The 115,343-nt window shown below is 61.4% G+C and carries 96 protein-coding genes and 2 pseudogenes (1 of these 98 running past the window's edge); 44 read left to right on the plus strand and 54 right to left on the minus strand.

Annotated features, from left to right (window positions below; translation table 11 throughout):
* Positions 1–33 precede the first annotated feature (33 nt).
* Positions 34–1,098 (minus strand): hypothetical protein, encoded by a 1,065-nt coding sequence (locus tag VWY75_RS09385; RefSeq protein ID WP_416541634.1) that lies wholly within the window; start codon positions 1,096–1,098, stop codon positions 34–36.
* 521 nt (positions 1,099–1,619) lie between these two features.
* Between VWY75_RS09385 and VWY75_RS09390 the strand changes: the two are divergent.
* The 4 genes and pseudogenes from VWY75_RS09390 to VWY75_RS09405 all read left to right on the plus strand — a co-directional run.
* Positions 1,620–1,805, plus strand: a pseudogene (locus tag VWY75_RS09390) (integrase core domain-containing protein); the annotation flags it as partial.
* Positions 1,806–2,030: 225 nt separating this feature from the next.
* A complete protein-coding gene (locus VWY75_RS09395; RefSeq protein ID WP_340546352.1) occupies positions 2,031–2,702 on the plus strand; it encodes a hypothetical protein in 672 nt (223 codons plus the stop codon).
* Positions 2,703–2,771: 69 nt separating this feature from the next.
* Positions 2,772–3,476: a hypothetical protein gene (locus tag VWY75_RS09400; RefSeq protein WP_416541636.1), complete on the plus strand. Its 705-nt coding sequence runs from the start codon at positions 2,772–2,774 to the stop codon at positions 3,474–3,476.
* Between the two features lie 89 nt (positions 3,477–3,565).
* Complete coding sequence (locus VWY75_RS09405; RefSeq protein WP_416537606.1) at positions 3,566–3,961, plus strand: hypothetical protein; 396 nt, start codon at positions 3,566–3,568, stop codon at positions 3,959–3,961.
* Positions 3,962–4,243: 282 nt separating this feature from the next.
* Here VWY75_RS09405 and VWY75_RS09410 read toward each other — a convergent pair whose 3' ends face one another.
* The 6 genes and pseudogenes from VWY75_RS09410 to VWY75_RS09435 all read right to left on the minus strand — a co-directional run bounded on the left by VWY75_RS09410 (position 4,244) and on the right by VWY75_RS09435 (position 11,330).
* Positions 4,244–6,301, minus strand: a complete 2,058-nt coding sequence (locus VWY75_RS09410) for a hypothetical protein (RefSeq protein ID WP_416537607.1) — start codon at positions 6,299–6,301, stop codon at positions 4,244–4,246.
* Positions 6,302–6,334: 33 nt separating this feature from the next.
* Positions 6,335–7,504: a phosphatase PAP2 family protein gene (locus VWY75_RS09415; protein WP_416537608.1), complete on the minus strand. Its 1,170-nt coding sequence runs from the start codon at positions 7,502–7,504 to the stop codon at positions 6,335–6,337.
* 336 nt (positions 7,505–7,840) lie between these two features.
* Positions 7,841–9,904 (minus strand): winged helix-turn-helix domain-containing tetratricopeptide repeat protein, encoded by a 2,064-nt coding sequence (locus VWY75_RS09420; RefSeq protein WP_416537609.1) that lies wholly within the window; start codon positions 9,902–9,904, stop codon positions 7,841–7,843.
* Positions 9,905–10,333: 429 nt separating this feature from the next.
* The gene (locus VWY75_RS09425) at positions 10,334–10,741 is read right to left on the minus strand and encodes an IS66 family transposase (RefSeq protein WP_416537631.1); all 408 of its coding nucleotides are present in this window, start codon (positions 10,739–10,741) and stop codon (positions 10,334–10,336) included.
* Positions 10,722–10,922 (minus strand): annotated as a pseudogene (gene tnpB, locus VWY75_RS09430) (IS66 family insertion sequence element accessory protein TnpB); the annotation flags it as partial. The pseudogene tnpB and the gene VWY75_RS09425, both read right to left, overlap by 20 nt.
* An 18-nt stretch (positions 10,923–10,940) precedes the next feature.
* Entirely contained in the window at positions 10,941–11,330 is a 390-nt protein-coding gene (locus VWY75_RS09435; protein WP_416537610.1) for an IS66 family insertion sequence element accessory protein TnpB, read from the minus strand.
* 378 nt (positions 11,331–11,708) lie between these two features.
* Between VWY75_RS09435 and VWY75_RS09440 the strand changes: the two genes are divergently transcribed.
* The 3 genes from VWY75_RS09440 to VWY75_RS09450 are packed head-to-tail and all read left to right on the plus strand — an operon-like array spanning position 11,709 to position 14,872.
* On the plus strand, positions 11,709–12,899 hold the full coding sequence (locus tag VWY75_RS09440; RefSeq protein WP_416537611.1) for a class I SAM-dependent methyltransferase: 1,191 nt from the start codon (positions 11,709–11,711) through the stop codon (positions 12,897–12,899).
* Between the two features lie 20 nt (positions 12,900–12,919).
* Positions 12,920–14,005, plus strand: a complete 1,086-nt coding sequence (locus VWY75_RS09445; RefSeq protein ID WP_416537612.1) for an NAD-dependent epimerase/dehydratase family protein — start codon at positions 12,920–12,922, stop codon at positions 14,003–14,005.
* Between the two features lie 57 nt (positions 14,006–14,062).
* A complete protein-coding gene (locus VWY75_RS09450) occupies positions 14,063–14,872 on the plus strand; it encodes a Gfo/Idh/MocA family protein (protein ID WP_416537613.1) in 810 nt (269 codons plus the stop codon).
* Here the strand turns inward: VWY75_RS09450 and VWY75_RS09455 are convergent.
* The 3 genes from VWY75_RS09455 to VWY75_RS09465 form a co-directional block, all read right to left on the minus strand.
* Entirely contained in the window at positions 14,856–15,755 is a 900-nt protein-coding gene (locus VWY75_RS09455) for a hypothetical protein (RefSeq protein ID WP_416537614.1), read from the minus strand. The two genes, VWY75_RS09450 and VWY75_RS09455, sit on opposite strands and share 17 nt — an antisense overlap.
* Before the next feature lie 404 nt (positions 15,756–16,159).
* On the minus strand, positions 16,160–17,506 hold the full coding sequence (locus tag VWY75_RS09460; RefSeq protein WP_340546364.1) for an aminotransferase class III-fold pyridoxal phosphate-dependent enzyme: 1,347 nt from the start codon (positions 17,504–17,506) through the stop codon (positions 16,160–16,162).
* The gene (locus VWY75_RS09465; RefSeq protein ID WP_416537615.1) at positions 17,503–18,324 is read right to left on the minus strand and encodes an IclR family transcriptional regulator; all 822 of its coding nucleotides are present in this window, start codon (positions 18,322–18,324) and stop codon (positions 17,503–17,505) included. The genes VWY75_RS09460 and VWY75_RS09465 overlap by 4 nt, the downstream gene beginning before the upstream one ends.
* Positions 18,325–18,439: 115 nt before the next feature.
* Between VWY75_RS09465 and VWY75_RS09470 the strand changes: the two genes are divergently transcribed.
* The 10 genes from VWY75_RS09470 to hpaH all read left to right on the plus strand — a co-directional run bounded on the left by VWY75_RS09470 (position 18,440) and on the right by hpaH (position 28,862).
* The gene (locus VWY75_RS09470; protein ID WP_416534256.1) at positions 18,440–19,384 is read left to right on the plus strand and encodes a tripartite tricarboxylate transporter substrate binding protein; all 945 of its coding nucleotides are present in this window, start codon (positions 18,440–18,442) and stop codon (positions 19,382–19,384) included.
* 64 nt (positions 19,385–19,448) lie between these two features.
* The gene (locus VWY75_RS09475) at positions 19,449–19,988 is read left to right on the plus strand and encodes a tripartite tricarboxylate transporter TctB family protein (protein WP_416537616.1); all 540 of its coding nucleotides are present in this window, start codon (positions 19,449–19,451) and stop codon (positions 19,986–19,988) included.
* A gap of 12 nt (positions 19,989–20,000) precedes the next feature.
* Positions 20,001–21,518: a tripartite tricarboxylate transporter permease gene (locus VWY75_RS09480; RefSeq protein ID WP_416537617.1), complete on the plus strand. Its 1,518-nt coding sequence runs from the start codon at positions 20,001–20,003 to the stop codon at positions 21,516–21,518.
* Positions 21,519–21,522: 4 nt separating this feature from the next.
* Positions 21,523–23,007, plus strand: a complete 1,485-nt coding sequence (locus tag VWY75_RS09485; RefSeq protein WP_416537618.1) for an aldehyde dehydrogenase — start codon at positions 21,523–21,525, stop codon at positions 23,005–23,007.
* Positions 23,008–23,018: 11 nt separating this feature from the next.
* Positions 23,019–24,251, plus strand: coding sequence for a Tm-1-like ATP-binding domain-containing protein (locus tag VWY75_RS09490; RefSeq protein WP_416537632.1), 1,233 nt, complete (start codon positions 23,019–23,021; stop codon positions 24,249–24,251).
* Between the two features lie 82 nt (positions 24,252–24,333).
* A complete protein-coding gene (locus VWY75_RS09495; RefSeq protein ID WP_416534261.1) occupies positions 24,334–24,723 on the plus strand; it encodes a 5-carboxymethyl-2-hydroxymuconate isomerase in 390 nt (129 codons plus the stop codon).
* The gene (gene hpaE / locus VWY75_RS09500; protein WP_416537619.1) at positions 24,720–26,231 is read left to right on the plus strand and encodes a 5-carboxymethyl-2-hydroxymuconate semialdehyde dehydrogenase; all 1,512 of its coding nucleotides are present in this window, start codon (positions 24,720–24,722) and stop codon (positions 26,229–26,231) included. Before VWY75_RS09495 ends, hpaE begins: the two co-directional genes overlap by 4 nt.
* Entirely contained in the window at positions 26,231–27,214 is a 984-nt protein-coding gene (gene hpaD / locus VWY75_RS09505; protein ID WP_416534263.1) for a 3,4-dihydroxyphenylacetate 2,3-dioxygenase, read from the plus strand. The genes hpaE and hpaD overlap by 1 nt, the downstream gene beginning before the upstream one ends.
* On the plus strand, positions 27,211–28,065 hold the full coding sequence (locus VWY75_RS09510; RefSeq protein WP_416537620.1) for a fumarylacetoacetate hydrolase family protein: 855 nt from the start codon (positions 27,211–27,213) through the stop codon (positions 28,063–28,065). The genes hpaD and VWY75_RS09510 overlap by 4 nt, the downstream gene beginning before the upstream one ends.
* On the plus strand, positions 28,062–28,862 hold the full coding sequence (gene hpaH / locus VWY75_RS09515; protein WP_416537621.1) for a 2-oxo-hept-4-ene-1,7-dioate hydratase: 801 nt from the start codon (positions 28,062–28,064) through the stop codon (positions 28,860–28,862). Before VWY75_RS09510 ends, hpaH begins: the two co-directional genes overlap by 4 nt.
* Positions 28,863–28,884: 22 nt before the next feature.
* Here the strand turns inward: hpaH and VWY75_RS09520 are convergent, their stop codons facing one another.
* The 3 genes from VWY75_RS09520 to VWY75_RS09530 all read right to left on the minus strand — a co-directional run bounded on the left by VWY75_RS09520 (position 28,885) and on the right by VWY75_RS09530 (position 31,152).
* Positions 28,885–29,874 (minus strand): Hint domain-containing protein, encoded by a 990-nt coding sequence (locus VWY75_RS09520; protein WP_416537622.1) that lies wholly within the window; start codon positions 29,872–29,874, stop codon positions 28,885–28,887.
* Complete coding sequence (locus VWY75_RS09525; protein WP_416534267.1) at positions 29,875–30,072, minus strand: hypothetical protein; 198 nt, start codon at positions 30,070–30,072, stop codon at positions 29,875–29,877. It lies immediately after the preceding gene.
* Positions 30,073–30,237: 165 nt separating this feature from the next.
* On the minus strand, positions 30,238–31,152 hold the full coding sequence (locus VWY75_RS09530; RefSeq protein ID WP_340546378.1) for a rhodanese-related sulfurtransferase: 915 nt from the start codon (positions 31,150–31,152) through the stop codon (positions 30,238–30,240).
* 121 nt (positions 31,153–31,273) lie between these two features.
* Here VWY75_RS09530 and pncA point away from each other — a divergent pair, with 121 nt between their 5' ends.
* From pncA to pncB, 3 genes are all read left to right on the plus strand, one after another.
* Positions 31,274–31,879 carry a bifunctional nicotinamidase/pyrazinamidase gene (gene pncA / locus VWY75_RS09535; RefSeq protein ID WP_416537623.1) on the plus strand — a complete coding sequence of 202 codons (606 nt, stop codon included), beginning with the start codon at positions 31,274–31,276 and terminating at the stop codon, positions 31,877–31,879.
* A 58-nt stretch (positions 31,880–31,937) separates the two neighbouring features.
* The gene (locus tag VWY75_RS09540; RefSeq protein WP_416537624.1) at positions 31,938–34,202 is read left to right on the plus strand and encodes an ATP-binding protein; all 2,265 of its coding nucleotides are present in this window, start codon (positions 31,938–31,940) and stop codon (positions 34,200–34,202) included.
* A gap of 64 nt (positions 34,203–34,266) precedes the next feature.
* Positions 34,267–35,556 carry a nicotinate phosphoribosyltransferase gene (gene pncB, locus VWY75_RS09545; protein ID WP_416534271.1) on the plus strand — a complete coding sequence of 430 codons (1,290 nt, stop codon included), beginning with the start codon at positions 34,267–34,269 and terminating at the stop codon, positions 35,554–35,556.
* 126 nt (positions 35,557–35,682) lie between these two features.
* On the opposite strand, the gene VWY75_RS09550 is transcribed toward pncB, so the two are convergent.
* The 5 genes from VWY75_RS09550 to VWY75_RS09570 form a co-directional block, all read right to left on the minus strand.
* A complete protein-coding gene (locus tag VWY75_RS09550) occupies positions 35,683–37,140 on the minus strand; it encodes an aldehyde dehydrogenase family protein (protein ID WP_416537625.1) in 1,458 nt (485 codons plus the stop codon).
* Positions 37,133–37,606: a GNAT family N-acetyltransferase gene (locus VWY75_RS09555; RefSeq protein ID WP_260078801.1), complete on the minus strand. Its 474-nt coding sequence runs from the start codon at positions 37,604–37,606 to the stop codon at positions 37,133–37,135. Before VWY75_RS09555 ends, VWY75_RS09550 begins: the two co-directional genes overlap by 8 nt.
* Positions 37,603–39,210, minus strand: a complete 1,608-nt coding sequence (locus VWY75_RS09560; RefSeq protein ID WP_416534273.1) for an ABC transporter ATP-binding protein — start codon at positions 39,208–39,210, stop codon at positions 37,603–37,605. Before VWY75_RS09560 ends, VWY75_RS09555 begins: the two co-directional genes overlap by 4 nt.
* The gene (locus VWY75_RS09565; RefSeq protein WP_416537626.1) at positions 39,207–40,022 is read right to left on the minus strand and encodes an ABC transporter permease; all 816 of its coding nucleotides are present in this window, start codon (positions 40,020–40,022) and stop codon (positions 39,207–39,209) included. Before VWY75_RS09565 ends, VWY75_RS09560 begins: the two co-directional genes overlap by 4 nt.
* Positions 40,023–40,143: 121 nt before the next feature.
* Complete coding sequence (locus tag VWY75_RS09570; RefSeq protein ID WP_416537627.1) at positions 40,144–41,091, minus strand: ABC transporter permease; 948 nt, start codon at positions 41,089–41,091, stop codon at positions 40,144–40,146.
* Between the two features lie 195 nt (positions 41,092–41,286).
* Here VWY75_RS09570 and VWY75_RS09575 point away from each other — a divergent pair, with 195 nt between their 5' ends.
* Positions 41,287–42,471, plus strand: coding sequence for an acetoin utilization protein AcuC (locus VWY75_RS09575; protein ID WP_416537628.1), 1,185 nt, complete (start codon positions 41,287–41,289; stop codon positions 42,469–42,471).
* 71 nt (positions 42,472–42,542) lie between these two features.
* Here VWY75_RS09575 and VWY75_RS09580 read toward each other — a convergent pair whose 3' ends face one another.
* Complete coding sequence (locus VWY75_RS09580; protein WP_416537629.1) at positions 42,543–44,021, minus strand: ABC transporter substrate-binding protein; 1,479 nt, start codon at positions 44,019–44,021, stop codon at positions 42,543–42,545.
* Between the two features lie 161 nt (positions 44,022–44,182).
* Between VWY75_RS09580 and panB the strand changes: the two genes are divergently transcribed.
* The 3 genes from panB to glpK all read left to right on the plus strand — a co-directional run bounded on the left by panB (position 44,183) and on the right by glpK (position 47,463).
* A complete protein-coding gene (gene panB / locus VWY75_RS09585) occupies positions 44,183–45,046 on the plus strand; it encodes a 3-methyl-2-oxobutanoate hydroxymethyltransferase (protein ID WP_416537630.1) in 864 nt (287 codons plus the stop codon).
* Between the two features lie 7 nt (positions 45,047–45,053).
* Positions 45,054–45,911: a pantoate--beta-alanine ligase gene (gene panC, locus VWY75_RS09590; protein WP_416534278.1), complete on the plus strand. Its 858-nt coding sequence runs from the start codon at positions 45,054–45,056 to the stop codon at positions 45,909–45,911.
* 67 nt (positions 45,912–45,978) lie between these two features.
* Complete coding sequence (gene glpK / locus VWY75_RS09595; RefSeq protein WP_340546391.1) at positions 45,979–47,463, plus strand: glycerol kinase GlpK; 1,485 nt, start codon at positions 45,979–45,981, stop codon at positions 47,461–47,463.
* Positions 47,464–47,562: 99 nt separating this feature from the next.
* Here glpK and VWY75_RS09600 read toward each other — a convergent pair whose 3' ends face one another.
* The 11 genes from VWY75_RS09600 to VWY75_RS09650 form a co-directional block, all read right to left on the minus strand.
* Complete coding sequence (locus VWY75_RS09600) at positions 47,563–48,819, minus strand: flavin-dependent oxidoreductase (RefSeq protein ID WP_416556072.1); 1,257 nt, start codon at positions 48,817–48,819, stop codon at positions 47,563–47,565.
* Between the two features lie 109 nt (positions 48,820–48,928).
* Positions 48,929–49,477, minus strand: a complete 549-nt coding sequence (gene idi / locus VWY75_RS09605; protein WP_416538259.1) for an isopentenyl-diphosphate Delta-isomerase — start codon at positions 49,475–49,477, stop codon at positions 48,929–48,931.
* Between the two features lie 231 nt (positions 49,478–49,708).
* Positions 49,709–50,173 carry a c-type cytochrome gene (locus VWY75_RS09610; RefSeq protein ID WP_416534581.1) on the minus strand — a complete coding sequence of 155 codons (465 nt, stop codon included), beginning with the start codon at positions 50,171–50,173 and terminating at the stop codon, positions 49,709–49,711.
* A gap of 150 nt (positions 50,174–50,323) precedes the next feature.
* A complete protein-coding gene (locus VWY75_RS09615) occupies positions 50,324–51,361 on the minus strand; it encodes a P1 family peptidase (protein ID WP_416538260.1) in 1,038 nt (345 codons plus the stop codon).
* 129 nt (positions 51,362–51,490) lie between these two features.
* Positions 51,491–52,252, minus strand: a complete 762-nt coding sequence (locus tag VWY75_RS09620) for an SDR family oxidoreductase (RefSeq protein ID WP_416538261.1) — start codon at positions 52,250–52,252, stop codon at positions 51,491–51,493.
* A gap of 67 nt (positions 52,253–52,319) precedes the next feature.
* Positions 52,320–52,739, minus strand: coding sequence for an alternative ribosome rescue aminoacyl-tRNA hydrolase ArfB (arfB, locus tag VWY75_RS09625; protein WP_416534578.1), 420 nt, complete (start codon positions 52,737–52,739; stop codon positions 52,320–52,322).
* Positions 52,740–53,065: 326 nt separating this feature from the next.
* Positions 53,066–53,698, minus strand: a complete 633-nt coding sequence (locus VWY75_RS09630; protein WP_340546398.1) for a queuosine precursor transporter — start codon at positions 53,696–53,698, stop codon at positions 53,066–53,068.
* A gap of 133 nt (positions 53,699–53,831) precedes the next feature.
* Entirely contained in the window at positions 53,832–54,761 is a 930-nt protein-coding gene (locus tag VWY75_RS09635) for an esterase-like activity of phytase family protein (RefSeq protein ID WP_416534576.1), read from the minus strand.
* Entirely contained in the window at positions 54,734–55,657 is a 924-nt protein-coding gene (mepA, locus tag VWY75_RS09640; protein ID WP_416538262.1) for a penicillin-insensitive murein endopeptidase, read from the minus strand. The genes VWY75_RS09635 and mepA overlap by 28 nt, the downstream gene beginning before the upstream one ends.
* Entirely contained in the window at positions 55,654–57,075 is a 1,422-nt protein-coding gene (locus tag VWY75_RS09645) for an MFS transporter (RefSeq protein ID WP_340546841.1), read from the minus strand. The genes mepA and VWY75_RS09645 overlap by 4 nt, the downstream gene beginning before the upstream one ends.
* A gap of 111 nt (positions 57,076–57,186) precedes the next feature.
* On the minus strand, positions 57,187–57,765 hold the full coding sequence (locus VWY75_RS09650; RefSeq protein ID WP_416538263.1) for an acyl-CoA thioesterase: 579 nt from the start codon (positions 57,763–57,765) through the stop codon (positions 57,187–57,189).
* Between the two features lie 134 nt (positions 57,766–57,899).
* Here VWY75_RS09650 and VWY75_RS09655 point away from each other — a divergent pair, with 134 nt between their 5' ends.
* The 3 genes from VWY75_RS09655 to yaaA all read left to right on the plus strand — a co-directional run bounded on the left by VWY75_RS09655 (position 57,900) and on the right by yaaA (position 61,296).
* A complete protein-coding gene (locus VWY75_RS09655) occupies positions 57,900–58,187 on the plus strand; it encodes a YggT family protein (RefSeq protein WP_014873231.1) in 288 nt (95 codons plus the stop codon).
* 200 nt (positions 58,188–58,387) lie between these two features.
* Complete coding sequence (gene recQ / locus VWY75_RS09660; protein ID WP_416538264.1) at positions 58,388–60,502, plus strand: DNA helicase RecQ; 2,115 nt, start codon at positions 58,388–58,390, stop codon at positions 60,500–60,502.
* Positions 60,503–60,531: 29 nt separating this feature from the next.
* Entirely contained in the window at positions 60,532–61,296 is a 765-nt protein-coding gene (gene yaaA, locus VWY75_RS09665; RefSeq protein WP_416538265.1) for a peroxide stress protein YaaA, read from the plus strand.
* Between the two features lie 16 nt (positions 61,297–61,312).
* On the opposite strand, the gene VWY75_RS09670 is transcribed toward yaaA, so the two are convergent.
* Positions 61,313–63,643, minus strand: coding sequence for a response regulator (locus VWY75_RS09670; RefSeq protein WP_340546404.1), 2,331 nt, complete (start codon positions 63,641–63,643; stop codon positions 61,313–61,315).
* A gap of 307 nt (positions 63,644–63,950) precedes the next feature.
* Between VWY75_RS09670 and VWY75_RS09675 the strand changes: the two genes are divergently transcribed.
* Positions 63,951–69,260: an alpha-2-macroglobulin family protein gene (locus VWY75_RS09675; RefSeq protein ID WP_416538266.1), complete on the plus strand. Its 5,310-nt coding sequence runs from the start codon at positions 63,951–63,953 to the stop codon at positions 69,258–69,260.
* Between the two features lie 14 nt (positions 69,261–69,274).
* Positions 69,275–71,344: a penicillin-binding protein 1C gene (gene pbpC / locus VWY75_RS09680; protein ID WP_416538267.1), complete on the plus strand. Its 2,070-nt coding sequence runs from the start codon at positions 69,275–69,277 to the stop codon at positions 71,342–71,344.
* Between the two features lie 31 nt (positions 71,345–71,375).
* Here pbpC and VWY75_RS09685 read toward each other — a convergent pair whose 3' ends face one another.
* The 4 genes from VWY75_RS09685 to VWY75_RS09700 are packed head-to-tail and all read right to left on the minus strand — an operon-like array spanning position 71,376 to position 78,273.
* The gene (locus VWY75_RS09685; RefSeq protein WP_416538268.1) at positions 71,376–73,436 is read right to left on the minus strand and encodes a hypothetical protein; all 2,061 of its coding nucleotides are present in this window, start codon (positions 73,434–73,436) and stop codon (positions 71,376–71,378) included.
* A gap of 15 nt (positions 73,437–73,451) precedes the next feature.
* Entirely contained in the window at positions 73,452–76,346 is a 2,895-nt protein-coding gene (locus tag VWY75_RS09690) for a DUF4159 domain-containing protein (RefSeq protein ID WP_416538269.1), read from the minus strand.
* Positions 76,343–77,269 carry a DUF58 domain-containing protein gene (locus VWY75_RS09695; RefSeq protein WP_416538270.1) on the minus strand — a complete coding sequence of 309 codons (927 nt, stop codon included), beginning with the start codon at positions 77,267–77,269 and terminating at the stop codon, positions 76,343–76,345. The genes VWY75_RS09690 and VWY75_RS09695 overlap by 4 nt, the downstream gene beginning before the upstream one ends.
* Complete coding sequence (locus VWY75_RS09700; RefSeq protein WP_416534565.1) at positions 77,266–78,273, minus strand: AAA family ATPase; 1,008 nt, start codon at positions 78,271–78,273, stop codon at positions 77,266–77,268. The genes VWY75_RS09695 and VWY75_RS09700 overlap by 4 nt, the downstream gene beginning before the upstream one ends.
* A gap of 64 nt (positions 78,274–78,337) precedes the next feature.
* Between VWY75_RS09700 and VWY75_RS09705 the strand changes: the two genes are divergently transcribed.
* From VWY75_RS09705 to VWY75_RS09715, 3 genes are all read left to right on the plus strand, one after another.
* A complete protein-coding gene (locus VWY75_RS09705) occupies positions 78,338–78,955 on the plus strand; it encodes a DUF1285 domain-containing protein (protein WP_416538271.1) in 618 nt (205 codons plus the stop codon).
* Positions 78,956–79,233: 278 nt separating this feature from the next.
* Complete coding sequence (locus VWY75_RS09710; RefSeq protein ID WP_340546410.1) at positions 79,234–79,986, plus strand: hydroxypyruvate isomerase family protein; 753 nt, start codon at positions 79,234–79,236, stop codon at positions 79,984–79,986.
* A 152-nt stretch (positions 79,987–80,138) separates the two neighbouring features.
* The gene (locus tag VWY75_RS09715; RefSeq protein ID WP_340546411.1) at positions 80,139–80,411 is read left to right on the plus strand and encodes a DUF2798 domain-containing protein; all 273 of its coding nucleotides are present in this window, start codon (positions 80,139–80,141) and stop codon (positions 80,409–80,411) included.
* Between the two features lie 203 nt (positions 80,412–80,614).
* Here the strand turns inward: VWY75_RS09715 and polA are convergent, their stop codons facing one another.
* The 3 genes from polA to VWY75_RS09730 all read right to left on the minus strand — a co-directional run bounded on the left by polA (position 80,615) and on the right by VWY75_RS09730 (position 85,969).
* Positions 80,615–83,428 carry a DNA polymerase I gene (polA, locus tag VWY75_RS09720; protein ID WP_416538272.1) on the minus strand — a complete coding sequence of 938 codons (2,814 nt, stop codon included), beginning with the start codon at positions 83,426–83,428 and terminating at the stop codon, positions 80,615–80,617.
* Between the two features lie 97 nt (positions 83,429–83,525).
* A complete protein-coding gene (locus VWY75_RS09725; protein WP_416538273.1) occupies positions 83,526–85,577 on the minus strand; it encodes an EAL domain-containing protein in 2,052 nt (683 codons plus the stop codon).
* Between the two features lie 209 nt (positions 85,578–85,786).
* Positions 85,787–85,969, minus strand: a complete 183-nt coding sequence (locus VWY75_RS09730) for a zinc-finger domain-containing protein (protein ID WP_340546414.1) — start codon at positions 85,967–85,969, stop codon at positions 85,787–85,789.
* Between the two features lie 71 nt (positions 85,970–86,040).
* On the opposite strand from VWY75_RS09730, the gene VWY75_RS09735 reads away from it, so the two are divergent.
* Positions 86,041–86,973: an ATP-binding cassette domain-containing protein gene (locus VWY75_RS09735; protein WP_416538274.1), complete on the plus strand. Its 933-nt coding sequence runs from the start codon at positions 86,041–86,043 to the stop codon at positions 86,971–86,973.
* Positions 86,974–87,061: 88 nt separating this feature from the next.
* On the opposite strand, the gene VWY75_RS09740 is transcribed toward VWY75_RS09735, so the two are convergent.
* The 3 genes from VWY75_RS09740 to VWY75_RS09750 form a co-directional block, all read right to left on the minus strand.
* Positions 87,062–87,439 carry a hypothetical protein gene (locus tag VWY75_RS09740; protein ID WP_416534559.1) on the minus strand — a complete coding sequence of 126 codons (378 nt, stop codon included), beginning with the start codon at positions 87,437–87,439 and terminating at the stop codon, positions 87,062–87,064.
* 21 nt (positions 87,440–87,460) lie between these two features.
* A complete protein-coding gene (locus VWY75_RS09745) occupies positions 87,461–88,222 on the minus strand; it encodes a DUF6478 family protein (protein WP_340546417.1) in 762 nt (253 codons plus the stop codon).
* Positions 88,223–88,411: 189 nt separating this feature from the next.
* Positions 88,412–89,050 (minus strand): hypothetical protein, encoded by a 639-nt coding sequence (locus VWY75_RS09750; RefSeq protein WP_416538350.1) that lies wholly within the window; start codon positions 89,048–89,050, stop codon positions 88,412–88,414.
* A 356-nt stretch (positions 89,051–89,406) separates the two neighbouring features.
* On the opposite strand from VWY75_RS09750, the gene VWY75_RS09755 reads away from it, so the two are divergent.
* From VWY75_RS09755 to VWY75_RS09770, 4 genes are all read left to right on the plus strand, one after another.
* Positions 89,407–92,535, plus strand: a complete 3,129-nt coding sequence (locus VWY75_RS09755) for an ABC transporter transmembrane domain-containing protein (protein ID WP_416538275.1) — start codon at positions 89,407–89,409, stop codon at positions 92,533–92,535.
* On the plus strand, positions 92,525–93,445 hold the full coding sequence (locus VWY75_RS09760) for a CPBP family intramembrane glutamic endopeptidase (protein WP_416538276.1): 921 nt from the start codon (positions 92,525–92,527) through the stop codon (positions 93,443–93,445). The genes VWY75_RS09755 and VWY75_RS09760 overlap by 11 nt, the downstream gene beginning before the upstream one ends.
* A 62-nt stretch (positions 93,446–93,507) precedes the next feature.
* Positions 93,508–94,452, plus strand: a complete 945-nt coding sequence (accD, locus tag VWY75_RS09765) for an acetyl-CoA carboxylase, carboxyltransferase subunit beta (protein WP_340546421.1) — start codon at positions 93,508–93,510, stop codon at positions 94,450–94,452.
* Between the two features lie 91 nt (positions 94,453–94,543).
* On the plus strand, positions 94,544–95,812 hold the full coding sequence (locus tag VWY75_RS09770) for a bifunctional folylpolyglutamate synthase/dihydrofolate synthase (RefSeq protein WP_416538277.1): 1,269 nt from the start codon (positions 94,544–94,546) through the stop codon (positions 95,810–95,812).
* A 115-nt stretch (positions 95,813–95,927) separates the two neighbouring features.
* Here the strand turns inward: VWY75_RS09770 and zapE are convergent, their stop codons facing one another.
* Positions 95,928–96,998 carry a cell division protein ZapE gene (gene zapE / locus VWY75_RS09775; protein WP_416538278.1) on the minus strand — a complete coding sequence of 357 codons (1,071 nt, stop codon included), beginning with the start codon at positions 96,996–96,998 and terminating at the stop codon, positions 95,928–95,930.
* 224 nt (positions 96,999–97,222) lie between these two features.
* On the opposite strand from zapE, the gene VWY75_RS09780 reads away from it, so the two are divergent.
* Entirely contained in the window at positions 97,223–98,464 is a 1,242-nt protein-coding gene (locus VWY75_RS09780; protein ID WP_416538279.1) for an MFS transporter, read from the plus strand.
* A gap of 17 nt (positions 98,465–98,481) precedes the next feature.
* On the opposite strand, the gene VWY75_RS09785 is transcribed toward VWY75_RS09780, so the two are convergent.
* From VWY75_RS09785 to VWY75_RS09815, 7 genes are all read right to left on the minus strand, one after another.
* Positions 98,482–99,402: an ornithine cyclodeaminase family protein gene (locus VWY75_RS09785; RefSeq protein WP_416534554.1), complete on the minus strand. Its 921-nt coding sequence runs from the start codon at positions 99,400–99,402 to the stop codon at positions 98,482–98,484.
* Positions 99,399–100,019, minus strand: coding sequence for an HAD-IA family hydrolase (locus tag VWY75_RS09790; RefSeq protein WP_416534553.1), 621 nt, complete (start codon positions 100,017–100,019; stop codon positions 99,399–99,401). Before VWY75_RS09790 ends, VWY75_RS09785 begins: the two co-directional genes overlap by 4 nt.
* A 12-nt stretch (positions 100,020–100,031) precedes the next feature.
* Positions 100,032–100,997, minus strand: coding sequence for a DMT family transporter (locus VWY75_RS09795; RefSeq protein ID WP_340546427.1), 966 nt, complete (start codon positions 100,995–100,997; stop codon positions 100,032–100,034).
* 82 nt (positions 100,998–101,079) lie between these two features.
* Positions 101,080–101,535: a YaiI/YqxD family protein gene (locus VWY75_RS09800; RefSeq protein ID WP_416538280.1), complete on the minus strand. Its 456-nt coding sequence runs from the start codon at positions 101,533–101,535 to the stop codon at positions 101,080–101,082.
* Positions 101,532–103,025, minus strand: coding sequence for a Si-specific NAD(P)(+) transhydrogenase (gene sthA, locus VWY75_RS09805; protein WP_416534551.1), 1,494 nt, complete (start codon positions 103,023–103,025; stop codon positions 101,532–101,534). The genes VWY75_RS09800 and sthA overlap by 4 nt, the downstream gene beginning before the upstream one ends.
* A gap of 3 nt (positions 103,026–103,028) precedes the next feature.
* Positions 103,029–103,862 (minus strand): S-formylglutathione hydrolase, encoded by an 834-nt coding sequence (fghA, locus tag VWY75_RS09810; RefSeq protein WP_340546430.1) that lies wholly within the window; start codon positions 103,860–103,862, stop codon positions 103,029–103,031.
* A 175-nt stretch (positions 103,863–104,037) separates the two neighbouring features.
* Positions 104,038–104,976, minus strand: a complete 939-nt coding sequence (locus VWY75_RS09815) for an AEC family transporter (protein ID WP_416538281.1) — start codon at positions 104,974–104,976, stop codon at positions 104,038–104,040.
* A 422-nt stretch (positions 104,977–105,398) separates the two neighbouring features.
* On the opposite strand from VWY75_RS09815, the gene VWY75_RS09820 reads away from it, so the two are divergent.
* Positions 105,399–106,043, plus strand: coding sequence for a TetR/AcrR family transcriptional regulator (locus VWY75_RS09820; protein ID WP_416538282.1), 645 nt, complete (start codon positions 105,399–105,401; stop codon positions 106,041–106,043).
* Between the two features lie 31 nt (positions 106,044–106,074).
* Here the strand turns inward: VWY75_RS09820 and VWY75_RS09825 are convergent, their stop codons facing one another.
* Positions 106,075–106,623, minus strand: coding sequence for a cytochrome c (locus VWY75_RS09825; protein WP_340546433.1), 549 nt, complete (start codon positions 106,621–106,623; stop codon positions 106,075–106,077).
* Between the two features lie 163 nt (positions 106,624–106,786).
* Here VWY75_RS09825 and VWY75_RS09830 point away from each other — a divergent pair, with 163 nt between their 5' ends.
* Both VWY75_RS09830 and VWY75_RS09835 read left to right on the plus strand, forming a co-directional pair.
* Positions 106,787–107,488 carry an ArsR/SmtB family transcription factor gene (locus tag VWY75_RS09830; protein WP_340546434.1) on the plus strand — a complete coding sequence of 234 codons (702 nt, stop codon included), beginning with the start codon at positions 106,787–106,789 and terminating at the stop codon, positions 107,486–107,488.
* Between the two features lie 69 nt (positions 107,489–107,557).
* Positions 107,558–107,902 carry a DUF2794 domain-containing protein gene (locus VWY75_RS09835; RefSeq protein WP_340546435.1) on the plus strand — a complete coding sequence of 115 codons (345 nt, stop codon included), beginning with the start codon at positions 107,558–107,560 and terminating at the stop codon, positions 107,900–107,902.
* A gap of 48 nt (positions 107,903–107,950) precedes the next feature.
* Here the strand turns inward: VWY75_RS09835 and VWY75_RS09840 are convergent, their stop codons facing one another.
* The 3 genes from VWY75_RS09840 to VWY75_RS09850 all read right to left on the minus strand — a co-directional run bounded on the left by VWY75_RS09840 (position 107,951) and on the right by VWY75_RS09850 (position 110,925).
* Complete coding sequence (locus VWY75_RS09840) at positions 107,951–108,799, minus strand: C40 family peptidase (protein WP_416538283.1); 849 nt, start codon at positions 108,797–108,799, stop codon at positions 107,951–107,953.
* An 8-nt stretch (positions 108,800–108,807) separates the two neighbouring features.
* Entirely contained in the window at positions 108,808–110,226 is a 1,419-nt protein-coding gene (locus VWY75_RS09845) for a leucyl aminopeptidase family protein (protein WP_416538284.1), read from the minus strand.
* A gap of 294 nt (positions 110,227–110,520) precedes the next feature.
* Positions 110,521–110,925, minus strand: coding sequence for a hypothetical protein (locus tag VWY75_RS09850; RefSeq protein ID WP_340546438.1), 405 nt, complete (start codon positions 110,923–110,925; stop codon positions 110,521–110,523).
* A 130-nt stretch (positions 110,926–111,055) separates the two neighbouring features.
* On the opposite strand from VWY75_RS09850, the gene VWY75_RS09855 reads away from it, so the two are divergent.
* Positions 111,056–111,706 (plus strand): carbonic anhydrase, encoded by a 651-nt coding sequence (locus VWY75_RS09855; RefSeq protein WP_340546439.1) that lies wholly within the window; start codon positions 111,056–111,058, stop codon positions 111,704–111,706.
* Positions 111,707–111,747: 41 nt separating this feature from the next.
* Here the strand turns inward: VWY75_RS09855 and VWY75_RS09860 are convergent, their stop codons facing one another.
* A complete protein-coding gene (locus tag VWY75_RS09860; protein ID WP_416538285.1) occupies positions 111,748–112,905 on the minus strand; it encodes a DUF3095 domain-containing protein in 1,158 nt (385 codons plus the stop codon).
* Positions 112,906–113,082: 177 nt separating this feature from the next.
* Here VWY75_RS09860 and VWY75_RS09865 point away from each other — a divergent pair, with 177 nt between their 5' ends.
* Entirely contained in the window at positions 113,083–114,261 is a 1,179-nt protein-coding gene (locus tag VWY75_RS09865; RefSeq protein ID WP_416538286.1) for an MFS transporter, read from the plus strand.
* A gap of 78 nt (positions 114,262–114,339) precedes the next feature.
* Positions 114,340–115,343: the 5' portion of an aspartate-semialdehyde dehydrogenase gene (locus VWY75_RS09870; RefSeq protein WP_340546442.1), read on the plus strand. It continues 19 nt past the right edge of the window; 1,004 of the gene's 1,023 nt are visible here — the first part of the coding sequence; its start codon is at positions 114,340–114,342; the stop codon falls past the right edge of the window.

Consider the following 115,343-nt stretch of genomic DNA (forward strand, 5'->3'; position numbering starts at 1 on the left):
ATTTCCCGATGCTGCAGACCCAACAAAGGTCCGCTAGCGAGTTTCCGTCAAACTTGCCCAGTAATCAGGGATCAACTCAATCGTTTTAATCAATTCCGGATCGCCTGCAGTTATTTGCTCACGGCGAACGCTTAGGGTGGCGCTTACTCTATTCGCTAACTCGAAAACAAGACGGCAGGTTACGCCTTGCCTGTCAGTTTCGGCCGGGTCGGGGCTATAGAAACATGTGACCCGTCCAGGCCCGAGCGCAGTGTCAGAGTATTGTGCGGTCAGTTCCGGTTCGTCTCGGTCAGATGGGCCAGACGTCGCATCTCTACGTAGTTCAAATTGCATCGTCGGCATGTCGCGGCACCAGATACTATCGGCCTGATCTGGGCGGATTTCGCGACACCAATGATCCACTTTTTCTTGTGTGAGGCAGTAGTCGTTTCCTAGGCGACAGTCATGCTCTACAGGTGAAACTCTGATGGTTCGAAAATTGATAGGGTCGCGACGTTCATGCAGGAGTACGTCGTTTGGCTTGGTGAAACCGGAAACGGGGTTGGTTAGGTTTGTTGAGCATCCGAATAGCCCAGCTTGAACATCCGGCGCACAGTCGTCGAATACGCGGAGGCGAGGACTCGCTGGAAAAGCAACCTGATGCTCTGCCAAGGTGCCCGTGAAATCCGCGCGGATGATTTCTGCGGCCCGAACATCTTGATCCTCAACTAAATGGCGCTTTGCTAATTCACGCTGCGCGACTGGCAAAAGTGTTGCTGATGCTGTCAGCCCCAGGATTGCAACCCCATTTGCCCGCGAGGCCCACCTTAGTCGCTGGTGCCCGATCCACAACACAATCGAAGCGCCAGCCATGCCGAGTGCAGCGCTGCTTGCCACAAATGGAACTAGCATGATGGGTCCAAGCGCGAAGAAAGCAAAGTTCAGAACCGAGCCAATGCCCTGCATAGGAGCATTGGCTGGTCCCAGCAGCAAAACCAAAGGGACGACACCCAATATTACTCCCCAGTTGAGAGCTTTGCGCGGGTTTCGAATAAACCGCAGAGAAAGTACAAACCCGATGAGAAATCCAAGAAAAATATATAGAAGCATGTCGACCAATAACACTCCCGTAGGGCCGATACGCAAGAACTATTGGATCTTTGACGAGCCCTAGTGTTCAAGAGCAGTCATTGGCGCAGCCGCTGCGAAAAGGCGCTTTGTCCCGCTGTGTGTGAATTCACCAGGTCCAACACCTCGTAGCCGCAGCGAACGGCAGGAACGGCGGGCCGCGCAGCAGCATAAAATCTCAGCTGGTTGCCTCAAACGGCCGACTTTGCAAAGCCCGCTCCCGCAACCAAAACAAAAAAATAAAACAAACAACATAGCGCCCCAAGGGGCGCTTCTGGCGTTCATAGCACTGGATGTGTGGAAACACTATGGAAGGGGACCGTCCGGCGAACGCGCTCTGGTGTGGTTCCGATGCTGCCTGCTACGCTGCGTCAGCGGCGTAGCGCCATGGGGCATAAGTTCATTCAGACGTGTGATTTTGTGGTCCGTACCCGCGCCACTCGGCGATCCGATTCAAGTCTCGGGCGACTCGCGCACCGCCAATGGATGTGTCAACGATGGCAGCCAGACATTCCCGGCTGAAGCTGGCGCTCTGGCGTTACGATTACAACACGGTCAGGCCGCACTCATCGCTCGGGGACAAAGCACCGTCCGAAGCGCGCCGGACGCTTGAGCAATTTGAGGGCTCCACGCCCGGCGCGCTTGCCCAGCCCGAAACCGACAACTATCAAAACCAAGCCCGAAGACTCTCGCTATGAACGAGGGACAAGTGGGGGCAGGTCGCAACGATTAGCTTAAATTACGCCAGATCCTGTTCAAAGATTGGGGAGTAGCTCACATTCAATACTGAAAGATGACCTTCAGAAAATTTCAGAAAATTTCAGCACCAGTTTCAGGACATCTGACCTCAGCGACCTGATGATGATTGTGCAAGGTTCATAAAGACAGGGCCTGCTGCCAATCATCAAAGCGAGGAACTCACTATGTCTACCCTTTTGACAATTAACGTAAAAAATCTTGAGCCGGCAACACAGGGCTTCTTCTTTTTCCAAGAGCCGGCAAACTATACTGGCGGTGCAACAGTATATTCGAACAGTCTCTTTGCAGAGAACCTTGCCAACTATGGTTCGTCTGGCTCAATCCTGACCTTTCAGGTTGATCTGCAGTATTATGCGGGCATTCAGGAGGCCCATTCTGCGCCGGCCGTTGGCCAGTCCTCAGGCTATTCGTCTGCGAGCCGTGCGATCGATCTTGCGCCTGCTGGTGGCGGCGCTGCCAATGACTCCACGACCGCCAGCGTAAGCCCCGCACTTGGCCTATCGACACCGACGAACGAGGCCGGCGTACAGCCTGGCGCATTCCGGATCAACACACCGAGCTTCTCTTCACCGCCCTTCTACAACGTCGGCTCGGCGGTATCTGTAAACGGGGGGATCGTCTTGTCGAACTTCGTTCAGGCAAATCCACAGTCGCACGTCGATTGCGAGCCGATCCTGAAATACTACGTTGCGACAGGGACCTACACGCCTGGCACGGTGATGGATTTCACCGCTGCGTCAAAAACCTCGGCACTGTGTGATTTCACCGGGGGCTACACTGTGATTGACGTGGAGCTGGCAGCTAATGGGGATTGGAACATCACCAGCCGGACCTAGGCTGATCTTTCTTTGTCCCTGGTGGAACTTCGGAGCAGTTTAGGCTGGGCCGTAGAATGGACTGCACTCATGCCGTACACGCTGACCATAGTAATCAGGAACCTGTCTCAATCTAAAATGCAGTTCTATGCGTTTCAGCACCCTGCAAATTACCAGAGTTCAGGAAGTGTACTTCAGTCGTCATCGGCCAGCTTGGCTACGGGTGCAGTCCTCCCCTACAAATCATCTGGGTCCACGCTTCAGTTTCAATTTGAACGACAACCTTATGTGGCCGCATTTAGCAATCAAGCTAAACTCGCCATGCTTGTGAAGCCGCAACCTTATGAAAACGCTTCTCAAACGTCCGTTGTTGCCAAATGGCCAATTGCTCTGACGCCAAAAGACCAGACCAAGCAGGTGCCTAATAATACTCAGTTGACGGTCGGGTCGCTCGGTTTATCCATGCCGACCTACGCGTCAGGCATCCCTGAAGGGAACTTTGGTATCCAGATACCAAGCTACACTCCCACTGGTGGTTTGAAGCTCCACTGCGGCAATGGGATCAAGGTGAGAAACACGCAGGTCGTCTTGTCCAGCTACGTCACCCCCGCACCAGTCAGTCACATATTCTGCGCGCCAAAACCGAAATTCTACGTAAAGACAGGCAATCACCCCGTCGGATCACCCATTTCGTTTTCGGTCGCAGGGGCTGTTCTGTGCGATTTCACTCAGGGCTATTCCACCTGCAACGTGGACTATCAGTCAGACGGCACATTCACAGTCCACCGCCAATAACGACTTGTTGCGGGGCCTTGTTGGGCCCCGGGAAACACTTCGCCGCATGGCGATCTCCCTCAAATCTATGGCGAATAAGGAATTTAGATATGACACTTCTTAAACGACTTGCTGCCACCCTCGTGCTGTTGGTTGCCTTGCCTGCTTTTGCGCATGCTGCATGCACAGCAACCAATAATACCGAATATTCTGCCGCCATTGCCCATGGCCACGCATACACGAAGCACTCAGCCGAATTCGTACATGGAAAGGTAATCGATGGTTTGGCATTCCCCGATCCGACGATTGCCAATGCGGATGAATTCGCGACATTCCTTCTGGGGATTATGAACGCTCCGACGGAGTCCAAGCCCTTGGCCAACAGTCGCTATGCATACTGGCATACGCCCACCGGCACGGTCATCATCACAAATGATAATGCCAACGACTGCGGCACCGCGTTTCGTCCATTGACCGGCAAGACCTACTACGACAACCTAAGTTGAGTTCAGTCCTAAATCCATGCCGCCTCTCCGATTTGAGGAGGGCGGCAGATTTAATGAGGAAAGCGCAATGCCTGACAAATCTCCAAACACGTTGACGGCAACAGAGTGCATGGCTTTGGCTAACTGTCTGAATCATATGATTTCACAGACAGAAACGGACGAATTTTCTACCCTTGTAGGTATTGATAAGGAAAGCGCGAAGTCCCTGATGATCAAGCTAAAAACTATGATCGCAAACTGACCAGAAGCTCGTGAACATTGCCCCTACCAGGGCAATGTTGCTCAACCTCTTTCAGGCCAACCAAAATCCACTGAAATATCAACTTGGCCGCCACCTGTTCGGGTTATGGCAGCCTTATTGTTGGGATCTTCGGCCTCCGCCAAGGAGCGCAGCCATTTGCGGTCAGTCTCAACCCCTTCGGAGGTCATTTGAACCGCGAGGCGCGCAACCCTGGGTGCGGCGACACTGGTGCCGCCCATGCGGGTCAAGCTGCCGCTGTTGGATCCCGCGCTCAATACGCCGGTCAAGACCGGACTGTCATCCGCAAGTGCCGCCGCATCCGGTCCCAGTCGGTTTACCTTTTTCTTCCCCCGAGAAGGGGTAATCGGCCCTGCAGCGGAATAGTCTGACAGCAAGCGATTACTCTGGGTGAAGCCGGCAACCACCATCGGTGTTTTCCCGCAGGCATAACCGTTCAACGTGCCGGCGCGCCGGATTGGGCTGGTTGTTCCCGCCGGATCCACCGGAAGGGGCGCGCCGAGTGCATTATAATAGACATAGTCAGCGTTGTTAAAATACCCTTGCCGACCACCGGGCAGAAAACCGGGCAAGGTTTCGTCACGCTCTATCCAGATTTGAACGTCGTCACTGCTGTTCATATCGCAGGACATAATATCGACCCGCCAACGGCCAGCTCGGGCTAAGTCGATAGCAGATTGATGCGCAGTAGGATTGATACTGAAGGTTATCACCCCGCGACGTGTATGCCCCCCGTCGAACCGATACGTCAGGCGTGCGACCTCCTGGCCCTGCTCGTCAACCAGTCGCTGCCCGGTATTGCCGGATACATAAACTGTCTTGCTCGCAGGGCCAGATGGAACCGTGACACGGACCCCCACAAGCCGGGGCGGCGGATTGGTTGCGTGGTATGGCATCCACATCTGGAGATGGCTTGACGTTCGGTCATCCGGCTGAGCAACAAAATCCAGTTTCCACGATGGGTCCTTGGATTTGCTTTTCGCATTCTGAAGATTCAGGTCTGCATGAATACGACTAAGGTTACCATTACCCGCCGGTAGCACAATCTGGCGTGTTTGATTTGCATCGGGCTTCTTTGCTTGTGGCCCGAAATACCGGTCAATCACGCGGTCAATACCGCTGGTTCCATCGTGAGGCCCCGCGAAATTCCCATAGCTGAAATTGAATATGACAGGAGGTTTACTTTTGTCAGGCAGCCGGAACCGCGCCGCCTGATTGCACAGGCGCTTGAGCGCTAGTTTAAAGCTGGGCAGCGTATTCTGTCCGGTAGAATCCTCAGTAACCCGGGAGGGCAACAACGCGCAGATAATTGGCCGGTTACTCGGGGCATTGCTCATCGAATATCCAGCGGCCAGCGCCATCACATGCGTGCCATGCGAACGACGCAAGGCGACGGCGGAGAGTGCTTTGCTACGCGCATTTACCAGACCTACCGCTGCATAAAATGCAGGCTCATCCAACAAGCCGTTGGTCGTAAATTCCTGCAAGAGGGCGTCGATTTGGGCTTTACTATAGCTGCGTCCCGACGCCCCCACCCGAGAGAGCTGTTCAGGAGACGCTGACAGGATTGTTGCAAACTCCACCCGCGACGACACCAGGCCATCTCGAAACAGGTTATGGGCGAAGGCAATCGCATCGTCGATGACGGCTGTGATGACCGTTCCTTCGGGCACCTCAATGATCTTACGACGATTGCTGTCGTCATCATTTGTATCAACGCCAGACAGATCAGAGTCCGTAACAGTTGTTCCCAACGTCAAACCTATCACTGAATAATCGGCGGCGTGACGGTTGAACGCATCTAACAGCGGTTTGCGGGCAAAAATTGAAACGAATTGCGTTTCTTCGACCCTATCACGATCATCTGCATCATAATCAGCTGGGATGACCAGGTCGTCCGGGAACCGGCTTTGCGCACGCTCTTCAAACTCGCGGATACTAATATCTTGCAACTCAACAAGGGCGGACCACCAAGGTTGAGACGCCGCTGATGTAACGTGCATAAGTGGACGTGACAATCGATAGTCAGCAACGTCAGACAGCAGATCCTGCGAATGAAATGTTTCCCAATGCAATGGCATGATTATTGCTCCTTTTCCGGCAAGGCATTGGAGTTATAAGGTAAAATCCTGCCACTCGGCCTGCGCCTTCTTCCACAGCCATGTCAGAACCGGAGAAGCCATGTCCGGTGTCGTCGGGTGACGCTCGCTGGTGGCCCAAGGGTTGCGTTTTTTGCCCGCCTTTTTCGTTTGGCGATCTTCGCGTGCCAGATACAGCGCGTGCCAATCAAAGTCCTCCGCAGCATTGAACGCGGGGCCATTGAAACAGGCACTTGTCAGCTCATTTGCCTCTGGGTCACATACCGCGTGCAGATAGTCCGCTAACGTGAGCCCCAGCATTGCCCCTGCGGCACTATCAACTGGAAAGTGAACGCCTGCGACAGTTCGGTTCGTGGCAATCCGGGATGCCAAACGCATGAACATTTCGCCCCAGACGCCGTCTTCGTGATATTGCTCCGAGTTGGAGGCCCGCAGCAGTTTCCATAGGAGGCGCGCAGTCACGAAGGATTCCGTAGCATGGCCACTCGGCAAAGAGCCGTGAGTGGGCGTTGGGATTATTGGTTGAACCTGTGGCGAAAACTCTATCGGGCGTTTGGCGGAAATACTGTATTTCAAACGCATGCAACAATAGTTGGTGAACCCTAGTGCTGCAGACATCAGTTCCAGCGTAAATGGGGTTCTTGCGGGATCCATAAAGGAAATCGACGCCAAAAAAGGCGTAATTGCGCTGGTCTGCGAAAGGATCTCCGCAGCCCGATCGCCGCGCAGGTCAGCATAGGCTGTGAGATAGGCCATCTGTTCCTTGAACTGATCAATCGTCGGGGCTGTGATTTGGACCAGGAGGCTATCTGCTTGAGGCGAACGACCCGCTGGCCGAGTATCCCGCCGCCAAAGGTTGGCGATAGCCGTCTCATCCATGGCATCCGAAAATGCAACCTGCGATCCTAGTTCGGACAAGTATAGGCTGGCCCGGACATCTGCCGACAACCGCGCCAGATTGCGCGGATCATGGGGACTACCCGGAGTAATGTGGGGATTCAGATCTAAGGGCGCACCGACAATACCATCGCGCGTCGTCAACAAAGCCTCAGCTGCGACCGTGCTCCCAGAGGTTTCAAAGCTATTAAAGCTGTTGAAGCTATTAAAACTATTGAAGCTGTTAAAACTATTCTCGGGCGAACCTTTGGCATTTAAGGGCAATTCAACTTTCCTTTGATAAATCATAGGGTGCTAGTGATAAATACCCGATCAGGAAGAGATCAGATGATATGTCACGGCCTTAAATTGATTGGGGCAAGGCTCGTATGAAGAAGTATGCTTAAATGACGCCACGCTATTGGCTGCGCGTACCCTGCCGTTCTCACACTGACCGACGTTCACACCCCCTGCTGCGTCAAAAATTACCGGAAACCAACACTGGCGACCGATGCGACCCCTGTGCGCCAAGGCGCAGTAGTCACCACCTTAGGGTGTTCCTGCAAAAATGAAACAAAATAAAGTTGTACGCCTTGTCATCGCGCCAAGGTGCCGTCAGAACGGCAGATCTGCTGGAGATTGTGCCTAGCTTTCGGGAATCCCGAGGTCCTTCAGTGTTTCCGCAAAACGTAGACCGACTTGATAAGAGGAACTGGGAGACCGCCTGAGCCACCCGTCGACAGTCAGATTAGGCTGCACTCTCAGCAGTTCCCTGGTAGTTTTACGTGCGTCGCTCTCACGTCCCAAGCGCAATTGTGCTACAGCTTTAATCCGCAAGGTAGAGGCATGTGACCGGTTCAGTCGAAGCGAAGCGTCCGCCAGTTCAATGGTACGGGGCAAATTATCAGCGGCGAGGCTCGCCCCGGCAGAAAGCGCCAGGAACATAAAGCGGTGCGGGTCGAGTGGGGCAAGATGCATGGCCAGTTCGGTGTCGCTGACCGCCAGATCTCCCTGTCCTTGAAACGCATAGAGTGTACCCCGCAGCAGGCGTCCGTTTGCATCGTTCGGGTTCACTTCCAGCGCTGTATCGTATCGATCTTGTGCAAGCTCCAAATCTCTAAAGAGGTTGACCAAAACAGCACCTTCACTAATCAGCCCCAATGCGCATTCCGGATCAATTTCGAGCGCACGCGACGTATACTGTAGCGCACTCTGACCATCGTTTTCGGGAGTTTCTGTCCATCCTTGCTGCACCTGAAGAACATACCAGCGGGCCACCCAAGACAAAACCAATGGGTGATCCGGAGTTCGGTCCATCAACTCATCCAGCATCACTCGCGCCGCTTGGAAATCGGACTTGGATAACCGATGCATGAGAGCCACCGCACCCAGCAGAAGCGTCGAATTCTTCAACGATGTGATTGGCTGCAATCGTGATTTTCGTACTTCATTGAGGCTGATCGCTTTGCGAATGCTCATCACAATCTCGTCGATAACACCGAGATTGTTGATCCAACTTTCTAACGGCTTCAAGATCCGCTCTGACCACAAAATCTTGCCGGATGAAACATCGATCAATTCAAGAGTTACGATCACCCGTGAGCCATCGTCGTCGCAGACGCCGGACACTAAAAATTCTGCGTTGAACGTCTTTTTACAAAGCTCCAACGTCATGTTTTCGGTTCGGATTCCGAAAGTTGAAAGGCGTGAAATTACGTTGAGGTCGGTTGATTGGGATAATGCCGATATGATGTCGTCAACCAGCACATTGGCCAGAACAGGATCATGAGCGCTGCGATCGCGTGTTGTAAACGGTAGGACAGCCACCGTTGGCAATACATCGTCCAGATTGGTGCGCGCAGCAGGATAGTATGCCGATCCGTATCGGTGCACACGATACAAGCGAATACCATTGACCTCAGCCAGCTGATGCTGATCTCCCAGATCCTCGAATTCGCATTCTAGACTGAAGTGTAGCTGATCCCTCACCTCAACGGTGGCGTATTCCCACTCATCGCTCGTTTCTAGCAGCAATTTTGACAAGGCTGCTATCCGGCTTCTTTCAAGAGTATCGAGGGCGGTGCGAAGAACGCCAATTCCCAACGCACGTGCACTCCTGATCAAGGCCCTGCTGCATCGAACTGCTTCGATTGGGGTTGCAAAGGTCAGAGTTGCACTGTTTCCATCAATTGCTTTTGCCCCGGTGGGCCGGTGCAGCCGTACCACCGATTGTACCGCTTCATGCAGCGGGGTTTCGTCAGGCCCTCCCGCAGGTCGACATATGATCACCACAGTACGCTGGCGTGTCGCCTCCCATTCTATCAGGTCAGCGCTGATATGGTGAGGCAGAGTTTTCTGTGCAGTGCTGGCGGCAACAACGGATCGACTATCCAGTAGGTATCCTTGTTTTGGAATGGTGCGAAGCAACTTGCGATCACTATCCCCCAGCGATTTGCGAATTTCCGAGATGCATTGTGTAAGGCTGTCATCCGTCACACTCGTATTCGGCCAGACGGCAGCAAACAGTTCAGATTTTGTAATCACTGTACCCGATTGTTTGGCCAATACTGCTAAGACCTGGCCAGACTGAGGCCGCAACGGTACCGTGTTCCCAGACGGGTCTAAGAGTTCATTGGAGACGGGATCATAGAAATGGTCTCCAATCTGAAGTTGGTTTCCGGCATCGGGATGCTTTACGGTATCGGTCATGAAGCCTAAGCTACCTATATATTTGATATTTTACGCCCACGATCCCCGATTTTTCCACTCGTCAGCCGTCGGTTCTGATGGAAAATCCAGCGAAATTCTAAAAGCGAACAGAAAGCCTCACGCCTCACCCTTCAACATGCAAAAGTTACAATCATAAGAGCAACCCAGAATGTATCCGTCACGTTTCGATGGCGACCCGGGCGCTTGTCTCAGCCGCACTCTCCAGTTGGGAACATAACACCAAGGCACGCGCGGCAGCCGCTTGAGCAATTTGAGGGCTCCGCGCTTGCCAAGCCCGAGGCCGACGACTACCACAATCGAACCCGCAGACTCTCGTTGTGAATGAGTGACCCTCGTGGGTCAGGTCATGCCGGATCGGCAATGGTCTTGGAAACCGGCGTATCTATCAGCATGCATCCAGCCTTAATACTATGCCAGATGATCCTTGAGATGTTGCCCTTTGCGGTCTGGCGAGAGCTGATACCGACTGACAGGTGGAACGCGACTACCACAAGGCCGCTCATCCCGACCATAGGCCCAAATGCGTGCTGTCGTTGTTTCGCTCGTGCCGGGTGCCAGCATCTTAACTGGCGTATCATCAGCGAAGATGGCCTGACCGGCCGACACATGCCGCCCAATAGCATCCGCCAGTGGTTCTAAAAGAGCCGTGGACTTGCCGATCCAATCCGCCAGCGTCGAGCGATCAATGTCGATCCCGTCGGGCTCGAAGATGCCGCTCAGGCGGTACAGCGGCAGGTGACCCACGTATTTATTGACCAACACATGCGCTAGTAGGCCCGGACCGGGATGTCCGCGCTCAATGGCCCGCCAACTGATGCCGCAGCTTCTCGATCACGGTGATTTTGCCCTCTTTCGCCGATGGCGAGACGAACCGACCCTTCTCAAGCGGCTTGCTGAACAGGCATGCGCCCTGGCCATCCCACCAGATGATCTTGATCAGATCACCGCGCGGCCCACGAATGACAAACAGATGCCCTGCAAACGGGTCCCGCTTTAGTGTTTGCCGGGACAGGGATTATGCACAAACGCCTCGAATGAGACGCGCCAAGGCTTTGGGATCAATCCTCAATTGATGACCACCCGCGATGTCGATCTCAATCATGCTGTCGCCGGGGGTGCCATTGGACGTAAGCGTCGGGGGTTCTTCGGCAACAGGCCTGTCGACGATCTCAACTGGAAGAAAGCAAGGTGATGGGGCGGCCTGATCTTCGACGCCCTGCAGATCCGGCGCAAATTTAGCGTCACGCAACCAATTGTGGATCAGATTGGTGTTCATCGCGTAAAGCCGCACGACCTGCGCTACCGATCCCCCCGGCGTGCAGATCGACACCTCCTCCTCATCCGACCAGAAACGCTTCTTCCGACCGTTCTTACCCGCCGTATCTGCACTCAAGACGTCCACCATCGTTGGTGGACACTATCAACACATGCTATGAACCGTCAGAGCAGCGAGGCCGGACGCTTACCAAAATCCAAACACAAACAGCGCACAGAACCCCGCCAAATGCAGGCACAGTCGCGTTGGGATCATCAGCTGTAAAAGCTTCACGAAAACGCAAAAACAAAACCGAAAAGCAAAGCGAATCTAAAAAAAATACGGCGTTTCAGGTCGCCTGGTTCGGCTGTTTTCGGCAGAGATATCCAGAGCAGTCAGTGCTCTGACTGGATCTTTTACCTTTTATTATAATTGAATCGTTAGACATTCTACCAAGTTGCGCTGCCGCCGCGGCCTGCGAAATGCAGGGCCAAGGAGGCTTACGAAGCAAGTGGTCAAGGATTGCCAATGTCTATGTGTTGTTCTCTGTGCCAGGGTGCGCGTCTCAACAAATTCCTGGATCTGGGGCGCCAGCCGCTGGCCAACAAATACCCAAAACCGGATGAGTTCGATAGCGAGAGATATTTCCCGCTGGAGGTCTTCTTTTGCGAGACCTGCAAGAATGTTCAGCTTGGCGAGATGGTCCCACGTACCATCATGTTCGAGGATTATTACTATCTGAGTTCGGTCAATGGCGGGCTGGTTCGCCATTTCGAAGACCTTGCGGCGACCCTGAAGGATGCCGATTTCGTTGTTGATGTCGGATCAAACGATGGTGTTTTGTTGCGGCCGTTGAAGAGGCTTGGCGTTCGCGCGCTAGGCGTCGAACCTTCGGTGAACGTGTCCAAGATCGCAAATGACGAGGGGCTGGAGACGCTCTGTGCCTTTTTCGAGGAAACCTCGGCGAAACAGATCCTGGATCGCCACGGACCCGCCGATGTGATCGTCGCCAGCAGTGTGTTTACTCATCTTGATGCGCCGGATCAGTTCATCAGGGCAGCAGACATCCTACTTGCCGAGACCGGGAAGCTGGTGATCGAGGTGGAGTATATCCTCAACATGGTCACTCAGGTGCAGTTCGAGCGGTTCTATCTCGACCGGATTTTCTACTACTCGATCTCTTCGATGAAGGCGCTGTTTGGCAAGCATGGTATGGTGATTGCCTGCGTCGAGCCGGTTGAGCAGCATGGCGGTTCGCTGCGCTTTACCCTGATGCGTGACACCGTGGGCACCGAAGCGCCAGACCTTGAGGACCTGATCGCGACCGAGCTCGAGGTCCTGAATTCCGATGCCTTGACCGATTTCGGTCAACGCTGCCGGGCCTTGACCGACAAGCTGGTATCGGGGCTCAGACGTTGGCAGCAAGAGGGGATAAAGGTGGCCGGCTATGGCGCTCCCGCACGGCTATCGACCATTACCAATTTTGGCGGCATCGATAGCGAATTGCTGCCCTTCACCATCGATGACAGCCCGCTGAAGCAGGGGCGCACTTCGCCCGGAGCGCATATTCCGGTTGTGGCTGCGTCGGAACTTGAGAGCTACCAGCCTCAGGTGCTGGTGGTCTTTGCCTATGAATATATCGACGACATTCGGAGAAAGACGGGTAACGCCTACGATTACTACATGCCTATTCCGCTTGTTGAACTCACAGCCTCCTGATTATTAGAATGGGGACCAAAATGTCTGAAGAAATTCAAAGAATTGTCGAACGCCTTGGTGCTCATGCCCATCGGTTCTCAGGAAAGACCGTCCTGCTTGCAGGCGGTGCCGGCTTCTTGGGGAAACATTTTCTAAAGGTGTTTCAGAAGCTGAACTGCGATGTTCTGAGCCAGCCCTGCCAGGTCATTTCGGTGGACAACTATATCACCGGGACCAAGAACCTGGATGAGAGCATTGAACGCGACCCCAGCATCACGCAGGTCTGGGCCGATGTGACCCATCCGCTGCCGGTGCGCGAAGACATCGACTTTATCATTCATGGCGCGGGCATCGCGTCGCCAGTCTACTACATGCGCTATCCACTGGAGACGATCGAAAGCGCGGTTCATGGCACCCGTAACCTGCTGGATCTCGCGTCTCGCAACAAGAACCTCGAAGGTTTCTTGTTCTTCAGTTCCTCGGAAATCTACGGTGATCCTGATCCCCGAGCGGTTCCGATCAAGGAAGACTACCACGGCAACGTCTCGACCGTTGGTCCGCGTGCCTGCTACGATGAATCCAAACGCCTCGGTGAAACACTCTGTACCATCTACAATGAGCATCATGGCGTTCCGACAAAGATCGTTCGCCCGTTCAACGTCTTTGGCCCGGGCATGGGCCACAATGATCGCCGCGTGATCCCGATGTTCACCTATCAGGCGCTGAACGGCCGCACGATTCCAGTGCATGGCACGGGGCTGCAAACACGTACGTTCTGCTACATCACTGATGCGATCTACGGTTTCCTGATGACGCTTCTTGAGGGCAAACGGGGAGAGGCCTACAATATCGGCAACCCCGACAATGAAATCTCGATGAACCAGCTTGCGGCAATGTATCCAAGGCTGGTACCGGGCGCGACCTTCACCACGATCGATTATCCGGACACATATCCGGCGGGTGAACCCAACCGGCGTTGCCCGGATATCACCAAGGCCTACGAGGCCTTTGGGTATACGTCCGAAGTTGATGTAGAGGATGGTCTGAGCAGATTCATCGACTGGGCGCGGCTTGAGCACAGCTACATCGACTATGAACCTGAGACGGCAGTGAAACTGGCCGGTTAAGGCCTCATGACAACCTTGGGTTTGATCGGGCGAGGCGCTTGGGCCCGCACGATTGGCATGACACTGGATAGTCTGCCCGACGTGAACTGGCTGCCAATTACCGATCCCGGCCAACCTGTAGATGGCGTTGTCATCGCCAACAGAAGCAGGGATCACGTCACGTCGGCGCTGCCTTTTGTGGCAGCCGGCGTGCCGTGTTTCGTCGAAAAACCTCTGGCCACCTGCCTTGCGGACTTTGTTGAGCTGAAGGCCGCCGCTGATGCAGCGAACTGCCCGGTCTTTGCCGGGCACCTTCATCGGTTCAATCCAGCCGCCGAAGTCTTTTGTGCAACCCTGTCGCAGATTGGACCGGTCCAATCGGCTTCAGCCTACTGCGCCAACAACAAACCACGCGACGACACATCCGTGATCTGGGACTGGTTACCGCATCCTCTCTCTTTGGCCCGGCAGATTTTCACAAGCCCGGCAGACCATGCCAGGGCGAATAGTTTGCACGGTGGCAATCGTCCGCAGCATGTCAGGGCCGAGCTCTTCTATCAGGGAAGAAAGTTCACTCTGGAGGCCAGCTGGCGCGCATCGACGCCAGCCTTTCGCATCATCGCCAGGGGCCGCGACGCGACGCTGATCTTCGATGACAAGGCTGAGGAGAAGGTTGTACTAACGCGAGAGGGCACCAGTACACCGCTCGCCTATGGGCAGGAGCCACCGCTCACTCGCGAGCTGCGTGCCTTTGTCGATATGATCGGCGGGCGGCGCGAGAATGCCTCATCACTCAGCGCGGCAGAAGATGTCATGCGCAGCCTGGACGCGGTTGCCCGTTCCGTCAGCGAAAGGGGCGCCCGGGTGGCGATCAATTGGCCCGGCTAAGGTGGTGATAGATCTGCGTCAGGATCTCCTGAACGCGCCTGTCCACGTGGCTGGTTTCCATGGCCAGCTCATGACGGGCGATCAAACCCGCCTCGCCCTGTGTCCGGAAATGATCGTTGGCCGCCTCTGCTATGGCTCTAGGGTTCTCCAGATCACTCGGCTCAAAATAGGACAGATGCTCCTGCAGCGGCGCCAGCGCAGGTAGTTCCCTGAGGCTGGCTGGCAGGATTGGAACACCGCCGGTGATCAGCGCATCAAATACCCGGATCGGCAGATCGTCGCGCGTTGGAATGATCCAATGGCTCATATGGGCTGCCCATTCATCCAGTCGGTCCAGCTCGGTTCGATTATGATACAGCCGTGTTGCGGGCCCGACATGTTTGAAATGCGTGTTCAACCCTTCCAGCATCGCGTTGCGTTCAGGGAATTGGGGATAGACGATATGACGCCCGAGAGGTTCCGGATCCCGAACAGAGGCCAGAAGGCGACCACGGTGCTCTGTCAAAAAGGACCGGGTCCATTGGATGACCGCAGCACTGATCGGTGCGCTCATCGCCGCCGTCATCTGGGCATAGGTCTCATTGTTATGCGGATGGCATGGGACGTAAAAGTCCGACAGAAGCGCAAAGTTCACGGATTCGGTAATCTGATGATGGTTGTCGAAATCCCAGATACACACATGTGCACGCGGCTGATTGGCAAACATGGCCGCATACTTATTCATACCGGCCTGAATAATGTCATTACTGTTCAGAATATAGATTGTGCCAGCGTCGAAGTGGGTAATGGATTTCAGGTCGACCAGCCCAATCTGATCCGTTTTCTCCGCCTTGCCGAAAATACCGGCGCTGAGAAGAACACTGGTCTGAGGGCGTAGCTTCATTCCTTGAGAGAAAGCGCTGCGGCGTGCTTCCTTTTGCTGGTTCCATTGTGCGATCTGTTTGTTTTGGGGCGTTATATGCTGCGACGAAGGATCCTGGGTCTCTTGATAAGTATGTGCCACTGTTCAATCTCTCAAATAATTATCTCTACGCGCTGCCTTGCCGCCTCTGGTTGTACTTTTGCATGGCAGCATCCGCCGGCGCGTCGGTAAGGGGACCAAGACCAAAATAAGCCAATAATACTGAAAATTTCTCTAATCGGGCACTCCGCAGGCAGAATGAAGCAGTATGCCGGAACAGGTTCGGCGCTCCTCACCCGCAGGATATCTGCAATCAACCGCAGATAAAGATCGGCAATACCGCTGGGAGCAGCCCGGGGGCATTCACGGGCGACAGCGTCACCCGGTCAAGCGGCCTCCAGGCCAATGCGCAAAGCCTCAAGCAGGCTGCTGGCCTCTCCCTCACTCAGGATCAGCGGCGGCGAAAGAATGACATTTGCGCCCGAAACCCGAACCAGGGCACCGGCCTCATAGCAGGCCTCCTGGACGGCCAAGGCCCTGCGCCCGTCAAGTGGCGCTCGTGTCTGGCGATCACTCACCAGTTCAATGGCCGTCATCAACCCATGCCCGCCACGCACATCCCCGACAATCTCGTAACGCTCCTTCAGCGCCAGACAGCCCTCGTAGAGCTGGGTGCCGCGGGCAGCGGCGGTCTCCGTCACCTTCAGCCGCTGCATTTCCGCCAGGCAGGCCAGCGCTGCGGCGGCGCCGACCGGATGGCCGGAATAGGTGTAGCCGTGGCCGATCTTGGCGTCCGGGTTATCCTCGAACACCTCGATCATCCGATCCCCCAGCATAACCGCGCCAAAGGGGAAGAACCCGTTGGTGATGGCCTTCGCGGTGCACATCATGTCGGGCTGAATGCCCCAGAGCCGGGCGCCGGACCAGGCGCCGGTGCGGCCATAGGCGGTGATCACCTCATCGGTGATCAGCAGGATACCATGGCGATTGCAGATCTCCTGAACCATCGGGGCAAATGACTTATGAGGCGGGATGACGCCTCCGGCGCCCAGAATGGGCTCCATGATCATCGCAGCGATCGTATTGGCCCCCTGAAACGCGATTTCATCTTCCAAAGCCGCGACGCAGAGCTGGGCAAGACGCTCGGGGTCGCTCTCATTGAATGGGTTGCGATATGTATAGGGCGCGGGGATATGAAAACAGCCCGGCAGCAATGGTTCATAGGCCGTACGGAAATTGGCGTTTCCGTTGACCGAGGCCCCGCCGATATGGGTGCCGTGATAGCCTTTCTTGAGGCTGAGGAACTTGGTGCGGCCCGCATCGCCGCGCAGTTTGTGATATTGCCGTGCCAGCCGCAGCGCGGTCTCGACGGAATCGGAACCGCCGGAGGTGAAAAAGGCCCGGCTCAGCCCGTCAGGGGCAAAGAACCGGCTCAGCTCATAGGACAGCTCGATCGCCGCATCGTTGGAGGTGCCGCGAAAGGTCGAATAATAGGGCAGCTTATCCAGCTGCGCGGCCATGGCGTCCTTTACCGGCTGGCAGGAATAGCCCAGGTTCACATTCCACAGACCGCCCACCCCATCAATGACCCGATGACCGTCGATATCCGTGATCGACACGCCTTCGGCCTCGGTGATGATCTTCGGGGGCTGGTTGATGCTGTCCTGCGGCGAGGTCATCGGATGCCACATCAGCCGACCGTTCTGTTCCTTGAGAAAGTTAGAGTCTTTCATGATGCGATATCCGATACATGTATGTGTGACGGGGACGGTTCAAGCGCGGTTGCCCAGGCAGCCTGCACCGCTGCGGGAACCGCGCCGCCCCAATTGCGGGTGATCTCGCGGCTGGCGGATGTGAGTTCTGTCTTGATCAGCCGCTGCTGTTCCGGTGTGACCCGTGCGGCCACGCTGGCCACCGATACCGCTCCGACAAACAGCCCGGTCTGATCGTAGAGGGGCGCAGACAGGCTATGGATCTCCGCTTCGAAACTCCGGTCTGAGCAGGCAAATCCGCTGGTGCGTGCCGCCGCGACCAATTTGTGCAGCGCCTCAGCTGTTGTTGTGGTATGGGGCGTGAACCGATCCAGCCGGGCGAGGGCAGAGGTCATCAGGGCCTCCGGGCCAAAGGCCAGCGCGCATAGCCCCGACGCCGTCGCATGAAGCGGAAAGGTCGTGATGTCGATAATCGCCCTCGTGCCGTGCCGGGGGGATTCGCAGGACGCCAGCGCGTAGAGCGTCGTTCCTGAAAGCACTGACACATGCGCGGTCTCGCCGGTGACCTCGGCCAGCTGCGACAGCGCCAGCTGAGCGCCCATCTCACGGGGGACGGTGGCCTCCCGCACCTGTGCCAGCTGCAGGATAGCAGGCCCCAGGCGATAGTGTTTTGTCACTGGATTCTGTTCGACAAATCCAGCGGTTTCAAGGGCCTGGAGGTGGCGGTAGGTGGTCGCCTTGTCCCGTCCCGCGATCCGGCACAGCTGCGACAGCCCGATCTCAGGCCGGTCGGTAGAGAAGTGCGACAAGAGCGCCAGCGTTTTGGTTGCAGAGGACATGCCTTCGGTCACCCTTCAAGCGAATTCAGAAAAAATTTGACACATGATGTTTAGCAAGGCAACCTTTTTTACGTAACGTCGGTTCGATATATGAACCGATGACAGGGAGGGAAACATGTCAAAGTTCAAGATTTCTGCCACTGCGCTTACCTTGGCCATGATGGCTGCTGCCGGTGCGGCATATGCCGAATACCCGGAGAAACCCGTTGAATTTGTGGTGCCATGGCCGCCCGGCGACCTGGAGGACGTCCTGACCCGTATGATCGCGGAGGATTTCTCGGCCGCCTATGATGTGCCCACTGCAGTTGTGAACAAACCCGGTGGCGGCGGCGGCCCGTTTCCCGGTGCGGTTGAGGTCGCCACTGCGCCTGCTGACGGCTATACGGTCGGATCCTTCATCATCGCCATTCCCGTGGTCGGCCCGCAGATCGGCATCCCGGAGCTGAGCCCGGATCCATTTGTACCGCTGGGCAATTTCCTGACCTACCCTTTCGTAATCGCTGCCGGGGCGAATGCGCCCTATGATGATATGGCCGGGCTGGCGGCCCATGCGGCGGAGAACGATGTGGTGCTTGGCCATTTTGGCGCTCCTCTGGTGCCGACGCAGGTCACATTGGGCCTGGCCAAGGAGATGGGGTTCTCCTACGCCTCCGACGCTGCCTTTGACGCCCTGGACTGCAACACGCTGGCCTCCGGGGATGTGGATGTGATCAACACCACGCTTCAGCTGATCCTGCCATGCCTCGACAGTGTAAAGGTGCTTGCCTCCATCGGCGCCGAGCGGATCCCGCTAACGCCGGATGCGCCCACCGTCGCAGAGCTGGCGCCGGATCTGAATGTCTCGCTGTGGAACGGGCTCTTTGTGCACAAGGACACGCCACAGGATGTGCGCGATAAGATCATCGCTGTCGCGGAGCAGACGGTGATGTCGGAGCGCGCCCAGGCGCTGGCCGCAGAAACCGGTGCGGCGGTCTATTGGCAGCCCGCCGCTGAGGTAGCCACTCAGATCAAGGCCGATATCGAGACAATGGCCCGGATCGACGGTATGTTGAGCAACTAACGGATCTCGCAGGCTCGGCGGCGTCGATCGCCGGGCCTGCGCAGCTCTAGCAAGGGGGCGACCAATGTCGCGGGTCAAAACGCTTCAAGCCTTGTTCAAACGCTACCGAAGACCGGGGGATATCGTCTTTGCCTGGATTGTGCTGGTCGGTGCTCTCCTGCTCCTGTCGCAAATCTTCGAGCAGACCGTCTGGCGTAAAGGCAGCGCGCTTTTTGCTCAACCTCGGTTCTGGCCAGCGGTGTCTCTTGGTGGCATGGCGGCTTTTGCCGCATTTCACCTGCTTGGCTCGGCGCTATCCGAACGGATCGAAGGACGCTGGCAGGAGGTCCTGCTCTGGATCGCCTCGCTGGAATATGCAGGGTGGTTCATCGCCTATGCTGCTGCGGTTCCCTATGCGGGCTACCTGCCGGCCACGGTGATATGCGCGGTCGCTCTGGCGCTGAGGGTGGGCTACCGGCGCCCCGCAACACTGGCGGTCGCGGCGCTTTCGGCGCTGCTGATCGTGGTGCTGTTCAAGACCTTGCTGAAGGTGAATCTGCCCGCAGGCCTCGCCTATGACTCCTTGCCCGACGGGCTACGCCAAATCATGCTGACCTATTTCTGATCGGGGCAACCAATGGAAAATCTCCTCGCCGGGGCCGAGATGCTGGCCCGCTGGGATGTGATCGTCGCGCTGTTGATCGGGTCAATCGGCGGCGTGATCATCGGGGCCATTCCGGGCGTCGGACCCGCAGTGGCGATCGCCATCCTGCTGCCGGCGACCTTTGCCTTCGAGCCTATCGTAGGATTGACGATGCTATTGGGGATCTACGGATCCTCGATGTATGGCGGGGCCATCCCTGCGGTCCTGATCAATACGCCGGGCACGGCGGTGAATGCGCTCACATCATATGACGGCTATCCGATGACGAAACAGGGGCAGGCCCATCGGGCGCTGTCGCTGGCCTATAGCGCGTCGTTCTGGGGTGGGATATTCGGCATCCTCTGCCTGATCCTGCTGTCACCGGTCCTGGCTCTCGTGGCTCCGATGTTCGGCTCCAGAGAGATCTTTCTTGCTGCACTTCTGGGGATCATCCTGGTCATCCTTGCCCACCGGGGCCAGATCTTTGCCGCCGGCGTTCTGGCGATGTTCGGCATCTTTCTACAGACCGTCGGCCTCGATGCGGTGACCTACACCCAGCGCTATACCTTCGGCCTCACCTTTCTCAGCTCTGGCGTGAACCTGATTGTTGTCGTGCTCGGCCTCTTTGCGCTGAGCCAGGCGTTTTTCCTGCTGACCGCCCCCGACAGCCAGCCGGATGCAAAGCCGGTATCAGGGCGGATGGGGGCCGGCATCAGGGAGCTGATGCAGCACAAGCGGGTAGCAACCGTCGCCTCCGCCTGTGGCGTGATCCTGGGCATGATCCCCGGCACCGGCGAGTTCACCGCCCAATTCATGAGCTACACCTACGCCCAGAAAACCTCCAAGACGCCGGAGCTGTTTGGCAAGGGATCCCCCGAAGGTCTGATCGCCTCGGAGGCTGCCAATAACGCGGTTCCGGCTGCGGCGATGATCCCGCTTCTCGCGCTCGGCATCCCGGGAGAGGCGCTGACGGCCATGATGCTGTCGGTGTTCTATGTTCATAACGTCATCCCCGGCCCACAGCTGTTTCAGAACAATATCGACCTGGTCTATGGTCTCTATCTGGCGCTGATCCTGCTCAATGTGATCGTGCTCGCCTTCCTAATGGTCTCCACCAATCTGCTGACCCGGATCATTCGCATCCCAACCCGGTTTCTGGGGGTGATGATCCTTTTGCTGTCCTTTGTCGGCGTCTATTCGCTGCGAAATTCCCTGACGGACTGCATGATTTCGGCAGGGTTCGGGGTGCTTGGCCTGATCCTGAAACGTCTGAACCTGCCGATTGTCCCGATCATCCTGGGCATGGTTCTGGGCGGCATCATGGAGGTGAAGCTGCGTTCGGCCCTGCCGCGCCTCAAGACGCCGCTGGATATGATCGACCGCCCGATTTCCTTTCTCCTCTTCGTTCTGATCCTGATCGTTCTGGCCCTGCACCTGCGCGCGCTGATGCGTGAATGGCAGGCGCATCAGCCCGACGAAGACCACGATCTGCACGACAGCCAAACAAGGTAGCCCCATGGACCAAAGCAAGATCGACGCCCTTCGGTCACAACCGGTGCAGCCGGTTTCACATCTCATTGACGGTCGGCAGGTTGCGGCCTCTGATGGGGCGATGCTGGATGTGCTGTCGCCGATCGACGGGTGCGTGCTGACCCGGATCGCGCGGGGAACTGCGGCGGATATGGAGGCGGCCATCGCCTCCGCCCGCGCCGCCTTCGAGGATCGCCGCTGGGCCGGGCAGCCGCCCGCCGCCCGCAAGAAGGTTCTGACGAAATGGGCCGAGCTGATCGAGGCGCACGCGCTCGAACTCGCCGTTCTGGGCGTGCGCGACAATGGCACCGAAATCAATATGGCGCTCAAGGCCGAACCGGGGTCAGCCGCAGCCACGATCCGCTACTACGCCGAGGCACTGGACAAGCTCTATGGCGAAATCGCGCCCACGGCGGGTGATGTACTGGGCCTGATCCACAAGGATCCCGTCGGTGTGGTCGGCGCGATCATTCCGTGGAATTTTCCGCTGATGATCGGGGCTTGGAAACTGGGCCCGGCGCTTGCGATGGGAAATTCCGTGGTGCTGAAACCCGCTGAAACCGCCTCTCTCTCACTGATGCGGGTGGCGGAACTGGCGCTTGAGGCGGGCCTGCCACCCGGCGTCCTGAACGTGATCACCGGCGAAGGCGCGGTGGTCGGCGAAACCCTCGGCCTTTCGATGGACGTCGACGTTCTGGTGTTCACCGGATCGGGGCAGACCGGGCGTCGGTTGCTGGATTATTCCGCCCGTTCAAACATGAAACGTGTCTATCTGGAGCTGGGCGGCAAATCTCCCAATATTGTCTTCGCTGATGCGCCGGATCTGGCAGAGGCCGCAAAAGTGACCGCCGCAGGTATCTTCCGCAACTCGGGTCAGGTCTGCGTCGCAGGCTCCCGCCTGCTGGTCGAGGCCTCGATCCACGACAGATTTGTGCAGGAGGTCGCGCGGGCAGCAGAGGCGATGCAGGTCGGCGACCCGCTTCGGCTGGAGACCCAGATCGGGGCGATCAATTCCGAAGCACAGCTGAAGCAGAACCTGACCTTTGTCGCCACCGCCCAGCAGGAAGGCGGGCAGATCGTCACCGGCGGGCAGCGTATTTTGTCGGAAACCGGCGGCTATTACATGGCGCCAACCATCGTCACTGATGTCACGCCAGCGGCGACATTGGCACAGCAGGAGGTGTTTGGCCCAGTGCTTGCCGTGACCCCCTTCAAGACCGAGGACGACGCCGTGCGGATCGCCAATTCCACGGTCTACGGTCTCGCCGGTGCGGTGTGGACATCCGGGCTCAGCCGCGCCCATCGCATGGTGCAGCGTGTCCGAACCGGGGTGATGCATGTCAACACCTATGGCGGCGCGGATGGCACCGTCCCGCTTGGCGGGGTCGGGCAGTCCGGGAACGGGTCGGACAAATCGCTTCATGCCATCGACAAATACATCAACCTGAAAACCGCATGGATCAAACTCTGAAAGGTGGGGCAATGACCGAGAAAACCATTCTGGTGGTTGGCACCTATGACACCAAGGACGATGAGCTTGGTTTTCTGGCGAGTGTGATCGGCGATCAGGGGGGCAGGGTCCTGACCATGGATGTCTCGGTTCTGGGCGACCCATCGACGCCGACCGACTATTCCAAACACGACGTCGCCGAGGCCGGTGGCAGCTCGATCCGGGCGGCCATCGATAGCGGGGATGAAAACGCCGCCATGCAGATCATGGCGCATGGTGCCAGCTTGCTGACCGCGCGGCTGCACCGGATGGCGGCTATTGACGGGGTGATCGTCCTTGGCGGCACGATGGGCACCGATCTGGCGCTTGATGTCTGTTCGGCCTTGCCGCTTGGGGTGCCGAAATACATTGTCTCAACCGTTTCCTTCTCGCCGCTGATCCCGGCCGAAAGACTGGCGGCCGACACCCAGATGATCCTCTGGGCTGGTGGGCTTTACGGGCTGAATTCCGTCTGCAAGGCCTCGCTCAGCCAGGCCGCAGGCGCCGTTCTGGGCGCCGCGAGGGCCGCGCAGATACCGGACCCGGATAAACCGCTGATCGGTATCATGTCCCTTGGCACATCGGCGCTGAAATACGTCATTCCGCTGAAACCGGCGCTTGAGGCACGCGGGTTTGAGGTTGCGGTCTTTCACGCCACCGGCATGGGAGGGCGCGCCTTTGAGAGCCTCGCAGAGCAGGGCGCCTTTGCCTGCGTGTTTGACTTCTGCACCCAGGAGCTTGGCAACCATATCCACGGATCGTCGATTTCCGCCGGTGCGGATCGCCTTACCAATGCCGGCGCCAGGGGGACGCCGCAGATTGTCGCCCCCGGCTGCTATGATCTGGTTGATGTGGTCGGCTGGCAGCCAATCGCCGAGAAATGGTCGGACCATCCGAAACACGCGCACAACCGGCTGCTGACCTCGATTGTCCTCAACACCGAGGAACGGCGCCAGGTCGCCCGCGCCCATTCGAAACAGCTGGCTGACGCCGACGGTCCTGTGGCGATGATCCTGCCGGAGCGTGGACTCGGCGAATGGGACCGCGAAGGCGCCGACCTGCACGACAGCGCGGGGCTGGCGGCGTTTCTGGCGGAGCTTGAGGCGACATTGCCCGCGCATGTCTCCGTGCACCGCCTCGACAGCCATATCAACGACCGTGCCTTCGCCGATAAGGCGCTGGAGATTTTCGACCGCTGGTGCGCCGACGGCATTGTTTCGCCGTAACGCCTGCCGCCCGGATCCTGCGCTTGACTCGCCGTGTGCTTTTTACTTAACTTGATAAGCAATAAGTCGCCAAGGTGCCCTGATGCCCCATTTCCAGATCGAATATTCCGCCAATCTAGAGGACGTGCTGGACATCTCTGCACTGTGCGAGGCGATCCGCGCAGAGGCGGCCGCGATCGACACCTTTCCCATTGCAGGGATCCGGGTGCGGGCGCTGCGCGTCGATCATGTGGCAATTGCCGATGGCAACCCGGACCATGGTTTCATCGACCTGTCCATCCGCCTGCGGGAGGGGCGCAGCGACACCGTAAAGCAAGACGCAACCGCCCGTATCTTTGCCGTGCTGCGCAACTTCGTGGCCCCGGCGATGGATCGCCATTCCATTGCCCTGTCAGCAGAGATGCGCGACATCAACGCAGCGCTTTCACCGAAATTCGGAAATATCCGTGATCATCTGGAGGACCCGGCATGAGCCAGCTCGACAGCCATATCCGCAAATTGGACAGCTATCTGGAGCGGTTCCGTGCCTCCGGGATCCAGAACCGGATTGCCGGCGCCGATGTGGCCGGCCGAGCAGGGGTGTTTCAGACCATCTCGCCGGTGGACAAAAGCGTGATCTGCGATGTTGCCCAGGGCTCAGCCGCAGATATCGACGCCGCCGCCCGCGCCGCGCAGCAGGCCTTTGCAGATTGGCGCGACCTGTCGGCCTCTGAACGAAGGAAGATCCTCATTCGGATCGCCGAAGGCATCGAAGCCCGCGCCGAAGAAATCGCGCTCTGTGAATGCTGGGATACTGGCCAGGCCTATAAATTCATGTCCAAAGCGGCGCTGCGCGGAGCCGAGAATTTCCGGTATTTTGCCGATCAGGTTGTGCAAGCGCGCGATGGCCAGCATCTCAAATCCCCAACCCTGATGAATGTGACCACCCGTGTGCCTATCGGCCCGGTTGGGGTGATCACGCCGTGGAACACACCCTTCATGCTCTCGACCTGGAAAATTGCGCCGGCGCTAGCGGCGGGATGTACCGTCGTTCACAAACCCGCCGAAGCCTCACCGCTGACCGCGCGGCTGCTGGTCGAGATCGCCGAGGAGGCCGGACTGCCACCGGGTGTGCTGAACACTGTCAACGGGTTCGGCGATGAGGTGGGCAAGGCGCTGTGCGAACACCCGGCGATCCGGGCCATCGCCTTTGTCGGGGAGTCGCGCACCGGCAGCCTGATCGTCAAACAGGGCGCCGATACGCTGAAGCGCAACCATCTTGAACTGGGCGGCAAGAACCCCGTCATCGTGTTTGAGGATGCCGATCTTGAGCGCGCGCTCGATGCGGTGATCTTCATGATCTATTCGATCAATGGCGAACGCTGCACCTCCTCCTCCCGGCTTCTGGTCCAAGACAGCATCCGCGCCGACTTCGAAACCCGGCTGATCGAGCGCATCAACAATATCAGGGTTGGCCACCCCCTGGATCCCGCGACCGAGATCGGCCCGCTTGTCAGCGAGGAGCATTTCAACAAGGTCACCAGCTATTTCGGCATTGCCAAAGACGACGGCGCGACGATTGCCGCCGGCGGCGAGGTGCTGGGCAACGAGGGGTATTTCGTCCGCCCGACACTGTTCACCGGTGCCCGCAACGATATGCGGATCGCGCAGGAGGAGATCTTTGGCCCGGTGCTGACCTCAATCCCCTTTGCGACCGAGGAGGAGGCGCTGGCGCTGGCCAATGACACCGCCTATGGGCTCACCGGATATCTCTGGACCAACGATCTGACGCGGGCGCTGCGCTTCACCGACAAGCTGGAAGCGGGCATGATCTGGGTGAACTCGGAGAATGTGCGCCATCTGCCCACGCCCTTTGGTGGCGTCAAAGCCTCCGGCATCGGTCGCGACGGCGGCGACTGGTCGTTTGAGTTCTACATGGAGCAAAAACACATCGGTTTTGCCACCGGCTCCCATAAGATCACCAAGCTAGGAGCGCTCTGATGCCTGTTCCCGCCCCAAATCTCTATCCCGATTTCAACACGATCCGGCTCAGCCACGTTTGCCTGAACGTCAAGGATCTGGCCGCCTCCAAGCGTTTCTACACCGAGATCCTCGGTCTTCAGGTCAGCGACGAGGACACACAGCGCGTCTACCTGCGCGCGATGGAGGAGCGCGGTCACCACTGCGTGATCCTGCAACAATCAGATCAGCCGGGCACGGTTGAGGTGATGGGGTTCAAGACCTTTGACGAGGAGGATCTGGACCGCGCCGACGCCTATTTCCGCAAGAAGGGACGGCCAACAGAATGGGTGCAGCGCCCGTATCAGGGGCGTACGCTGCTGACCTCGGACAATATGGGGATCCCGCTGGAGTTCTACCACAAGATGGACCGGCTGGCGCCGATCCACCAGCAATACGCGCTCTATCGCGGTGTGAAACCTTTGCGGATCGACCACTTCAACTGCTTCAGCCATGACGTCGATGCCTCGGTCGCCTTCTATAGCGATTTCGGCTTTCGGGTGACGGAATATACCGAAGACGAAGACAGCAAGAAACTCTGGGCGGCCTGGTTGCATCGCAAAGGTGGCGTGCATGACATGGCCTTCACCAATGGCACCGGCCCGCGTATGCACCATGTGGCCTTCTGGGTGCCGAACCCGCTCAATATCATCGACCTGCTCGATCTGATGGCGACCACCGGCTATGTGACCAATATCGAACGCGGCCCCGGTCGACATGGCATTTCCAACGCCTTCTTCCTCTATATCCTCGATCCCGATGGCCACCGGATCGAAATCTACTGTTCCGATTATCAGACCGTCGATCCCGACCTTGAACCGATCAAATGGGATCTGAAGGATCCGCAGCGCCAGACGCTCTGGGGGGCGCCGGCCCCGGAAAGCTGGTTCAAACACGGCAGCCGTTTTGTCGGCGTCACGCCGAGGGAGTCGGAGTTACAAGCCAGCCCGATCATCGCCCCATGAAGTTTGCAAGTTACAGCGCAGCCGGGCAGGCTTTCTACGGGGCCGCAACCGATGACGGGATGATCGCGCTTAGCCCGGACTTCCCGCAATGGCCGACCCTGCTGGATGTGGTGCGCGCGGGCGGGCTGGATCAGCTGATGGTCGCGGCCGAGGGCAGATCCGTCACCCACACAGATGTGCAGTACGACATGGTGCTGCCCAATGCGCGGCGGATCCTCTGTGTCGGCGTCAACTTCCCGGATCGCAATGCCGAATACAAAGACGGCAGCGAGCAGCCGAAATACATGTCGCTGTTCCCCCGCTTTGCCAGTGGCTTCACTGGCCACAATCGCCCGCTCATCCGCCCCCCCGAAAGCCATATGCTCGATTATGAGGGCGAGGTGGCGATTGTCATCGGCAAAGGCGGGCGGCGCATCGCACCGGCCGACGCCTATGACCATATCGCCGCGCTCACCATCTGCAACGAAGGCACCATCCGCGACTGGGTGCGCCACGCGAAATTCAACGTCACCCAGGGCAAGAACTGGGACAACTCCGGTGCCATCGGCCCTTGGCTGGTGCCGTTCCGGGACCCGGCGCAGCTGGATGAGGCGCGCATCATCACCCGTGTGAACGGAGAGGTCAGGCAGGATGATGTCCTGTCGCGCATGATGCACCCGATCCGGCGGGAGATCGAATATATCTCCACCTTCATGACGCTTGAGCCGGGCGATATTATCGTGACCGGAACCCCCACCGGGTCCGGCGCACGGCTGGATCCGCCGCAGTTCCTGAAACCCGGCGATGTGGTTGAGATCGAGGTTTCCGGCATCGGCACGCTGCGCAACACGATCGAGGACGAAGCCCCATGACACCGCAGGATCACGCGAGGGCCGCAGAGGATCTCCTGCGGGCGGAGGCAACGGGACAGCAGATCGGCCTGCTCAGCAGACGCTATCCGCAGATGGATATGGACGATGCCTATGCGATCCAGAAGGCGATCTGCGAAGCCAAGCTGGCGCAGGGGCACAACGTCGTCGGCTGGAAAATCGGCCTCACCTCCAAGGCGATGCAATACGCGCTGAACATCGACATACCCGACAGCGGTATCCTGTTTGACGACATGGTGTTTTCACATGGCACGACAGTTCCCGCCGGTCGTTTCATCCAGCCGCGGATCGAGGCGGAGATCGCCTTTGTCATGAAACGCGCCCTCGGTGGCGGCGATATTACCCGTGCTGCGGTGCTTGCCGCCACCGACTATGTGGCACCCGCGCTGGAGATCCTCGACACGCGCATCGCGCGCCAGGACAGGGAAACGGGCCAAAGCCGCAACGTATTCGACACCATCAGCGACAATGCGGCTAATGCAGGTGTCGTACTGGGACCGCAGCGCCACGCGGTCGACGCCTTTGATCTGCGCTGGGTCGGGGCAATCACCTCGCGCAATGGCGAGGTTAAGGAAACGGGGCTTGGCGCAGGCGTGCTTGATGATCCGGTCGAAAGCGTGGTCTGGCTGGCCCGCCGCATGGCGCAATATGGCCAGCGCATCGAACCCGGTCAGATCATCCTTTCCGGCAGCTTTATCCGCCCCGTCGAATGCCCCTCCGGCACTGCGATCAGGGCTGATTTCGGCCCCTTCGGCGCGGTGGAGATCACCTTCGCCTGAGACAACTTCACCTGTGCGATGCTTATGGCACTGCGACGGCGCCGCTTGCGAGAATGGGCTTGTTGTTTTTCAGATGCCGCGCCACCAACCGGCGTTGCTGTCTGCCACTGGGGATATGGCAGGCCGTGCGGCATGCGGCCTGCGGCGCAAGCAGCTCGGGAAACAGCAGGGTGACCTCTTCATAGGCCTCCGGCGTCAGCGCCTTCAGCGCTTCGGCACCGGTAAACAGGCTCTCGGTCGGGGCGCCCTCGGCAAAAATCACCTCATGCCTGTCGAACAACAGGTGGAAATACTCCACCGGCTCGCAGGTCTGCTCGATATCAATACCTGGCAGCTCGGTCAGCCGCACGGCGGCGACCAGCACATCGGCGTCGGCAAACATCCGTTCGCTGATCTTTGACGACACCAACATGCGATGCTGCCGAGACACCAGAAGATCGCGCATCGGCAGACCATGCCCCAGCGCCCCGGCGGTGATCCTGACCGGGCGCAGCTTGGGGTTGGCGCGCAGCGCATCCGCCGTCAGCGCGCGGCTCATCACCATACGCAGCGGCCGGTAGCTGCCATCAGCGACCAGCACGCGATCACCGGCGGTCAGGGAGTCGACAGCCACCCGACCCCGTTCGGTTTCGATCAGGGTGCCGCGGACAAAACAGGTGATCTCGGAATAATTCCAGCCCGTGGTGTGGCTCTGGTAACTGCCAAGTGTCGCACCAACGGTGAATTCAGAACCCGGGCCGGGGACAAAATACCAGCTGCCGCCGGTGTTGAAGAAATAGAAGGTCTCGACATGGGGGGTGCCGCCGGTGTCGGTGAAGGAGACGTCAATGGCGTAAGGCTCCCCTGCAGATCCGCCGAAGGCGCCCCCGTTGATGCTGATACTCTCGTTGCCGTCGGCTCCGCCCTGATAGGCCCCGTCATCGTCATCCAGCGTCGCGGTATAGGATGTATTGTACTGGGCGTTGTAGCCAGCCGCGCTCCAATTGAAGGCTGTGACGGTATACTGTGGCATCTAGCTCTGCCCCTGCGATCCGCTATCGTCTTGCGACAGCGATTTGAACAGATGGCGCAGCCCTGCCGGATTGAGCTTGTACCGTATCGCCCCGGAGCCAAGCTCAGCCTCGGCCAACTGCCGCTCCGCCGCGTCCACCTCTGTGCCGCAGCGTGTTCTTAGATCGGAACAGAAGTCTTGGTTCTTGCGCGTCGCCATCACTCACCCGGCTCACTCTTTAATCATGGTTACCAATTACTTTAGGCGAGTGTGGCGTTTCGCCAAACAGTTTTTGCGCGACTCCACGCAGCGCCGCCGAAAAGGGGCCCGTAAATGCGCAGATCAGTGGCGATGTGATCGGTATCGCGGCGGCCGGCGCTGGCCTCAGCGCAGCGGCAGATGGCCCAGGTGGTCGTCGCCGCGTTCCCGCGCCAGTCTCATCTGTTTCTGCCGCTCGCGGAACCGGGCCTTGTCGGCCTCAGAGGTCTCATTGATACAGAGATGGCAGGACACCCCCTGCTCAAAGGCCGGATTGGATTTGTCCTCTGGCAGAATGGGCCTGCGGCAGCCGTTGCACAGCTCATGCGGACCTTCCTGTAACCCGTGTCCGACGGACACCCGGCTGTCAAAGACGAAACATTCGCCGGTCCAGCTGCTGTCTTCCTGCGGCATCTCCTCAAGATAGCGCAGGATACCACCTTTCAGGTGATAGACATCCTCCACGCCCTGACCAATCAGGAAGTTGGTAGATTTCTCGCAGCGGATGCCACCGGTGCAGAACATCGCAACACGCTTGTTGTGGAACCGGTCCTTGTTCTGTTCCCACCAGGCCGGAAATTCGCGGAAGCTCTCGGTCTTGGGGTCGATCGCGCCTTCGAAGGTACCGATGGCAACCTCGTAGTCATTGCGGGTGTCGATCACCACGACATCGTCCGAGCGGATCAGATCGTTCCAGTCTTCCGGCTCCACGTAATGGCCGACGCGGGCACGCGGGTCGATGTCCGGCTGGCCCATAGTGACGATCTCTTTCTTCAGCCGCACCTTCATCTTGCCAAAGGGGGGCTTGTCGCTGGTGGCTTCCTTCCATTCAAGATCGCTGCAACCGGGCAGCGCCTTGATATGGGCCAGCACCGCATCAATCCCGGCGCGCGGGCCAGCGATGGTGCCGTTGATGCCTTCCTGCGCCAGCAGCAATGAGCCCCTGACCCCCTGCGCCTCGCAAAGGGCCAGAAGCGCCGGTTTCAGAGCGGCGGGATCGTCGAAACGGGTGAAGTGGTAGAGAGCGGCAATCGTATACATGGCGCCGCTCTACACCAAGCAGGCAAGGCGCTGCAAGGTCGTGGAATGCCGCATCGCCGCAGCTTTGTTGACGGGTGGGCGCAGGGGGCGTACCCCTGTCAGGCAAGACGTGGAGAACCCGATGACCAAAGCCCTGATCGTGATTGATGTTCAGCTGGATTTCTGCCCCGGCGGTGCCCTGGCGGTGCCGGACGGGGATCAGGTCGTGGCGCCAATCAATGCGATGATGCCTGATTACGACGCGGTGCTGATGACACAGGACTGGCACCCGGTCGACCACAGTTCCTTTGCTTCGCAACACCGCGACGCTGCCGCCTATGACAGCATCGACATGCCCTATGGCCCGCAGGTGCTCTGGCCCGATCACTGCGTGATCGACAGCGCCGGGGCGCAGTTCCACCCGGATCTGGACCTGCGTGGCGACCTGATTCTGCGCAAGGGTTACCGCCGTCATATCGACAGCTATTCGGCGTTCTTTGAAAACGACCAGAGCACGCCCACCGGATTGCACGGCTATCTGCAGGACCGCGGCATCCGCGATCTGACGCTGGTCGGGCTTGCCACCGATTTTTGTGTCGCATTTTCGGCACTGGATGCCGCCCGTTTGGGCTACGACGTGACAGTGGATTTGACAGCCTGCCGCGCGATTGATCTGGATGGCTCTCTGACAACCGCAGTGACGCATATGCAATCGGCAGGCGTGCGGCTGGTTGGTGCCTTTGGGTAAGTTATTAACGAATTGACGATATTCAGAGACTCGTCGTCATCAGGGACCTTGCAAAGAGATGCCGCAGGCCGATGCGCTCAACACTGGGCCGCTAGAAACCTATAGCAGGCGATACAGCCAGCGCGGGCTGCTCAACCGCTATGCGGATGGGCGGTGCCGGTATTTTGCGTTCCGCCAGCTGATCATGGCAGGGCTGTCGGCGCTGATCGGTCTGCTAATATCGCCAATGGCTGGTCTCTTGGTCTTTGTGGTCGCGTTTCTCGGCGACCTGGTTGATACGCTCTACCTTATGCGGGCAACGCCGATTGCGGATAATGCCCCCTATAAGCGCGTGCTGGCCATCAGCAGCCTCACCGCTGGGGTGCAGGCGGTTTCCCTCTCCTTTCTGGCCTGTTCACCATCGTATTTCATCCACGCGGAAAACCACCTGCATCAGGCCCATGCCACGCCGCTGTTCACCGTCGGTATCCTGGTCGGGGCCGCCATCAATGCCACGGTGATCCTGCCCTATCAGATCTCTGCCGGTATCGTGCGGCTGGTGGTCTATGCGCTGACACCTCTGGTCAGCATCGCGATTGAAACCCTTGCCGATCACAGCACTGCCGTGATCGAGGTGCAGTCCTTTCAATTCGCCGGTCTGGGCGTGCTCTATGTCAGCGTCTTCTTCTTCGTCAGCTTTATCGCGGGTCGCTACCACCGCAGCCGCAAAAACACCCTGGCGATGGCCCTGCAACATAAGCAGCTGGCCAAGATCAACGCCAAGCTACAGGCCCAGCAGCTGCAATCCCAACAGCTTGCTCTGGTGGCCGAGAATGCCAACGACAGCGTCTTCCTCATGGATCAGGAGGGGCGGATCACATGGGTCAATGAGGCGTTCACCCGGATCACCGGCTACCGCTACGATGAGGCGATCGGCAGGATGCCGGGTGAGCTGCTGAACGGTGAAGACACCGATATGGCGGTGGTCAAGGCACTGGAGAAGGGGCGCGCCACCGGCAAACCGTTTCGGCTTGAGATCTGCAATCGTCGCAAGGATGGTCAGCGTCTGTGGCTGGAGACCAATCAGGTGCCGATGCTGCGCGACGACGGGACGGTGGAGACCATCATTGCCGTCGAACGTGATATCACCGCCGCCAAACAATACGAACAGCAGCTGAAGGATGCCCGCATCGCCGCGGAGGAGGGCGCGCGGGTGAAATCCGAATTCCTCGCCACCATGAGCCATGAGATCCGCACCCCGATGAACGGGGTTATCGGCATGGCGCAGATGCTGGAACGGACCAATCTGGATGACGAGCAAAAGCTCTATGCCGATACGATCCTCGGCTCGGCCCGCACCCTTTTGTCGCTGATCAACGATGTGCTTGATCTCTCGAAGATGGACGCGGGCGAGGTCATCCTGAGCGAGGTTGATTTTGATCTGCGCGCCTGTTTCCAGCAGACCTTGAAGCTGTTTGAACCGCAGGCGCAGGAGAAGGGCATCAGCCTTGATCTCGATATCGCGCCGGACGTGCCCCGGCTGATCAATGGCGACGATCGGCGCCTGCGCCAGGTCTTGCTGAATCTGGTCGGCAATGCGGTGAAATTCACCGAGACCGGCGGCGTTCGCGTCGCGGTGGCCACCACGGAGGCGGGCGACCGGCTGCGCCTGCGCTTCTCGGTCACCGATACAGGCATCGGCATCGCCAAGGACAAGCAGGATCAGATCTTTGAACGCTTCTCTCAGGCCGATGCGGCGATCACGCGGCGGTTTGGCGGCACCGGTCTTGGCCTCACCATATCGCGCCTCCTGTGCGAGGCGATGGGCGGTGAGATCGACGTGACCTCTGACCTTGGCAAAGGGGCCTGTTTTTCCGTCCACCTGCGCATGCAGCCTGCCACCGGCTCCGCCCTGTCCGACACCGACGGCATCATCCCGCAGGAAGAAGGCTGTTTGCAGGGGATGCGTATCCTCGTCGCTGAGGACAACAGGATCAACCGCCTCCTGGTTGAGAAATACCTTCAGGACGAACCGGTTACGCTGGAATTTGCCGTGGATGGCGCCGAGGCGGTCGAGAAAACGCCGGAGTTTGATCCCGATGTCATTCTGATGGATATGTCGATGCCGGTGATGAACGGGCTGGAGGCCACCCGCATGATCCGCGAGATGGAGATCCGCCAGCCTGTCATTGCGGCACTGACGGCCAATGCCTTTGATTCCGATCGCGAGGCCTGCCTGTCCGCGGGCATGGATGATTTCCTCAGCAAGCCGATCAACCGCGATGACCTGCTTGCGGTTCTGTGCAAACACAGCCTTCCTCAGGGTCGTCGCGCAGCAGTCTGATTTCCTTTGCTCCTGGCTGCGGCCTGTTTTATCAACCATTGAAACACGATGGATGAGGCCGCCTGTGGACATTGCAACCCGCGTCTATAACCACAAGTGGAAGATCGATCCGATCGTGCGCTCGCTGATCGACACTGATTTTTACAAACTGCTGATGTGCCAGTCGGTGTATCGCAATCGCCGCGACACCAATGTCCGCTTCTCGCTGATCAACCGATCCAAACATATCCCGCTGGCCGATCTGATCGACGAAGGCGAGCTGCGCGAACAGCTCGACCACATCCGCTCGCTATCGCTGTCGCGTGGCGAAAGCACCTGGCTGCGCGGCAATACGTTCTACGGCAAGCGCCAGATGTTCCGCTCCGATTTCATGGAGTGGTTCGAGGGGTTGCGCCTGCCGCCCTATGAGCTGGAGCGCAAGGGCGACCAATACGAACTGACGTTTGAAGGCAAATGGCCCGAGGTCATGCTCTGGGAAATCCCGGCCCTGTCGGTTCTTATGGAACTGCGCAGCCGCGCGGTGATCAACAGCATGGGCCGGTTTGAACTCCAGGTGCTCTATGCCCGCGCCATGACCCGGGTCTGGGAAAAGATTGAACAGCTGCGCGACATAGACGGCCTCAGCATCGCCGATTTCGGCACCCGCCGCCGTCATGGGTTTCTCTGGCAGGACTGGTGCGTGCAGGCGATGATGGAGGGGCTGGGCGATAAATTCACCGGTACCTCGAACTGCCTGATTGCCATGCGCCGCGAGGTCGAGGCTATTGGCACCAACGCCCATGAGCTGCCGATGGTCTATTCCGCGCTGGCCGAAGATGATGCCGCACTTGCGCAGGCCCCCTATGATGTGCTGTCCGACTGGCATGACGAGCATGAAGGCAATCTGCGCATCATCCTGCCCGATACCTATGGCACCCGGGGGTTCCTGGATCGCGCGCCGGACTGGCTGGCGGGCTGGACCGGCATCCGTATCGACAGCGGCGATCCCGCAAGCGGCGCCGAAACCGCGATCCGCTGGTGGCAGGAGCGGGGCGAGGACCCGCAGGACAAACGGGTGATCTTCTCCGACGGGTTGGATGTTGCCAAGATCAAGGAACTGCATGCGCAGTTTTCAGGCCGTACCAAAGTGTCCTTTGGCTGGGGCACGCTGCTGACCAATGACTTCCGCGGGCTGGTGCCGGATGACGGCCTCGCGCCGTTCTCCCTGGTGTGCAAGGCGGTGTCGGCCAATGGCCGCCCCACCGTCAAACTCTCCGACAACCCGGAAAAGGCGATGGGCCCGCAGGCTGAAATCGACCGTTACAAGCGGGTGTTTGGTGTCGGTGAACAGCAAAGCCAGGCGGTAATAGTCTAGAAATACTTCGCCCATCTGGGGGCGTTGGGCGCGGATTTCCCAATAAGTTGCGGCAATAGATCTGCCCCAATGTTTCGCACGCGAAACAATGGGTGAGTCCTGCTGACCTTGATCGCGGGCGTCGGCCTAGCCGTGATAGGCCGCAACCGTTTTCAGCTGCGAAAACCCGTAGAGCGCCTCAAAGCCTTTTTCGCGGCCATGGCCCGATTTGCCCACCCCGCCAAAGGGCAGCTCAACCCCGCCACCGGCGCCATAGTTGTTGAGGAAGACCTGACCCGCGCGCAGGCGCTTGGCCAGCCGCATCTGGCGGGCGCCGTCGCGGGTCCAGATGCCCGCAACCAGCCCGTAGTCGGTGCTGTTGGCAATCCTGACCGCCTCTGCTTCATCCTCAAATGGGATCAGCACCTGCACCGGGCCGAATATCTCGTCCTGCGCCAGCGGATGATCCGCCGCAACATCTGCAAACAGGGTTGGGCGCACATAGGCGCCTTTGTCGCTGGCCGCCTCACTCAGCACACCCTGCGCCGCAATCGTGAGGTCGGCGCCCTGCGCCAGATAGCCCTCGACGATCTCTTTCTGCCGGGCGGAAATCAGCGGTCCCAGACGCAGGTCGGACAGGGCCGGCCCCACGGTCAGTCGGCTGTAGGCCTCGGCCATGGCGGCGCGCACCTGATCATAGACGCCCCGTTGCACCAGAATGCGCGAAGCGGCGGAACAGGTCTGGCCTGCGTTCTGGATCCCTGCGTTCACCAGAAACGGCAGGGCGGCCTCGAGATCGGCATCGTCAAACACCAGCTGTGGAGACTTCCCGCCCAGTTCCAGCGTGACCGGCACCACATTGGCCCCTGCCGCCTGTTGCACCAGCGCGCCGGTTCTGACCGACCCGGTAAAGGAGATATGATCAACACCCGGATGTCCCGCCAGCGCCGCGCCAGCCTCGGCGCCGATGCCCGGAACCACGTTCAGCGCGCCTGCGGGCAGCCCGGCCTCCACCGCGATATGGGCAAAGGCGAGCGCGGTCAGGCAGGCTTCCTCGGCGGGTTTCAGGACGCAGGCATTGCCCATTGCCAGCGCGGCACCGACAGAACGGCCGATGATCTGCATCGGGTAGTTCCAGGGTACGATATGACCGGTGACCCCATGGGGTTCGCGCAGGGTGTAGACGGTATAACCGGCCTGATAGGGGATGGTCTCGCCATGCAGTTTGTCCGCCGCGCCGCCGTAGAATTCCAGATACCGCGCCAGCGCCACCGCATCCGCCCGCGCCTGTGTCAGTGGCTTGCCGACGTCCAGTGCCTCCAGCTGGGCGAGGGTCTCGCAGCGCTCCAGCACCATCTGGCCCATCCGGGTCAGAAGCCGCCCGCGTTCGGTGGCGGTCATCTCTCCCCAAACACCATTCAGAGCGGTGCGGGCAGCGGCAACCGCGGCGTCAATGTCGCGGGAGTCACCTCGGGCAATCTGGCAGAGGATATTGCCATCAGACGGGTTCGTGAGGGGAAGCGTTCCGCCCCCGGCAGGGGCCTGCCAGCTGCCACCGATCAGGCAGAGTGCGGGATCAAACCAAAGCGGCGCTGCGTCAGTCATTCTGGGCTCCTGCGATGTGGAAACTGTAACTCTTGATCTGATGCTCGGTAAAAGGCGCGCCTTCACGCAGCTGCTCGACCCCCTTCACGGCGCTGAGACAGGTGCCCCAGAACGCCACCGCATTGGGCGAGCCTGCGGAAATGCCCATCCGCCAATACCCAGGAAATTCGGCAAAGATCAGGCTGGCCGCGGCATGGCCGTACCCCTGCCTGCGATAGGCCGGATCAATGGCAAATTCCGACAGTTCACGGCGATCATCGGGCAGGTTAAGTACGATGGCAAACCCGATGCGGTCCTGCTCCTGGCGGATCCAGAACGCCGTCACATCCTTGCGGTGCAGCATCTGGCCTGCGCGCTCACTGGGGTCGATCCGCAGGTCCGGGGCAATTTCGGAGTAGTAGCGGGTCAGCGCCGCTGCCAGCCGCGCCCGTTCGCGCGGCAGGATCAAGGTCAGTCTAAAGCTCATGCAGCCCCCGTTTTCAGATCGGGTAGCACCGGAGCGGCTGCGATCAGAGATGTCGTATATGGATGTTGCGGATTGGCAAACAGATCTTCTGTCCTGCCGTGTTCGACGATCTGACCCTTTTGCATGACCAGACAGCGGTCGGTCATGCTGCGCACCACATGCAGGTCATGGCTGATGAACAGATAGCTGAGCCCATAGGAAGTGCAGAGCTCTGCCAGAAGGTCAAGGATCTGCGCCCGCACGGAGACATCCAGCGCCGAGACCGCTTCGTCAAACAGGATCAGCTCCGGCCGGGTGATAAGCGCGCGGGCAATGGCGATGCGCTGGCGCTGCCCGCCGGAAAACTGGTGGATATAGCGACCTGCGTCCTCGGGGTTGAGGCCAACGGCACTTAGTGCCTCAGCCACGCGATCGTCCCGGTCTTGCCCACTGGGGGCGTCTGGAACGCCGTGGAAGGGTTCGGTGATCAGCCGTGCGACGCGGTGGCGGGGGTTGAAACTGCCAAAGGGATCCTGAAACACCACCTGCATCTTGCGCCGCTGCTCGGCGCTCAACCCCCTGGGCGACAGCGGGGTACCATCCAGCAGGATCTCGCCGCCTTGCAGAGGTTCCAGCCCCAGAATGGCGCGGGTCAGGGTGGATTTCCCGCAGCCGGATTCGCCCACCAGCCCCAGCCGTTCGCCACGATGCAGGGCAAAGCTGACGTGATCCACCGCGCGCATATGGTCTGCTGGCGCAAACAGGCGTTTGCGTGGCAGGGGATAGTCGCGCACCGCGTCGCGCACCTCCAGAAGGGGGGTGTCCTGCGGGTCGGTATCCACCACCGGGGGCAGGGCGGCCTGATGGTTCGAGGCGGCAAAGAGTTTCTGCGTATAGGGATGACGGCGATTGGCAAGAAGCTGCGTCGTGCTGCCGGTCTCGACCACTTCGCCTTTTCGCATGACGACGATCTGGTCGGCCATATCAGCCACCACCGCGAGATCATGGGTGATGATGATCATCCCCATACCGTAGTCGCGCACCAGATCGCGCAGCAGGTCGAGGATCTGCGCCTGTGTTGTCACATCCAGCGCGGTTGTCGGCTCATCTGCGATCAGCAGCGCCGGCCGCATGGCGATGGCCATGGCGATGACCACGCGCTGGCGCTGGCCACCGGACAGCTCGTGCGGATAGCGGCTGAGCGGGAAGCGTTCGGCGGGCAGGCCCACCCGGTCCAGCAGGCTGCGCGCCTCTGCTTCGGCTTCGGCTTTGGTCACGCTGCTGTGTAGCAGGAGGGTTTCCATCACCTGATCGCCAATGCTCTGCACCGGGTTGAGCGCGGTCATCGGCTCCTGAAATACCATGCCAATCTTGCGCCCGCGCAGATTGCACATCTGCTCTTCGCTCAGCGCCAGCAGGTCCTGGCCCTCAAGGCTCAGATGCCCGGAGAGGCGGGTGCAATTGGGCAGAAGCCGCAGGATGGTCAGCGCGGTCAGGGATTTGCCGGACCCGCTTTCGCCGGTGATGGCTAGGATCTCGCCCGGATCTACCGACAGGGAGACATCACGCAGGATCGGGAAGGTGCCGATGGAGAGCGAGAGGTTGGTGATCTCAAGCAGGGTCACGCGCGACCTCCCTGCAATTTCGGGTCCAGCCAGTCGCGCAGCCCGTCCCCCATCAGGTTGAGGCCCAGAACGGTGAGGATGATCGCGCAGCCCGGCACCAGCGCCATATGGGGGGCGAGGCTGACCATGGTCTGCGCATCGGCCAGCATCCGGCCCCAGCTGGGCACCGGCGGTTGTGCGCCAAGGCCGACGTAGCTGAGCCCCGCCTCGGCCAGAATGCCAAGCGAGAACTGGATGGTGCCCTGCACGATCAGCAGGTTGGCGACATTGGGCAGGATATGTTCGGCTGAAATCCTGGTCGCGCCCTTGCCTGCGACGCGGGCGGCCAGAATGAACTCCCGCTGCCAGAGCGACAGCGCCGCGCCACGGGTGACGCGGGCAAAGACCGGGATGTTGAAAATGCCGATGGCGATGATCGCATTGATCGCACCGGCGCCAAGGACGGCAGTGATCAGGATGGCGATCACCAACGACGGGAAGGCAAAGACCAGATCATTGGCCCGCATGATGCCTTCGTCCAGCCAGGAGCCGCGTTTGGCTGCCGCGGCGAGGCCAAGCGGCACGCCAAGCCCCATGCCGATGCCCACCGCCACCAGTGCCACAGCAATCGAGGTGCGTGCGCCAACCATGATCATCGACAGGATATCGCGGCCAAAGTGATCGGTGCCGAGCCAGTGTATGGCGTTTGGGGCTTGCAGCTTGGCGGGGATGTTCATCGCGGTGTGGTCGTAAGGCGTCCAGATGAACGACAGCAGTGCTGCCAGCAGAACCAGTGCGGACAGGACACCACCAAGGATGAGACTACGGGTCATCGGGGGCCTCGCGTGTCGCGGAGTGGCTTGCGTCCGACCCTGAGTAGGTGCAAAGCGCCCTCCCGGGGGGAGGGTCGGACGCTGCCCGGCTGTGCGGGGCATGTGTGAGACATGTGGTTTGTCATCCGCGCCCCCGCAGTCTTGGGTCGACCAGCGCATAGGTCAGATCGACAAGGAAATTCACCAGGATCACCGCGAAGACCAGAAGCATCACGACGCTTTCCACCACGATCAGATCGCGGGCAGAGATCGCCTGAAACACCAGCCGCCCCAGACCCGGCAGGTAGAACACCTGTTCAATGATGATCGCGCCGGCAAGGAGGAAGGAAAACTGTAACCCGATGATGGTCAGCACCGGGATCAGCGCATTGCGCAGCCCGTGACGCCACAGAGCCTGCCGCTGGCTCAACCCTTTGGCGCGGGCGGTGCGGATGAAATCCTCGCCCAGAATATCCAAGAGAGCCGAGCGCATGACGCGGGCCAGAATAGCCGCCTGCGGTAGGGCCAGCGCAATGGCGGGCAGGGTGAGGGAATGCAGCGCGGCCAGCGGGCCGGCCTCCCAGCCGACAAACCCGCCGGCACTGAACCAGCGCAGATTGATGGCAAACACCAGCACCAGCATCATCGCAAACCAGAAGTTCGGGACAGCGACCCCCAGCTGGGTTGCGCCCATCACGGCAATATCCCCTGATTTGCCCCGGCGCGCGGCGGCATAGATGCCTGCGGGCAAGGCAATCAGTGTCGAGAGTGTCAGCGCATAGACCGCAAGCGGCAGCGAGACCCAGAGCCGATCCGCAACCATCTGGGCTACCGGTGTGCGATAGGTATAGGAGGTGCCGAAATCGCCCTGCAACATGCCGGTGAACCAGCTGATGTAGCGGGCGAATTTCCCCTCGTCCAAGCCCAGTTCGCTGCGCAGGGCAGCGATTGTGTCGGGCTGTGCGTTGATTCCCAGCATGAAGGAGGCCGGATCGCCCGGTGCAATCTCGATGACGAAGAAGATCACCCAAGAGGCGATGACAAGGCTGACGATCAGCGACAGCAGGCGTTTGGCGATATAGCGTCCCATTGGCGGCAGGTTAGGGGGGCGCTGGGCGGGGGTCCAGAGCGGGCGGGCATCGACCTTGATAATTCGTCAAAGGCATTGTTTTCCAGTTGTCTCGCAGGATCGCATTAGGCGAAGGCGTGCGGCTATCGCGCAGCTGTCGCGTCGGTTGCAGATACGGGGTTTGGCGGCGCGCGGTTCCGGGCTATCTCTGGTCGCATGACACCGAGAGCCGCCGCCATTTCACTGTCTGATCCTGCTCGGACAAGGTCCGTTCCAAAGGCGCTGGAGGCGCCGGTTTTTATCGGCTCGGAGATTTACCGTGGTTCCAGCTACGGGCGTGCGCATCCGTTGCGGGTGCCGCGGGTCTCAACGGTGATGGATCTGACACGGGCGCTGGGCTGGCTGCCTGCGGCGCAGTATCAGATCTCTCCCCGGGCAAAGCCTGCCGCCCTTCGGCGCTGGCACAGCGCTGAGTATATCGCGGCGCTTCAGGCTGCCGAGCAGGCGCAGACTGTCAGCGATGAGGTCAAGGCACGCCATCACATCGGCACCATTTCCAACCCGGTGTTCCCCGAGATTTTTCGCAGGCCGGCGACGGCTGCCGGCGGATCTATTCTGGCCGGTGAGCAGCTCGCACATGGTGGGGTGATCTACAATCCGGCCGGTGGCACCCATCACGGGATGCCGGATCGGGCGAATGGGTTCTGTTATCTGAACGACCCGGTGCTGGCGATGCTGTCACTGCGCCATCACGGTGCAGAGCGGATCGCCTATGTCGATATTGATGCCCATCATGCCGATGGGGTCGAGCATGGGTTTGCGGGGGATCCCGATGTGTTGATGATCTCCACCCATGAGGAGAACCTCTGGCCGAAGACTGGTCGGCTGGACGATGACGCAGGCGGAAGCGCGCTGAATCTGCCGGTGCCGCGCGGGTTCAATGACAGCGAGTTGGGCTATGTGCTGGAAGAGCTGATCCTGCCGGCGGTGGCGGATTTCGCGCCTGATGCGGTGGTCCTGCAATGCGGGGCGGATGCGGTCACCGAGGATCCTTTGGCGCATCTGGATCTGTCCAACAACGCGCATTGGTCGGTGGTGGCGGCGCTGCGCCCGCTTGCGCCGCGCTATCTGGTGCTGGGTGGCGGTGGCTATAATCCATGGTCCGTCGGGCGGCTGTGGACCGGGGTCTGGGCTGTGCTGAACGGGCATCAGATCCCCGAGCGTCTGCCACCGGCGGCCGAGGGGGTGCTGCGTGGGCTGGAGTTCAAGGGGCATCGTCTGGGGCGCAACCCGCCGGAGCATTGGTTCACCACGTTGCGCGATGAACCGCGTCCCGGCCCCGTGCGCGATCAGATCCGCGAGGCTGTGACGCTGCTGCGCAGGCGGCGGGGGCTGCGCTGAGGCCTGAGCAAACGGCAACAGCGCCCCGGTCTGGGGCGCTGTTATTCAGTCTCTAACACTGGGGGAATGGTCTATTTTGCCCAGCTGACCGCCGTCAGGTCGGTGGCCTGTGTGGGGGCATTTGCCCAGAGACCTTGCAGATCCGCCTTGGCCACGCTCAGCGATGCCAGCTGGAACAGGAAGCCATTCACATAGTCGTTTGCGATGATCTCCTGCGCCTGTTGCAGCATCTTTGTCCGGGTGTCGGGATCGGTGGTGCCCGAGAGATCCGTCATCAGCTGCTGGAAGGCGGCATTGTCATACTGGAAGTAGTAATCGGGGCGGGCATAGATGCCGATATCCATCGGCTCCGTGTGGCTGACGATGGAGAGGCCAAAGCTTTTGCCCCGGAACACGGTTTCCAGCCACTGCGCCCATTCCACATTGATGATCTCTGCGGTGATGCCGACCTCGGCCAGCTGGGCGGCGATGATTTCCCCGCCCCGGCGCGCATATGAGGGCGGCGGCAGGTGCAGCGTGGTGGTGAAGCCATCGGCCAGACCCGCCTCGGCCAGGAGGGCGCGGGATTTCTCCGGGTCATAGGCGCTGCTGCCGGTCAGATCGACATAGGCGGGGTGATGTGGTGCGAAATGGCTGCCAATCGGCGTGCCGTAGCCGAACATCGCACCATCAATGATGGCCTGGCGATCAATCGCATGGGCGACGGCGGCGCGGACCTTGGGATTGTCGAAGGGCGCCTGTTTGTTGTTGATCGAAAGGATTGTCTCGCCCTCGGTGGAGCCGACAAGCACCTGAAACCGCGGGTCGGCCTCAAACTGAGGCAGGTTTTCCGGCGCGGGGAAACTGGAGAAGGCATCGACATCTTCGGCCATCATCGCCGCAAAGGCCGCCGTGGGGTCGGAGATGAATTTGAAGGTTGCTCCGTCCAGCATGGCGGGCGTGCCCCAGTAATCCGGGTTGCGCACAAGATCTATCCGGTCGCCCTGAACCCAGCCATCAAAGGCAAAGGCCCCGGTGCCGACGGGCATGGTCTTGATGCTCTCGATGCTTTCGGGGGCCACGATGACGGCATCGCCCCATGCAAGGTTGAACAGCATCATACCGTTGGGCTGCGACAGGGTCAGCCTGACGGTGAGCGGATCGACCACATCAACACTGGCGATATCTGCAAACAGCGCTTTCTGGGCATTTGTGCTATCCTCGGCGCGGGCGCGATCAAGGCTGAATTTCACATCCTCGGCGTCCATCGTGGAGCCATCGTGAAAGCGGACGTCCTTGTGCAGAGAGAAGGTGTAGGTCAGCCCATCCTCGGAGATTTCCCAGCTCTCGGCGAGACCGGGTACAACCGAGCCATCGCCCATGAAGCGGGTGAGCCCTTCAAAGACGTTGGAATAGAGCACCTGATCAATGGCCCCGGCGGCAGCGCTGGTGGGGTCCAGATGCGGCGGTTCCAGCTGCAGGGCCACGGTGACGGTCTCTCGCGCCGCAGCCGCCCCCGCCAGAATGGACAGTGCGGAACTGGCAGCAAACAGGAATGGCAATCGTGTCATTGGTGGTCTCTCCCTCTGGGTGGTGGCCGCATTTTGTGACCTTTCGGAAAACTGTTCCGCGTTTTCCGTCAGGTAATCAAGGTTAGCGGGACATTTCGCCCCCTAGAAGCGCGCAGCGTAAATTGCTAGCGGTGCGCAATGCGAACGGAGAGGACAGCATCATGAGTGCAACGGCCCGCAAAATGGCTCCCAATGCCGAGGATATCCGCGCCCGCAAAGGCGGCACCCCGCTGGTGAGCCTCACGGCTTATACCACGCCGATGGCGCAGCTGATGGACGCGCATTGCGATTTTGTGCTGGTCGGCGACAGCGTTGGCATGGTGCTGCACGGTTTGCCCTCGACGCTTGGCGTCACGATGGAGATGATGATCCTGCACGGGCAGGCGGTGGCGCGCGGATTGAAACAGGCGATGATGGTCATCGACATGCCCTTTGCCAGCTATGAGGAAGGTCCGCAGCAGGCGTTTCGCAATGCCGCAAGGCTGATGGCTGAAACCGGCGCCGGGGCGGTCAAGCTGGAGGGCGGTGTCGAGATGGCCGAGACCATCCGCTTTCTCGTGAAGCGCGGCATCCCGGTGATGGCGCATATCGGCCTCACGCCGCAGTCGATCAACACGCTGGGGGGCTACAAGGTGCAGGGCCGCGACGCGCAGGCCGATGCCGTGCTGGCGGATGCTCATGCGGTGGCGGATGCAGGCGCGTTTTCCGTGGTGCTGGAAAAGGTGCCGCAGGGGCTGGCCGATCGGATCACCGCTGAGGTGGCGATTCCGACCATCGGTATCGGGGCCAGTGCCGGCTGTGACGGTCAGATTCTGGTTGTCGATGACATGCTGGGATTCTTTACCGCCTTTAAGCCGAAATTCGTGAAACGTTATGCCGATCTCGGCCCCTTGGCAGAGGCGGCGATTTCCGAGTATGCAGCCGAGGTGCGCGCGCGGAGCTTCCCGGCGGCTGAACATGTATTTGCAGACCAGGCCCCGGCACCGACGACGGCGGCACCGGCCAAGGCCCCGCAAAAGGACTGATCCCATCATGACTGCTCCGATCCTGCGCCGCCTGAGCGAATTGCGTGCGCTGCATTCCGACTGGCGCCGCGAGGGCGCGCGTATCGGCCTGGTGCCCACCATGGGGGCGCTGCACGACGGCCATCTGTCACTGGTGGCAGCGGCCAAGGCAGCTTGTGACCGGGTGATCGTCACCATTTTCGTGAACCCCAAACAGTTCAACAATGCCGAGGATCTGGCCAAATATCCGCGCACTGAACTGACCGACGCGGAGAAACTGGCGCCCTACGGGGTCGATGCCATCTATGTGCCCGACCCGGATCAGATCTACCCCGAAGGCTATGCGACCACGGTGTCGGTGGCGGGGCTGACCGATGTGCTGGAGGGCGAGTTTCGTCCGGGTCATTTTGACGGGGTGGCGACGGTCGTGGCGAAGCTGTTCCTGCAAAGCGGCGCCGATCAGGCATTTTTCGGCGAGAAGGATTATCAGCAGCTGATGGTGGTCACCCGTATGGCGCGGGATCTGGATATTCCGATCACCGTGCAGGGCTGTGCCACGGTGCGCGAAGCCTCCGGGCTGGCGATGTCCTCGCGCAATATGCGCCTGTCAGCCGAGGCGCTGGGCAAGGCGGGGCAGCTTTATCCGGTGCTTAGCGACCTGGCCGGGCAGCTGCGCGGTGGGGCCGAGTTTGGTGCGCTTGTCGAGAGCGCGCGTGCGCGACTGGCCGCGGCCGGTTTTGGCGAGATCGAATATCTGGACCTGCGCTGTGCCGAGACGCTGGCCCCACTTGTCCGCCCCGACCGCCCGGCCCGGCTGCTGGCGGCTGCCTGGCTGGATGGCATCCGGTTGATCGACAATATCGCGGTTGATCAACTAAATGATTAGTAGGGGCTGGTAGCGGTCGCAGTTTTACGTCTAATCTCTGCTCCAAACGACCCAGGGGAGGGGCAAGATGACGTATATTCTGGCGATTGATCAGGGCACGACCTCGACCAGAGCGATCCTGTTCGATGATAAGATGCAGGCGGTGGGATCCGCGCAGCAGGAATTCCCGCAGCATTTTCCGCAGGCCGGCTGGGTCGAGCATGACCCGGAGGATCTGTGGAGCACGACGCTGGATGTCTGTCGGCAGGTGATGCAGGCGCAGGACGTCAAGGCGGCGGATATTGCCGGCATCGGTATCACCAACCAGCGCGAAACCACGGTGGTCTGGGATCGCCACAGCGGCAAGGCGGTCCACAATGCCATTGTCTGGCAGGACCGCCGCACCAGCGCCATCTGCGAAGAGCTGCGCGCCGCGGGCCACGAGGACAGCGTGCGCCAGAAAACCGGGCTGCTGCTGGATCCCTATTTCTCGGGCACCAAGCTGAAGTGGATTCTGGACACTGTTCCAGATGCCCGCGCCCGGGCCGAGGCGGGAGATCTGCTGTTTGGCACTGTCGACAGCTTTCTGATCTGGCGGCTGACCGGTGGCGCCTCCCATGTGACCGATGCGACCAATGCGGCGCGGACGCTGATGTATGATATCCGCAAGGGGCGCTGGAGCAGCGAGATCTGCGGCTTTCTCGGGGTGCCGCGCGGGATGTTGCCGGAGGTCAAGGATTGTGCCGCAGATTTCGGCACCACCAAGGCAGAGTTCCTGGGCGGCGAGATCGCCATTCTGGGGGTTGCCGGCGATCAGCAGGCGGCCACCATCGGGCAGGCCTGTTTCCAGCCGGGGATGATGAAATCGACCTATGGCACGGGCTGTTTTGCGCTGCTGAACACCGGTGATACGCCAGTTGTGTCGCAGAACCGGATGCTGACCACCATTGCCTATCAGCTGGACGGCGCGCCGACCTATGCGCTGGAGGGGTCCATTTTCATCGCCGGTGCGGCGGTGCAATGGCTGCGCGACGGTCTGGGCATTATCGGCTCGGCCCAGGAGAGCGGTGCCCTGGCGCGCAATGCCGATCCCGGTCAGGACGTCATTCTGGTGCCGGCCTTTACCGGGCTTGGTGCGCCTTATTGGAAACCCGATTGCCGGGGCGGGATGTTTGGTCTGACCCGCAGCTCGGGGCCTGCGGAATTTGCCCGCGCGGCGTTGCAGAGCGTGGCCTATCAGACCCGTGACCTCTGGGAGGCGATGCGGGCGGATTGGCAAGGCGAGAGTCTGGTCACCCTGCGGGTGGATGGCGGCATGAGTGCCAGCAACTGGACCATGCAGAGCCTGGCGGATCTGTTGGGGGCGGCTGTGGATCGGCCGGTGATGCAGGAAACTACCGCGCTTGGGGCCGCCTGGCTGGCGGGGATGCGGGCCGGTGTCTATCCCGATCAGGCCGGGTTTGCCGAGACCTGGGCGCTGGATCAGCAATTCACCCCGGCGATGGATGAAGACCGGCGCAGCGCTGCCTATGGGCGCTGGAAACGCGCGGTTGAGGCAGTGATCGGCGTCTGACATTGCCGCAGGCGGGCGCTCCCGCCTGTTCCGTCACAGTCGTGGACTGTGTCTGCGCAGTTGGGGGTGGCGCCGCGCGATGCGCGGCGCCCGGTCGCCTCAGTTGATGCGGGTGCCTGCGGGTATGGTGCGGGGGCGGGCGTTCAGCTCTTCGATCGAAAACCCGGCGATGGATTTGTATTTCGCGGCATGGGCGGCGAGCTGATCCTGCGGGATCACGTCGTTGATGTCGGTGAACTCCCCGCCGCAGAGATCCTCGACCTGTTGCAACACGCCGTCGGGGCCTCCCCCTGCGCGGTTGGCCATGCCAACGGCGGTGGTGACGGGACGCAGGGCGTTTTCGTAGCGGGTGAGGGCCTCAGGTGTTGCGCCATGGGTCAGCATCTGGGCGCCAATCACGCGGGCGTCGACAATGGCCTGGCTGGCGCCGTTAGACCCGACCGGATAGGTCGGATGTGCGGCGTCGCCCATCAGGCTGACCGGACCATCCTGCCAGCATGGTAGCGGGTCGCGGTCCACCATTGGATATTCATAGACGGTTTCGGCTCCGGTGATCAGCGCGGGCACGTCGATCCAGTCAAAGCGCCAATCGGCAAAATCCGGCAGAACGTCATCTATGTCGGCAGCGCGGTTCCAGCTTTCCTTGTTCCGGGGCACACCGGGATCGAATTGTTTCTCTGCGATCCAGTTGATTACCGCCTTGCCGTCGGCGTCGGGCGCGCTGATCGGATAGGCCACCAGCCGCAGGTGGTTATGGCCGATCATTGCCATGGCCGCGCCGCCGTGGAAGGCCGGGGCCTGTGTGGTGGCGCGCCACAGGATGCGACCGTTCCAGATCGGTGCGCCCTCACCCGGATACATCTGCGCGCGGATGGCGGAATGGATGCCGTCGGCGCCGATCAGGAGATTGCCCTGCGCGCCGCGCCCGCCGTCCAGATGCAGGGTGACGCCGAGATCTGTGAGCTCATATCCCGCCGCCCGCGCGCCGGTGGTGAGGACGCTGTCGCCCGCGCGGGCGAGGAGCGCGTGATAGAGCATCATCTGCAAGGCGCCGCGATGGACGGAAAACTGCGGCCAGCTGTAGCCCGCCGCCTGGCCGCGCGGCTCCTCCCAGATGGTGTTGCCCAGTTTGGAATAAAATCCCAGCTGCCGTGTGCGGACGCCGATGGCGGAGAGCTCGGCCTCCAGCCCCAGATCGAAGAGCTCGCGCACCGCATTGGGTTGCAGATTGATGCCGACGCCCATCGGTTTCAGCGTTTCGGTGGCCTCGTAGATGTGGAAGGGCACACCCAGCTCGTGCAGGGTGAGGCCAAGTGTGAGCCCCGCGATCCCGGCCCCCGCAATCATCACTGTCATCTGGCCTGTCCTCTTGTGCGCTGTCGAAATGCCGATATTAGAATCACGGCACCCGCATCGGGGCAAGGGGGGCAGATGCCTTTGCTAGAGCCTGATAGCCCCGGATGCGTCAGCTGTCCTCGCTGCTGCCGAGGCTGAGGTCGGGGCCGAAGATCACGTCGGAATAGCTGTTGAGGTAGATCTTGAGCCAGGGTGTGAAGCGATCCGGGTGGCGCTTCACCTCGGCCAGAAGGTCGTGGTAATCGACCCAGCGGGTCTCCATCACCTCATCCGGGTTGGGGGTGAGCTGCGGCGCGCGGTGGGCATGGGCGAGAAAGACATCAACCACCTCATGTTCGATCAGCCCGTTGCCGACATCGGCGCGGTATTCGAGGTGATGGCGAAACTCGGGGTAGAGGCCGGTGATGCCCAACTCCTCCTGCATCCGGCGGACCGCGCAGGCGGAGGAGGATTCATCCCATTGCGGATGGGTGCAGCAGGTGTTCGCCCACAGACCGGGGGTATGGTATTTGCCCAGAGCGCGGCGCTGCATCAGGATTTCGCCGCCCTTGACCACAAAGACCGAAACGGCCTTGTGCTTCAGCCCCTGTTCATGGGCAGCCAGCTTTTCAACCGGCGTCAGGGTGCCATTCACCCAGGCGGGGATCAGGTGGGTCATTGCTGGAGCTCGCAAGGATTGTGCAAGGGGCTGGGCTGTGCGGCCATCGGGCAGATATGGTTGTCATCGGGTGGAGATCAATCCCGCAACCAAGGCTGGCCAGAGTTGCGGGTGCGTGGTTGCGGGTGCCGACGCGGAACGGTCAATATCCCAGCAGAAAACGAAAGGCAATTGTGCGAAAAGCCGCGGCCAGGGGCGCGCGGCTTTTGCTGTCGTGTCAGGGGACCGGGATCAGTTGGTCGCGGTCTCATCTGTGGTGGCGTCTGCGTCGCCTTCGGCGGCATCAGCGGGGCCGTGCATCGCGAGGAAGGCATAGATGTCTTCGGCGCCTTTCTTCAGGCGGAAGGACATTTTGGATTTCGCTTTGGAATCATCCAGGTAATCGCGCAGGAAAGCCTTGGGATCGGCGGTATAGGCGGCGAAGCTCTCTTCGTCCCATACCAGCCCCTGTTCGCCTGCGGCCACCATGTCGTCGCCGTATTTGTAGCCGTCCGCGGTGCCGGCGGTGCGGCCGACAACGCCCCAGAGGTTCGGGCCGGTTTTGCCGCCCTTGATGATCACGTCACCGCTGTCCGAGACAACCATGTGGCAGGATTTGCACTTGTTGAAGCCCTTTTCGCCCTTGTCGGCGTCGCCTTCGGCAAAGGCAGGGGCCGCAATCAGGCCAAGGGCCGCTACAGCAGTCAGAAGTTTCATGTCGCTTGCTCCAAAATTGAGTTGGCTCGATCAATACGCGCCGGATCTGCAGGAAAGTCAAACGGGCGTATTGCCGCGTTGGCTCTCGGTCGGGCGCTGCGACAGTTCACCTGTGTCAGATCGCGCCGAGGTCAAGGGGAGGCTGTGGCGTCACATGTCCTGCCAAGAGGGCAGCAGATCGCCGGGTTCGGCATGCGCGAGCGCGGCAGCGCGGGCGATGGCGCGACTGAGGCAGAGGGCGGCGGCATGTCCGATGGCGCCCAGATCAGCGCCCAGATCACCGTCGCTGATGGTCTTTGCCGGATCTGCGGTGCTGACCGCAAAAACCAGATCGCCGTCGCCGGGGGAATGTGCCGGTACGATGGCGCGTCCGATGCCGTCATGGGCGGCAATGGCGAGCCGCTGGCATTGCGATTTGCTCAGCGCCGCGTCGGTCGCGACAATGGCAATGGTGGTATTGCTGCCCTCGGTCGGCAGTTCGGTGCCCTGCGCCAGCGCCTGCATGGCGGCGATCTTGAGGCTCGGGGCGGGGGTGGTGAAGCCGGTGGCGGGATCGACGCCTGCACCGCCGAACTCCCCGTCAATTTCATAAGGAGCGGCCCAGAAATGGCGGTCTCCCGGTGTGGTAACCGAACCGAGCGGATTGGCCGCGACCAGCGCGCCGACGGTGGTGCCGTCCGGCAGGACAAAGGAGGCTGATCCGAGCCCACCCTTGAGGCGTGCCGCAAGAGCTCCGGTGCCCGCCCCGACGGTGCCAAGGGCAAAGCCGTGATCAGCCGCTTCATAGGCGGCGCGACCGAGGGCGACATAGGGGTTCTCCGACCAGTCCTTATCGCCGCCGTTCAGGAGGTCAAAGAGGATCGCACCCGGCACGATCGGCACGCGCGCAGGCCCCACGGCAAAGCCCCGCCCGGCGGCGCGCAGCCCTGCGACCACGCCGGAGCAGGCATCCAGCCCGAAGGCGGAGCCGCCGGAGAGCACCAGCGCATCAATCTGAGCGACGGATTTGTCCGGTGCCAGCAGATCGGTTTCGCGGGTGCCCGGCGCGCCGCCCATCACATGCACCCCGGCCGTAAAGGGCCGATCGGCGGTCAGCACGGTGGTGCCGGATTTCAGCCGCCGGTCTTGGGCATTGCCAACCTTGAGGCCGGGGACATCGGTGATCAGGTTGCGCGGGCCGGGTTTCATCGGGTGTCTCCTGTTGGGGCGGGCATCTGGGGCAGCTTATGGCAGGGGCGCGCTGGCGCGCGCGGCCTCCGGCGGGAGTATTTCGGGAAAGATGACAGGCGGGTCGGATATTTGGTCGGGCTTGGGCGGTCAGATACAGCGCCCGCCGTCGACCTCCAGCGCGACGCCGGTCACCATGCTGGCCTCATCCGAGCAGAGGTAGCAGGCGGCATTGCCCATATCCTCCGGGGTGGAAAAGCGGCCGATTGGAATGGTGGAGAGGAATTTGGCGCGGATTTCCGGCGTATCCTCTCCCATGAAGGTTTTCAGCAGCGGGGTTTCGCCCGCGACCGGGTTGATCGCATTGACCCGCACCCCGGCGGCGGCAAGCTCAACCGCCATGGTGCGGGTTGCGGTGATCATCCAGCCCTTGGAGGCGTTGTACCAGTTGAGATTGGGACGGGGTGAGATGCCGGCGGTGGAGGCGACATTCAGGATGGCGCCGGAGTGGCGCGCCTTCATATGCGGCACCAATGCGCGGGCGGTCAGGTAGACGGATTTCATATTGACGGCAAAGACGCGGTCGAAATCCTCTTCGCTGACGTTTTCAAGCGGCGTCGGCAGGTGGCTGACACCAGCGTTGTTGACCAGAATATCGACCTGTCCGAATTGATCCAGCGCCGTGGCCGTCATCTGATCGACCGAGGCGCGGTCGGAGACATCGACGGTCTGGGCAAATGCCCGATCTGTGCCATGGCTGTTGCGGGCCTGTTCTGCGGCCTGTGCGGCGGCGTCGGCGTTGATATCGGCAATCATCACCCGCGCGCCCTCCTGCAGGAATTTGGTGACGATGCCGGCGCCAAAGCCTGAGGCCCCGCCGGTTACAATGGCGCATTTCCCTGCCAGCCGCATATGTTCTCTCCCCGAATTGACTCGGCGGCAGCTTGGCGGAGACCGGGGAGCAGCGCAATCGCCTGTCTCAGTCCGGGTCGATCTTACCGCGCGTCGCCTTGATGTCGCCGCGCTGGCGTTTGGCCTCCAGACGGCGGCGTACCGAGCCGCGGGTGGGTTTGGTGGCAATGCGGCGTTTGGGGACAATCAGGGCCTGGCGGATCAGTTCGGCCAGGCGTTCGCGCACCAGATCACGGTTGCGCTGCTGCGAGCGGGTTTCGTCGCATTGCAGGATGATCGCGCCGTCCTTGGTCCAGCGGCGGCCGGCCAGCCGTTTCAGGCGCGATTTCACCGCCGGGCTGAGCGCCGGGGAGCGTGCGGCCTCGAACCGCAGTTCGACGGCGGAGGAGACCTTGTTCACGTTCTGCCCGCCGGGACCGGAGGCGCGCATAAAGCTTTCGGTCAGTTCCCAGTCCTGCAGGGCGATGGTGTCGGTAATGTGCAACATGGGCGAACCATAATCTGCCGTATCGCCAAGGTCCAAGCGAAAGCCGTGGCTGGGAGGTCACGGGAGGGCATCGCGTGACGCAAAAAGGGCCGCCCCGACGGAGGCGGCCCTTTCCGAAAGTCTGTAAGAGCAAAGGCAGGTTAGGGTCTGAAACCCAGCCGGATGGCGATTGCCAGAGAGGGCTGCCTCAGAGGGCCGCCGCTCCGGTTGTTGCTACGCCTTGCTCCAATACCTTTCTTGACACTGGATCACCTCCTTTTCTCTCTGTTTCCGCTGTCTTGGATGGTGGCACGGAACTGGAAGATCTCCAAATAAAAAGACGGCTGTCAGTTAACGCTGGCCTGCGACCGTGTAAGACGTGCCACGATCAGGCGGAAGGGGACGAGCGCCAGCAGCGCCAGTGCCACTTTCACGCCCCAGTCGGCAACAGCAAGCGAGACCCAGAGCGGGGCGACGGGGCCAGTGCCGAGGATCGGCAGCATTTCACCGGCCCAGCTGACATCATTGCCGGGTTCCAGCCAGACCAGAGCGCCGGAAAAGGCGATGCTGAAGAACAGCGCGGTGTCGACCGTGGCGCCGATCAAGGTCGAGGCCAGCGGTGCCCGCCACCAGGCGCCATTGCGCAGGGCGGCAAAGATCGAGACGTCCAGCAGCTGTGCTGTGAGGAAGGCAAGGCCGGAGGCGATGGCGATGCGCAGGGTCACGAGGGGGCCGAATTCGCCCATGATCTGGGTGCCGATCAGCGAGCAGATGACGCCAACGACAAAACCGGCCAGCACCACCTTGCGAGCGGGTCCGGTGCCATAGACGCGGTTGGTCACATCGGTCACGAGGAAGGCGATGGGATAGGTGAAGGCGCCCCAGGTCAGCCATTGGCCGAACAGGAATTGCACCAGGATGTTGGAGGCCACAACAACAGCGGCCATGGCAAGAATGCCAGGAAGGTAAGAGCGTGTCATTTTGCAGTCCGTTTTTTAGACAAGGTCGCGGAGACTTGTTTCGCCGATGCGAAAGATCAGGCCCAATAGCGGAAAAGCCCCTGTTTGGGCAAGAGATTTGTCAGGTATTGCCTGCTGTCGCACCGGTGGTGGCCTAATCGGGCAGCCGGTATTCCACCAGTTCGGTGCGTTGCAGCGATTTGAAGTTGTCGTCGGAGACCATAGTGGCGCGCAGCGCGCCGCTGCTGTCGCGCCAGATCGAGACGCCCTCCAGATTGTCGTGCAGACCGAGACCGGTTTGCAGCAATGTGACCTCGCCGCTGATGCCATCGGCGGTGATGTCCCAGCGCCGCAGGCGGCTGCGAAAGCCGATGAAGCCAAAGTCGCGTTCCAGGAGGTAGAAGCGGCCGTCAGGGCCGAAATCGGCGCCCACAGGGAGGAATTTTCCCCGGCTCGGCAGATCAAAGGGACGGTCCCAGCGGCTGCCATTCCACCGCCAGACGGGGATATCTCCGGCCTCGGTCAGGGCGCGTTCCGGCAGCGTGTAGAGATGGCCCTTGCCGTCGATGGCGAGGGCCTCCAGCGCCTTGTTCAGGGGCAGGCGGCGAAAGGCCTTTGGGCGGGGCAGTACCTCGGCGCGACTGTCACCCCGGCGGTGCCGGGCCACGCGCGAGACGCCTTCAAAGGAGATGAAGAGGGTGCCGTCACGCGCGATGGCGAGGCCTTCTGCGTCGACGATCCGCCCGCGCAGGATCGCGCCGTCTGATGCGCGCAGCTTATGGGCCTCGGTCGGTGTGATGGCCTCGATGGGGTGCAGTGCCGCGGTTCCGCGCTGAATGCGGGCGGTGACGATGGTGGCCCGATCGCTGACCACGGTCATCTGCGCCCCGTCCGGCGACAGCGACAGGGCGGAGAACCCGCCGAACCATTTGGCCGGGTGGGTCCAGCGATAGGCCGCGATGAACTGCGCCCCGCCCGGCTGTGCGGCCGAGGCGACGGGCCGATAGGCCAGCAGCGCCGTCAGAGAGATGGTCAGCGCCGCTGCCAGCCCGAGGCTCAGTTTGATTGCAGAACGGCGGCGCATTGCTGAGGCAGGTCCGAAAGAGTGTATTCACGCCGGGGTTTGGGCGGCGGCGCATTGGGGTCGCGCGGTTTTGGCGGCGGCGGATTCAGGATGTCCTTCACCCACTGGCGCGCGTCATCGCAGCCGTCGCCGCGCGGGGGCGGATCCTGATCGACACAGCCGCGCGCGCCGGCCGGGCATTTCAGCCGGACGTGGAAGTGGTAGTGATGGCCATACCAGGGCCTGACCTTGCGCAGCCAGTCGCGGTTGCCCTTCTCGTCGTTGCACATCTGGACCTTGGCGCCGGGGAAAACAAAGATCCGCGCCACGCGGTCATCCTTGGCGGCGGCGCGCAGGATGGCGTGGTGCTGGGGTGACCAGCTGGAATTGGTGTAGGCACCATTGGCCCGGCGCAGGGAGATCGAGGAGATTTTCTCGCGTTCGGCGACGGAGAGGTCGAGGCGCTTGGCCGGCAGCATCCAGATATCGGCGTCCAGACCCACCTGATGACTGCGGTGCCCGGACAGCATCGGGCCGCCGCGCGGCTGGCTGATATCGCCGACATAGAGCCCGTTCCAGCCGCTCTGGCGGGCGGCAACGCGGCTCAGATCCTTGATAAAGTCGATGGTTTCGGGATGGCCCCAGTTGCGGTTGCGCGACAGGCGCATCGCCTGCCAGGTCGGGCCGGTCTGGGGCAGCTGTTCTGCCCCGGCCACGCAGCCCTTGGCGTAGGAGCCATGCGGTGCGGGTTTCTGCGCGGAGCCTGCGCGTTTGGCACCGAACAGCTGCTTTGCGGGTACGTCCGAGTGTGCAGAGCGGCTGACCACCGGATTGGCGGAGGGTGATCGGCTGTCCCCGGCGGGGGCGCAGGCTGTCAACAGGAGGGCGGTGAGGGTGATGTATCGACTGAACTTCAACTCTGGTCTCCTTCTGCATTGACCCAGCGCAGAACGATGAGCCCGATAATGAACAATAGAATAACCGGTGCAATGCCGAGGCGGGCACTGCCGGTGAGCGTGGTGGCTATTCCGATCAGGGCCGGTGCCAGAAAGGCTGTGGCGCGACCCGAAAGGCCATAAAGACCGAAGGCCTCGGTCGCGTTCTCGGGCGTGGTGTGGCGGACCATGAGGCTGCGGCTGGCGGCCTGAAGGATACCACCAAAGCCACCGATCAGCACACCGCAGGCAAAGAAGACGGCGTCAGGCAGGCCGGAGCCTTCGGCGAGAGAGAGGCCAAAGAACTGGTCGCGGGACATGTTGACGACCAGGAAACAGACGGTTGTCAGGATCAGAATTGCGGTGGTGATGACCGGTTTCGGGCCAAAGCGGCGATCCGCCAGCCCGCCGAGCCAGCTGAACAGCGCAGAGGAAATCACGGCGATGATGCCGAAGACGCCGATCAGGGTGATTTCCCAGCCCAGCACCAGCCGCGCGTAAATTCCGCCAAAGGCATAAAGCCCGTTCAGCGCATCCCGGTAGAGCATCGAGGAGATCAGATAGCCGGTCAGGCTGGCGCGATGGCGCAGACTGCGGACGGCGCGACCAACGGAACGGATGGCATCGCCAAACCGCCCGCGCGCGCCGGTGATGGCATCGTCGCGCACCCAGCGGAAATAGGGGATGATAAAGAGCGCAAACCAGATCGCTGTCAGCGGACCTGCGGCGCGGGTGCCTTCGCGGGTCTCCGCATCCAGCCCCAGAATGGGATCAATCCCGATCAGGGTTTTGCCATTCCCCTGTTCGACGAACAATGTGAGCATCAGGAAAAGCGCGATCACCCCACCAAGGTATCCGATGGCAAAGCCGGTGCCTGAGATGGTGCCGACGTCTTCCTTGTTGCCGAGAGAGGGCAGCTGCGCATTGACAAAGATCAGCGCAAATTCCGCGCCGATAAAGCCGAAGCCAAAGCTGATGAGCATCCACCAGAGGTTTGATCCGTCCGGATCCATGAACCACAGGCCCCAGGCGCCGGTCACATACATCAGCGAAAACATCATGATCCAGGGCATTTTGCGCCCGGAGATATCCGCAAGCGCGCCCAGAAACGGCCCGCCAAGGCCGATCATCAGGCCGGTGATGGTGAGGCACATCGACCAGACCGTCTGCGCCTGCGCCTTTGCCGCCTCATCCGCGAGGCCCTGGGTCAGGTAATACTCGGCGGCAACGGCTGCGAAGAAGGGCGCAAAGACAAAGGTGACCAGCAGCGTGTGATAGGGCTGACTGGCCCAGTCAAAGGCCCACCAGCCCCAGATGCGCTTGCGCATGGATATCTGCGTCATGCCTCGTCGTCCCTTGCCCGATGCCTGTCGTGGTCTTTTGTCATTACCTTTTGGTATGACAGGCCGGTATGGGGTTAGGCAAGCGTGTCCTGCGTTGACCTGTGGTAGATCGCGCTGGTCCTTCGTGCAGCCATATGCTGTGCGGCCGGATGCTGCTGCGGGCCGACCCTAGCCGTTTTGGAGGGTTTCGGGCGCCGCACGGGCAGGATCCGCCATCATCGGTGGCCAGGGGCGGCCTGCGTCCGCCTCGCACCAGGCCTTGATCCAGGCGGGCATCTCGGGGGCGAGGCTGTCGGTGCGACCGATGGTTTTGAGCACCTCCTGCGGTGCGACGATCCCCTTGGCATCGGTGATGGCGGTGCGCAGCATCACGTGGCTGGCGCAGTCGCCGTTGGATTTCCACATGGATTGTTCCAGATAGATGAAGCGATCGTCCCAAGCCACTGCCCGGCTGCGCATCTCGAACCGTTCAAAGCCGCGGATGCGGCGGCGAAACCGCACCGTGGTGCCCGCAACCGTCATGCCCCAGCGACGGCTGCGCAGGGCACCGATCAGGCCGACACGCTGGGCCAGCATGGTACGGCCCAGATCATAGAGCGTCATCGCACGGCCGTTGTTGAGCTCCATCCAGATATCCAGATCCCAGGGCCAGCAGATGTGGCGGGAAACATGGGTGTCGGTCAGATCCAGCGGCGGCATCCGGCGGGCAACCAGCAGATCCTTGATCAGGCGGACGATGGGAAACATGGGCGCGCTCTCCTGTGTGATGTGCCCGTGTTGCCATCTGTTTACAGCGCGTCAACCGCAACCTCGCGGCAGTCTTGCGATTTTGCGCGGGCGCGCTTACCTGTGGACAGGCTCCAAAAAGGGAAATCAAAGAGATGCTGTCGCTGTTTCAAATTCTGATGCTGATCCTGGACATCGTCTGGTTCTTCATCATCGCCCATGTGATCATGAGCTGGCTGATCAATTTTCAGGTTCTGAACCTCAATCAGCAATTTGTGGCGCAGGTCTGGTATGGTCTGAACCGCTTGTTAGAGCCGCTTTATGCGCCAGTGCGCCGCATTTTGCCCAATATGCAGGGCCTTGATCTGGCGCCGCTGGTGGTGCTGATCGCCGTTTATGCGCTGCGGATTATTCTGACCAACAATATCGCCATGTTCTATTGAGCCAATGGGCCGAGGCGCGGCGATCGCTCTGATAGCGGCGCGGCGATTGATGCGGATGGACCGCCCAGGCATCGGCCTGCGGCGGTCTTTTCGGTGCCACTTGTCTGACGGTCGGGGGTGCGCACCCTTGTGGGTCGAATCCCGTTGTGGGATTGTAGCTGCCAAGACGAGCAGATCACAAAACGAGGCCCCCAGCCCCCATGTCCGCATTGCAGCCGGAAATGACCGCTCCGACCGGGGCGACCTCCACTGGCACATCCGTCACCGCTGCCTGTGCTACTGGCGCGACGCCGCTGTTGCGGGAAATCTTTGGCTTTGACGGGTTTCGCCCGGGGCAGGAGGAGATCGTCGACGCCGTGACCGCCGGTGAAAATGTGCTGGCGATCATGCCAACCGGCGGCGGCAAATCCCTATGCTTCCAACTGCCTGCTCTGCTGCGTGAGGGGGTCACGGTGGTGATCTCGCCGCTGATTGCATTGATGCGCGATCAGGTGCGGGCGTTGCAGGAGGTTGGCGTGACCGCCGGGGCGCTGACGTCCGGCAATACCGACGAAGAAACCGAGGCGGTCTGGCAGTCCATCGAGGAGGGGCGGCTGAGGCTTCTTTATATGGCACCGGAACGGCTAGCCTCCGGGGCGGCGATGGGGATGCTGCGGCGGATCGGTGTCAGCCTCATCGCGGTGGATGAGGCGCATTGCGTCAGCCAGTGGGGCCATGATTTCCGCCCCGATTACCTGCGGATTGGTGAATTGCGGCGGGCGCTGGACGTGCCGCTGGCGGCCTTTACCGCGACCGCAGATCAGGAAACCCGCGAAGAGATTGTCGAGAAGCTGTTTGATGGTGTCGCACCGCGCAGTTTCCTGCGCGGCTTTGACCGGCCCAATATCCATCTTGCCTTTGCCACCAAAGACAGCCCGCGCCGTCAGATTCTGGAGTTTGCGGCCGCCCGAAAAGGTCAATCCGGCATCGTCTATTGTGGGACACGTGCCAAGACCGAAGCGCTGGCGGCGGGGCTGCGCGAGGCGGGCCACGCCGCCTGTTATTATCACGGTGGCATGGACGCCGAGGACCGGCGCGGGGTGGAGACGCGCTTTGCCCGCGAGGACGGTCTGATCGTTGTGGCCACGGTGGCCTTTGGCATGGGGATCGACAAGCCCGATATTCGCTGGGTCGCCCATGCGGATCTGCCCAAATCCATCGAGGCCTATTATCAGGAAATCGGACGCGGTGGCCGCGACGGCGCGCCTGCCGAGACGCTGACGCTGTTCGGGCCGGAAGATATTCGACTGCGTCGCAGTCAGATCGACGAGGGTCTGGCGCCGCCGGACCGCCGCAGTGCAGACCATGCCCGGCTGAATGCGCTGCTCGGACTGGCCGAAGCGCTGAAATGCCGCCGCCAGACCTTGCTGGCCTATTTCGGCGAGGCGGCTGAGCCCTGTGGCAACTGTGATCTCTGCGACCAGCCGGTGGATGTGTTCGACGGCACCACGGCGGTGCGCAAGGCGCTGTCGGCGATCCTGCGAACGAACGAGACCTATGGATCGGGACATCTGATCGACATTCTGGTGGGCAATGCCACCGACCGGGTGCGTGACAAGCGGCATGACGATCTGTCGGTCTTTGGCTGTGGCAAGGAATATGGCAAGCGACAGTGGCAGGCGGTGTTCCGGCAGATGATGGGGCATGATCTGGTGCGCCCCGATCCCGAACGCCATGGCGCGCTGCGGATGACCGAGGCGGCGCTGCCGGTTCTGCGCGGTGAACAGGACATTGCGCTGCGCCGCGACACCATCAGCTCTGCCAAGCGCAGCCCTGCGGTAAAGGCGCTGGTGTCGGATGAGGACGCGCCGCTGTTGTCGGCACTGAAAGCCAAGCGGCGCGCGCTGGCCGAGGCGCAGAAAGTGCCGGCTTATGTTATCTTTGCGGATCGCACGCTGATCGAGATGGCCGAAACCCGGCCCGATACGCTGGATAAAATGGCGCGGATCGGCGGTGTCGGGGCGAAGAAACTGGAGCGGTATGGCAGCGATTTCCTGTCGGTGATCACCGGCGAGAGCGCGGCGCTGCACCCGATGCGGCGCAAGCTGGCCGGGCGCGATGCCGGATCGGTTTATGATGCGTTGATGGCTGTGCAGGCGGAGCTGGCGCGGGGCAGCGACGGAACCGAGAAACCGCTGAGCTGTTCTGCGGCGCAGCTGGCGAAGCTGGCGCAGGTCCGTCCGCAGACTGAAATCGCCATCACAAGGCTGTTAGGCGAGCGCCGCGCGGAACGTTTTGCAGCGGCGTTTCTGGACGTCTTGCGCGGCGCGGGCTAGGTCTTGTCCAGAACAGATGGGGGCAGAATATGCTGGTAGTGACTTCTCCGGCCAAAAAGCTGGACTGGAGCGAACGCGACGTTGAGATGACATGGCCCGCCATGCACGACGCGGCGGTGGATTTGGCATCCGTGGCGCGCGATCTGTCGGTCGCCGAGCTGATGAAGCTGATGCATATCAGCGAGGATCTGGGCAAGCTGAACTACGAGAGATTTCAGAGCTTTGACGCCGATCCGGGCAGCGATGCCACGCGCCCGGCCGCGCTGGCCTTTGCGGGTGACACCTATCAGGGGCTGGAGGCGGGATCTCTGGACGCGGAGGAAATGGCCTGGGCGCAGGACCATTTCCGCATTCTGTCGGGCCTTTACGGGCTGCTGCGGCCGCTGGATGCGATGCAGGCCTACCGGCTGGAGATGGGATCGCGGCTGAAGACGTCAAAGGGCAAGAATCTCTATGACTACTGGGGGCGGGACATCTCTGATGCGCTGAATGCCCAAGGTGAGGCAGTGGGCAGCGATGTGCTGGTGAACTGCGCCAGCCAGGAGTATTTCGGCGCGGTTGATCGCGAAGCGCTGGCGCTGCGGGTCGTGACGCCTGTCTTCATGGAAGACAAGAACGGCACGCCCAAGGTGGTGAGCTTTTACGCCAAGCGGGCGCGGGGCGCGATGGCGCGCTACATCATTCAGAACCGGCTAAGCGATCCTGCGGCGTTGCTGGATTTTGACAGCGGCGGCTATCGCTACATGCCGGAGATGTCGGAGCCGGATCAGCCGGTGTTCCTACGCGCGGGCTGAGCGGGGCCGGTGCAGATCAGGCGGCGCCGGTCTGGGTGAGGTCGTCATCCGCCAGCGGCGCCGCCTCTGCAGGCAGATAGGCGTGAATACGTTCGTGGATCAGCGCCTTGCGCAGGGGTTTGGTCAGGTAGTGATCCAGACCTGCGGCGAGAATCCCGTCTGAATCTCCGGCCATGGCATGGGCCGTGAGGGCGACAACCGGCGTGTAGATGCCGGTGCCGTGTTCCAGCGCGCGGATTTTCTGCGTTGCCTCCTTGCCGTCCATCACCGGCATCGAGATATCCATGAAAATCAGGTCAGGCTGGAAGGACTGATAGGCCTCCACCGCCTCAATCCCGTTGCTGGCAAATTGCAGATCTATGTTCAGATCTTTCACCATTTTGCGGAACACAAGCTGATTGGTCCGGTTGTCTTCTGCTGCCAGAATCCGCATCAGCCGGGGCGTCGGGGTGGCATCGACCGCCGCGGCGATCGGGGCCGGAGCCAGGGTCGGCGCCACGGTCGGGGAGGGCGCCGGGGCCGTTGGCTGCGCTGACGGCAGCGGTGTGGCCACCGTGTCGAGCACCTGCGGTGTGGCTGCAACCGGCTCAACCATATCTGCGGCACGCGCCGCTGATCCACGCTTGGGCAGGTCGACAAGCCGCTGGAACAGCTCGTCGCGCTGGATCGGTTTCAGCAGCACGCTGTCTGTCACGGATTGTACAACCGCGTTGCTGGCTGCTGTGGGGTCGCTGCTGAGCATGAGGATCGGTACACTGGCAAAGGAGCCGGAGCGCAGTTTGCGGGCCAGTTCGACCCCATCCTGATCGGGCAGTTGTTCATCGCAGATGACCAGATCGACGTCCTCAGGCATCTGGGCAATTGCGGTGGTGCCATTGTCAAAGACCGTCACATCCAGCCCCAGCGTCGCCAGCTGTTTGCTGAGCACGTCGCGCATGACCGATTGGGACTCGATAACCACGACCTGACACAGCCCCTTGGGCAGCGTCGGGATGCTGGTTGAAGCGCCCTCTGCCAGTGGCAGCTCCATGCGGAAACCGAAACAGGACCCCTTGCCCTCCTCGCTTTCGACCCAGATCTCGCCGCCCATCAGTTCAATCAGCCGCTTTGAGATCGCAAGGCCAAGGCCGGTGCCCTCAAACTGGCGATTGCGCTCATCCTCGACCTGATTGAATTCGCCAAAGATGTCCTGCACCTTCTCTGCGGGGATGCCGATGCCGGTGTCTTCGATGGTGACATGGATCGAACAGATCTTGTCGTCAGCATTGGAGATGCCGGTGATTTGCAGGGCAACATGACCTTCTGAGGTGAATTTCACCGCGTTGCCGACAAGATTGGTGAGCACCTGGCGAATGCGTCCGGGATCCCCGACGAAGCTGGTTGGCAGGAACAGATCGTAGTCCAGCAGCAGTGTCAGCCCCTTGTCCCGTGCGGTGGGCTGAAGCAGCATCAGCACCTCATGCACACTGCGCTCCAGATCAAAGGGTTCAGGATGCAGCTGCAGTTTCTGCGCCTCGATCTTGGAATAGTCGAGCACATCATTGATGATGACCAAAAGCGCCTCGCCGGAGTTTTTGATCGTGTTGGCGTAGAGCTGTTGTTCCTCGTTCAGATTGGTGTCGCTGAGCAGCTCGGCCATGCCGACAACACCGTTCATCGGGGTGCGAATCTCATGGGACATATTGGCCAGGAAGGCGGATTTGGCACGATTTGCGGCCTCGGCCCGCTCGCGGGCGGCCTCAAGCTCCTCCTCGTATTGGACGGTGGAGGTGATATCGAGCGCCAGGCTGACCATATCGCCGCCATGGCCGCGCTGATCCAGCAGCCGCAGGTAGCGGTCGTCCCACATCCGTACGACCACAGGTTCGGGGGAGGGCGACAGCCAGCGCTCCGACATCTGGGCGCGCCAGTGATCGGGATCCTGTTCTCCGGTGTTCACCAGCCCCTCATCGGTGAGAATCTGCAGGATCCGCACGTAGGAGACGCCCGGCGCCACTTCCTCCAGCCCGTCGAACAGGTCGAGATAGGCGCCATTGGCGCCGATCAGTTTGCTGTCAGCATCAAAGAAGGCAAAGCCGTCCTGAAAGGCCTGGATCGAATGCCAAAGCCGTCGCTCGGCGCGCTCAACCTTTTCGTTGGCGGTGGACAGGTCCGATTTCACCTTGGCGTTTTCGTCGCGCACCGTCGCGACCTCGGCCTGGGTGACGCCGATCTGGCGGGTCAGTGCCAGCGCATGGCGCCCGAGTTTGCGGTTGGCTGCCGAAAGTTCCGCCTGCTTCAATTCAAGCAGGCGCTCCGCCGCGAGACGCGCGCGTCGTTCTTCCGTCAATCTGTCAGCAAGGTTCATCCCTGCGAACTCCACATAAAACCAACACGACCTGTCTGCCCTACTTTGGCGGGCAGAGATTAAATTGAGATTAGTTCATCTGTTACGTTGCGATATCTTGCTATGGCGTTAACCCCGTGCCAGCCTCTTGGCAGGTCTGGAGGGTTCTATTGTGCGTGTGCCTGTTTCATTTGTTGTACTTTTGTGCGGTTGGCTTGTTCAACCATTAGTTGTTTTCGCTGATTCAATTTTTCCGGAAACGCGCTATGTCATTCAGCGCGACACCGATCATTTCGGGGCCGATCTTGGGCCGCTTTTTGACACCGATATGCGCAGTTGCGCGCGGGCTTGTTCGGCTCAGACCGATTGTGTCGGGTTTGCCTTCAACAGCCGATCAAACGCCTGTTTCCCAAAATCGGCGATGGATCAGCCGTCGCCCTATGACGGGGCGTTTTCAGCGCATAAGCTTCTCGCCGGTGCGGCAGAGAAGCAGGCGGCCAAACAGCGCGCCGCGGCCTTGCAGGGGCTGGAGGTTGCGGATCTGGCTGCGGTGTCCAAACAGGCAGAAAACCTTGGCCTGCGCTTTCCAACGGGTGGATCCAGCGTTGAGGATCTGATTGCTGCGGCGCAGGGGGCGCCGTCGGCAGCGGCGCTGCGGTGGGTTGCCGAGGCTGTGGTGCTGAGCGATCGCGGCGATCTGTGGCTGGACTATGCCCGCAGGCTGCTGCGTCAGGAACTCAACGGATCCGCTCAACGCCGCGCCCATGAAGAGGCCTTTGCCGCGGCGCTCAATGCCTATCTGCGCAGTTCGCAGCCGGCGGCGCAGGCGGCCGGATTGATCACCGCCGCAGAGGCGTTGGAACAGCTGGGGCGGGGACGTGCCGCGCTGGCGGTTCTGCGGCTGGCGGCAGATCGTGACACCAGCGCGAAACTGTCACTGCGTCTGGATGAGGCAATTGCCAAATATGGATTTCGTGTCACCGGGAGCCGGGTTGAGAGCGACAGCGCATCGCCCCGCATTTGTGTCGAATTTTCTGAAGATTTGGTACGCAGCGGGATCGACTACAGCGACTTTGTAAAACTTGCCGATCCGCGTCTGGTTGCCGAGTCGACCGCGCGCGAGCTGTGTATTGACGGTGTGGAGCATGGCACCCGCTACCGGGTGATGCTGCGGCGCGGGCTGCCGGCGGCAACCGGCGAGACATTGGCCAAGGATGTAACGCTGACCCACTACGTGCGGGATCGCGCCCCCAACGTGCGTTTCTCCGGGCGGTCCTATGTGCTGCCCAAGGGAGATCAGGTGGCGGTGCCGGTTGAGACGGTAAACGCGACCACGCTCGATCTGCGCCTGCGCCGTGTGAGCGATCGCAACCTGCTGCGAACCCTACAGGAGGATTATTTTGCCCGGCCGCTGTCGCAGTGGCAGGATGAACATTTCGCCAGCGATATTGCCGAGGAAATCTGGACCGGCACCGCGGAGGTCCAGCAGGATCTGAACCAATTGGTGACCACACGGCTGCCGCTTGATGAGGCGCTGGCGGATCAGCCGGTAGGTCTTTATGCGCTGAGCGCGCAGGTTCCCGGGGCCGATCCCTATGAGGCGCCTGCGGCAACCCAATGGTTCGTGCTGACCGATCTGGGTTTGAGCACCATGCTGGGCAGTGATGGGCTGCATGTGCAGGTACAGGGACTGGCAGATGCCGCGCCGCGCGGGGGCGTTCGTTTGCAGCTGGTCTCCAATGCCAACGCGGTGCTGGGGACGGCAGTCAGCGACGCTGATGGCTATGCCCGTTTCGACGCGGGGTTGACCCGTGGAGAGGGGGCATCGGCTCCGGCTGTCATCATGGCGCTGAGCGGCGATGAGGACGCGGCGGAGGTCGATTTTGCCTTTCTCTCATTGCGGGACGCCGCCTTTGATCTGTCGGACCGGGGGGTGGAGGGGCGTCTGGCGCCGGGTCCGATTGACGTGTTCCTGACCACTGATCGGGGGGCTTATCGTGCGGGTGAGGTGATTCATGCGACCGCCCTTGCCCGTGATCCGAGGGCCGAGGCGCTTCCGGGCGTGCCCTTGATCGCGGTTCTGAACCGCCCGGACGGGGTCGAATACGCCCGGGTGGTTTCCGATCAGGGGGCGCTGGGCGGCCATGTGTTCCGCCTGCCGATTGGCGATACGGCACCGCGCGGAACCTGGCGGTTGTCGATCCTGTCGGACCCCGAAGCCCCGGCGCTGGCCAGCAGGCAAATTCTGGTCGAGGATTTTCTGCCTGAACGCATTGATTTCACGCAAGAGCTGGCGGCAGGAACCGACCAAGGTCTGCGTCCGGGCACAAGCGCCCCCTTGCGGATCGAAGCGCGGTATCTGTTTGGTGCCCCGGGCCGCGACCTGACTATCGAGGGCGAGGTGACCCTGCGCCCGGCGGAACAGGTGAGCGGTTGGACGGGCTATCGCTTTGGTCGCCATGACGAGGTCGTCGCGCCGCAGAGCCGCTATTTCGGCGGGATGAGCACCGATGCCTCGGGTCTGGGCGTGGTTACCGTGACACTGCCGGAGATTGACGCGCCGGGTCAGCCTCTGATTGCGGAGGTGACCACCCGGCTGGCCGATGGGGGCGCGCGACCCGTCGAACGGCAGATGACTGTGCCCATGCAGCCTGACGGGCCGGTGATTGGTATCAAGCCGCTTTTTGAAGAGGTCGTCGCAGAGGGCGATGCGGCGCGGTTTTCGGTGATTGCGCTGGCCCCGGACGGTAGCACGCGGGATATGCCGGTCACATGGAGTTTGAACCGGGTGGAAACCCGCTACCAGTGGTATCAGCTCTACGGCAACTGGAACTGGGAGCCGACCACCCGGCGCAGCCGGATCGCGACGGGTGAGGCAACCCTGAGCGCGGCGACGCCTCTGGTGCTGGAGCAGCCGGTGGACTGGGGCCGGTATGAGCTGGTGATCGAACATCGGGGCACGCCCTATGTGGCGGCTTCGACCGATTTCTATGCAGGGTGGTATGTGCCTGACGAGGGGGCTGATACGCCCGACCAGCTGGATGTCTTTCTTGATCGCGACAGTTATCAGCCCGGCGATACAGCGCGGTTACGGCTGGTCACCCGCGCGGCTGGCACGGCTCTGGTTTCGGTGATGTCGAACCGGTTGATCAGCCGCCAGATGGTCGAGGTTCCCGCCGGGGAGACGGTGATTCCACTGGCAGTTGGTGCCGACTGGGGCAGCGGGGCATATGTCTCGGCGATGGTGGTGCAGCCGCTTGCTGGCAAGGCGGATCAGACCCCGACCCGCGCATTGGGGCTTGCCCATGCTCGCGTCATTCGCCCTGGCCAGGCGCTGGAGGTAACCTTGGACCTCCCCGAGGTGGCCCGCCCCCGCCGGACTCAGCTGGCCCGCGTCGAGGTCGCGGGGGCCGCTCCCGGTGAAGAGGTCTGGCTGACGCTGGCGGCGGTTGATCTTGGGATATTGAACCTCACCGGGTTTCATAGTCCGGACCCCCTGGCGCATTACTATGGCCAGCGGCGGCTCGGGATGGAGCTGCGGGATCTTTACGGTCGCCTGATCGAGAGTGGCAACGGCGCCTTGGGCCGGGTGCGCTCCGGCGGCGATGCTGGGGCGGGGATGCGACTGCAGTCGCCGCCACCGACGCAGGATCTGATGGCGGTGTTTTCCGGTCCCGTGAAGGTCAAGGCCGATGGAACGGCCGAGGTGCCGATCGCGCTGCCAGCGTTTAACGGCACGGTTCGGGTGATGGCTGTCGCCTGGTCGCAAGATGCGGTTGGACAGGCGGAGCGGGACGTGGTGGTGCGCGATCCGATCGTGGTGAGCGCCAATGCCCCGCGTTTTCTGGCGCCCGGAGACAGCAGCCGGGTTCTTGTGGAGCTCACTCATGCAGATGGGCCCGCAGGCCAACTGAGCCTTGCGGCGCGGGTCCTTGGCGGCGGGCTTGAGATCGGGACATTGCCGCAAGTCCTGGAGCTGGCCGATGGCGCAGATACCACCCTGATGCTGCCGGTCGAAGCGCTGGCTGTCGGAGATCCGGAGATTGAGCTCGCCGTGACGACACCAGAGGGCGAAACGCTGATCCAGACGCTGCGCCTGCCGGTGCGGGCCAATGATCCGATGGTTGCCACAACCAGACGGTTCAGGCTGGCGGCGGGGGATAGTTTTCTGTTCTCATCTGACGTCTTTACCGGGCTGCGACCGGGCGGCGCGCGGGCAGTGATGTCCGCGGGGCCGCTGGCGCGGTTCGACGTGCCGGGTCTGCTGACGGGCCTCGACCTCTACCCCTATGGCTGTACCGAGCAGATCACATCCCGGGCGCTGCCGTTGCTGTATCTGTCGTCGGTGGCACAGGCTGCCGGGTTGGGTGACGGGCCGCAGGTTGCCGCCCGGATTGACAGCGCCATTCAGCAGTTGCTGTCGCGGCAGGCCAGCAATGGCGGTTTTGGTCTGTGGCGCGCCGAAAGCGGTGATTTCTGGCTGGATGCTTATGCCAGCGATTTTCTGAGCCGCGCGCGTGTGCAGGGCTATCAGGTCGCTGACACCCGGTTCCGGCAGGCCTTGGACAACCTGCGCAACCGGGTGAATTATGCCCCCGATTTCGAGAATGGAGGTGAGGACATCGCCTATGCGCTGCTGGTGCTGGCGCGCGAGGGGGAGGCGGCGATGGGCGATCTGCGCTATTACGCAGACGTTAAGGCTGCGGATTTCGCCACACCCCTGGCCGTTGCCCAGATCGGGGCGGCGCTGGCGGCCTATGGCGATCAGCGCCGGGCCGATCAGATGTTTGCCCGGGCGGCCTCTATGTTGCAGGGGGATGATCCCGATCCGACCCTGTGGCGCGCCGACTATGGCAGCCAGCGCCGCGATCAGGCCGGTGTTCTGGCCCTGGCCAGCGAGGCCGGTTCGCAGGCGGTAGACAGCCGTCGTCTGAGCGCGGGCCTGACAGCCGATGGCCGGCTGCTGTCCACGCAGGAAAGCGCCTGGACGCTGATGGCGGCTCATGCGCTGATCGAGGGCGGTGGTGGCTCCGGTCTGCTGGTCAATGGACAGGCGACGGACGGTCCATTTGTTGAGGTCTTGGATGGAGATCAGGATCGCGATCCGCTGGCGCTGACGGCGGCCACGGGCAAGGAGGTCGATATAACCCTCACCACCCTTGGCGTTCCGCTGGTGGCGGCGCCGGCAGGGGGAACTGGTTACAGCATCGAGCGGAGCTATTACACACTGGAGGGCGAGGCACTGGCTCCGGATCAGTTCACGGTTGGCGACCGCTTTGTCACCGTGCTGCGGGTGGTCCCGTTTGAGCCGGGTGGCGCGCGGTTGATGATCAATGATCCGCTGCCTGCGGGGCTGGAGATTGATAATCCCAGCCTGCTGCGATCCGGTGATCTGAGCGGGCTAGACTGGCTGACGCTGAGCGACGCGCGACATGCAGAATTCCGTGCGGACCGGTTTCTGGCGGCTGTCGATCTGCGGAGGGGCCGCGGCGACGAGGCCGGGGCGCCGGTGACGCTGGCCTATGTGGCGCGGGCGGTGACGCCCGGACTGTTCCACCACCCGGCGGCGTCGGTTGAGGATATGTACCGGCCCGCCAGCCGGGCCCGTACCGGCACCGGGCGCGTGCAGGTCCGGTGATCCGCGCGCCAAAGATGCGGCTACGGGCGCGCTCCTCCTGGCGGCTGCTGGGAGGGGCAGTTGCCCTATGCGTGACCATTGCTGCGCTGGGATTGGGGGTCGAGACCTGGATCGCCCGGACGCCGATGCCCGCAACACTGGCGGAGACAGCCACCGAGGTGCGCGACCGAAACGGCCAGTTGCTGCGGGCCTATCCGGTTGCCGATGGGATCTGGCGGATGGCGGTGCGGCCGGATCAGGTCGACGCGGGCTATCGCGCGATGTTGCTGCGCTATGAGGACAAGCGGTTCTACGACCATGGCGGCGTTGATGCGCTTGCTCTGCTGCGGGCGGCGGCGCAGGCGGTGTGGCAGCGGCGTGTGGTCTCGGGTGGCTCGACACTGACGATGCAGGTGGCGCGGCTGCTGGAGGATGGCAGCACCGGGCGCTGGGCAGGAAAACTGCGCCAGATTCGGCTGGCGCTGGCGCTGGAGCGGCGCCTGACCAAGGCGCAGATCCTTGAGCTGTATCTGGTTCACGCGCCCTTTGGTGGCAATCTGGAAGGCGTGCGGGCGGCGAGCTATGCCTGGTTCGGCAAGGAGCCGTCGCGGTTGTCTCCGGCCGAGGCGGCGCTGCTGGTCGCCTTGCCGCAGGCACCGGAGGCGCGCCGCCCGGATCGCGCTCCGAAACCTGCAGAGATGGCCCGCAACCGGGTATTGGCGCGGATGGCAGCCGCAGGCGTCTTGCCGGTGGAGGCGGCCGAGGCTGCGCAGCGGGCGCGGATCCCCCGGCAAATGCGCCGCTTCCCGCAGATGGCCGCGCATCTGGCGGATCGCGTGATAGCCGAGACGCCGGAGCTTGCGCGGATTGATCTGACGGTGGAGGCCGGATTACAGCACCGGCTGGCGCGGCTGGTGGCGCAGACCGTCGCGCGGCAGGACGCCCGGCTGTCGGCGGCGGTGCTGGTGGCCGATCACCAGAGCGGCGAGATCCTCGCCTCGGTCGGCTCAGCCGGATATCAGGATGATCTGCGACAGGGGTTTGTGGATATGACGCGCGCGGCGCGTTCGCCGGGGTCCACGCTGAAACCGCTGGTCTATGGTCTTGCCTTTGATCAGGGGCTGGCGCACCCGGAAACCATGATCCACGACGGGCCTATTGATATCGACGGGTATGCGCCACAGAATTTTGACGGAGGTTATCGCGGCGACCTGCGGATGCGGCGTGCGCTGCAATTATCGCTGAATACGCCGGTAATACGGGTGATGCAGGCGCTGGGTCCGGCGCGGTTGATGTCAGCCCTGCGGCGCGGAGGCGCGCGACCGCAACTGCCCGGCGGCAAGCCGGGACTGGCGGTTGCGCTGGGCGGGGTGGGCCTGTCGCTGCATGATCTGATGCAGGTCTATGCCGGGCTGGCGGCGGGCGGGCAGGGGCCTCGGTTGCGGGTGCGTATGGAGGCGTCGTTTGAACGGATGCCACGCCTGTTGAGCGAGGTCTCAGCCTGGCATCTCACCGATGTTCTGCGCGATGTGCCGCCGCCAGCAGGTGCGCCTGCTGGCGTGCTGGCCTATAAGACAGGGACGTCCTACGGGCACCGCGATACCTGGGCGATTGGCTGGGATGGTCGCCATGTGGTTGGTGTCTGGCTTGGCCGGGCCGATGGCACGCCGGTGCCGGGCGCCTTTGGCGCGGAGCTGGCGGCCCCACTGTTGTTTGAGGCCTTCGGGCGGCTCGGGACCGGTTTTGCACCGCTCCCTCCGGCGCCTCGCCCGGCCTTGCGGGTGGCCACTTCGGAGCTGCCGCTGCCCTTGCAGCGCTTTGACGGCGGTCGGGCGGGTGGCCAGCCCGCTGACGCGGTGCAGCTGGCGTTTCCACCGGACGGTGCGGCGCTGATGCTGGCAGAGGATGGACAGGTCACCCTGCGGATCAAAGGCGGCGAGGCGCCGTTTCTGGTGCTGGCCAATCAAAAGCCGGTGGTGACCGGCGCCCGCCGCCGCAGCATTGATCTGCCGGGGATGGAGCGCGGATTTTCAACACTGGTGGTGGTTGATCGCAATGGTCGCTCCGATCAGGCCCGCGTGCGGATCACCCGCCCAGGTGAGTAGCGCAGATCCGGCACCCCGCAAAGGCTGATGGTCACCGCCGCCCTTCGCGCAGCCAGCCTGCGAGAATCGCCGCGCTGGCCAGCAGCAGCACCAGCCAAGCGGGAAGCAGCGGCGTCTGGTTGACCGAGACGGTGCGATAGGCGTCGCGCGGGGTCAGTCCGATCCAGCCACGTCCAGCGGCAACGCGTCCCTCGCGCACATCGCGCAGGCTCGGGATACCGTCGTGCAGCGCGCGCACGCCGCCACGGGTCTGGGCCACGGCGGCGGCCATGATATCGCCGGTGGCAATGGTCTGTTCAAATTCACGCGGCGCCGCAGGGCCGAGGCCGATGACGGTGGACTGGCTGCCTTCTTCCAGTCGGTAAAGACCGGGTTCCGGCCCCTCGTAGCGGCCTTCCCAGCGGCCGGGCGCGGTTTGGGTCATCGTGACGGTGACTGTGCTGCCATCGGGGGTTGTGACCGTGACATCGCCGACATCTTCGCCCAGGCTGCGGCGCTGGATGCGCATACGCTGTCCGGTTGCCTCGGCTGACAGGACGTCCTCTTCCAGCTCGGGTTCTTTCATCATCCAATGGGCAAGGCGCCGCAGCAGCTCAAGCTGCGGGCCGCCGCCTTCGTATCCCCGGCTCCAGAGCCAGGCATGATCGGAGGCCAGCAGCGCCACGCGCCCCTCGCCGACCCGGTTCAGAACCAGCAGCGGGCGGTCATCCAGGCCGCTCATCAGGACATTGCCCTGGGGGACGTCGACTTCGATCTGCCGCAGCCAGCGGCCCCAGTCGGAGGTGCCGGTTAGATCGGCGGTAACCGGGTGGCGCTGGCCCAGATCGGTGATTTCCGGGCGATAGGCGCGCTCCAGCACCCGCGCCGAGGGGCTGGCAGGCAGGATGCTGGCCAGCGGAGAACGATAGATGCTGTCGGCGCTGGCAAAATCCGGCCCTGCCGCCACCAGAACCGCGCCTCCGCGTTCAACATAATCGGCCACATTGTCGAGGTAGATCGCCGGCAGGATGCCGCGCCGTTTGTAGCGATCAAAGATGATCAGATCGAAATCATTGATCTTTTCCAGAAACAGCTCCCGCGTTGGAAAGGCAATCAGCGACAGCTCATCGACCGGTACCCCGTCCTGTTTTTCCGGTGGGCGCAGAATGGTGAAATGCACCAGATCCACCGCGCTGTCGGATTTCAGCAGATTGCGCCAGGTGCGCCCGCCCGGATGCGGCTCGCCCGAGACCAGCAGCACGCGCAACCGATCGCGCACCCCGTTGATCTGGACCAGCGCGGCGTTGTTGCGATCGGTCAGCTCGCCCTCGGCGGTGGGGACGGTGAACTGGATCACGTTGCGCCCCCCATGTGGCAGGGTCAGTGGCAGGTCGAAATCGACACCGACAGGCAGGTTGAAGCGCTGCGGTTCGGCGCCGCCGATGGAAATCGCCAGCTCTGCCAGATTGCCGGTTGCGGGGGCCTCGCCCTGATCCTCGATCCTGAGGGTCAGGGTCACGGGTTCACCGATGATGGCAAAGCTGGGGGCGTTCTTGACGATCAGCCGCCGGTCCCAATCGCTGGGGCGACCGGTCAGCAGCAGATGCAGCGGGGCAGGCAGGGCCGGGGTCTGCGCAATGTCATGGACCTGGCCATCGCTGAGCGCGATCATCCCGGCAACCCGACCGCGCGGCACATTGGCAAGCGCCTCGGCCAGAGCGCCCATCAGCAGGGTGCCACTGTTGTCGCTGCTGCCATCACGCGGCGGGACGCTGTCGACGGCAATCCAGCGAACCTCGGTGTTCGGGCGCTGACTGAGGGCGGTCTCCAATGCGGCACGGGCGGCCCCTGTCTGGTCGGGGCGGTCGGACAGGGCCTGGCTGGCGGTCTTATCCTCAAGCACCAGAACGATGTCACTGAGCGCGGCGCGGTCTTCGATCTGGTACACCGGGCCGCTGAGGGCCGCGATCAGCACCAGAGCGGCGAGCGCACGCATCGGCCATCCCGCAAGGCGTTTCCAGACCGCCAGAGCCAGCACCGCAACCGACAGCGCCGCAAGCAGGCCGATCAGCGGCCAGGGGACCAGTGGGTCAAAGAGGATGGTCTGTGTCATCTGTCCAGCCTCATGTCATTGCCCCAGCCGATCGAGCAGGGCGGGGACATGCACCTGATCGGATTTGTAGTTGCCAGTGAGCACATGCATGACCAGATTGACCCCAAAGCGGTAGGCCAATTCGCGCTGACGCTCGCCGGTATAGCCGCGCCCCACTGGCAGCAGAGGGCGGCCGTTGTCATCCACGGCCCAGGCGGAGGCCCAGTCGTTGCCGCCGATGACAACCGGTGTGACACCATCATTTAGGTTGCGGAAGGGGATGCCTTCCACCTGCTGGGCATCGGCGGGCGCGGCTTCGACCCAGAGCGTGCCGCGGCTGTGGCGTCCGGGGAAATCCTGTAGCAGATAGAAGGCGCGGGTCAGCACATGGTCTGCGGGCAGCGGTTCGAGTGGCGGCACGTCCAGCCGCAGGGCCAGTTGTTGCAGGCGCCGCCCTGCCGGGCTGCTGGCACCGGCGCGGGTCAGGTCGGCGTCGCGGGTGTCAAAGAGGATCATCCCGCCGGTGCGCAGATAGGTGTTGAGCCGGTCGTAGGCCGCACCCGAGGGCAGTGGCTGATTGGCGGTCACCGGCCAGTAGAGCAGCGGGTAGAACGCCAGCTCGTCGCGCTCCAGATCAACGCCGGCGGGGGGAGAGGGTTCAACCGATGTGCGGAATCGCAATGTGTTGGACAGCCCTTGCAAGCCGTCGCGCGCCAGCTGGTCAATCTGCGGGTTGCCGGTCAGCACATGGGCCAGCGTCAGCTCGGCCGCGCGGTCTGCGGCGAGGGCGTCTGCTGCGGGATCGGATGCGTCGGACCGGGCCGCGCTGTCGGTTTGCTCGATCACCAAGGCGTTGCCCTGGGCGTGGCTGCGCAGGTCGCTGCCGGAGCCGGTGGCCCAGATACAGGTGGCGAGGACCAGGGCCGATGCGAGGTTTTGCGCCTTGGGTGCGGTCGGTCGTGTCCGACGCGTCAGTAATCCCGACAGCAGCAGCGCGGCGATCACGTCGAGCGCCAGCAGCAGCAGGGAGAGGCTGATCAGGATGCCGCCAAGCGGGCGCTCCGGCGTGCCACCATAGCCAAGGATTGGCAGCCCAACGGGCCAGCCAATTGGCGTCAGCTGATCCTTGGCCCGCATGACATTGCGGGCAATCCGCCGATCTCCGTTCTGGTACAGCCCGGGTTGCAGGCCGGGGCCGGTCAGGGCGGCAATCAGATCAGGCCCTGCGACACCGGGCAGGGCATCGGCATCCGAAAGGTCACCAAAGCCATCGAGCACCTGAAGCGGCGCCCATGTGGTGCCCTCCAGATCCGTAGCCTCGGCCGGTTTGGCACCGGAGGAAACCGCCAGCCGCTCCATCATCTGCACAAATAGGCCCGAGAGCGGCAGGGTGCTCCATTCCGCATTGGCGGTGACATGGAAGAGCACGATCTGACCATTGCCGAGCGGTTTGCGTGTCACCAGCGGCGTCCCATCGGAGAGTTCCGCAATCACCCGCTCCGCAAGGCTGGGATCGGGTTGTGCGACCACCTGTGAACTGACGGTGACGTCCTCGGGGATGGTCAGCCCGAAGAAAGGAGAGCCTTCGGCAAAGGTGGCCAGCGTCTTGGGCTCGCCCCAGCTCATGGCGCCGCCAATGCTGCGGCCTCCGATCCGCAGGCGCACCGGCAGCAGCGGCTCTTCGTCGGTGCGGGCGGTATCGCTGGCGGCCAGCCGGGGACCGGCAAACCGCAGGAGCAATCCGCCTTCGTTGACCCAGTCCACCACCGCTGCCTCCTGATCGGGGGGCAGACGTGCGGTATCGGCCAGGACGATCACATCCGGGTTGGCAGGCAAGAGATCGTTCAGCCCGCCTTCCAGCAGGTCTGCGTTTGGCGCCAGCGCCTTGCGCAGATAGTGCAGGGGCGACAGCAGGGCGAGGCCTTCGTTGCCGCTCTGGCTGGAGATCAGCGCCACCTCGCGGCGGCGCAGACCGTCATCGGTAAGCGATATAGCCCCGGCGCTGCGGTGACCCTGCAGTTCGAAGAGCCGGATACGTGCGCGCAGCTCAGCGGGCAGGGACAGGCGGGCGGTGGCTTCAAGCCCATTGGCGGCAGCGGTATCTGTATCGGCAAAATCCACCGTCGCCGCGCCCAGAGTCCGCATGGTGCCGCCCGGATCCGGCCCACGGGCAAGCACGGTGACGGTCTGGTCACTGCCGGGGGTGATCTGGGTGTGGTTGCGAGTGACCGTGATTTCCATCGCGCCGTCGACATAGACCACCGGACGCAGGGCCAGCCTTGGGGTGGGATGTTGATAGACGGTCAACTCGCCGCGCTGGCGCAGCGTCGCCATCAACGCATCGCGACCCGGATAGTCCAAGCCGTCACTGAACCACAGGCTGTCAAAGCCCCCGTCAACTGCTGCTATCTGCGCCTGTGCCGTCGTGAGCTGGTCTTGCGAGGGTTGCCAGGCCTGTGGCGTTTCGCCGATCAGCTGTCGGCGCCAGCTGACTGCGCTTTGGAACTGCGGGGGCTGCGGTGCGGTGAGCCGCAGCACGGCTACGGGCCGATCGGCACGTCCGGCCTCGGCCAGGAGGCGGTCGATCTCCTCGCGGGTGCGCTCCCATTCCGGGGCGCCGGCCCAGCTGCCATCAAGCACCATCAGCAGCGGGCCGCGGCCCGAGGGTGCGGTGCTTGGGTTGAGCACAGGCCCGGCCAGACCAACGATGGCCGCTGCCACCGCCATCAGCCGCAGTAAGAGCAGCCACCAGGGGGTCCGATCCGAAAGACTGTCATCGTCGCGCAACCCCAGCAGCAGTGTGACCGCCGGAAACAGGCGTTTGCGCGGGGCAGGCGGGACTGCCCGCAGAAGCAGCCAGAGCAACGGCAGTGCCAGGAGTGCCAGAAGCAACCAGGGGGCCGTGAAGCCGATGCCCGCAATCGTTGTCATGTGCCGGATCTTTCCATGGCATGGTACAGCCACATCAGGGCCGCCTGTGCGCTGTCGCCGGTGTGATGGGTGCCGAGGCGCCAGCCTGCCACGCGGCAGAGGTGCTCCAATGCGTCGCGCCGTTCGGCCAGGCGATCAAGGTAGCGTTGCCTAAGCGCGCCTGCCTTCAGGGTTTCGTGCCGCAGACCGCCGCCGATGCTTTCGAATATCGTGCGCCCGTCAAAGGGGAACTCCTCCTCTGCCGGATCAAGCACCTGCATCAGCACGCCGTGCACGCCGCGATCCGCGGCCTTGGACAGCGCCTGTTCCAGTGGCGCGAAGGGGCCCAGAAAATCCGACAGGAACAGAACCCGCGCGTTGGGTTGCATGGCGCGATCTTCCGGCGGGGCATAATCCGTGGCGTCGTCCCTGCTCAGATACTCGGCCAGTCGCAGGATCTGGGCATTGCCGCGCCGGGGTGGCAGATGCCCACCGGTCAGGCCGACCCGTTCGCCGCCACGTAGCATCATCACCGACGTCGCCAGCCCCAATAGCCGCGCCCGGTCAATTTTCTGCGGCAGGGCACTGCCGGAGGCAAAGCGCATCGACGCCCCCTGATCGACCCAGAGATGCACCGTCTGCGCAATCTGCCATTCCCGCTCGCGTACGAATTGCTGGTCGCCCTTGGCCGAGCGCCGGTGGTCGATCATGCGGCGGCTGTCACCGGCCTGAACCGGGCGATATTGCCAGAAATCATCGCCCAGCCCGGCACGGCGGCGACCGTGTTCGCCAATCAGCACAGATCCGGCCAGTTGTTGCGCCTGCACCAGGAGCGGCGGAAACCGGCTGGCGGCGCTTTCGGCGCGGTGGCGCAGATCCGCCGCTGCCGGCTGGAGCGCGCTACCGGTCGGCCGGGCCGGCTGAAGGGCGCGCGGCTGTGTCACGCGGCGACACCGGGCCGGGCCATCGCCTCGGCTGTGCTTGTGATAAGAGCGCTCAGGTTCTCGCCACGGGCACGCGCGGCGAAGTTCAGCGCCATCCGGTGGCTGAGTACGGGCTGGGCCATATCAAGCACGTCGTCGGCATTGGGAGCGAGGCGCCCCTCGAGCAGGGCGCGGGCGCGCACCGCCAGCATCAGCGCCTGAGCGGCCCGTGGTCCGGGCCCCCAGGCAACGGTTTGCTGCACCTGTTCGGAGGCCGCCGGATCATCCGGGCGGAAGGCGCGCACGAGATCGAGAATCAGTTCGACCACGCCGTCACCGACGGGCATCCGGCGCAGCAGGGTCTGCGCGGCCATCAGTTCATCGGCGGTGAAGACCTGATAGGCGCTGCCTTCCTCAACCCCGGTTGTGGCCAGCAGGATATCGCGTTCGGTCTGCCGCGTCGGATAGGGGACATCAATCTGGAACAGGAAACGGTCCAGCTGGGCTTCGGGCAGCGGATAGGTGCCCTCCTGTTCGATGGGGTTCTGGGTGGCCAGCACGTGGAAGGGCATCCCCAGCGGTCGGTCGGCGCCCGCCACGGTCACCATACGCTCCTGCATCGCCTGCAGCAGTGCCGATTGTGTTCGTGGGCTGGCGCGGTTGATCTCATCGGCCATCAGCAGCTGGCAGAACACCGGCCCCGGCACAAAGCGAAAGGCGCGGCTGCCATCGCTGGCGGTGTCCAGGACCTCGGAGCCCAGAATATCGGCAGGCATCAGGTCCGGGGTGAACTGCACCCGGTTGCCGGCCAGCCCCATAACGGTGGACAGGGTTTCGACCAGCCGGGTCTTGCCCAGCCCGGGCAGGCCGATTAACAGCCCATGACCACCGCACAGCAGCGTGCTCAGAGTGAGATCAACCACTCTTTCCTGACCGATAAAGCGCCGGGTGATAGAGGATCTGGCCTGTGTCAGCTTGTCTTCAAGCGCTTCAATCTCGGCCAGCAGATCGTCGGGTTCGGACATGACTTTCCCTTCACGGCGAATATATAGTGTTACTGTATCGCGTTGAGAGAAAATGGCAAAAGCAATGAGCGGACAAAATCCCGTGACTTCCGGCAGCAAATCCCCTGAAACAGGATCAGAACCGCCCAGTGCCGAGGGGCTGGCGGCCGCTGCCAAGACGGCGAGCAAAGGCGGGTTGCCGCCGGTACATCTGTGGAATCCGCCGTTTTGCGGCGATCTAGACATGCGGATCGCCCGTGATGGCACCTGGTTCTACCTTGGCACGCCGATTGGCCGGTTTGAACTGGTGAAGCTGTTTTCCTCCATTCTGAAGCTGGAAGACGGCAAATACTTTCTGGTGACCCCGGTCGAGAAAGTGGGCATCACGGTCGAGGATGCGCCTTTCGTTGCGGTGGATTTCGAGGTCGAGGGCGACGGCGCCGCGCAGGTTCTGCGGTTCGAGACACATGTCGGCGACAGGGTCGAAGCCGGGCCCGCGCATAAGATTCGTGTGGTAAGAGACGATGCAACCGGCGAGCCCTCGCCCTATGTGATGGTGCGTGCCGGGCTGGAGGCCTTGATTGATCGCAAGAGCTTTTATCGGCTGGTCGAGCTGGGATGCCACCGGGACGGCTGGTTCGGGCTGTGGTCGGGCGGCGAGTTTTTTGGGATGATCCCGTCGGCTGATTTGCCGGAGGGCTGACCACGGCGCATCCGACCCGGCGCTCGTCGGCAGGGGTTTGCCGGTGGCAAAGGGCAGCGGCAGGAAGTCGCTGACCCGCTTGAGTATATTGTTAAATTACCGAAAATTCTTGTGAAAACCCGCTCAAAATCGGCGGAGATATGGGGCAGATTGGGGGCGTGCAAAAACGGGTCGATCAATGGCGCAACCGGCGGGGGCCGGGACGAGCCTTTGGTGACTTTTGCCCGGAGCATGTCTGTTTGGCCGCCAATCGGGGGTGGCTCCAAAGGAGGTTTTCGATGCCGAAGTTTGCGGCCAATATTTCATTGCTGTTTGCCGAATTGCCCTATCTGGATCGTTTTCCGGCGGCGGCGCGGGCCGGATTTGAGGCGGTGGAAATCCTGTTTCCCTATGAGCTGGCTGCGAAGGAAACCCAGCGCGCCCTGCTGGCCAATGGTCTGGAACTGCTGCTGATCAATGCGCCGCCGCCAAATTATACCGGCGGGATGCCGGGCTATGCCGCGCTGCCGATGGGGTCGGATCGCTTTCAGCGCGATATTCGGCGGGTGCTGCGCTATGCGGAGGTGTTGCGGCCCGGAATGATCCACATCATGGCCGGCTACGCAAAAGGGGATGTCGCCAAGGAAACGCTGATCCGCAATCTGCAATGGGCGGCCGACTATGCGCCGGGCCAGCAGTTCACCATCGAGCCGCTGAACAGCGGTGATCAGCCGGGGTATTTTCTGGATGACTACAATCTCGCCGTAGAGGTGCTGGAGGCGGTGGATCGCAAGAACGTGGGACTGCAATACGACGCCTACCATGCGCAGTTGATCCACGGCGATGCGGTGAAGGTCTGGGAAGCCTTTGGTAACCGGGCTGTCCATGTACAGATCGGTGCGGCGCCGGGGCGTTGCGAACCGGGAACCGGGCCGGTCGATTTCGAGCAGCTGTTCGCGGCCATCGACGAGAGCGGCTATGGTGGTTGGGTCAGCGCGGAATACACCCCCAGTACCAAGCGGACAGAGGACAGTCTGGCCTGGATGGGGTGAGAGCGGGCCGAACCCTGTGAGGGGGGCTGGCGGACCCTGAGGCTTGGGGAGGGCTGCGGCCAAACGTCCAGCGGGACAGAAATACATATTCGTGAATTGAAATATGACTGAGCGCTGGGCATAAGGCAGTAAGTCGTGATCTGGAGACCTCCATGCTGCCTGCGCGTTTTGCCCCCATCCTATTTGGTCTGATTCTGTCGGGTATCATGTCGTGTATCGTCACCGGGGTGGCCACGCTGAAGGCGGTGGGCCTGAGTTCCGAAGCGCCGGGACTGTGGATGGCTGCCTGGAGTTTTGGCTGGCCGGTGGCCTTTGGCGTGGTGCTGGTTGTTGCACCCGCCGTGCGCCGCATGGTGGCATGGATGGTGAAGCCGCCGCAGGAAGCCAGCAAGGGTACGGTTTCCTCTCCCCGGCAGGATCGCTGAGCGAAGCCCCTCCGACAATGTCCTGACCGAGCAAGCGCCCCCGCCCGTCATCACAGCATCATGGATGCTATTCTTCCCGTTGGGCCGGGCGCCATGCCTAAGGCATGGCGTGCCGCTGAAATGCGAGGCGGGCGTCCGATCCGATCCGCTTCGGTCAGGTTTTGAAAGCGGCCCGGATCTTTGGCATCAAGCCTCGGCCAAAGCTAGTGAGCTTCGGCCCAGTTCCGCCCTTTGCCTGCGTCCACTACCAGCTTCACGTCGAGATGCACGGCCGGATCTGCGGCGGTTTCCATCACCCTGCGCGCGGTTTCGATGGTGTCGTCGACAGCGGCCTCGGGCACTTCGAACAGCAATTCGTCATGCACCTGTAGCAGCATCCGCGCGGGCAGATGGGCGATTGCGGCGGGCATACGGATCATGGCGCGGCGGATCACATCCGCAGCCGTGCCCTGTATCGGTGCATTGATCGCCGCGCGTTTGGCAAAACCTGCACGTGGTCCCTTGGCGGAGATTTCCGGAGTATGGATCTTGCGCCCGAACAGGGTCTGGACATGGCCGTGTTCCTTGGCAAAGGCGACGGTGTCATCCATGTAGCGGCGAATGCCGGGGAACCGCTCGAAATAGCGATCGATGAAGCCCTGCGCCTCGGCGCGCGGGATGCGCAGATTGCGGGCCAGACCAAAGCCGGAGATCCCGTAAATCACGCCAAAGTTGATCGCTTTGGCCTGACGGCGGATTTCGGGGGTCATTTCATTCAGCGGCACGTTGAACATCTCGGACGCGGTGAGCGCATGGATGTCCTGACCTTCAGCAAAGGCCTGCTTCAGCGTATCGATCCCGGCGACATGGGCCAGGATGCGCAATTCGATCTGGCTGTAGTCAAGCGACAGCAGGACATTGCCATCCTCGGGCACGAAGGCTTCGCGGATGCGGCGCCCTTCCTCGGACCGGACCGGGATATTCTGGAGGTTGGGATCGGTTGAGGCCAGGCGGCCAGTGTTGGCACCGGTCTGCACATAGGAGGTGTGCACGCGCCCGGTTTCCGCATTTATGTGATCCTGAAGCGCGTCGGTATAGGTCGATTTGAGCTTGCTCAGCTGGCGCCAATCCAGCACCAGACCAGGCAAGGCGTGTTCCGTCGCGAGATCCTCCAGGATATCGGCACCGGTGGCATAGGCGCCGGTCTTGCCCTTTTTGCCGCCTTCCAGACCGAGTTTGTCAAACAGGATTTCCCCCAGCTGCTTGGGGGATCCGACGTTGAATTCCTGGCCTGCCAACTGGTGAATTTCCGCCTCCAGCCCGGCCATTTTCTGGGCAAAGGCGTTCGACATGCGGGACAGCGTATCACGATCGACCTTGATGCCTTCGCGCTCCATCCGGGCGAGCACCGGCACCAGCGGGCGTTCCAGCGTTTCATAGACCGTGGTGACCGCTGACCGGTGCAATTGCGGTTTGAACAGCTGCCAGAGGCGCAGGGTGATATCGGCGTCTTCCGCGGCATAGGCGACCGCATCGCCAATGGGCACACGGTCGAAGGTGATCGCGGATTTTCCACTGCCCAGCAGCGGTTTGATCGGGATCGGAGTGTGGTTCAGGTAACGCTCTGACAGCGTGTCCATACCGTGCCCGTGCTGACCTGCGTGCATGGCATAAGACATCAGCATTGTATCGTCGATCGGCGCCACATCAATGCCACGGCGGGCAAAGATCTTGGCGTCATATTTCATGTTCTGGCCGATCTTGAGGATGCTGTCGTCCTCAAGCACCGGTTTCAGCAGATCGAGCGCCTCCTGCAAAGGCATCTGCCCCTCCGCCAGCTCGTCCGAGCCAAACAGATCGTCGCTATTGCCGGATTTATGGGTGAGCGGGATATAGCAGGCGGTCCCCGGCTCCACGCAGAGTGAAATGCCGACCAGATCCACCACCATTTCATCAAAGCCGGTGGTTTCCGTATCAACAGCGACCCAGCCGCGTTCGCGGATCCGGGCAATCCACTTCTTTAACGCCTCGGCATCGCGGACGCATTCATATGACGCGCTGTCAAACGGCAGGTCGGTTACGGTCGGAGCGTCCGTTGCCGCGGTATCTTTGGCCGGGGCGTCCGTGATTGTGGGTGGTTCCTTACCAAGCTGGTCCGCGATGCGTTTGGACAGGGTGCGGAATTCCATTTCGGCGAGGAAGGCCAGCAGGTGATCGGCGTCCGGATCGCGAACCTCTAGGTCATCCAGAGTGAAATCCAGCGTCATGTTGCTGTCCAGCTGAACCAGTCTTTTGGACAGTTCGATCTGCTCGCGATTTTCGATCAGGGTCTGTCGGCGCTTGGGTTGTTTGATCTCTTCGGCGCGGTCCAGCAGCTCTTCCAGGGAGCCGTATTCGTTGATCAGCAGCGCGGCGGTCTTGATCCCGATCCCGGGTGCGCCGGGCACATTGTCGACCGAGTCGCCCGCCAGCGCCTGCACGTCCACTACACGGTCCGGGCCAACCCCGAATTTCTCGACAACGCCATCGCTGTCGATCCGCTTGTTTTTCATCGCATCCAGCATTTCAACACCGCCACCGACGAGCTGCATCAGATCCTTGTCGGAGGAGATGATGGTCACGCGGCCACCGGCGTCGCGGGCCTGGCAGGCGAGGGTGGCGATGATGTCATCGGCCTCGAAACCTTCCTGTTCCTTGCAGGCGATGTTGAAGGCTTCGGTCGCGGTGCGGGTCAATGGAATCTGCGGCCGCAGATCCTCGGGCATGGCCTCGCGGTTGGCTTTGTATTGATCATAGAGATCGTTGCGGAAGGTATGCGACCCCTTGTCAAAGATCACCGCAACATGGGTTGGTGCATCGGGACCACCATTGCCCTCAACATAGCGCTGAAGCATGTTGCAGAAACCGGCAACCGCCCCGATTGGCAGGCCGTCGGACTTGCGGGTGAGGGGCGGCAGCGCGTGGTATGCGCGGAAAATGAATGCCGATCCGTCGATCAGGTGCAGATGGCAGCCCTTGCCAAAAGATGCGGTGGTCATGGCCGATGCTCCGGGTGTTGCGCGTTGGCCCCCGTTATCGGTGATCAGCGGAGGGAGAGCAATTGCCCATTCTCGGCCTTTGTGATGTCGGCTGGCGTCAGGCTGTTTTTGCCTGTTTGTTCGCCTCGACGATCAGGCGCATTTCGTCCCGTGCCATTGGTCGGCCAAAGTAAAACCCCTGTACGGAGGCGCATTTCTCGGTGCGCAGGAACTGCAATTCATCCTCTACCTCGACACCCTCGGCCAGGACCGGGATATTGAGCGCAGCGCCCAGGAGCAGGGTGGATCGGACGATTGCCGCCCGTTGATCGTTTTTGTGGACGTCCTGTACGAAGCTGCGGTCGATCTTGATCTTGTCAAAGGGGAAGGTTTGCAGCATCGCGAGCGACGAGTAGCCGGTGCCAAAATCATCCATGGCGATCCGCAGGCCCATGTTTTTCAGCTGTTGCATGACCTTCAGGGTATGGACCTGATCGTCGATAATGCTGGCCTCGGTGATTTCCAGTTCCAGACGTTCAGCAGCAAGGCCGGTTTCCAGCAGGATGTCGGAGACATGTTCGACGAAAGAGGGCTGCATCAGCTGCTGTGGCGCCACGTTGACCGCGATGTTGAAATGCTCGGGCCAACCACTTGCCTCACGGCAGGCCGTGCGCAGAACCCAAAGGCCGATTTCGCGGATCAGCCCGGTTTCCTCGGCGATGGGAATGAAGGTGTCGGGGGGAATGCGGCCTTTTTCCGGGTGGTTCCAGCGCAGGAGAACCTCGAACCCGATGGGAGCGAGAGAGCGCAGATCGTTCTGCAGCTGATAGGCCAGTTCGAACTGATTGCCCGCGATGCAGGCCTGCCGCAGATCGTTGACCAGTTCCAGACGGTCGCGGTTGTGTTTTTCCATCTGCGCATTGAACAGGCATATGTGCCGGTCTGCGTCCGATTTGGCACGATACATGGCCACATCCGACTTGTGCAGCAGATCGCGCAGGTCGCGGCCGTCTTCCAGGCTGGTGGCAACACCGATGGCGACACCGACGATCGCCGATGTGTTGTCAAAATCCACCGGCTCGACGGTCAAGGCGTGCAGCCGCTCGGCAAAGGCCATGACCTGATCGACCCGGCGAAACCCTTGCTTTAGAGCGACAAATTCGTCGCCGCCGACGCGCGCGATATATTCATCTTTCTCCAGAACGCTATTCAGCCGGTCGGCCACGGTCATCAGAACAGCATCCCCGGCTGCGTGACCATAAAGATCGTTGATTTCCTTAAACAGATTGAGATCAAGGGTCAGCACGGCAACGCGTTCGGTCTCGTCGCGCGCCAGCAAGTCGGTCAGACTGGCCATCTTGCGCGTCAGGGACATCCGGTTGGGCAGTCCGGTCAGGGGATCGTGCAGGGCGGCGTGCTGCAGCTGGTCGCGGGCCTCGCTTTCGACGTTTGTTTCGATGCTGAGCGCCGCAAAGCCGATCACCAGGATGATCGTCATCGTACCCAGAACAAACAGGCCAAGTGTCGCATCCGAGATCACCTCGGGCGGGACGGAATACAGTGGGCTGAGCTGTACGGTGATGGCCGACATGCCGGTGAAGTGCATCGTACAGATCGTCAGCGTCATCAGGGCGACGGCAACAAGCCAATGCCGTCCGGTGTTGAACCGGGTGAGATACTGGTAGGTCGCCATTCCGAACACCGTGCCCAGCAGAATGGAGGATATGAGCGGTGTGGTCTGCCAGACGATCTCTCCTGGCAGTAGATAGCCGCTCATCCCGAGATAATGCATGGTCGAGACGCTGAGGCCAAACATCGCGCCGCTGGCCGCAACGCGGTAATTGGTCGAATGTGCAATGGCGTAGACACCGTTTGACATCAGCATACCGACAACGGCTGCACCCAGGGACAGTGCCGTGATCAGCGGATCATATCCGTGGACATATCCGGGATCAAAAGCAAGCATGGCGATGAAATGGGTGGTCCAGACGGTGCCGCCGCTGATCAGGCTGGTCAGCACCAGCTGGACGATTTTGCGATTACCGACGGTCTGACCGAGCCGCTGTGTCATTAGGACGGAAAGACAGGAACCGATGACGCAGACAAGCGCAGCCACGGTCACAAGGCCGAGGCTGTGTTCTTGCGTAATGCATTGAACGACGCTGTACATCACAGTCTCCGGTAGCAGCAGATACACCTTCTATCCTGTGCATCATCATCGTAAAGAATCCGCTACCGCGACCGGATCGACGCCGTCTTGATCACTAAAATTCGCCTCAACCTCGTCGCACTTTTCACGAGCTGGCGCAGGTGTTGGCATAAACGCAAAACGCCGCCCGTTCCGGCGGCGTTTCCAATCTTATGATTTTTTTCAGGCGGTTACGCCTGGTTCTGTGCTGCATCCTTATGGACAAACTTGCAGTCGCAATAGGGGCATTCGACAAAGCCTTCGGCTTCGGGGATTTGCAGGTAGACCCGCGGATGTCCCAGCGCACCTTCGCTGCCGTCGCAGGCGACGCGGTAGCTGTCCACGATCTTGGTTTCCGGCGCTTCGATGGTCATCTCTGGCGGTCCTCTTGGTTATCGTTTAGGGGCTTTTATGAGCCAAGGGAAAACCGGGGGCAAGAGCCGCGATGACAGAGGACGCAATCCGTATTGAAGGTTTGCAAAAAACCTACAAGGGCCGCAGGGGGCAACCCGCGAAAGCCGCGCTGAAAGGTGTGGATCTGAGCATTCCGCGTGGCTCTGTGTTTGGTCTTCTTGGTCCCAACGGTGCCGGCAAATCCACGATGATCAACATCCTGGCCGGGTTGGTTCTGAAAACCGCAGGCAAGGTCACGATCTGGGGCTTTGACCAGGATGAAAATCCGCGTCAGTCCCGGGCGGCTATCGGGGTGATGCCGCAGGAGCTGAATCTTGATCCGTTTTTCAGTCCACGTGGCGCCTTGGAAGTGCAGGCCGGGCTGTATGGTGTGCCAAAATCCGAGCGGCGCAGCGATGAGATCCTGCGTATGGTCGGGCTTGAGGACAAGGCACATGCCTATGCGCGAACCCTGTCCGGTGGAATGCAGCGGCGGCTGTTGCTGGGCAAGGCGCTGGTGCATCATCCGAATATTCTGGTGCTGGATGAGCCGACAGCAGGCGTGGATATCGAATTGCGCCAGATGCTGTGGGAGAACATCCGCAAGCTGAACGCGCAAGGCATGACAATCATCCTGACGACCCATTACCTCGAAGAGGCCGAGGAAATGTGTGATGAGATCGCAATCATCAACCAGGGCGAGCTGGTTGCCCGCGACACCACCGCCAATCTGCTGGGGCGTCTGGACGCCAAGGCGATGGTGGTGCATCCGGCGGCGGCGGTGACGAAACTGCCAGCCGGTAAGGGGATCACATCGGAGTTGCGCGGCGATGGGGCAGTGATCCTGCGCTATCATGGCAACGCAACCAGCGCCGAGGAGGTGCTCTCAGCGGTGCGCGCCGCAGGGATCTCCATCCGCGATGTGAAGACCGAGGAGGCGGATCTGGAAGACGTGTTCCTGGCGCTGACGACGTCGCGCAGCTGAGACGCGTATTAAAGCAGTCGCGCTGTTGGCTGCAGGCAACGGGGCTCGTGTTAGAGACGATAAGTTAGCCCAGCCCGGCGTGACGCGGTTATTGCGTTTCGACGCAGTGGCGGCGAAAGGCGCGTTTCAGCATGTCCAGTTCGGCGCGCAAAAGCTCGACCTCGACTCGCAGGTCATCGCCCGTGAGTTCACCGCAGATCAGGGTGAAATCGCCGAGTTTGACATCGCTCTTGAGGTCGTAGATCACAAAACTCTGCACGCCGTCGGCGATCGCTTCGGTTGGGATCGGGATTGTCAGCGACCATTCGCCTGCGGTGTCGCTTTCGGTCAGGGCAACATCGCGAACCGGGCGATCCAGGTGCCGGACCTCAATCAGCGGGGCGGAGGCGCTGTGACCGGACCCCGTGATCCGGCCTTCCCAGAGCCCCTCGCGAAAACGAATTTTGGTCAATGTCAGTTGGCTCATGTCCGGCCTTTCGAATGTGGGTTACAGGCTGGCGCGGCGACTGCGCGACAGAGTGACATCGCGCAGGGTCACCTGGTTCATTTCCGGGGCTTCAAAGATCAGCTCCAGCCAAAGCCGCTCGACCCGTTTTTCGTTCAACTCAGCATAGGCTAGGTCGTATTCCACATGGGTGCGCTTGTCGCCCATCGGCAGTTCCCGCACCATCTGTTCAGTATTCGGGCCATGTTTGATATTGAGCCGGGCAAAGATCTCGATCGGTTTTTCCGTCTCAAGCGTGCAGTCCACCCGCAGCAGATGGTCACGGTTCAGCCCTGCGGTGACGTCTTGCGGCAACTCGATGACCAGTGACAGGAACGAGCCGTCAAACCCGAACACATCCAGACGCACACCATAAGGGGCGAGGTCTTCCTCGCGGTTGTTGCGCAGCTGGCGTAGGGTGAGTTCGGAAACGGTGCAGTCGTGAAACAGCTCCACCTCTCCGCCGAGCCGTGTTTTGCTGGCGACGGCCGAGGCACCGGGAACCGGCAGCGGGCCACGCCACAGTTCGGGCCGCCAGCCCCAGTCGGTGCCGTGAGGGCGGGGAAAAGCGTTCGAGCCCACCTGCGGCAGCGCCAGCCGACCTTCGGCGATGTGAATGAGCCGGTCCAGATGCAGGCGCAGGGTTCGGGCGCGATTGCGTTGTTCCCTCAGACGGCTGAGGGGCATTTTCGACGCCTGCTGTGCCAGCCGACGCCAACGCCTGAGAACGCGCGCGAACAGCAGTTTTTCTATTGTCCTGCCCATTGGCTCAATATCCTGTCCTGCGAGTCATGCTTTTCGGCGATGCGGCAAAGCAGCAGCGTTTCATTGTTTTCTTCGACCCTAGCCAAAGCGGTGACCGCTGACAAACTCGGAAGCGGAAATCCGTTTGGATGGTTGGTGCTTGGCAGCTACCGTCGCCGTGTCATCGCGCCCGCCGGTCTGGCGTGGATATCACCGGGTGATACCATCGGTAGCGGGATCAAGATCGGCAGTCACCGAGGCTTCGAGCGTTTTTGCGGTCAGTTCGTTCAGCAATTGTGCGCCGCGTCGACCAAGGTTGCGGCTGCCGCTGGGCGCGTAGAGCGCAACGGCCACCAGTTGGTCGTTCAGCACGAAGGCGCCGCGCCAGTGCACGGGGCTGGCGCCACGAGCGCGGTGGTCCGGCATGTTCAGCTTGACCAGCGGCAGCATCATGTCGTTGCGCTCAGCGACCAGCCGGGCGCCGGGTGCTGTCTTTAACAGATCAGCGCTGGTCAATGCCGCATCCGCTGGGCCAGCGGGTCCGACAGCGACGGTGATCAAGGCGCGGTTGCGACTGGCGGGGCCTGGACGCAGACTGGAACAGGGAACGACGATGGCAAACCCACCTTCGGCGCGATGGCCCGTCATGCGGGGATCGATGCAGAAGCCGGCTGGTGGCACCAGATGAATGGTGTCACTGGCAAAGCTCATCCGGGTGATATCCCCGGGCTGCGGCTCAGTCGTGGCCCCCACCAGCGAGAGACCTGAATCGGCGGTGCAGGCGGCCAGAACGGCGGCGGCGGCAAGCAGGGTCAGAGCACGCCGATACAGTCGGTGGCAGCCGGTCACCTGCAACGTCGTGCGTGCGCCATCGCAAAGCCACTGTGCAATCGCGGTAGAAAAGCAACAACCGGATAGCCGGGGTTGAGCGGACCGATACCCGTTTTCCGTTTGTGCCTCTGACTGCGCTCCATCAGAAATAGATACTATTTTTCCGTCGCTTATGATGGTCACGGTGGTCTCTGCCTGTCGTTGTCTTGCTCGATTCCGGAATAGTCCGGGGGCGCCTCTGTCGCAAGCAGCCCACGCAAAAGTCGGCCGGGTGTTGCCTTGTAATGTCAGGGGGCAGTGATTAGGGTCTGACCGCTGCAGAGCCAGCAGGCGATTTCGCGCTGACACCTTCCGACACGTAAGAGGAGCAGGGGATGCAATCCACCCTGTTTTCATTCATCTGGACCTATTCACGGCGCCAGCAGATAGGTCTGTTGGCGCTGACCATGGTCACATTCCCCTTTCTCTACGCTGCGTTGGAACTGCCCAAGCGGATCATCAATGACGCCATCGGGGCACCGATGGATCAGGTTGAGGTACTGGGCCAGGAGATTGGCCAGGTCGATTACCTGCTGCTGCTCTGTTTTGGGTTCCTTGCTGCGGTTCTGATCAGCGGGCTGCTGAAGATGCGTCTCAATACCATGAAGGGGGTTGTGGCGGAGCGACTGCTGCGACGTCTGCGCTATACGCTGATCAACCGGATGATGCGCTTTCCCACGCCCTATTTCCGCACCACGAGCCAAGGTGAACTTGTGTCGATGATCACCTCGGAGTCGGAGCCGATGGGCGGGCTGATGGGGGATGCCGTCGCCCAGCCGGTGTTTCAGGCCGGGCAGATGCTGACGATCGTCGTGTTCCTGTTCATGCAGAGTCTGTGGTTCGGTCTCGCGTCCATCGCATTGATCCCGCTACAGGCCTGGCTCATCCCGATGCTGCAACGGCAGATCAACCTGCTGAACAAGGATCGTATCCAGGAGGTGCGGGCTTTCTCGGCCGAGATCGGTGAAACGGCGGCCGGGATCAGCGATCTGCGGATCAATGGCGGACGACGCTACCGGCTGGCGCAGATTTCGACGCGTTTGGGGCGACTGTTCGATATTCGGCGACGCATCTACAGCAAGAAATACTTCATGAAGTTCCTCAACAACATGATCGGCCATCTGACGCCTTTTGTGTTCTATTCCGCCGGAGGGGTGCTGGCGATCCGCGGCGATATCACAGTGGGCGCTCTGGTGGCGGCGCTGGCAGCTTATAAGGACCTTTCCGCGCCGTGGCGGGAGTTGCTGACCTATTATAATCAGGTGCAGGATATGAGCCTGCGCTGGTCGATCATGACCGATCGTTTCTCGCCCAAGGGGATGATCCCGGAGACGCTGATCGACGGTGTGCCCGCCGATATTCCCCATCTGCGCGGGGAGATTGAGCTGCGCAATGTTTCGGTGAAGGACGCCGATGGCAATATGGTGCTTGAAGATCTGTCGCTGACCATTCCCGCCGGGGGACGTGTCGCGATCCAGAGCGGCAGCGAGGCCGAACGCGCAGCTTTTGCCGCATTGCTGACGCGTGAGGTGATGCCGTTTCGAGGTACGGTGACCATTGCAGGCCATCGGCTGGATCAGCTGCACCAAGGCGTGATCGCGACGCGCGTCGGCTATGCCTATTCGCGGCCCTACCTATTTGACGGATCGCTCGGGGACAATGTGCTGATGCCGCTGCGTGATCAACCTCACAGGCCAGCGCACACCGAGGCGCGCGGCAAAAACCGGGCGCTGACCGAAGCCTGCCGCGCGGGTAACAGCCCCGACCCGCTGACGGCAGATTGGATCAATCCGGCGCTGGCCGGGCTCGGATCGGAAAGCGAGCTGCGCGATTGGTGGTTCCAGCTGGTTGAGGCGATGGGCATTGATGAGCAGCTGTTTCGACGCACCCTGCACACGCGTTTTCAGATCGGACCGCATCTGGGGCTGGTCCAGCAGATCATCGGGCTGCGAGCTCTGGTTGCTGAACGGCTGGAGCGTGCCGGGCTGTCTGACGTCGTGCACCGTTTCGACCCGGACAGTTTCAACCCGGCGGTGCCGCTGGGCGGCAATATCCTGTTTGCCGCGCCCACGCGCGCCATCGCCCCGGAAGAGCTGATTGCCGAAGATGGGCCGATTATCAGTGCGCTGCGTGACAATGGCTTGCAGCAGGATGTGATCGCTTTTGGCCTCGGGGTTATGGAAACACTGCGGCAGACCTTTGGTCTGGCTGATACCGACCATCCGCTGTTCAAGCGGCTGGGGCTGGACGAGGCGCTCTATCAACGTATCGCTGAGGTTGCCGACCGGCAGAAGACTCTGGGTGTGCTGGGATTGCGGGAGGATGAGCGGGGTCTGCTTGCATCGGTTCCGTTTCTGATTTCCGAAGAGCAGATCGGCACCGCGTTCCCGGAACGCTTCAAGCAGCAGATCCTGACGATGCGGCGTGATATGGCGCAGACCCTGCAGGCGCAATTGGGCGATCTCTTTATTTCGATCTCGCCCGACGCCTATCTTCCGCGTCTCACCGTGTTGGAGAATCTTCTATACGGGCGGCTGTCGCTGGGCGCGGGAGCAAAGGCGAAACAGGTTGAGGATCTGGTCGCCGACGTGCTGGAGGAACACGGTCTGCGCAAGCGGCTGGCGCTTATTCTCTATGATCTGCCGGCAGGTCTGGGCGGCGCGGCGCTGGAGCCGGTGTTTCAGGAGCGCGCGGCCTTTACCCGTGCAGCGATCAAACGGCCTGATGTCCTGATCCTGGATCGCGCGCTGGCGAGTCATGACAGCGCCAGTCGGCTGAAATCACGCGAGCGCCTTGCTGAGCTGATGCCAAATACCACGATGCTGTTTCTGGAAGATCAATTCAATCACCCCGAACGCTATGATATTTTTGTTAAAATTCAGAACGGGCGCATCGACGGGGTGGAAGGCGGATTGACCGACCCGATGGAGAATGCCGCGCGAAACGACCTTGGCAAACGGCTGGAGCTTATTCAAAGCACAGATCTGTTCTCGAAACTGGATGCGCGGAACCAGCGTCTGTTGGCCTTCTCGGCGCGCTGGCATGATGTGGCCAAGGGCGATTACGTGTTCCGATTTGGAGAGAGCGGCGATGCGGTGTTTCTCTGTCTGACCGGTACAGCGGAACTGTACTGGCCCGATCGAACGCCGGAGACCACGCCGATTTCCCGGGTTGAGCCGGGGCGGTTGATCGGTGATCTGGCTGTTATCCTGCGCGACACACGGCAATTGGACCTGATTGCGGTGGAAGATTGCCGTTTTCTCAGGATTGGCGCCGAAGAGTACCGTGCCGTGATCGAGGCGGATGCGGGCGTGGCCGTGCAGCTGCTCGAAACGGTCTCACGGCATCTGGTGCAGGTTGCGGGTGTTGTCCGCGCGGCGGATCAGAATGTTGCAGGCAGCCAAGCACCAGCGGTGGCTGCGACCAATACACTTGCGGAGGAGCATAGCGGCAATGTCCATTGATCCCACAATGGCGGCCTATGCTGCCCATGTGCAACTGGTCGATCCGGCCCGGCGCAGCCCGCAGATCTGGCGGCTGCTGCTTGGTATGCTGCTCGTGGCAGTACTCAGCTACGCGATGACCAATGTCGCTGTCCAGCTGCTGATTGCTGTCGCGCCGGGTGATTGGGTGAGTGATTTGCCGACGGGGGGCTCGCCCGTGGCCATGCTGGTGCTGCTGGGCAGCTTCTTACCCGTGACCGTGGCTGTTGCCTGCGTGCTGCGCCTGTTGCACCGACGCGGCCTGACCAGCCTGATCGGCCCGATACCGCAGACCTTGCGACAGTTCTGCCGGACCGGCGTTCGACTGATGGTCCTGATGATGGGGCTTGCCGTTCTGTGGTTGGTCCTGCCGGGCGGGCTGGACGGCGGTGTGATGTCGGATCTGGTGCCGAACCTGCCACCAGCGAAATGGCTGCTGTTGCTACCATTCGCGCTGATGGCGATATTCGTGCAGGTCAGCGCCGAGGAAATCCTGTTCCGGGGGTATCTCCAGCAGGCGCTTGCGGCGCGGTTTTCTCATCCGCTGGTCTGGCTTCTGGTGCCGTCGATCCTCTTTGCTGCTGGTCACTATGTGCCGGCCGATGCCGGGGTGAATGCGCCCTTCATTGCGCTCTGGGCGGGGGCGTTTGGACTGCTGATGGCGGATCTGACCGCCCGGGCGGGCACGCTGGGCCCCGCAATCGCAGTACATTTTGCCAATAATATCATTGCTATCCTCTTGTTCGGATCGCCCACCAGCCTGTCGGGATTGGCGCTATATCTGGTCCCGTTTGAGCTGTCGGATCCCGTTGTCATGCGGCCAATGCTCTGGCTGGATCTCGCGGTTGTGGGCTTCTGCTGGTTGGTTGCGCGGCTTGCCATCCGGCGCTGATTGCATTTAGACGCGCGGGGCCTTATTTGAAGGTCCAAACCGCCCCTACAAAGGCATGGCTTATGAACTGGATCACCAACTACGTCCGGCCGCGGATCAATTCGATCTTCTCGCGCCGCGAAGTTCCCGAGAACCTTTGGCGCAAATGCGACGAATGCGGCACCATGCTGTTTCACCGCGAGCTGAGCGACAATCTGAATGTCTGCAACAATTGCGGACACCACATGCACATCACGCCACGCGACCGGTTTCTGGCGCTGTTTGATGGCGGTGTCTTCACCGAAGTCAAAGTGCCTGAACCTCTGGCCGACCCGCTCAAGTTCCGTGATCAGAAACGTTATCCCGACCGGATGAAAGCGGCGCAGAAGAAGACCGCGGAGAAAGAGGCGATGCTGGTGGCTGCCGGTGAAATCGGCCGGACGCCGATCATCGCTGCGGCACAGGATTTCTCCTTCATGGGCGGCTCCATGGGCATGTTCGTAGGCAATGCGATCATCGCGGCCGCTCAGGAAGCCGTGAAGCTGAAACGCCCGCTGGTGCTATTCTCCGCCGCCGGAGGCGCACGCATGCAGGAGGGCATCCTGTCGCTGATGCAGATGCCGCGGACCACCGTTGCGGTGCAGATGCTGAAAGAGGCGGGCCTGCCCTATATCGTCGTGCTGACCCATCCGACGACCGGTGGTGTGACAGCCTCTTACGCGATGCTGGGGGATGTCCATATCTCCGAACCCAATGCGCTGATCTGTTTTGCTGGCCCCCGGGTGATCGAACAGACCATTCGCGAGAAACTGCCTGAGGGCTTTCAGCGCGCCGAATACCTTCTGGATCACGGCATGTTGGACCGGGTGACCCCGCGCACAGAGATGCGTGACGAGCTGATCACCATCACCCGCATGCTGCTGGGCCTGCCGCCGCAGATTGTCGGCGACCTGCCCGCCCCGGATGCAAGCGAGCAGGCCGGGAACGACACCAAGGGTGCCGCAGATGCACCGGCCTCAGGCGGCTGATCCTGATAATCTCTGATGTTGCGGCCCGCTCGTTCTTCGGGTGGGCCGTTTGCACATCTTTCCGCCTGTACCAACGCCAGTGAGCTGTAGAATGACCCAGACCTCCGACGCGATCCTTGCCCGCATGATGGCGCTGCATCCCAAGATCATCGACCTGACGCTGGACCGGGTCTGGCGGCTGCTGGAAGCGCTGGACAATCCGCAGGACAAGCTGCCGCCGGTGATCCATCTGGCCGGCACCAATGGCAAGGGCTCGACCCAGGCGATGATCCGGGCCGGGCTGGAGGGGATGGGAAAGAGCGTTCATGCCTATACCTCGCCGCATCTGGCGCGCTTTCATGAGCGGATCCGGCTGGCCGGAGAGCTGATCTCCGAGCCGCATCTGAGTGAGGTTCTGGATGAGTGCTACGCCAGGAACGGCGGCGAGAACATTACCTATTTCGAGATAACAACGGTGGCGGGGATTCTCGCCTTTTCCCGCAGGCCCGCCGACTACACGCTGCTGGAAGTGGGTCTTGGCGGGCGTCTGGATGCGACCAATGTGATCACGCCCAAGGTGTCGGTGATCACCCCGGTTTCGATCGACCATGAACAGTTCCTGGGCAACACGCTGGCGAAGATCGCAGGCGAAAAGGCGGGCATCATCAAGCGCGGGGCACCGGTTGTGGTTGGCCCGCAGCCCGAGGAGGCCATGGAGGTGATCGAGGCCACCGCCGCCCGTCTTGGCGCGCCGCTGATCGCCTATGGCCAGCACTGGCATGTCTGGGAAGAGCGCGGGCGGCTGGTGTTTCAGGACGAGAACGGCCTGCTGGATTTGCCGCTTCCGGTCCTGCTTGGCGCGCATCAGGTCCAGAACGCCGGCGCCGCACTGGCGGCGCTACGCCATCTGGGCGCCGATGAGGCGGCTTGCGAGGCGGCGATGGCGAACGCCGAATGGCCCGCCCGGATGCAACGGCTCAAAACCGGCCCGCTGATCGAGGCCGCGCCGGAGGCCGAACTCTGGCTGGACGGCGGTCATAACGCCGCGGCGGGCGTGGCGCTTGCAGATGTGCTGGCCAAGCTGCCGGAGCGCCCCACGCATCTGATCTGCGGTATGCTGAACACCAAGGACGTGCGCGGCTACATGGCACCACTGGCACCGCATGTGGCGAGTCTCACCGCGATTTCGATCCCCGATGAGGTGAACACGCTGAGCGCCGAAGAAACCGAGGCCGCGGCCAAATCCGTGGGTATCGAGGCCGGCACGGCAGACAGCACTATGGCAGCGCTGGAGGCGATTGTCGCCAAGGACCCGCAGGCACGAGTGCTGATCTGCGGCTCGCTCTATCTGGCCGGTCACATTCTGCGCGAAAACGGCTGACGACTGACGACTGACGACGCCGGTGATCGGTGCCAGTGCTGCCCGTCATCTTTCCAAAAATACTCCGGGGGTGAGAAAGCCGTGCTTTCGAGGGGGCAGCGCCCCCTTGTTGCTCTCAGCCCTCGCGTCCCCAGTCCCGGTCCTGCATCTCACGCAGCCGGGAGGCTGTGCGCTCGAATTCAAATGTGCCTTCTCCCTCGACATAGAGCATTTCCGGCTCCGCAGCGGCTGAGCAGATGAGGCGGACCCCCGCCTCGTAAAGCGCATCAATCAGTGTCACAAAACGCTTGGCTTCATTGAAGTTGTTGCGGCTGAGACGGGGAATATCCTCAAGCACCAGAACCTTGACCACCTCGGCGATGGCCAGGTAGTCGCCGGGACCCAGCATTTTGCCGCAGAGATCATAAAATCCGGCCCGAGCGACACCGTTGCGGAAGGCGGGCAGCGTTACGTCTCGCCCTTTGACCTCCAGCGTCAGGGGAAGGGCCGGGCCGCCGGAGAGATCCTCCCAGATTTCGCGAATCTTGGCGTTTGCCTCGGCATTCACTGGCGAGAAATAGACCTGCGCTCCAGTCAGACGATCCTGACGATAATCGACCGGGCTGACCATTTCATGGACCTGCATCTGCTGCTTGATCAGGTCGATGAAGGGCAGGAACAGCTGCCGGTTCAACCCGTTCTTATAGAGATCATCCGGCACCCGGTTTGACGTTGTGATCACCGTAACACCGGCGGCGAACAGCGCCTCGAACAGGCGGCCGACAATCATTGCATCGGTGATATCGGTGATCTGCATCTCGTCGAAGGCCAGCAGCCGGACTGACCCCGCCACCTCTGCCGCAACGGGTGCCAGCGCGTCTTCGACCCCCTGCTGGCGCGCTTCGTGCATTTTGCCGTGGATTTCCTGCATGAAGGCGTGAAAGTGTACGCGCCGCGATGGAACGTCATCAAGGCTGTCGACAAACAGATCCATGAGCATCGACTTGCCCCGTCCGACCCCACCCCAGAGATAAAGGCCCTTCACCGCCTGATAGCTGGCCTTGCGAAAGAGGCCGCGTTTCACCGGCGGGGCTTTCAGGCCCGCGGCGATGCGGTCGAAATGGGGAAGCACGGCCTCCTGCGCAGGGTCGGGCTTCAACATGCCTGCGTCGATTTTCTGCTGATAAAGCGCGGTCAGATGGGTCATGTCGGAAGGGATAGCCTGAGGGCCTTCGGATGGAAAGATATCTCAGCCTATCGCGGTTTTGCAGCTGCAAGGACAGATGCGGGCGGTCGCGAAGTCTCTATGGAAAAGGGCAGGCTGTAATACATCAAATATTCTTACCTATAGGCGCAAAAATCCTGATTTGACCGACCCTGTTTTTTCCGTACCGTCGGCTGACCGGAGCCCCTCCGGCAAGGAGAGTGATCATGACCCGCCCCGCACCGCTGTTTACCCCCGTCCTGGTTGTCGGCTGCATCATCATTATGGCAAGCTTTGCGGTGCGTGCGTCTTTTGGCGTCTTTCAGATCCCGATTGCCGAGGAGTTTGGCTGGTTGCGGTCCGAATTTTCGCTGGCGATTGCCATCCAGAATCTGGCCTGGGGCATCGGGCAGCCGATTTTCGGCGCCATCGCAGAGAAGATCGGCGACCGCAAGGCGATCATCATCGGCGCGCTGGTCTATGCAGCCGGTCTGGTGCTCAGCGCCTTCGCAACCACGCCGTTTGAGATGCAGGCTTATGAATGGCTGGTGGGTTTCGGCATAGCCGGAACCGGGTTTGGTGTCGTGCTGGCCGTGGTTGGCCGGGCCAGTTCGGATGAGAACCGGTCAATGTCTCTCGCAATTGTCACTGCCGCTGGCTCTGCCGGGCAGATTTTCGGCGCGCCGACTGCCGAATGGATGCTGACGTTTTTGAGCTGGCAGAGCGTTTTTCTGGTGTTTGCGGGCGTTGTTCTGGCGCTGATCGCCACCCTGCCCCTGATGCGCGCACCGGAAGCGGCCTCCAAGGCGGAGCTGGAAGAGAGCATGGGGGCAATCCTGGTAAAGGCGTTCAAGGATCCGTCCTATACGCTGATTTTCCTCGGCTTTTTCAGCTGCGGCTATCAGCTGGCCTTTGTCACGGCGCATTTCCCTGCGTTTGTGACAGAGATGTGCGGCCCGATCCTGCCGGGAGGTGCACTTTATTCGATGGGGATCACCTCAACCTCGACATTGGGGGCGGTTGCGATATCGCTGATCGGCGCGGCCAATGTCGGGGGAACCCTGCTCGCCGGTTGGCTTGGCAACCGGTATTCCAAGAAATACCTGCTGGCGGCGATCTATACCGGCCGCACGATTGCGGCGGCGGCCTTTATCCTGGTGCCGATCACGCCGGTTTCGGTCATCATTTTTTCCATCGTGATGGGGTCGCTGTGGCTGGCGACGGTGCCGCTGACGTCCGGTCTTGTCGCGCATCTCTACGGGCTGCGTTACATGGGCACGCTTTATGGGATCGTGTTCTTCAGTCACCAACTGGGTAGTTTTCTGGGCGTGTGGCTGGGGGGGCGGATGTATGACATCTACGGAGATTACACGCTGGTCTGGTGGATCGGTGTCGGGATCGGCGCGTTCAGCGCCATTGTGCACCTGCCCATTCGCGAACACCCGCGGGCCCGGATGGCCGCTGCCTGAGGGCTGCGACCTGGGGGTTAGCTCCCTCCTTGCCAGCGGTCCAGAATGTGGCGGCTGGTGATCAGATCCATATGTGCGCCGCCCCCGTTTTTGAACAGGGTGATCTTGGTAGGGTCGAATTCGGGAAAGCGCTCCAGATCGTAGAAGTCCGCCAGGATTTCGTTGCGGCGGATCACGCCGTCGGCCAGCGGAATCTTGAACTCCCCAATGTGATCGATGGTGGTGTCAAAGCTGTCACAATAGATCTCGGCGCGTTGCAGAGCGGTATCATCCGCCTCGCGCATATCTGGGCGGTAGGCGCCGATCAGATTGAGATGCTGGCCGGGGTGCAACCAGTCCCCATGGATGATAGGCGTCGACGACATGGTGCAGGTCACGATGATATCCGCCGCCCGCACAGCAGTTTCCAGATCGGGTGCTGTTTTCGTATGGGGGTAGCGGTGTGCCAGCGCCTCTGCCTTTGCCAGCGTACGATTCCAGATGCGGATCTGAGCTTTGGGGTAGGCGGTGCCAAAGGCCTCTATCAGCGAGGCCCCGACGGTGCCGGCCCCAACAATCAGGATCTCCCGGCTGTCTGGATTGGCCAAGCGGAGCGCCCCCAGCAGGCTGTCACCAGCCGTTTTCCATTTGGTCACCAGATGGAAGTCGATCAGCGCCTCCAGCATCCCGTGTTGATCGTCGTAGAGGCACACCGCACCATTGACCATCGGCTGGCCGCGATCCGGGTTGCCGGGAAAGATCGTCGCGCTTTTCACCGCAAGACCAAGCCCATCAATCCACGCAGCGCGGTTCAGCAGCGTGTCCTTGCCCCGGTAGAGGAAACTATCGGTGACCTCAGCCTTTGGCAGCCGGTGTCCTGCGGCGAGGGCATCACAGAACGATCGCCAGTCCAGATTGGCTTCGCCCTGGTCGAATGGGATTTGCAGGATCGCGCTCATTGGGCCTCCTCCGGCGACAGCAGTCCCTCTGTTACCAGGCGATCAGCCCAGGTCTGGGGATGGGTAAAGAGATGCGTCTGCCAGCCGCGTTCGGCGGCAGCCTCGATGTTTTCGGGGCGGTCGTCGGTGAACAGGAGACGCTCAGACGGTACGCCGGTATCCTGTTCAAGCTGGGCGTAGATCTCTGCCTCAGGTTTGATCGTGCGTAGATGGCCGGAGACAAATGCTTTGTCGAACTCGTCGAAGAACGGGTAAGTGGTTCTGGCCAGTTCAAAGGTGCCAATCCCAAAATTCGTGAGCGCAAAGACCGGCACAGCGCGTCGGCGCAGAGCGCGCATCAGGCGAACGGAGTGAGGAATCGCAGGGCTGGCCATCTGGAGCCAGCTGTCGTGCCAATGGCGAATCTCCTCGGCCCATTCGGGATGCTGATCGGCCAGCGCATAGACGGCGCCCTTGAAATCGTCGCCCCGGTCTATGCCCAGGTTCATTTCATGCAGGTCGACCTCGCGAAACAGCGCTTCGCGTCGCTCCTTGCCGATCTTGGCATCGTAGAAGCGTTCAGGCTCCCATTCGATCAGCACGCGGCCGATGTCAAAAACGACGGCTTGGATGGTCATCTTCAGGCTCTCCTATCCGGTCGAACGCGGTCGTGGGCGAGGGGCCGGGCGACTGCGGCGGGTTTCGCGCCAGACTGAAACAAGCCCGGCGCCAATGATCAAGGTCGATCCGATCCAGACCGGGCCGTCTGGCCATTCGTCAAAGACCAATACGCCCCAGACCACGGCCATCGGCATGGCGATATATTCAAACGGAGCAACCAGACCAGCCTCGCACTGGCGATAGGCCTGGCTGACCAGATAACCGCCGACGGAGCCGGCTAGCCCCACGGTCAGAAACAGGAGCCAATCCTGAGAGGCAGGCCAGATCCAGGCGCGCAGGATGAACTGCAGACCAGCGCTGTCGGAGGTGGCGAAGCGCCCGTCACCGGCCAGCAGCCCGACAAGGGAGCTGACCAGCAGAAACCCGAGCGTCGGGTAGAAGGACAGTGTCGCCGCCTTGTCCGAACCGCCAGCCCGGCGGGTCAGGACATGCAGCGTGGCATAGCCGCAGGCACCGAGAAACGGCAGGATTGCAGCAGGCTGAAAGGTGCCGGGACCCGGGCGCATGATCATCAGAATACCGACAAAACCGATGGCAACCGCCATCCAGCGCCAAGGGCCAACCCGCTCTTTCAGAAACAGGACTGACAGGCTGGTGACAACCAGCGGCGTGGCAAAGGCAATCGCTACCGCTTCGGCGATTGGCATGATCGCGAGACCGGTAAAGAAACAGAGATTGGCAAATAGCACCGCGAGGCTGCGCAGCAGATGCAGACGGGGTTGCCGCGTGCGCAGAATGCCATAGCCGCCTTCCAGAGGGATGATCAGCGCCAGCAAGACGAACATGGCCACGACGGAGCGGAACATCACCACCTGATATAGCGGGTAATCGCCGGACAGGAATTTGAAGATGACGTCTATGATGGAGAAACAGATGGCGGCCCCGACTGCCGCAAGGACGCCAAGAATGGGGAGGCCTGCCTGTTGCTGCGTCACATCTGCTCTCCGCCTCGGTGATTGGTGCAATCAGTGACGCAACGATGGGCAAAGGGCAAGAGCAGGGGGCGACCGGACCGGTTCAGGTGGCGCTTGCGGCGCGGATCTCACGCTCGAGCGCGTCGAGAAAGCGGGATCGGTCGGCTTTGGTAAAGCCTTTGCCGCTGCCCCCGGCACCAAGCGGATTGGCGGCGCGCAGATCTGCCATCAGATCGCGCATCGCCAGTTGCTGGCCGATATTGGCCTCTGTGAAGCGGTCCCCATTGTGCCGCAACACCCGGGCGCCAGCCTCGATACATTTTGCGGCCAGCGGAATATCTCCGGTGACCACGACATCGCCGTTTCCGCAACGCTCGGCGATCCACATGTCGGCTACATCGGCGCCTTCAGATACGATCACGGTCTCTACCAGCGGGTTCTGCGAGGGGCGCAGCCCACCGTTTGAGACAACATACATCGTGACCTTGTGGCGGGTTGCCACGCGCTCTGCCTCGGCTTTGACGGGGCAGGCATCGGCGTCGATATAGAGCGCCATCACTCAGCGGCCTTGGTGGGTTTTACCTTGGCGGCGGGTTTCGCCTTGGCGGCGGTCTTGGAGGTCTCGGGGCCGGTCTTCTTCACCTTGAACTCCTCCGGGATCGGCATTCGGTTGAACGCGTCAAGGCCCGCAATCTTATAGGCCTCGGCCAGGGTCGGATAGTTGAAGGTGTTCTGGACGAAGTAATCCACCGTGCCTTTGAGGTTGAGCACCGCCTGGGCGATATGGATCAGTTCGGTTGCGCCTTCGCCGACAATCTGAACCCCGAGCACTCGGCGCGTCTTGAGAGAGAACAGCATCTTCAGCATGCCGTGTTCCAGCCCCATGATATGACCGCGAGAGGTTTCGCGGAAGCGCGCGATGCCGATTTCGTAGTGGATGCCACGTTCCTGGAGTTCTTCCTCCGACATGCCGCAGGTTGACATCTCAGGCACCGAGTAGATGCCATAGGGGAACCACGGGCTTTCGGGCAGGGTCGGTGTTTCCAGCGCGTGACAGGCTGCAACCCGCCCCTGCTGCAATGAGGTCGACGCCAGGGAGGGGTGGCCGATCACATCGCCGGTGGCATAGATATGCGGCACGGCGGTCTGATAGGATTTGCGATCAACACTGAGACGGCCGCGGTGATCCGTTTCCAGACCAACAGCCTCAAGGTTCAGCGCCTCGGTATTGCCCATGCGACCAGCGGCGAACAGCAGCATGTCGCCGCGTACATGACGTCCGTTCTCCAGGCTCACCTCGATATGGCTGCCTTCGTCCTCGATCTTGGTGATGGCAGAGCCGAGACGCAAATCGACGCCGTTCTCGCGGATCTGGTGAGTGAAATCCTGAATCAATGTGCTGTCGATGAAGTCGAGGAAGGTGTCGCGCGGCTCGATCAGGGTCACACGGACATCAAGGGCAGAGAACATGGTGGCATATTCGACGCCGATCACCCCGGCTCCGACCACGACAAGCGAACGCGGGATTTCCTCCATTTCGAGGAACTCATCGCCGTCGACGACGGTTTTGCCGTTGAATGGCACATACTCCGGGCGATAGGTGCGCGTGCCGGTGGCAATCAGGAATTTCTCGCCGGTGACACGGGTGGTATCGCCTGCCTCGGTAGCGACTTCGACCTCGTTCGGGCCGACAAAACGCGCAAGGCCGGCCAGGACCTCGACGTGGTTTCGGTTGAACTGATGTTCCAGCACGTCGACCTCATGGTCGAGGGTCATGTGCAGGCGGGCCTTGAGATCCTCGGCCTGGATCTGATCCTTCACCCGATAGGCGCGGCCATAGAAACTGCGCTCGCGCCAGCCAGAGAGGTTCAGCACGGTCTCTCGCAGGGTTTTGGAGGGGACAGTGCCGGTATGCACCGAGACACCGCCCAGACGATCCTTGCGGTCGATGACCAATACGCGGCGGTGCAGTTTGCCTGCCTGAATCGCTGCGGTGCGCCCGGAGGGACCGGATCCGATAATGATGAGGTCGTAGTTGAAATCTGCCATGTATCAGCCCCGGTAGAGCGCTTCGGCATGGAAGGACACATGGTCCTCCATGAAGGTAGAGACGAAGAAATAGCTGTGGTCATATCCCGGCTGCATCCGCAGGACGGCCTGCTGGCGGCGGGCCGCCGCAGCCTCGGCCAGAGCCTCCGGTTTCAACAGGTCGAGGAATTGATCGGATGTGCCGGTGTCGATCAGGATTGGCCCGTCAAAGCCGCTCTCCTGCATCATCAGGGTGGCGTCGTGGCGCGCCCATGCGGCTTCGTCAGTACCCAGATAGGCCGTCAGCTGCTTGCGGCCCCAGTCACTGGCCGAGGGGTTGCAGATCGGCGCGAAGGCCGACACCGACCGGAACCGGCCCGGCAGGTTCATCGCCATCGTCAGCGCGCCATGTCCGCCCATGGAGTGGCCGGTGATCGACTGGCGGTCCATATCCAGTGCAAACTGCTCAGCCAGCAGGGCAGGCAGCTCCTCGGTGACGTAATCCCACATCCGGAAATGCGGCGCCCAGGGATCCTGGGTGGCGTTCACGTAGAAACCAGCCCCCTGTCCCAGGTCATAGGCCTCGTCATCCGCAACCCCGTCGCCGCGCGGGGAGGTGTCCGGAAACACGATGGCGATCCCCTGTTCCGCGCACCAGGCCTGCGCGCCTGCCTTGGTCATGGCGTTTTCGTGGGTGCAGGTCAGCCCGGACAGATACCACAGCAGCGGAACCGGCCCATCGGCGACTTCCTCCGGCAGGAACAGCCCAAAGGTCATGTCGCAATTGGTGCTGCTGCTGGCATGGCGATAGACGCCTTGCACGCCTCCGAAGGCGGCATTTTCCGAGACGGTTTCCATGGGGCGACTCCTTTGTTCTATGTTGCTCTATCGCTACCTGTGGTCAGCCATAGGGTCCAGTGACTGCGCGTCTGTGGTCCCTGTTTTTGCGACATATCATTGCAAAAACCTGAAGACTGCGGACGCCGATGGCCGCGATTGATGCCAATATCGCCCGGTCAGCGGCCGGATCGGCTCAGGGCTGCGTCAATACCGAGACCCCGGCGATCACCAAGGGCAGTGTCAGGATCGAGAGTGTCGTCGACAGCAGGATGGCGGCTGAGGCCCGGTGCGGGGCGACCCCATAGTGTTGCGCCAGCATGTAGACGTTTCCGGCCACCGGCAGCGCTGCGGCGGCGATTGCGACACCGGCGGCATAGGGATCCACAGGCACCAGCACCAACACGCAGAGCGCCACTGCGGCCGGGTGCAATACCAGCTTGGCGAAGCTGAGCCAGCTGGCAATCTGCACCCGTTCGGCAGATTTGGAGGCCAGAGACGCGCCGATCGCAAAGAGCGCGCCGGGCGTTGCGGCATCGCCCAGCAAGGCAAGAAACGCATTCGCAGGGGCCGGTATCGGCAGCGCCAGCGCCGACCAGAACAGACCTGCGCAGATCGACAGGATCATCGGGTTTCGCAGCAACCCACGACCAACCAGCCCCAGCGTGGCGCCGCTAAGGCCGCTGCCGCGCCCCAGGTTGATCAGGACAACGATCAGAGAGGAAAACACCACCAGATCGACGCTGAGAACCAGCATCATCGGCCCTACCGAGGCCGGGCCGAACAAGATGATCATCATTGGCAGGCCGAGAAAGCCAACGTTGCCGATGGCCGCGCATTGCGCCTCTACTGCGGCGGTTTGCATGTCGAGGCGACGCAGCGCAGCCACCAGCGTGGTGACCCCATAAACCACCGATGTGCCCAACAGATACCCGAGCACCAGCCGGGGATCGAAGATCTCCGAAAAAGACAGATTGGCGGCAAATCGGAAGATCATTGCCGAAAGTGGGAAATAGAAGACGAACTTTGTGAGGCTGGCGGTGGCCTCTTCCGAGAAAAAGCGGCTGCGACCGGCCCAATATCCAAGACCGATGATCGCAAAAAACGGGAGTGTTCTCAGAAATATGTCGAGCATCGTGGGAATTGGTAACCTAATTTGACCAACTCGGGAAGAGCGTTTCTCACCCCGCGCAGGGCTCCCGCCCGTCATCGGATCTCGGGTGAGGTCCTCTTCCCGTTGGGCCGGGCAGCGCTGACGCGCTGGCACCTATCCGTTGGCCCCCATGGCGCAACCGCAGAGCCGCCGCCATAAGCGGTTCCGGTGTGTTTCCATCCGCGCGTTTGCCTATGCCGACAAACGCGTTAAGCTGATGTCATGAGTTGGACAGATCGTCGGCGCAAGCGTTTTTTTGTTCGCCGCGCAGGGCTCTGGCTCATAGACTATCACGACGCCGCAACCGTTTGTGAGGTCACGCTTGACCTTGCCGCAGAATGCCTAGATTGGGCCTGCAACCCGCGATATCCGATCACTGTGTCGCCCCCTGACCGAGAGTATTGATGAACCAGCCAACCGCTATTCCCCGCAAGGGTCGCAAATATGATCAGGTGCTCCTCGGTGCGCGGGATGTGTTTATGGCCCATGGGTTTGAGGGCGCCAGCGTGGATGATATTGCCCGACAAGCCGGGGTCTCGAAGGCAACGCTCTATAGCTACTTTCCGGACAAGCGGCTGTTGTTCATGGAAGTTGCCCGGCACGGTTGCGCGCGTCAGGCTGACACAGCGGTCAGCATTGGCGCGGGTTGCTGTGACCCTGAGACCGCGCTGCGTGAGGCGGGGCACCACGTTCTGTCGGTGATCCTGTCGGAGTTTGGCGTTAAGATGTTTCGCATCTGCGTTGCCGAGGCGGACAGGTTTCCGGATCTGGGACGCCGCTTCTACGAAAGCGGACCGGCAACCATCCGGGCGCAGCTGCGCGAGTATCTGGCAGAAGCGACCGCACGGGGCGAGTTGCGGATCGAGGATCTGGATCTGGCGGCTGATCAGTTTGCGGAACTGTGTCGCGCGGATATGTTCCTTAGGCTGCTTTTCAACATCGACGCCGATATCGACGATGACGAGCGTGAGCGTGTGGTTGAGGCCGCGATTAAGACGTTTCTTGCCCGCTACGGGGTCGCTGGTACGGCAGGCAACAGTGCTGGCTGATCGGCCATCGGGTCGAACCGGCTAGGGCAGCTCAGTGAGTGGTGAATTCGCGCGGTGTCTCACGGTAGATCTGGTGACAGTTGTGACAGGCGGATAGCAGGCGGGGCAGGCTGCGTTTCAACCCGGCCGCCGAGCGGGTATTCAGTGCGCGTGCCGCGCGTTCGGCAGACTCCGCATGGCGTTTGAAATCAGCCCAGTTTGCCCAGATCCCGCCGCGTGCATGGGATGACAGATCGGTGACATCCTGGCGGAATTCGCGCGGAATGCGGCGCGTCGACCGGATCAGAGCGCGTCGGGCCGCGCGCGCGGCACCGCGATCGAATGCGATATAGTCGCGGGTCATCGCCGCAAGATCCTGAACGGCCGTTTTTTGGCCACCCATCAGAGCGATACGTTGGGCAACGTGTTTGTTGGTCGGTTGAGGATCGGCATCGACCTTGCCGGCCAGCAGCAGAAGTGAGGCGATCAGCAGCGCGCTGCCCATGAGAAGGCAGAGGCCCCCCAGACCACGCCAGTGCTCGTCGGCTCGGGTCTGAACCCGGTCAGGTCGATGGCGTCGTTGTTTGGGGTCATGCTGCATGGTCTCTTGGCTCCAGATCCTGATCAGGCGCGATGCAAAAAAACTATGCGGTTGAGGTTAGATCCCGGTTAATGATGGGACAGACAGGCTGGCTAGAACCCTTCGGCGATGGTCGAAGCGTTTGTACTAGTCGCAATCGCGGGCGGCGGGTTATCGTCTGACCATGAGCACTCCTCGATTTGATATTCTGGGCCAGGCGCTTTCCGATGCCAGCCGCACCCGTATGTTATGCGAGCTGCTGGACGGTCGGTCCTACACCAATAAGGAGCTGGCGGCGGCGGCAGGTGTCACCGCGCCGACAGCAACAGCGCATCTGCAGCTGCTGCAATCCGCAGGCCTGGTCGTTGCTGAAAAGCGAGGGCGCTGCGTTTTTCACAGGTTGGCCAGCGCCGAGGTGGCACAGACCCTTGAGCAACTGGCTGCGATTGCGCCGTCGGATCATCTGCATCGTGCGCAGCAGCGAAAGGCGGGTGTCCTGGCACCATTGCGCAGTTGCTACGACCACTTTGCCGGTCCATTGGCGGTGGCGATGACCCGGCGGTTTCTCGATCTTGGAATTCTGGTTGAGCGCAACGGCGGGTTCGAAGTGATTCCGGCAGCAGAATGGGATCGGCTGGGAGTGACCCTGCCGACACGGCCTTCACGGCAAGCCTTTGCGAAGCCCTGCATGGACTGGACGGAGCGGCGCCTTCATATCTCGGGCGAATTGGGGCGTCAGCTGTTGTCTCACGCGCTGACTTCGGGCTGGGTCAAGCGTCAGCCGGTCAAACGGGGGCTGCTGCTGACCGCCCCTGGACGTGCGGCTTTTGAGCAGACCATCGGTCTGGACACACGCTCTGTTCTGCCCGAGCTTTCGCCTTCCTGAGGACGCCAGCTGCGCCGCAAGGTGGCAATAATGCTTGATTTACTGTCTGTTTGGCGCAACGCTGTCATTATGAGCTTTGACCAAGTGCAGCCCTTCTCATCGTTTTCCGGCCCGCAGCAGGTTGCCTTTCACCGGACCGAACTCTCGGTGATCCTATCGTTGTATGGCCGTATGGTTGCAGCCGGGGAATGGCGGGACTACGGCATTTCGACCCTTCGGGATCTGGCCGTTTTCTCGGTGTTCCGGCGCACCGCTGAGCACCCTCTTTACCGTATCGAGAAACGTCCCAAGCTGCGTAATAGGCAGGGGCAATATGCGGTTGTCGGTATGGATGGGCAGATTCTGAAGCGCGGCCATGATCTCAAATCCGTGTTGCGTGTGCTCGAACGCAAGCTCATCCGATCCGTGACCTGACCGCCGGTTGCGGCGCTGCCTGATGATCCGGGCCGCGAAGAAGCGGCTTCAGAGGTCTGGGCGCCGGTGACGAGTGATCGGTCCATCGCCTTGCACCATGATCCGCTCCACCGCATCCGCCACCGGCTCCAGTGCAACCGCCATATGATGGGCGTTTGCATGGATCATGGTTTCGTGGTCCTGCATCAGGGCGACATGGCCCTTCCAGAACAGGAGATCGCCGCGTCTGAGATCACTGGGAACCGCTGTGTTGCCGAGCGATATGTCCTGGCCCATTTCATTTTCCTGCTGGTCGCTGTCACCGGGGCAGGTGACCCCGCAGGCCAGCATCGCCGCCTGGACCAGACCCGAGCAGTCGATCCCCCAGCGGCTGTTTCCGCCCCACAGATAAGGCGTACCGAGAAAGAGCTGTGCAACCGCGACCGGATCGGTATCGGGCACTGAAACCGGCCGCAGATGAGACGCGGGGATGAACCCCAGATTGGTTTCCGCAAACCGATCTGTGAAAGCTAGGACGCTCACCCTGCTGCCGTGGCTGAGACTGCGGAGGTCGGCGGATTTCATATCTGCGGCGCTATAGGCATGTGTTGCCGGTGTGCAGACCCGATGGGTTGCGGGGGCGGCATCGGTTGCGAGGGCTGTGGCCGGAACATATCCGACATAGTCATCAGCCACAGCCTGCACGAACGCCCATCCATCGCGCTCTTCGTAGATCGTGATCTCGGCGCCAAGCAACAGTTGACGGTCACGCGGCCCGTCCGGGCGCCGTAACAGGTTTACCACGGGCAAACGAATACAGGCGGGTTGTCCTGTCACTGCCGTGCGGTCGGGCGAGTGCTGCGCAAGATGTGCAGCGATCACGCGGTCATTGGCCGGGGTGCGGCGGGGATCGGTCATCCGGTGCCTCAGAGGTTCAGCATGGTTGGCAACGCATCGAGCAGGGCCCGAGCGCCCTGCAATGCGCCGCCCTTTGGCCGGGCCGGGGCGGCGGTCGGCGTCCAGCCATAGATGTCGAAATGGATATACCGGCTGCCGTCGGCAAAGCGGCGCAGGAACAGAGCTGCGGTGATGGATCCGGCAAAGCCGCCGCTTGGCGCGTTGTCCAGATCAGCGATCAGCGGTTCAATCATGGCCTCATAGGGCGCGTGAAAAGGCATCCTCCAGACCGGATCGGCTGAGGCAGCGGCAGCCGCGCTGAGCGCATCGGCATCGCTATCGCTATCGGTGTAAAACGGCGCCAGATCCGGACCGACCGCCACACGCGCCGCGCCCGTCAGCGTGGCCATGGAGATAAGCAGATCCGGGGCGTCTTCCGCCGCGTAGGACAGGGCATCGGCCAGGACCAGCCGACCTTCGGCATCGGTGTTGTTGATTTCGACGGTCAGACCGTTGCGCGCGGTGAGTACATCACCGGGGCGAAAGGCATTCGCCGAAACGCTGTTCTCAACCGCTGGGATCAGGACGCGGAGCTGCAAAGACAATTGCAGCGCCATGATCATCTCTGCGAGCCCCAGGACATTGGCGGCACCTCCCATATCCTTTTTCATCAGGGCCATGCTGCTGCCGGGTTTGAGATTGAGGCCGCCGGTGTCAAAACAGACGCCCTTGCCTACAAGGGTGAGCTTCGGGCCAGTATTGCCCCAGCGCATATCCAGCAGGCGGGGACGACGATCCGAAGCGCGGCCAACGGTGTGGATCATGGGAAAGTTCTGCGTCAGAAGATCTTCATCGGCGACAACGTCAAGGGCGGCGCCATATCGATCCGCCAGCGCCTGTGTTGCCTCCTGCAAATCCTGCGGCCCCATGTCAGAGGCGGGCGTATTGATCAAGTCGCGAGTCAGATATTCCCCGGCCGCGCAGGCCTCGATCCGGGCTGTATCGACTCCCTCGGGTGCGATCAGATGGGTTTCGGAGACGCGCCCGGATTTATACCGATCAAACCTATATTGGGCGAGCAGCCAACCTAGGCACTCAGCCGGGCGATCCTCCTCGGCGATCCCTTCGACCAGGCGATAGGTTGCTCCGGGCAGCGCAGAGAGGGCGCCGGCCAGAATGAACCTGCCCCTCGCGCGGTCCTTGGCGGTGCCGTATCCCACCAACACCTGTCTGGGCGCACCGTCGCGATCCGGAATGACGAGCACCTGCCCGATGGCGCCGCGAAACCCATTGGTGCGGGCCCAGTTACTGGTCTCGCTCGGCGCATTGGCAAGCCAGTCTTCGCACTTGTCCTGATCCAGCACATGCAGATCGAGGCTGGCCGTCGCCGGGTCGGCGAAGGCCGGACGCGAGAGGCGGCTGATGGCGGATGGCTTGGCAGAGGGCATGACAGGATACTCCGGAACCGGGGGGCGATTTCATGGTCAGAGTATCTGTCACAGCGCCGTCTGCAAGCCCTGCTGATTGTCGGTCAACCCGTGGTTTCAACAGGTTGCATCCGTCACGGCCGCAGGCGCAACGCCAATAAGGGCCCCGCTAAGAGCCCGGACGCATAACCTGCGTCGCTACGAAATTGCCATTTGGTTGGCATCAAGCCTTGGTCTGACAGTTGGAGACCGGCTCCATCGGCGGCAGATCCGCTGTCAGATATATCCGAGCAAGTGTCCCCCCAGGATCACTTGTCAGACCGAAAGGTCCTGTTGCTCCCATACAGCGGTCAGGGATCGCTCGCCGATCCGCATCAGCCGGAACAGGGTCGCCGAAACTGCTGCAAAATCGTTTATGTCGATCGCGCCGGTCACGTCACGGGCAACCCGTGCCATTGCTGTCATGCCAATCTGATCGGCGATAGCGATCAGGGAACGCGCACTTTTGCGTAGGTTTGGCAAATCGTTCTGGCGCCAGAGACGTTCGCAATGAGACAGCCGCACGGCGAGTTCCTCGATCGCGCGACAAACCACATCTTCTGCCCCGGCTTCGCCGAGTTGCGTATAGAGATCCGACAGTTTGTCGGAGTCTAGGCGCACATTTTCTTTGTGTACTACAGTGAGTATTTGAGCCACCACATTAAACCCCAATTTATTCATGCCCCCACGGCACGGGCCAAACTTGCGCCTTAGAAGTTGTCAAAAGGTTTCCAGCCGGATGACCAAATCTCTCGAATTTGCTAACAATCCTTGGTAACAGACCTGCCAGAGGTCAATCGAGGAACGACACATGCAATTTGCCAAACCCCTGCCGAGCTATCTGGTGACGCGCTATCATGGGTGGAAAGCCACGACCTATAGCGAAAATCAAGGCTGGTACCGGCGGCTCGCCAGCGAAGGGCAGCGCCCGCGCGCGATGGTTATTTCCTGCTGCGACAGTCGGGTTCATGTCACCTCGATTTTCGGTGCCGATCAGGGCGAGTTCTTCATTCACCGCAATATTGCGAATCTGGTGCCGCCTTATCAGCCTGACGGCGATCACCATGGCACCAGCGCGACCGTTGAATACGCAGTCACCGTTCTGAAGGTGGCACATCTGATTGTGTTGGGGCATTCACAATGCGGTGGTGTGCAGGGATGTATCGACATGTGCAAAGGCCATGCACCAGCGCTGGATGCCAAGGAGAGCTTTGTCGGGCGTTGGATGGATATCCTGAAGCCGAAGTTTCCGCTGGTCGAAGATATCGAGGATACCGACGCGCAGGCGCGTCAGTTTGAACGGCAGGCGGTGGTTGCATCGCTCGAAAACCTGATGACCTTCCCCTTCATTGATAGCGCCGTGCGGGATGGAACATTGAGCCTGCATGGCCTTTGGACCGATATCGGCGAGGGTGGTCTGGAGTGTTATGAGCCGCGCAGCGGCAAGTTCCAGCCGGTCTGATCGGGGGCATCTCGCCAACGCAAAACGGTCCCAATCAGACCTCAGGCCGCCGCCGGATTTGAAGCGGCGGCCATTCTCAGCGCTGCTTGCGTATAGCCGCCCGCGGCCCCGTCGATGAAATGGACGTGATCGTCGCGCATCGCCGACGGTACGATGCAGGTTACCAGCGCTTCGTCCTGCTCATGCACGCCATAGCGCACCTGCCCTGCTGCCGCGGCTTTCTCCAGGATATGCGTGATCTCGTCGCGCACCTCTGCCGGACAGTCGAGTGTCAGTTTCAGGCCATCGTCGAATTTTCGAAAATCCGCGTTGGCGACGAGCATTCTGCGGTAATGCTGGGCATCAAAGCCACCAATCGGACGCTTGCGGGTGAGCGCATAGGCCGCAAAGACAGTCTGAACAAACAACTGCAGCTTTCGCAAAATCAACGCGGTTTTCCCGCGTGACATCTTTGCCTCCAGCGTCAGACCCGGCGGGGGGAAGCTGAAGCTTGGCCCGCCCTCCGGCACCGGATGACCATGGCGCTGCAACTTGTCTGCAACTGCGAGAACATCGCTGGCGATTTTGGCAAAATCCCTGGCTGAGGCCCGACTATGGGGTTGCACCACGACCGAGAGGATCATCCCGTTGCGAGCCGGTATCGTATTCCAGCGGCAGGACAGGCCTGTCAGATCCGGCGGATCGGGCAGCGGTGCGGGGGGCACTTCGAAACCTCCCAGCTTCATCTGCCGTTCCGCCCAGTTGAGGCCACCACCGGCAAACATTGCGTAGTCGGCCGCGTCTGAGACGGCATAGCGGGCAACGGCGACATCCAGGCCTTCGGCTCTGATCCAGGACACCGGCAGCAATGCGGCGCGCAGCTCGATGTCGAATTCCGCGCTGGTCCAGCTGCGCAGCCGCGCCAGCGTGTCGCGCGCGATATCGGCGTGTTCAGGGGCCACTGCAAAGGAGGCGCCGTCACCGCCAAAGACATAGGGAAACGGCGTGCCTCCTAGGGCGTTGATCATCGCGGCAATCGCCGAGGCGCCGATGGTGTTTACCGTCTTGTAGCGCCCGGTCGCGATAAGATCGGTGGAATTGACGATATCGCAGCAGCCGACCATCCAGTCCCTCGGCAGCGGCGTAAAGGCACCAGAACGGGTCAGACCGGCAAAGTCGCGGCTGGGCGCTAGGCTTTGGTAGAAACCATCCTGTGTCATCTGCGATCCGTTCATCCTGTTGACACCATAGCCTAGCGCGACAGCAGCACACGACCAATCACGGCTAAGTGGTTTCGCACTCTTGTGAATTGGTGCGAAATCGCCACTGTGGACGGATTACGATTGCTGGTCTTGGCTGTTTGCCGGGGCAGACATCTCATTCCGGGGGGGACCAACATGCAGGCCGGGCTGGTCATATTATGTCTGGGCTACGTGCTCAGTCAGTTTTTTCGCGCATTCCTGGCGGTGCTCAGCTCCGCCTTGCAAAACGATCTAGGAGCCACGCCCGAGGATCTCGCCTTTGCCTCAGGGCTCTGGTTCCTGACCTTTGCGGCGATGCAACTGCCGGTCGGCTGGGCGCTGGATCGTGTCGGACCAAGCCGGACCGCGGCGGCACTGCTGCTGCTTGGCGGTGGCGGCGGAACGCTGGTCTTTGCGCTGGCGGCTCAGCCCTCACATATCAGCCTTGCGATGGTCCTGATCGGGATCGGCTGTTCTCCCGTGCTCATGGCGTCCTATTACATATTCGCACGCGAATATCCGCCACGCCGTTTTGCGACACTGGCGGCCGTGATGCTCGGGGTGGGCTCGCTGGGCAATCTGGTCGCGTCCTATCCAACGGCGCTGGCGGTTGAGGTCTTGGGATGGCGGGGCACGCTGTTCGGGCTTGCAGGGATCTCTACCGCAGTCGCACTGGGCATCGCGCTGACGGTAAAGGATCCGGCGCGGGTCGAGGCGGGCGAGGGGGCCAAAGGGTCTGTTCTCGATATTCTGCGCCTGCCGGTCCTCTGGCCGATATTCATCATGATGTTCGTGGCCTACGCCCCCTCTGCGGCCTTGCGGGGGCTGTGGATCGGACCCTATCTGAGCGATGTTTTTGGACTGGGGCGGGAGGCGGTCGGGTTGGCCAGCCTGGTGATGGGGGTCGCGATGATCCTTGGCACCTTTGCCTATGGTCCGATGGACCGGCTGCTGGGAACCCGCAAGGGGGTCGTGCTTGGCGGCAATCTGCTTGCCTGTGTCGCGCTGGGGGCCTTGATGCTGTGGGTGGATGGTCCCGTGCCGCTAGTGGTGGCGCTGATGGCGGCCGTTGGCTTCTTTGGCGCTGCGTTTCCGGTGATCCTGGCGCAGGGGCGTGCCTTTGTGCCGCCGCATCTGGTGGGTCGCGGTGTGACCATGCTCAACTTCTTTGGCATCGGCGGGGTGGGAATCATGCAGTTTGCCAGTGGGCGCCTGCATGCGGAAACGTCCGGTGCGGACCTTTCCTTGCCCTATTTGGCTATTTTCGGTTTCCTGCTCGCCTTTTTGCTGGCCGGATGCGCAATATATCTGCTCAGCCCAGACAGCTTGGATTGATCTAGCCTTTCCTCGCGCGGGCTTTCCCGATAAGACACCGCAGCCGGTCACGAGGCCGGACACAATTGGAGACACAAAATGGGTTATCGCGTCGTTATCGCGGGCGCCACGGGCAACGTGGGCCGTGAAATGCTGAACATTCTGGCTGAACGCCAGTTTCCTGTGGATGAGATTGCAGTTCTGGCGAGCCGCAAATCCCTCGGCACCGAAGTCACATTCGGCGACAAAACACTGAAGACCCAAGATCTCGACACCTTTGATTTCAGCGGCTGGGATATGGCGCTGTTTGCCATCGGGTCCGACGCGACCAAGAAATACGCGCCCAAGGCCGCTGGCGCCGGTTGCGTGGTTATCGATAACTCGTCGCTTTATCGTTATGATCACGATGTGCCGCTGATTGTTCCTGAGGTGAACCCGCAGGCGGTGCATGGCTATGCCAAAAAGAACATCATCGCGAACCCCAACTGCTCGACCGCACAGATGGTTGTCGCGCTGAAGCCGCTGCATGATCGCGCCAAGATCAAGCGCGTTGTGGTCTCCACCTATCAGTCGGTTTCCGGCTCCGGCAAGGAAGCGATTGATGAGCTGTGGGATCAGACCAAAGCAGTCTACAATCCGACACAGGATGTTCCGCCCTCTGTCTATACCAAGCAGATCGCTTTCAACGTGATCCCGCATATCGACGTCTTTCTTGATGATGGTTCCACCAAGGAAGAGTGGAAGATGGTTGCGGAGACCAAGAAGATCGTCGATCCGTCGATCAAGGTCACGGCGACATGCGTCCGCGTGCCGGTCTTTGTCGGCCACTCCGAATCCATCAACATCGAGTTCGAAGACTTCCTGGACGAAGATGAAGCCCGCGATATTCTGCGCGAAGCGCCGGGCATTATGGTGATCGATAAGCGCGAAGACGGCGGCTATGTGACGCCGGTCGAATGCGTCGGCGACTTCGCAACCTTTATCAGCCGGATCCGCCAGGACTCGACCATTGATAACGGCATCAACCTGTGGTGCGTCAGCGACAACCTGCGCAAGGGCGCTGCCCTGAACGCTGTCCAGATCGCAGAGCTTCTGGGGCGTGA

This window comes from Phaeobacter sp. JH20_08, from assembly GCF_048056635.1.
GTDB classification, from domain to species: Bacteria; Pseudomonadota; Alphaproteobacteria; order Rhodobacterales; family Rhodobacteraceae; genus Phaeobacter; species Phaeobacter bryozoorum.

Excerpts from the sequence above, each read along its gene's own strand:
- VWY75_RS09565 (WP_416537626.1), bottom strand. The coding sequence starts at position 40,022 with ATGACCCGTAGTCTCATCCTTGGTGGTGTCCTGTCCGCACTGGTTCTG.
- VWY75_RS09690 (WP_416538269.1), bottom strand. The coding sequence starts at position 76,346 with ATGACAACGATTGCGGGCATCGGCTTCACGGCCCCCTGGTTGCTTCTG.
- VWY75_RS09600 (WP_416556072.1), bottom strand. The coding sequence starts at position 48,819 with ATGACAGTGATGATTGCGGGGGCCGGGATCGCGGGGCTCACACTTGGC.
- VWY75_RS09490 (WP_416537632.1), top strand. The coding sequence starts at position 23,019 with ATGACCGAGAAAACCATTCTGGTGGTTGGCACCTATGACACCAAGGAC.
- VWY75_RS09610 (WP_416534581.1), bottom strand. The coding sequence starts at position 50,173 with ATGAAACTTCTGACTGCTGTAGCGGCCCTTGGCCTGATTGCGGCCCCT.
- VWY75_RS09495 (WP_416534261.1), top strand. The coding sequence starts at position 24,334 with ATGCCCCATTTCCAGATCGAATATTCCGCCAATCTAGAGGACGTGCTG.
- VWY75_RS09555 (WP_260078801.1), bottom strand. The coding sequence starts at position 37,606 with ATGAGCTTTAGACTGACCTTGATCCTGCCGCGCGAACGGGCGCGGCTG.
- hpaE (WP_416537619.1), top strand. The coding sequence starts at position 24,720 with ATGAGCCAGCTCGACAGCCATATCCGCAAATTGGACAGCTATCTGGAG.
- sthA (WP_416534551.1), bottom strand. The coding sequence starts at position 103,025 with ATGGCAGATTTCAACTACGACCTCATCATTATCGGATCCGGTCCCTCC.
- VWY75_RS09855 (WP_340546439.1), top strand. The coding sequence starts at position 111,056 with ATGCAATTTGCCAAACCCCTGCCGAGCTATCTGGTGACGCGCTATCAT.
- VWY75_RS09755 (WP_416538275.1), top strand. The coding sequence starts at position 89,407 with ATGCAATCCACCCTGTTTTCATTCATCTGGACCTATTCACGGCGCCAG.
- VWY75_RS09715 (WP_340546411.1), top strand. The coding sequence starts at position 80,139 with ATGCTGCCTGCGCGTTTTGCCCCCATCCTATTTGGTCTGATTCTGTCG.
- VWY75_RS09865 (WP_416538286.1), top strand. The coding sequence starts at position 113,083 with ATGCAGGCCGGGCTGGTCATATTATGTCTGGGCTACGTGCTCAGTCAG.
- arfB (WP_416534578.1), bottom strand. The coding sequence starts at position 52,739 with ATGTTGCACATTACCGACACCATCGCCCTGCAGGACTGGGAACTGACC.
- VWY75_RS09445 (WP_416537612.1), top strand. The coding sequence starts at position 12,920 with ATGTCTGAAGAAATTCAAAGAATTGTCGAACGCCTTGGTGCTCATGCC.
- VWY75_RS09725 (WP_416538273.1), bottom strand. The coding sequence starts at position 85,577 with ATGTACAGCGTCGTTCAATGCATTACGCAAGAACACAGCCTCGGCCTT.
- VWY75_RS09480 (WP_416537617.1), top strand. The coding sequence starts at position 20,001 with ATGGAAAATCTCCTCGCCGGGGCCGAGATGCTGGCCCGCTGGGATGTG.
- pbpC (WP_416538267.1), top strand. The coding sequence starts at position 69,275 with ATGCGGCTACGGGCGCGCTCCTCCTGGCGGCTGCTGGGAGGGGCAGTT.
- VWY75_RS09770 (WP_416538277.1), top strand. The coding sequence starts at position 94,544 with ATGACCCAGACCTCCGACGCGATCCTTGCCCGCATGATGGCGCTGCAT.
- VWY75_RS09450 (WP_416537613.1), top strand. The coding sequence starts at position 14,063 with ATGACACTGGATAGTCTGCCCGACGTGAACTGGCTGCCAATTACCGAT.
- VWY75_RS09435 (WP_416537610.1), bottom strand. The coding sequence starts at position 11,330 with ATGGTGGACGTCTTGAGTGCAGATACGGCGGGTAAGAACGGTCGGAAG.
- idi (WP_416538259.1), bottom strand. The coding sequence starts at position 49,477 with ATGACCCACCTGATCCCCGCCTGGGTGAATGGCACCCTGACGCCGGTT.
- VWY75_RS09670 (WP_340546404.1), bottom strand. The coding sequence starts at position 63,643 with ATGAACCTTGCTGACAGATTGACGGAAGAACGACGCGCGCGTCTCGCG.
- hpaD (WP_416534263.1), top strand. The coding sequence starts at position 26,231 with ATGCCTGTTCCCGCCCCAAATCTCTATCCCGATTTCAACACGATCCGG.
- yaaA (WP_416538265.1), top strand. The coding sequence starts at position 60,532 with ATGCTGGTAGTGACTTCTCCGGCCAAAAAGCTGGACTGGAGCGAACGC.
- panB (WP_416537630.1), top strand. The coding sequence starts at position 44,183 with ATGAGTGCAACGGCCCGCAAAATGGCTCCCAATGCCGAGGATATCCGC.
- VWY75_RS09790 (WP_416534553.1), bottom strand. The coding sequence starts at position 100,019 with ATGACCATCCAAGCCGTCGTTTTTGACATCGGCCGCGTGCTGATCGAA.
- glpK (WP_340546391.1), top strand. The coding sequence starts at position 45,979 with ATGACGTATATTCTGGCGATTGATCAGGGCACGACCTCGACCAGAGCG.
- accD (WP_340546421.1), top strand. The coding sequence starts at position 93,508 with ATGAACTGGATCACCAACTACGTCCGGCCGCGGATCAATTCGATCTTC.
- VWY75_RS09415 (WP_416537608.1), bottom strand. The coding sequence starts at position 7,504 with ATGATTTATCAAAGGAAAGTTGAATTGCCCTTAAATGCCAAAGGTTCG.
- VWY75_RS09740 (WP_416534559.1), bottom strand. The coding sequence starts at position 87,439 with ATGAGCCAACTGACATTGACCAAAATTCGTTTTCGCGAGGGGCTCTGG.
- VWY75_RS09845 (WP_416538284.1), bottom strand. The coding sequence starts at position 110,226 with ATGCCCTCTGCCAAGCCATCCGCCATCAGCCGCCTCTCGCGTCCGGCC.
- VWY75_RS09785 (WP_416534554.1), bottom strand. The coding sequence starts at position 99,402 with ATGAGCGCGATCCTGCAAATCCCATTCGACCAGGGCGAAGCCAATCTG.
- VWY75_RS09700 (WP_416534565.1), bottom strand. The coding sequence starts at position 78,273 with ATGTCCGAACCCGACGATCTGCTGGCCGAGATTGAAGCGCTTGAAGAC.
- VWY75_RS09705 (WP_416538271.1), top strand. The coding sequence starts at position 78,338 with ATGAGCGGACAAAATCCCGTGACTTCCGGCAGCAAATCCCCTGAAACA.
- VWY75_RS09400 (WP_416541636.1), top strand. The coding sequence starts at position 2,772 with ATGCCGTACACGCTGACCATAGTAATCAGGAACCTGTCTCAATCTAAA.
- VWY75_RS09735 (WP_416538274.1), top strand. The coding sequence starts at position 86,041 with ATGACAGAGGACGCAATCCGTATTGAAGGTTTGCAAAAAACCTACAAG.
- VWY75_RS09455 (WP_416537614.1), bottom strand. The coding sequence starts at position 15,755 with ATGAAGCTACGCCCTCAGACCAGTGTTCTTCTCAGCGCCGGTATTTTC.
- VWY75_RS09410 (WP_416537607.1), bottom strand. The coding sequence starts at position 6,301 with ATGCCATTGCATTGGGAAACATTTCATTCGCAGGATCTGCTGTCTGAC.
- VWY75_RS09655 (WP_014873231.1), top strand. The coding sequence starts at position 57,900 with ATGCTGTCGCTGTTTCAAATTCTGATGCTGATCCTGGACATCGTCTGG.
- VWY75_RS09830 (WP_340546434.1), top strand. The coding sequence starts at position 106,787 with ATGAGCACTCCTCGATTTGATATTCTGGGCCAGGCGCTTTCCGATGCC.
- VWY75_RS09710 (WP_340546410.1), top strand. The coding sequence starts at position 79,234 with ATGCCGAAGTTTGCGGCCAATATTTCATTGCTGTTTGCCGAATTGCCC.
- VWY75_RS09860 (WP_416538285.1), bottom strand. The coding sequence starts at position 112,905 with ATGACACAGGATGGTTTCTACCAAAGCCTAGCGCCCAGCCGCGACTTT.
- VWY75_RS09815 (WP_416538281.1), bottom strand. The coding sequence starts at position 104,976 with ATGCTCGACATATTTCTGAGAACACTCCCGTTTTTTGCGATCATCGGT.
- VWY75_RS09650 (WP_416538263.1), bottom strand. The coding sequence starts at position 57,765 with ATGTTTCCCATCGTCCGCCTGATCAAGGATCTGCTGGTTGCCCGCCGG.
- VWY75_RS09745 (WP_340546417.1), bottom strand. The coding sequence starts at position 88,222 with ATGGGCAGGACAATAGAAAAACTGCTGTTCGCGCGCGTTCTCAGGCGT.
- VWY75_RS09570 (WP_416537627.1), bottom strand. The coding sequence starts at position 41,091 with ATGGGACGCTATATCGCCAAACGCCTGCTGTCGCTGATCGTCAGCCTT.
- VWY75_RS09730 (WP_340546414.1), bottom strand. The coding sequence starts at position 85,969 with ATGACCATCGAAGCGCCGGAAACCAAGATCGTGGACAGCTACCGCGTC.
- VWY75_RS09550 (WP_416537625.1), bottom strand. The coding sequence starts at position 37,140 with ATGACTGACGCAGCGCCGCTTTGGTTTGATCCCGCACTCTGCCTGATC.
- VWY75_RS09820 (WP_416538282.1), top strand. The coding sequence starts at position 105,399 with ATGAACCAGCCAACCGCTATTCCCCGCAAGGGTCGCAAATATGATCAG.
- VWY75_RS09420 (WP_416537609.1), bottom strand. The coding sequence starts at position 9,904 with ATGACCGATACCGTAAAGCATCCCGATGCCGGAAACCAACTTCAGATT.
- recQ (WP_416538264.1), top strand. The coding sequence starts at position 58,388 with ATGTCCGCATTGCAGCCGGAAATGACCGCTCCGACCGGGGCGACCTCC.
- VWY75_RS09525 (WP_416534267.1), bottom strand. The coding sequence starts at position 30,072 with ATGGCGACGCGCAAGAACCAAGACTTCTGTTCCGATCTAAGAACACGC.
- hpaH (WP_416537621.1), top strand. The coding sequence starts at position 28,062 with ATGACACCGCAGGATCACGCGAGGGCCGCAGAGGATCTCCTGCGGGCG.
- VWY75_RS09475 (WP_416537616.1), top strand. The coding sequence starts at position 19,449 with ATGTCGCGGGTCAAAACGCTTCAAGCCTTGTTCAAACGCTACCGAAGA.
- VWY75_RS09510 (WP_416537620.1), top strand. The coding sequence starts at position 27,211 with ATGAAGTTTGCAAGTTACAGCGCAGCCGGGCAGGCTTTCTACGGGGCC.
- VWY75_RS09615 (WP_416538260.1), bottom strand. The coding sequence starts at position 51,361 with ATGAAACCCGGCCCGCGCAACCTGATCACCGATGTCCCCGGCCTCAAG.
- VWY75_RS09440 (WP_416537611.1), top strand. The coding sequence starts at position 11,709 with ATGTCTATGTGTTGTTCTCTGTGCCAGGGTGCGCGTCTCAACAAATTC.
- VWY75_RS09405 (WP_416537606.1), top strand. The coding sequence starts at position 3,566 with ATGACACTTCTTAAACGACTTGCTGCCACCCTCGTGCTGTTGGTTGCC.
- VWY75_RS09575 (WP_416537628.1), top strand. The coding sequence starts at position 41,287 with ATGACACCGAGAGCCGCCGCCATTTCACTGTCTGATCCTGCTCGGACA.
- VWY75_RS09470 (WP_416534256.1), top strand. The coding sequence starts at position 18,440 with ATGTCAAAGTTCAAGATTTCTGCCACTGCGCTTACCTTGGCCATGATG.
- VWY75_RS09520 (WP_416537622.1), bottom strand. The coding sequence starts at position 29,874 with ATGCCACAGTATACCGTCACAGCCTTCAATTGGAGCGCGGCTGGCTAC.
- VWY75_RS09780 (WP_416538279.1), top strand. The coding sequence starts at position 97,223 with ATGACCCGCCCCGCACCGCTGTTTACCCCCGTCCTGGTTGTCGGCTGC.
- VWY75_RS09620 (WP_416538261.1), bottom strand. The coding sequence starts at position 52,252 with ATGCGGCTGGCAGGGAAATGCGCCATTGTAACCGGCGGGGCCTCAGGC.
- VWY75_RS09840 (WP_416538283.1), bottom strand. The coding sequence starts at position 108,799 with ATGACCGATCCCCGCCGCACCCCGGCCAATGACCGCGTGATCGCTGCA.
- VWY75_RS09395 (WP_340546352.1), top strand. The coding sequence starts at position 2,031 with ATGTCTACCCTTTTGACAATTAACGTAAAAAATCTTGAGCCGGCAACA.
- VWY75_RS09835 (WP_340546435.1), top strand. The coding sequence starts at position 107,558 with ATGAGCTTTGACCAAGTGCAGCCCTTCTCATCGTTTTCCGGCCCGCAG.
- VWY75_RS09485 (WP_416537618.1), top strand. The coding sequence starts at position 21,523 with ATGGACCAAAGCAAGATCGACGCCCTTCGGTCACAACCGGTGCAGCCG.
- pncA (WP_416537623.1), top strand. The coding sequence starts at position 31,274 with ATGACCAAAGCCCTGATCGTGATTGATGTTCAGCTGGATTTCTGCCCC.
- VWY75_RS09675 (WP_416538266.1), top strand. The coding sequence starts at position 63,951 with ATGCGCAGTTGCGCGCGGGCTTGTTCGGCTCAGACCGATTGTGTCGGG.
- panC (WP_416534278.1), top strand. The coding sequence starts at position 45,054 with ATGACTGCTCCGATCCTGCGCCGCCTGAGCGAATTGCGTGCGCTGCAT.
- VWY75_RS09630 (WP_340546398.1), bottom strand. The coding sequence starts at position 53,698 with ATGACACGCTCTTACCTTCCTGGCATTCTTGCCATGGCCGCTGTTGTT.
- fghA (WP_340546430.1), bottom strand. The coding sequence starts at position 103,862 with ATGGAAACCGTCTCGGAAAATGCCGCCTTCGGAGGCGTGCAAGGCGTC.
- VWY75_RS09530 (WP_340546378.1), bottom strand. The coding sequence starts at position 31,152 with ATGTATACGATTGCCGCTCTCTACCACTTCACCCGTTTCGACGATCCC.
- zapE (WP_416538278.1), bottom strand. The coding sequence starts at position 96,998 with ATGACCCATCTGACCGCGCTTTATCAGCAGAAAATCGACGCAGGCATG.
- VWY75_RS09580 (WP_416537629.1), bottom strand. The coding sequence starts at position 44,021 with ATGACACGATTGCCATTCCTGTTTGCTGCCAGTTCCGCACTGTCCATT.
- VWY75_RS09540 (WP_416537624.1), top strand. The coding sequence starts at position 31,938 with ATGCCGCAGGCCGATGCGCTCAACACTGGGCCGCTAGAAACCTATAGC.
- VWY75_RS09465 (WP_416537615.1), bottom strand. The coding sequence starts at position 18,324 with ATGTCCTCTGCAACCAAAACGCTGGCGCTCTTGTCGCACTTCTCTACC.
- VWY75_RS09825 (WP_340546433.1), bottom strand. The coding sequence starts at position 106,623 with ATGCAGCATGACCCCAAACAACGACGCCATCGACCTGACCGGGTTCAG.
- VWY75_RS09635 (WP_416534576.1), bottom strand. The coding sequence starts at position 54,761 with ATGCGCCGCCGTTCTGCAATCAAACTGAGCCTCGGGCTGGCAGCGGCG.
- VWY75_RS09460 (WP_340546364.1), bottom strand. The coding sequence starts at position 17,506 with ATGAAAGACTCTAACTTTCTCAAGGAACAGAACGGTCGGCTGATGTGG.
- VWY75_RS09685 (WP_416538268.1), bottom strand. The coding sequence starts at position 73,436 with ATGACACAGACCATCCTCTTTGACCCACTGGTCCCCTGGCCGCTGATC.
- VWY75_RS09850 (WP_340546438.1), bottom strand. The coding sequence starts at position 110,925 with ATGAATAAATTGGGGTTTAATGTGGTGGCTCAAATACTCACTGTAGTA.
- VWY75_RS09760 (WP_416538276.1), top strand. The coding sequence starts at position 92,525 with ATGTCCATTGATCCCACAATGGCGGCCTATGCTGCCCATGTGCAACTG.
- polA (WP_416538272.1), bottom strand. The coding sequence starts at position 83,428 with ATGACCACCGCATCTTTTGGCAAGGGCTGCCATCTGCACCTGATCGAC.